The sequence below is a fragment of the Bosea sp. F3-2 genome (genome assembly GCF_008253865.1).
Classification (GTDB): Bacteria; Pseudomonadota; Alphaproteobacteria; order Rhizobiales; family Beijerinckiaceae; genus Allobosea.
On the sequence record NZ_CP042331.1, the window covers coordinates 2,769,563 to 2,882,526 of the forward strand.

105 protein-coding genes and 1 tRNA gene (2 of these 106 running past the window's edge) are annotated in these 112,964 nt (G+C 66.3%); 42 read left to right on the forward strand and 64 right to left on the reverse strand.

The features are described 5' to 3' along the window. Nucleotides 1–159 carry the final stretch of a transglutaminase family protein gene (locus FQV39_RS12750; protein ID WP_149130626.1) on the forward strand. The gene continues 720 nt to the left of window position 1, outside the view, so the window shows 159 of its 879 coding nt (coding positions 721–879); its start codon lies beyond the left edge, outside the window; the stop codon is at nt 157–159. A 46-nt stretch (nt 160–205) separates the two neighbouring features. On the opposite strand, the gene FQV39_RS12755 is transcribed toward FQV39_RS12750, so the two are convergent. Beyond that, nucleotides 206–574 (reverse strand): winged helix-turn-helix transcriptional regulator, encoded by a 369-nt coding sequence (locus FQV39_RS12755; protein ID WP_149130627.1) that lies wholly within the window; start codon nt 572–574, stop codon nt 206–208. Between the two features lie 99 nt (nt 575–673). Here FQV39_RS12755 and FQV39_RS12760 point away from each other — a divergent pair, with 99 nt between their 5' ends. Further along, nucleotides 674–1,687 (forward strand): zinc-binding alcohol dehydrogenase family protein, encoded by a 1,014-nt coding sequence (locus FQV39_RS12760; protein WP_149130628.1) that lies wholly within the window; start codon nt 674–676, stop codon nt 1,685–1,687. Nucleotides 1,688–1,846: 159 nt separating this feature from the next. Here FQV39_RS12760 and FQV39_RS12765 read toward each other — a convergent pair whose 3' ends face one another. From FQV39_RS12765 to FQV39_RS33145, 3 genes are all read right to left on the reverse strand, one after another. Beyond that, a complete protein-coding gene (locus tag FQV39_RS12765) occupies nt 1,847–2,179 on the reverse strand; it encodes a four-helix bundle copper-binding protein (protein WP_149130629.1) in 333 nt (110 codons plus the stop codon). A gap of 61 nt (nt 2,180–2,240) precedes the next feature. Beyond that, nucleotides 2,241–3,686 (reverse strand): aldehyde dehydrogenase family protein, encoded by a 1,446-nt coding sequence (locus FQV39_RS12770; protein ID WP_149130630.1) that lies wholly within the window; start codon nt 3,684–3,686, stop codon nt 2,241–2,243. Nucleotides 3,687–3,806: 120 nt separating this feature from the next. Then, entirely contained in the window at nt 3,807–3,959 is a 153-nt protein-coding gene (locus FQV39_RS33145; RefSeq protein WP_187640264.1) for a hypothetical protein, read from the reverse strand. Nucleotides 3,960–4,107: 148 nt separating this feature from the next. Between FQV39_RS33145 and FQV39_RS12775 the strand changes: the two genes are divergently transcribed. Continuing rightward, nucleotides 4,108–4,596: a pyridoxamine 5'-phosphate oxidase family protein gene (locus FQV39_RS12775; protein WP_187640265.1), complete on the forward strand. Its 489-nt coding sequence runs from the start codon at nt 4,108–4,110 to the stop codon at nt 4,594–4,596. Between the two features lie 181 nt (nt 4,597–4,777). Here the strand turns inward: FQV39_RS12775 and FQV39_RS12780 are convergent, their stop codons facing one another. The 4 genes from FQV39_RS12780 to FQV39_RS12795 all read right to left on the reverse strand — a co-directional run bounded on the left by FQV39_RS12780 (nt 4,778) and on the right by FQV39_RS12795 (nt 7,969). Continuing rightward, complete coding sequence (locus FQV39_RS12780) at nt 4,778–5,470, reverse strand: phosphatase PAP2 family protein (RefSeq protein ID WP_187640266.1); 693 nt, start codon at nt 5,468–5,470, stop codon at nt 4,778–4,780. Between the two features lie 8 nt (nt 5,471–5,478). Further along, nucleotides 5,479–6,384 carry a diacylglycerol/lipid kinase family protein gene (locus tag FQV39_RS12785; RefSeq protein ID WP_149130633.1) on the reverse strand — a complete coding sequence of 302 codons (906 nt, stop codon included), beginning with the start codon at nt 6,382–6,384 and terminating at the stop codon, nt 5,479–5,481. 45 nt (nt 6,385–6,429) lie between these two features. Continuing rightward, on the reverse strand, nt 6,430–7,317 hold the full coding sequence (locus FQV39_RS12790) for a transglutaminase-like domain-containing protein (RefSeq protein ID WP_149130634.1): 888 nt from the start codon (nt 7,315–7,317) through the stop codon (nt 6,430–6,432). 271 nt (nt 7,318–7,588) lie between these two features. Beyond that, a complete protein-coding gene (locus FQV39_RS12795; protein ID WP_149130635.1) occupies nt 7,589–7,969 on the reverse strand; it encodes a PRC-barrel domain-containing protein in 381 nt (126 codons plus the stop codon). Nucleotides 7,970–8,211: 242 nt separating this feature from the next. Between FQV39_RS12795 and FQV39_RS12800 the strand changes: the two genes are divergently transcribed. Then, nucleotides 8,212–8,475 (forward strand): glycine zipper domain-containing protein, encoded by a 264-nt coding sequence (locus tag FQV39_RS12800; RefSeq protein ID WP_149130636.1) that lies wholly within the window; start codon nt 8,212–8,214, stop codon nt 8,473–8,475. A gap of 174 nt (nt 8,476–8,649) precedes the next feature. Here FQV39_RS12800 and FQV39_RS12805 read toward each other — a convergent pair whose 3' ends face one another. Together FQV39_RS12805 and FQV39_RS12810 are read right to left on the reverse strand one after the other, a co-directional pair. Beyond that, nucleotides 8,650–9,399, reverse strand: a complete 750-nt coding sequence (locus FQV39_RS12805) for a UTRA domain-containing protein (protein WP_149130637.1) — start codon at nt 9,397–9,399, stop codon at nt 8,650–8,652. A gap of 8 nt (nt 9,400–9,407) precedes the next feature. Then, the gene (locus FQV39_RS12810; protein WP_248313349.1) at nt 9,408–10,775 is read right to left on the reverse strand and encodes a formimidoylglutamate deiminase; all 1,368 of its coding nucleotides are present in this window, start codon (nt 10,773–10,775) and stop codon (nt 9,408–9,410) included. Nucleotides 10,776–10,943: 168 nt separating this feature from the next. Between FQV39_RS12810 and hutI the strand changes: the two genes are divergently transcribed. The 5 genes from hutI to FQV39_RS12835 all read left to right on the forward strand — a co-directional run bounded on the left by hutI (nt 10,944) and on the right by FQV39_RS12835 (nt 16,825). Further along, nucleotides 10,944–12,110 carry an imidazolonepropionase gene (gene hutI / locus FQV39_RS12815; protein ID WP_211201773.1) on the forward strand — a complete coding sequence of 389 codons (1,167 nt, stop codon included), beginning with the start codon at nt 10,944–10,946 and terminating at the stop codon, nt 12,108–12,110. After that, nucleotides 12,107–13,639: a histidine ammonia-lyase gene (hutH, locus tag FQV39_RS12820; RefSeq protein WP_149130639.1), complete on the forward strand. Its 1,533-nt coding sequence runs from the start codon at nt 12,107–12,109 to the stop codon at nt 13,637–13,639. The genes hutI and hutH overlap by 4 nt, the downstream gene beginning before the upstream one ends. Further along, nucleotides 13,636–14,445 (forward strand): N-formylglutamate deformylase, encoded by an 810-nt coding sequence (gene hutG, locus FQV39_RS12825; protein WP_149130640.1) that lies wholly within the window; start codon nt 13,636–13,638, stop codon nt 14,443–14,445. Before hutH ends, hutG begins: the two co-directional genes overlap by 4 nt. After that, nucleotides 14,442–16,109: a urocanate hydratase gene (hutU, locus tag FQV39_RS12830; RefSeq protein WP_149130641.1), complete on the forward strand. Its 1,668-nt coding sequence runs from the start codon at nt 14,442–14,444 to the stop codon at nt 16,107–16,109. The genes hutG and hutU overlap by 4 nt, the downstream gene beginning before the upstream one ends. A 149-nt stretch (nt 16,110–16,258) precedes the next feature. Then, the gene (locus FQV39_RS12835) at nt 16,259–16,825 is read left to right on the forward strand and encodes a HutD/Ves family protein (RefSeq protein WP_149130642.1); all 567 of its coding nucleotides are present in this window, start codon (nt 16,259–16,261) and stop codon (nt 16,823–16,825) included. Nucleotides 16,826–17,029: 204 nt separating this feature from the next. On the opposite strand, the gene FQV39_RS12840 is transcribed toward FQV39_RS12835, so the two are convergent. Further along, nucleotides 17,030–18,109 (reverse strand): citrate synthase/methylcitrate synthase, encoded by a 1,080-nt coding sequence (locus tag FQV39_RS12840; RefSeq protein ID WP_149130643.1) that lies wholly within the window; start codon nt 18,107–18,109, stop codon nt 17,030–17,032. Nucleotides 18,110–18,185: 76 nt separating this feature from the next. Between FQV39_RS12840 and FQV39_RS12845 the strand changes: the two genes are divergently transcribed. Beyond that, nucleotides 18,186–19,337 (forward strand): citrate synthase family protein, encoded by a 1,152-nt coding sequence (locus FQV39_RS12845; RefSeq protein WP_248313350.1) that lies wholly within the window; start codon nt 18,186–18,188, stop codon nt 19,335–19,337. On the opposite strand, the gene FQV39_RS12850 is transcribed toward FQV39_RS12845, so the two are convergent. The 9 genes from FQV39_RS12850 to FQV39_RS12890 form a co-directional block, all read right to left on the reverse strand. Further along, nucleotides 19,334–20,575, reverse strand: coding sequence for an SAM-dependent methyltransferase (locus FQV39_RS12850; protein ID WP_149130644.1), 1,242 nt, complete (start codon nt 20,573–20,575; stop codon nt 19,334–19,336). The genes FQV39_RS12845 and FQV39_RS12850 overlap by 4 nt on opposite strands. Nucleotides 20,576–20,804: 229 nt before the next feature. Continuing rightward, nucleotides 20,805–22,211, reverse strand: coding sequence for a TRAP transporter large permease (locus FQV39_RS12855; RefSeq protein WP_149130645.1), 1,407 nt, complete (start codon nt 22,209–22,211; stop codon nt 20,805–20,807). Nucleotides 22,212–22,214: 3 nt separating this feature from the next. Then, entirely contained in the window at nt 22,215–22,799 is a 585-nt protein-coding gene (locus FQV39_RS12860) for a TRAP transporter small permease (protein ID WP_149130646.1), read from the reverse strand. 96 nt (nt 22,800–22,895) lie between these two features. Continuing rightward, the gene (locus FQV39_RS12865) at nt 22,896–23,867 is read right to left on the reverse strand and encodes a sialic acid TRAP transporter substrate-binding protein SiaP (RefSeq protein ID WP_149130647.1); all 972 of its coding nucleotides are present in this window, start codon (nt 23,865–23,867) and stop codon (nt 22,896–22,898) included. Further along, a complete protein-coding gene (locus tag FQV39_RS12870) occupies nt 23,864–24,661 on the reverse strand; it encodes a FadR/GntR family transcriptional regulator (RefSeq protein ID WP_149130648.1) in 798 nt (265 codons plus the stop codon). Before FQV39_RS12870 ends, FQV39_RS12865 begins: the two co-directional genes overlap by 4 nt. A 114-nt stretch (nt 24,662–24,775) precedes the next feature. Beyond that, nucleotides 24,776–25,555 (reverse strand): ABC transporter ATP-binding protein, encoded by a 780-nt coding sequence (locus tag FQV39_RS12875; protein WP_149130649.1) that lies wholly within the window; start codon nt 25,553–25,555, stop codon nt 24,776–24,778. After that, a complete protein-coding gene (locus FQV39_RS12880) occupies nt 25,552–26,325 on the reverse strand; it encodes an ABC transporter permease (protein ID WP_149130650.1) in 774 nt (257 codons plus the stop codon). Before FQV39_RS12880 ends, FQV39_RS12875 begins: the two co-directional genes overlap by 4 nt. Beyond that, the gene (locus tag FQV39_RS12885) at nt 26,322–26,837 is read right to left on the reverse strand and encodes a mismatch-specific DNA-glycosylase (RefSeq protein WP_149130651.1); all 516 of its coding nucleotides are present in this window, start codon (nt 26,835–26,837) and stop codon (nt 26,322–26,324) included. The genes FQV39_RS12880 and FQV39_RS12885 overlap by 4 nt, the downstream gene beginning before the upstream one ends. A 10-nt stretch (nt 26,838–26,847) precedes the next feature. Further along, the gene (locus FQV39_RS12890; RefSeq protein WP_149130652.1) at nt 26,848–27,807 is read right to left on the reverse strand and encodes an ABC transporter substrate-binding protein; all 960 of its coding nucleotides are present in this window, start codon (nt 27,805–27,807) and stop codon (nt 26,848–26,850) included. A 239-nt stretch (nt 27,808–28,046) separates the two neighbouring features. Between FQV39_RS12890 and FQV39_RS12895 the strand changes: the two genes are divergently transcribed. Next, nucleotides 28,047–29,603 carry an acetolactate synthase large subunit gene (locus tag FQV39_RS12895; RefSeq protein ID WP_149130653.1) on the forward strand — a complete coding sequence of 519 codons (1,557 nt, stop codon included), beginning with the start codon at nt 28,047–28,049 and terminating at the stop codon, nt 29,601–29,603. Between the two features lie 120 nt (nt 29,604–29,723). Here the strand turns inward: FQV39_RS12895 and FQV39_RS12900 are convergent, their stop codons facing one another. The 3 genes from FQV39_RS12900 to FQV39_RS12910 form a co-directional block, all read right to left on the reverse strand. Next, nucleotides 29,724–30,767, reverse strand: a complete 1,044-nt coding sequence (locus FQV39_RS12900; RefSeq protein WP_149130654.1) for a histone deacetylase family protein — start codon at nt 30,765–30,767, stop codon at nt 29,724–29,726. Nucleotides 30,768–30,897: 130 nt separating this feature from the next. Beyond that, on the reverse strand, nt 30,898–31,494 hold the full coding sequence (locus tag FQV39_RS12905) for a TetR/AcrR family transcriptional regulator (RefSeq protein ID WP_149130655.1): 597 nt from the start codon (nt 31,492–31,494) through the stop codon (nt 30,898–30,900). 169 nt (nt 31,495–31,663) lie between these two features. Next, a complete protein-coding gene (locus FQV39_RS12910; protein WP_149130656.1) occupies nt 31,664–32,842 on the reverse strand; it encodes an acyl-CoA dehydrogenase family protein in 1,179 nt (392 codons plus the stop codon). A gap of 176 nt (nt 32,843–33,018) precedes the next feature. Here FQV39_RS12910 and FQV39_RS12915 point away from each other — a divergent pair, with 176 nt between their 5' ends. The 3 genes from FQV39_RS12915 (at nt 33,019) to FQV39_RS12925 (ending at nt 37,375) form a co-directional block, all read left to right on the forward strand. Further along, nucleotides 33,019–34,593 (forward strand): acyl-CoA carboxylase subunit beta, encoded by a 1,575-nt coding sequence (locus tag FQV39_RS12915; protein WP_149130657.1) that lies wholly within the window; start codon nt 33,019–33,021, stop codon nt 34,591–34,593. Between the two features lie 209 nt (nt 34,594–34,802). Then, entirely contained in the window at nt 34,803–36,797 is a 1,995-nt protein-coding gene (locus FQV39_RS12920; RefSeq protein WP_149130658.1) for an ATP-binding protein, read from the forward strand. 266 nt (nt 36,798–37,063) lie between these two features. After that, a complete protein-coding gene (locus FQV39_RS12925) occupies nt 37,064–37,375 on the forward strand; it encodes a hypothetical protein (RefSeq protein ID WP_149130659.1) in 312 nt (103 codons plus the stop codon). Between the two features lie 18 nt (nt 37,376–37,393). Here the strand turns inward: FQV39_RS12925 and FQV39_RS12930 are convergent, their stop codons facing one another. The 6 genes from FQV39_RS12930 to FQV39_RS12955 form a co-directional block, all read right to left on the reverse strand. Then, nucleotides 37,394–38,362, reverse strand: coding sequence for a succinylglutamate desuccinylase/aspartoacylase family protein (locus tag FQV39_RS12930; protein WP_149130660.1), 969 nt, complete (start codon nt 38,360–38,362; stop codon nt 37,394–37,396). Between the two features lie 10 nt (nt 38,363–38,372). Continuing rightward, nucleotides 38,373–39,194 (reverse strand): ABC transporter permease, encoded by an 822-nt coding sequence (locus FQV39_RS12935; RefSeq protein ID WP_149130661.1) that lies wholly within the window; start codon nt 39,192–39,194, stop codon nt 38,373–38,375. A gap of 10 nt (nt 39,195–39,204) precedes the next feature. Then, on the reverse strand, nt 39,205–40,140 hold the full coding sequence (locus FQV39_RS12940; protein WP_149130662.1) for an ABC transporter permease: 936 nt from the start codon (nt 40,138–40,140) through the stop codon (nt 39,205–39,207). A gap of 260 nt (nt 40,141–40,400) precedes the next feature. Continuing rightward, nucleotides 40,401–41,990: an ABC transporter substrate-binding protein gene (locus FQV39_RS12945; RefSeq protein WP_149133825.1), complete on the reverse strand. Its 1,590-nt coding sequence runs from the start codon at nt 41,988–41,990 to the stop codon at nt 40,401–40,403. 122 nt (nt 41,991–42,112) lie between these two features. Next, nucleotides 42,113–43,735 (reverse strand): amidohydrolase, encoded by a 1,623-nt coding sequence (locus FQV39_RS12950; RefSeq protein WP_149130663.1) that lies wholly within the window; start codon nt 43,733–43,735, stop codon nt 42,113–42,115. 149 nt (nt 43,736–43,884) lie between these two features. Then, the gene (locus FQV39_RS12955) at nt 43,885–45,369 is read right to left on the reverse strand and encodes a M81 family metallopeptidase (protein ID WP_187640267.1); all 1,485 of its coding nucleotides are present in this window, start codon (nt 45,367–45,369) and stop codon (nt 43,885–43,887) included. 187 nt (nt 45,370–45,556) lie between these two features. Here FQV39_RS12955 and FQV39_RS12960 point away from each other — a divergent pair, with 187 nt between their 5' ends. The 3 genes from FQV39_RS12960 (at nt 45,557) to FQV39_RS12965 (ending at nt 47,324) form a co-directional block, all read left to right on the forward strand. Next, nucleotides 45,557–46,579 (forward strand): DNA topoisomerase IB, encoded by a 1,023-nt coding sequence (locus FQV39_RS12960; protein ID WP_149130665.1) that lies wholly within the window; start codon nt 45,557–45,559, stop codon nt 46,577–46,579. A 286-nt stretch (nt 46,580–46,865) separates the two neighbouring features. Then, entirely contained in the window at nt 46,866–47,015 is a 150-nt protein-coding gene (locus tag FQV39_RS33150) for a hypothetical protein (RefSeq protein WP_187640268.1), read from the forward strand. 102 nt (nt 47,016–47,117) lie between these two features. Then, a complete protein-coding gene (locus FQV39_RS12965) occupies nt 47,118–47,324 on the forward strand; it encodes a hypothetical protein (protein ID WP_149130666.1) in 207 nt (68 codons plus the stop codon). Nucleotides 47,325–47,614: 290 nt separating this feature from the next. Here FQV39_RS12965 and hemC read toward each other — a convergent pair whose 3' ends face one another. After that, nucleotides 47,615–48,553: a hydroxymethylbilane synthase gene (hemC, locus tag FQV39_RS12970; RefSeq protein WP_149130667.1), complete on the reverse strand. Its 939-nt coding sequence runs from the start codon at nt 48,551–48,553 to the stop codon at nt 47,615–47,617. Between the two features lie 102 nt (nt 48,554–48,655). Further along, nucleotides 48,656–50,086 carry an aminotransferase-like domain-containing protein gene (locus FQV39_RS12975; protein ID WP_149130668.1) on the reverse strand — a complete coding sequence of 477 codons (1,431 nt, stop codon included), beginning with the start codon at nt 50,084–50,086 and terminating at the stop codon, nt 48,656–48,658. A gap of 82 nt (nt 50,087–50,168) precedes the next feature. Between FQV39_RS12975 and FQV39_RS12980 the strand changes: the two genes are divergently transcribed. Continuing rightward, nucleotides 50,169–51,056: a DMT family transporter gene (locus tag FQV39_RS12980; protein ID WP_472840636.1), complete on the forward strand. Its 888-nt coding sequence runs from the start codon at nt 50,169–50,171 to the stop codon at nt 51,054–51,056. A gap of 28 nt (nt 51,057–51,084) precedes the next feature. Here FQV39_RS12980 and aspT (FQV39_RS12985) read toward each other — a convergent pair whose 3' ends face one another. The 4 genes from aspT (FQV39_RS12985) to FQV39_RS13000 form a co-directional block, all read right to left on the reverse strand. Then, complete coding sequence (gene aspT / locus FQV39_RS12985) at nt 51,085–52,770, reverse strand: aspartate-alanine antiporter (RefSeq protein ID WP_149130669.1); 1,686 nt, start codon at nt 52,768–52,770, stop codon at nt 51,085–51,087. A 76-nt stretch (nt 52,771–52,846) separates the two neighbouring features. Next, nucleotides 52,847–54,466 (reverse strand): bifunctional aspartate transaminase/aspartate 4-decarboxylase, encoded by a 1,620-nt coding sequence (locus FQV39_RS12990; RefSeq protein WP_149130670.1) that lies wholly within the window; start codon nt 54,464–54,466, stop codon nt 52,847–52,849. A 50-nt stretch (nt 54,467–54,516) separates the two neighbouring features. Continuing rightward, the gene (aspT, locus tag FQV39_RS12995) at nt 54,517–56,208 is read right to left on the reverse strand and encodes an aspartate-alanine antiporter (RefSeq protein ID WP_149130671.1); all 1,692 of its coding nucleotides are present in this window, start codon (nt 56,206–56,208) and stop codon (nt 54,517–54,519) included. 40 nt (nt 56,209–56,248) lie between these two features. Next, the gene (locus tag FQV39_RS13000) at nt 56,249–59,011 is read right to left on the reverse strand and encodes an aminotransferase class I/II-fold pyridoxal phosphate-dependent enzyme (RefSeq protein ID WP_149130672.1); all 2,763 of its coding nucleotides are present in this window, start codon (nt 59,009–59,011) and stop codon (nt 56,249–56,251) included. Nucleotides 59,012–59,276: 265 nt separating this feature from the next. Here FQV39_RS13000 and FQV39_RS13005 point away from each other — a divergent pair, with 265 nt between their 5' ends. Further along, the gene (locus FQV39_RS13005) at nt 59,277–59,522 is read left to right on the forward strand and encodes a hypothetical protein (RefSeq protein WP_149130673.1); all 246 of its coding nucleotides are present in this window, start codon (nt 59,277–59,279) and stop codon (nt 59,520–59,522) included. Between the two features lie 100 nt (nt 59,523–59,622). On the opposite strand, the gene FQV39_RS13010 is transcribed toward FQV39_RS13005, so the two are convergent. From FQV39_RS13010 to FQV39_RS13025, 4 genes are all read right to left on the reverse strand, one after another. Next, nucleotides 59,623–59,698: transfer RNA gene (locus FQV39_RS13010), tRNA-Thr, on the reverse strand. A 76-nt stretch (nt 59,699–59,774) separates the two neighbouring features. Next, a complete protein-coding gene (locus FQV39_RS13015; RefSeq protein ID WP_149130674.1) occupies nt 59,775–60,713 on the reverse strand; it encodes a prephenate/arogenate dehydrogenase family protein in 939 nt (312 codons plus the stop codon). A gap of 5 nt (nt 60,714–60,718) precedes the next feature. Further along, nucleotides 60,719–61,822, reverse strand: coding sequence for a histidinol-phosphate transaminase (gene hisC / locus FQV39_RS13020; RefSeq protein ID WP_149130675.1), 1,104 nt, complete (start codon nt 61,820–61,822; stop codon nt 60,719–60,721). Nucleotides 61,823–61,976: 154 nt separating this feature from the next. Beyond that, on the reverse strand, nt 61,977–62,813 hold the full coding sequence (locus tag FQV39_RS13025) for a chorismate mutase (RefSeq protein ID WP_149130676.1): 837 nt from the start codon (nt 62,811–62,813) through the stop codon (nt 61,977–61,979). A gap of 172 nt (nt 62,814–62,985) precedes the next feature. Between FQV39_RS13025 and metX the strand changes: the two genes are divergently transcribed. Then, entirely contained in the window at nt 62,986–64,155 is a 1,170-nt protein-coding gene (gene metX, locus FQV39_RS13030; protein WP_149130677.1) for a homoserine O-acetyltransferase MetX, read from the forward strand. Nucleotides 64,156–64,327: 172 nt separating this feature from the next. Continuing rightward, on the forward strand, nt 64,328–64,951 hold the full coding sequence (gene metW, locus FQV39_RS13035) for a methionine biosynthesis protein MetW (RefSeq protein ID WP_149130678.1): 624 nt from the start codon (nt 64,328–64,330) through the stop codon (nt 64,949–64,951). A 104-nt stretch (nt 64,952–65,055) separates the two neighbouring features. Here metW and clpB read toward each other — a convergent pair whose 3' ends face one another. Then, a complete protein-coding gene (gene clpB, locus FQV39_RS13040) occupies nt 65,056–67,674 on the reverse strand; it encodes an ATP-dependent chaperone ClpB (protein ID WP_149130679.1) in 2,619 nt (872 codons plus the stop codon). 175 nt (nt 67,675–67,849) lie between these two features. Between clpB and FQV39_RS13045 the strand changes: the two genes are divergently transcribed. Then, nucleotides 67,850–68,158, forward strand: a complete 309-nt coding sequence (locus FQV39_RS13045; RefSeq protein ID WP_149130680.1) for a DUF2293 domain-containing protein — start codon at nt 67,850–67,852, stop codon at nt 68,156–68,158. Between the two features lie 141 nt (nt 68,159–68,299). Next, entirely contained in the window at nt 68,300–69,085 is a 786-nt protein-coding gene (locus FQV39_RS13050; RefSeq protein WP_149130681.1) for an MOSC domain-containing protein, read from the forward strand. Between the two features lie 65 nt (nt 69,086–69,150). On the opposite strand, the gene FQV39_RS13055 is transcribed toward FQV39_RS13050, so the two are convergent. From FQV39_RS13055 to otsA, 6 genes are all read right to left on the reverse strand, one after another. Continuing rightward, nucleotides 69,151–70,128 carry a DUF4167 domain-containing protein gene (locus FQV39_RS13055; RefSeq protein WP_187640269.1) on the reverse strand — a complete coding sequence of 326 codons (978 nt, stop codon included), beginning with the start codon at nt 70,126–70,128 and terminating at the stop codon, nt 69,151–69,153. Nucleotides 70,129–70,551: 423 nt separating this feature from the next. Continuing rightward, nucleotides 70,552–71,391: a peptide chain release factor N(5)-glutamine methyltransferase gene (gene prmC / locus FQV39_RS13060; protein WP_248313351.1), complete on the reverse strand. Its 840-nt coding sequence runs from the start codon at nt 71,389–71,391 to the stop codon at nt 70,552–70,554. 62 nt (nt 71,392–71,453) lie between these two features. After that, nucleotides 71,454–71,705: a hypothetical protein gene (locus tag FQV39_RS33700; protein ID WP_248313352.1), complete on the reverse strand. Its 252-nt coding sequence runs from the start codon at nt 71,703–71,705 to the stop codon at nt 71,454–71,456. Between the two features lie 257 nt (nt 71,706–71,962). After that, nucleotides 71,963–73,048: a peptide chain release factor 1 gene (gene prfA / locus FQV39_RS13065; RefSeq protein WP_149130684.1), complete on the reverse strand. Its 1,086-nt coding sequence runs from the start codon at nt 73,046–73,048 to the stop codon at nt 71,963–71,965. Nucleotides 73,049–73,097: 49 nt separating this feature from the next. Further along, a complete protein-coding gene (gene ptsP, locus FQV39_RS13070) occupies nt 73,098–75,365 on the reverse strand; it encodes a phosphoenolpyruvate--protein phosphotransferase (RefSeq protein WP_149130685.1) in 2,268 nt (755 codons plus the stop codon). Nucleotides 75,366–75,548: 183 nt separating this feature from the next. Continuing rightward, the gene (gene otsA / locus FQV39_RS13075; protein WP_149130686.1) at nt 75,549–77,105 is read right to left on the reverse strand and encodes an alpha,alpha-trehalose-phosphate synthase (UDP-forming); all 1,557 of its coding nucleotides are present in this window, start codon (nt 77,103–77,105) and stop codon (nt 75,549–75,551) included. Nucleotides 77,106–77,384: 279 nt separating this feature from the next. Here otsA and otsB point away from each other — a divergent pair, with 279 nt between their 5' ends. Together otsB and FQV39_RS13085 are read left to right on the forward strand one after the other, a co-directional pair. After that, nucleotides 77,385–78,185, forward strand: coding sequence for a trehalose-phosphatase (gene otsB, locus FQV39_RS13080; RefSeq protein WP_149130687.1), 801 nt, complete (start codon nt 77,385–77,387; stop codon nt 78,183–78,185). A gap of 10 nt (nt 78,186–78,195) precedes the next feature. Then, a complete protein-coding gene (locus FQV39_RS13085; protein ID WP_248313353.1) occupies nt 78,196–80,037 on the forward strand; it encodes a glycoside hydrolase family 15 protein in 1,842 nt (613 codons plus the stop codon). A gap of 7 nt (nt 80,038–80,044) precedes the next feature. Here the strand turns inward: FQV39_RS13085 and FQV39_RS13090 are convergent, their stop codons facing one another. Next, on the reverse strand, nt 80,045–80,269 hold the full coding sequence (locus FQV39_RS13090; protein WP_149130688.1) for a hypothetical protein: 225 nt from the start codon (nt 80,267–80,269) through the stop codon (nt 80,045–80,047). 121 nt (nt 80,270–80,390) lie between these two features. Between FQV39_RS13090 and FQV39_RS13095 the strand changes: the two genes are divergently transcribed. Next, nucleotides 80,391–80,960: a TetR/AcrR family transcriptional regulator gene (locus FQV39_RS13095; RefSeq protein WP_248313354.1), complete on the forward strand. Its 570-nt coding sequence runs from the start codon at nt 80,391–80,393 to the stop codon at nt 80,958–80,960. Between the two features lie 7 nt (nt 80,961–80,967). Here the strand turns inward: FQV39_RS13095 and FQV39_RS13100 are convergent, their stop codons facing one another. From FQV39_RS13100 to FQV39_RS13115, 4 genes are all read right to left on the reverse strand, one after another. After that, the gene (locus FQV39_RS13100) at nt 80,968–82,176 is read right to left on the reverse strand and encodes a M20 family metallopeptidase (protein ID WP_149130690.1); all 1,209 of its coding nucleotides are present in this window, start codon (nt 82,174–82,176) and stop codon (nt 80,968–80,970) included. Nucleotides 82,177–82,294: 118 nt separating this feature from the next. Next, nucleotides 82,295–82,834, reverse strand: coding sequence for a chromate transporter (locus tag FQV39_RS13105; RefSeq protein WP_149130691.1), 540 nt, complete (start codon nt 82,832–82,834; stop codon nt 82,295–82,297). Beyond that, the gene (locus FQV39_RS13110; RefSeq protein WP_149130692.1) at nt 82,834–83,400 is read right to left on the reverse strand and encodes a chromate transporter; all 567 of its coding nucleotides are present in this window, start codon (nt 83,398–83,400) and stop codon (nt 82,834–82,836) included. Before FQV39_RS13110 ends, FQV39_RS13105 begins: the two co-directional genes overlap by 1 nt. 9 nt (nt 83,401–83,409) lie before the next feature. Beyond that, nucleotides 83,410–84,042, reverse strand: a complete 633-nt coding sequence (locus FQV39_RS13115) for a LysE family translocator (RefSeq protein ID WP_149130693.1) — start codon at nt 84,040–84,042, stop codon at nt 83,410–83,412. Between the two features lie 178 nt (nt 84,043–84,220). On the opposite strand from FQV39_RS13115, the gene FQV39_RS13120 reads away from it, so the two are divergent. Beyond that, the gene (locus FQV39_RS13120) at nt 84,221–84,751 is read left to right on the forward strand and encodes a GNAT family acetyltransferase (RefSeq protein ID WP_149130694.1); all 531 of its coding nucleotides are present in this window, start codon (nt 84,221–84,223) and stop codon (nt 84,749–84,751) included. 170 nt (nt 84,752–84,921) lie between these two features. Here FQV39_RS13120 and FQV39_RS13125 read toward each other — a convergent pair whose 3' ends face one another. The 3 genes from FQV39_RS13125 to FQV39_RS13135 all read right to left on the reverse strand — a co-directional run bounded on the left by FQV39_RS13125 (nt 84,922) and on the right by FQV39_RS13135 (nt 87,754). Further along, complete coding sequence (locus FQV39_RS13125; RefSeq protein ID WP_149130695.1) at nt 84,922–85,428, reverse strand: DinB family protein; 507 nt, start codon at nt 85,426–85,428, stop codon at nt 84,922–84,924. A 94-nt stretch (nt 85,429–85,522) separates the two neighbouring features. Beyond that, on the reverse strand, nt 85,523–86,746 hold the full coding sequence (locus FQV39_RS13130; RefSeq protein ID WP_149130696.1) for an NAD(P)/FAD-dependent oxidoreductase: 1,224 nt from the start codon (nt 86,744–86,746) through the stop codon (nt 85,523–85,525). A 93-nt stretch (nt 86,747–86,839) separates the two neighbouring features. Next, complete coding sequence (locus FQV39_RS13135) at nt 86,840–87,754, reverse strand: LysR family transcriptional regulator (RefSeq protein WP_149130697.1); 915 nt, start codon at nt 87,752–87,754, stop codon at nt 86,840–86,842. Between the two features lie 165 nt (nt 87,755–87,919). Here FQV39_RS13135 and amaB point away from each other — a divergent pair, with 165 nt between their 5' ends. The 5 genes from amaB (at nt 87,920) to FQV39_RS13160 (ending at nt 94,385) form a co-directional block, all read left to right on the forward strand. Further along, nucleotides 87,920–89,440, forward strand: coding sequence for an L-piperidine-6-carboxylate dehydrogenase (gene amaB / locus FQV39_RS13140; protein ID WP_149130698.1), 1,521 nt, complete (start codon nt 87,920–87,922; stop codon nt 89,438–89,440). A 150-nt stretch (nt 89,441–89,590) separates the two neighbouring features. Next, nucleotides 89,591–90,787, forward strand: coding sequence for an acyl-CoA dehydrogenase (locus FQV39_RS13145; protein ID WP_472840637.1), 1,197 nt, complete (start codon nt 89,591–89,593; stop codon nt 90,785–90,787). A 115-nt stretch (nt 90,788–90,902) separates the two neighbouring features. Next, complete coding sequence (locus FQV39_RS13150) at nt 90,903–92,105, forward strand: CaiB/BaiF CoA transferase family protein (protein ID WP_248313355.1); 1,203 nt, start codon at nt 90,903–90,905, stop codon at nt 92,103–92,105. Further along, nucleotides 92,098–93,774 carry a thiamine pyrophosphate-binding protein gene (locus FQV39_RS13155; protein ID WP_149130700.1) on the forward strand — a complete coding sequence of 559 codons (1,677 nt, stop codon included), beginning with the start codon at nt 92,098–92,100 and terminating at the stop codon, nt 93,772–93,774. Before FQV39_RS13150 ends, FQV39_RS13155 begins: the two co-directional genes overlap by 8 nt. A 98-nt stretch (nt 93,775–93,872) precedes the next feature. Then, nucleotides 93,873–94,385, forward strand: a complete 513-nt coding sequence (locus tag FQV39_RS13160) for a hypothetical protein (protein WP_149130701.1) — start codon at nt 93,873–93,875, stop codon at nt 94,383–94,385. Here FQV39_RS13160 and FQV39_RS13165 read toward each other — a convergent pair. Both FQV39_RS13165 and FQV39_RS13170 read right to left on the reverse strand, forming a co-directional pair. Continuing rightward, nucleotides 94,382–94,954 (reverse strand): cytochrome b, encoded by a 573-nt coding sequence (locus tag FQV39_RS13165; RefSeq protein ID WP_149130702.1) that lies wholly within the window; start codon nt 94,952–94,954, stop codon nt 94,382–94,384. The genes FQV39_RS13160 and FQV39_RS13165 overlap by 4 nt on opposite strands. Beyond that, entirely contained in the window at nt 94,951–95,514 is a 564-nt protein-coding gene (locus FQV39_RS13170) for a YceI family protein (RefSeq protein ID WP_187640270.1), read from the reverse strand. Before FQV39_RS13170 ends, FQV39_RS13165 begins: the two co-directional genes overlap by 4 nt. A gap of 227 nt (nt 95,515–95,741) precedes the next feature. Here FQV39_RS13170 and FQV39_RS13175 point away from each other — a divergent pair, with 227 nt between their 5' ends. Next, nucleotides 95,742–96,275 (forward strand): hypothetical protein, encoded by a 534-nt coding sequence (locus FQV39_RS13175; RefSeq protein WP_149130704.1) that lies wholly within the window; start codon nt 95,742–95,744, stop codon nt 96,273–96,275. Between the two features lie 112 nt (nt 96,276–96,387). Here the strand turns inward: FQV39_RS13175 and FQV39_RS13180 are convergent, their stop codons facing one another. From FQV39_RS13180 to FQV39_RS13205, 6 genes are all read right to left on the reverse strand, one after another. Continuing rightward, nucleotides 96,388–96,984 carry an HdeD family acid-resistance protein gene (locus tag FQV39_RS13180; RefSeq protein ID WP_149130705.1) on the reverse strand — a complete coding sequence of 199 codons (597 nt, stop codon included), beginning with the start codon at nt 96,982–96,984 and terminating at the stop codon, nt 96,388–96,390. Between the two features lie 110 nt (nt 96,985–97,094). Beyond that, entirely contained in the window at nt 97,095–97,805 is a 711-nt protein-coding gene (locus FQV39_RS13185) for an SDR family oxidoreductase (protein WP_149130706.1), read from the reverse strand. Between the two features lie 7 nt (nt 97,806–97,812). Further along, complete coding sequence (gene tal / locus FQV39_RS13190) at nt 97,813–98,781, reverse strand: transaldolase (protein ID WP_149130707.1); 969 nt, start codon at nt 98,779–98,781, stop codon at nt 97,813–97,815. A gap of 305 nt (nt 98,782–99,086) precedes the next feature. Then, nucleotides 99,087–99,923, reverse strand: coding sequence for a carbohydrate ABC transporter permease (locus FQV39_RS13195; RefSeq protein WP_149130708.1), 837 nt, complete (start codon nt 99,921–99,923; stop codon nt 99,087–99,089). Next, on the reverse strand, nt 99,920–100,795 hold the full coding sequence (locus FQV39_RS13200; protein ID WP_472840643.1) for a carbohydrate ABC transporter permease: 876 nt from the start codon (nt 100,793–100,795) through the stop codon (nt 99,920–99,922). Before FQV39_RS13200 ends, FQV39_RS13195 begins: the two co-directional genes overlap by 4 nt. 159 nt (nt 100,796–100,954) lie before the next feature. After that, entirely contained in the window at nt 100,955–102,340 is a 1,386-nt protein-coding gene (locus tag FQV39_RS13205; protein ID WP_149130710.1) for an ABC transporter substrate-binding protein, read from the reverse strand. A gap of 235 nt (nt 102,341–102,575) precedes the next feature. Between FQV39_RS13205 and FQV39_RS13210 the strand changes: the two genes are divergently transcribed. From FQV39_RS13210 to FQV39_RS13220, 3 genes are all read left to right on the forward strand, one after another. Beyond that, complete coding sequence (locus FQV39_RS13210; RefSeq protein WP_149130711.1) at nt 102,576–103,556, forward strand: ABC transporter substrate-binding protein; 981 nt, start codon at nt 102,576–102,578, stop codon at nt 103,554–103,556. A 30-nt stretch (nt 103,557–103,586) separates the two neighbouring features. Then, the gene (locus FQV39_RS13215) at nt 103,587–105,338 is read left to right on the forward strand and encodes an ABC transporter permease (RefSeq protein ID WP_149130712.1); all 1,752 of its coding nucleotides are present in this window, start codon (nt 103,587–103,589) and stop codon (nt 105,336–105,338) included. Nucleotides 105,339–105,429: 91 nt separating this feature from the next. Continuing rightward, nucleotides 105,430–106,716 (forward strand): GGDEF domain-containing response regulator, encoded by a 1,287-nt coding sequence (locus FQV39_RS13220; RefSeq protein WP_248313356.1) that lies wholly within the window; start codon nt 105,430–105,432, stop codon nt 106,714–106,716. 51 nt (nt 106,717–106,767) lie between these two features. On the opposite strand, the gene FQV39_RS13225 is transcribed toward FQV39_RS13220, so the two are convergent. Then, complete coding sequence (locus FQV39_RS13225) at nt 106,768–107,565, reverse strand: SDR family NAD(P)-dependent oxidoreductase (RefSeq protein ID WP_149130714.1); 798 nt, start codon at nt 107,563–107,565, stop codon at nt 106,768–106,770. A 164-nt stretch (nt 107,566–107,729) separates the two neighbouring features. On the opposite strand from FQV39_RS13225, the gene FQV39_RS13230 reads away from it, so the two are divergent. Further along, nucleotides 107,730–108,221 carry a MarR family winged helix-turn-helix transcriptional regulator gene (locus tag FQV39_RS13230; protein ID WP_248313357.1) on the forward strand — a complete coding sequence of 164 codons (492 nt, stop codon included), beginning with the start codon at nt 107,730–107,732 and terminating at the stop codon, nt 108,219–108,221. Nucleotides 108,222–108,248: 27 nt separating this feature from the next. Here FQV39_RS13230 and FQV39_RS13235 read toward each other — a convergent pair whose 3' ends face one another. After that, entirely contained in the window at nt 108,249–109,178 is a 930-nt protein-coding gene (locus tag FQV39_RS13235) for a LysR family transcriptional regulator (RefSeq protein WP_248313358.1), read from the reverse strand. Between the two features lie 123 nt (nt 109,179–109,301). On the opposite strand from FQV39_RS13235, the gene FQV39_RS13240 reads away from it, so the two are divergent. The 5 genes from FQV39_RS13240 to mmsB form a co-directional block, all read left to right on the forward strand. Beyond that, the gene (locus tag FQV39_RS13240) at nt 109,302–110,798 is read left to right on the forward strand and encodes a CoA-acylating methylmalonate-semialdehyde dehydrogenase (protein ID WP_149130717.1); all 1,497 of its coding nucleotides are present in this window, start codon (nt 109,302–109,304) and stop codon (nt 110,796–110,798) included. A gap of 50 nt (nt 110,799–110,848) precedes the next feature. Beyond that, nucleotides 110,849–111,109: a FitA-like ribbon-helix-helix domain-containing protein gene (locus FQV39_RS13245; RefSeq protein ID WP_149130718.1), complete on the forward strand. Its 261-nt coding sequence runs from the start codon at nt 110,849–110,851 to the stop codon at nt 111,107–111,109. Then, nucleotides 111,106–111,513: a type II toxin-antitoxin system VapC family toxin gene (locus tag FQV39_RS13250; RefSeq protein ID WP_149130719.1), complete on the forward strand. Its 408-nt coding sequence runs from the start codon at nt 111,106–111,108 to the stop codon at nt 111,511–111,513. Before FQV39_RS13245 ends, FQV39_RS13250 begins: the two co-directional genes overlap by 4 nt. A 7-nt stretch (nt 111,514–111,520) precedes the next feature. Beyond that, on the forward strand, nt 111,521–112,675 hold the full coding sequence (locus FQV39_RS13255) for an isobutyryl-CoA dehydrogenase (protein WP_149130720.1): 1,155 nt from the start codon (nt 111,521–111,523) through the stop codon (nt 112,673–112,675). Between the two features lie 189 nt (nt 112,676–112,864). Then, nucleotides 112,865–112,964, forward strand: the 5' end (the start) of a protein-coding gene (gene mmsB / locus FQV39_RS13260) for a 3-hydroxyisobutyrate dehydrogenase (protein WP_149130721.1). Its footprint extends 788 nt past the window's final position; the window shows 100 of its 888 coding nt (coding positions 1–100); the start codon lies at nt 112,865–112,867; the stop codon falls past the right edge of the window.

The following is a 112,964-nucleotide window of genomic DNA, read 5'->3' on the forward strand; positions in this document are numbered from 1 at the left end:
ATCGGCCTCGACCCGACCAACGACCTCATCGTCGCCGATGATCACATCGTCACCGCCTTCGGCCGCGACTATGCCGATGTCTCGCCACTCGACGGCGTGGTGATCGGCCCCGGCTCGCAGAAGATCGGCGTCGCAGTGGACGTCATCCCGGTGGGTTGAGGCGACATCCCGGCAATATGGGCCGACTGCGCCGGCGCCGGATTGCTCAAGCAGCCGTGTTGGCCGGACGGGCGGATATCGCCGGCGAGCAGACATGCTCCTCGCCCCAGGCCTTCAGCGCCATGATGACGGGCCCGAGCGTCCGGCCCTTCGCCGACAGGCTGTATTCGACGCGCGGCGGCACCTCGGGATAGACGACGCGCACGATCAGGCTGTCGCTCTCCAGCTCGCGCAACTGCGTCGTCAGCATGCGCTGGGTCACGCCCGGCATGCGCCGCCTGATCTCGTTGAAGCGCAGCGTGCCCCCGAGCAGATGGTAGAGCACGATGCCCTTCCATTTGCCGCCGATGAAGCTCAACGCCGCCTCCACCGGACAGCCGGGCAGGCCAGGCGGCTCACGGAAACGCGGTGGCATGACGGTATCCTTTTCGACACTATCGGCTGAAATTGTGCGTTCTTGCGCGCTTTCGAGGTTATGCGCATCTGGCCTCCATCGCAACGCAGGAGAGCCGCCATGCGCGCCGTCGGATATCGCCAGTCCCAACCCATCACCGCCGAAGACAGCCTGATCGACCTCGACCTGCCGAAGCCGGTTGCCGGCGGGCGCGACCTGCTCGTCGCGGTCAAGGCCGTCTCGGTCAACCCGGCCGATACCAAGATGCGCCGGCGCAACCAACCGGCGGCCGGGGAAGCGGCCGTGCTCGGCTGGGATGCGGCCGGTATCGTCGAGGCCGTCGGCCCCGAGGTCACGCGCTTCAGGCCGGGCGACGCGGTGTTCTATGCCGGCGCGGTCGACCGGCTCGGCAGCAATGCGGAGTTCCACCTCGTCGACGAGCGCATCGTCGGGCCGAAGCCCGCCTCGCTCGGCTTCGCCGAGGCCGCCGCACTGCCGCTGACGGCCATCACCGCCTGGGAAATGCTGTTCGACCGTCTGAAAATTCGCGAAACCGTGCCCGGAGCCGCGCCCGCGCTGCTGATCATTGGCGGTGCCGGCGGCGTCGGCTCGATCGCGATCCAGCTCGCTCGCCGGCTGACGGACGTCACCATCGTCGCGACCGCCTCCCGCCCCGAAACGCAGGCCTGGGTCAGGGACCTCGGCGCCCACCATGTCGTCGACCACACCAGGCCCCTGCCGGAGCAGGTCACCGCGCTCGGTCTCGGCGCACCGGCCTTCGTATTCTCGACCACCCACACCGATAAGCATCTGGCCGGCATCGCCGAACTGCTGGCGCCGCAGGGCCGACTCGGCGTCATCGACAACCCACCGACGCTTGACGCCATGCCGCTGATGCGCAAGAGCCTTTCGCTGCATTGGGAGCTGATGTTCACGCGCTCCCTCTTCCAGACCGCGGATATGGACGAGCAGGGCAAGCTGCTCGCGGAGGTCTCGCGACTGGTCGATGCCGGCACGATCCGCTCGACGCTCGCCGAGCATTTCGGCGCGATCGACGCCGCCAATCTTAAGCGGGCGCATGCCCTGATCGAGAGCGGCCGCGCCAAGGGCAAGATCGTGCTGGAAGGTTTCTGACGGCGCGCCGGCTAGAGCTGATTTCGATCCGTTTGAACCACCCGAGCCGTCATTGCGAGGAGCGAAGCGACGAAGCAATCCAGGGGCCACTGAGCTCTACGTCCCCCTGGATTGCTTCGCTGCGCTCGCAATGACGGTGCAGTTTGATCGAAAACTGCTCTAGTGGGTCAGCACGCGGCAGGCCTGGGCGCAGGAGCGGCAGACGGCAACGCAGTCTTCCATGCCACCGACCCGCTCACAATCCGCGGCGCAGGCATCGCAGACCTCGGCGCATTCCGAGCACAGATGCTTGCCGTGTTTGGAGTTCATCAGGAGCAGATGCGCCGTCGTGCGGCAGATTTCGGCGCAGGCTGCCATCAGGCGCAGATGGGCGGGCTCGGCATGATCTCCGCCCACCTCGAGGCAGTGGGTCATCGCCATGCCGTGGCAGGTCTTGTAGCAATACAGGGCCTGATCCACGGCAGTGGCCGTATGGGCGTCGAGATGGTGCATGTCGCAGCTCCGATCGGGATGTTTCCCGATCAACCGCTGCGACAGCGCCCTGTTCCGGCGGTCACGCCAAGGTATAGGCGGTCTTGACGGTGGTGTAGAACTCCTTGGCGTAGGCGCCCTGCTCGCGCGGGCCGTAGCTCGAGCCCTTCCGGCCGCCGAAGGGCACGTGATAATCGACGCCCGCCGTCGGCAGATTGACCATCACCATGCCGGCCTCGCTGTTGCGCTTGAAATGCGTCGCATGCTTGAGCGAGGTCGTGCAGATGCCCGAGGAGAGGCCGAACTCGGTGTCGTTGGCCACGCTGAGCGCCTCGTCATAGTCCTTGACGCGGACGATGTTGGCGACCGGGCCGAAGACCTCCTCGCGCGAGATGCGCATGGCGTTGGTGGTCTCGGTGAAGAGCGCCGGCTGCAGATAGAAGCCGGGCGTCTCGCGCTTCAAAAGCTCGCCGCCGAAGGCCAGCTTGCCGCCCTCATCCTTGGCGATCTGGATGTATTTCAGGTCCTGGTCGAGCTGGCCCTGATCGACCACCGGGCCGATATGGCTGCCGCTCTTCAGCGCATCGTCGACATTGAGCCCCTTCAGCCGCTCGATGCAGGCCTCGACGAACTTGTCGTGGATGCCGGCCTGGACGATCAGGCGCGACGAGGCGGTGCAGCGCTGGCCGGTCGAGAAGAAGGCGCCGTTGACCGCGACTTCCACCGCCGTCTTGAGGTCGGCGTCATCCAGCACGACGAGCGGGTTCTTGCCACCCATTTCGAGCTGAACCTTCTTCATCGGGCTGGAGGCGATGCAGGCGGCCGCGACCTTGCGGCCGGTCGCGACCGAGCCGGTGAAGGAGATCGCCTGCACGTCCTTGTGCTCGAGCAGCGCCTGGCCGACGACCGAGCCGCGGCCCATGACGAGATTGAGCGCGCCCTTGGGCAGGCCGGCGCGCTGGAGGATGTCGGTGAGCGCCCAGGCCGAGCCGGGCACGAGATCGGCCGGCTTGATGACAACGCAATTGCCCCAGGCGAGCGCGGGCGCGATCTTCCAGGCCGGGATCGCGATCGGGAAATTCCACGGCGTGATCATGCCGATGATGCCGAGCGGCTCGCGCGTCACCTCGACGCCGACGCCGGGGCGCACCGAGGGGATCATCTCGCCGCCCAGCCGCAGGCATTCGCCAGCGAAGAAGGCGAAGACCTGGCCGGCGCGGGTTGCCTCGCCGATGCCCTCGGGCAGGGTCTTGCCCTCCTCGCGCGAGAGCAGGCGGCCGAGCTCGTCCTTGCGGGCGAGGATCTCGTCGGAGGCCTTCTTCAGAATCTCGTAGCGCTCCTGCGGCGTGGAGCGGCTCCAGGCCGGGAAGGCGGCCTTGGCGGCGGCGACGGCATTGTTGAGGTCCTCGACCGAGCCTTGCGCGTACTCGCCGACGACATCGTTGGTGTTGGAGGGGTTGATGTTGCGCGAGGCATTGGCCCCGCCAGCCCATTCGCCGGCGATCAGGTTCTTGAAGGGCGCGTTCATCTTTCTCTCCCACGAACAGGTTCGTGGGAGGGTGTTAGCGTCTTTGGAGCGGGAAGGCCAATGCCGCTCCGTCAAGGAGGCATCCGCTGATCGCATCGCCAGCCGCACGCCGGCGGTGACCTACTTCTCCCTGATCGACAGTCCGTTCTTGCCGACCGCGATTTCGACGCCGTCCGGCTGCTTCTTTTCCTGGTAGAGCAAGTAGCCGGTCACGGCGAGGGCGGCGACCAGCACGACAATGAGAATGACCAGAAGATTGCGCGAAGCGAGCATGAAGCATCCTTGAAGAAGCGGCCGCAACCGCGGCGCCCTGGCAACGCCTGCGGCCCGCTCAAAGTTCCGCGAGCGCGGAACGTTCCACCGCCAAGAGCGTTCTCATTCGGCGCGAGCCATGAGAAGATCGCGCGAGCTGGAGCGAACGATGCACGAGACGGAACAGCAGGAGCGGATCTGGACGGCGCTCGCCGCGCATCCGGTCTACATGGTTTCGCTGCTCGCCGAGGGCCATATCAAGACACGGCCGATGTCGGGACATCTCGACCGCGACCACCACCGGCTGCTCTTCATCAGCCATCGCCATACCGGCATCATCGGAGAGGCGCTGCGCTCCCCTTCCGTCTCCATCGCGATCAGCCATGAGAACCGGAACTTCTACGTCGCCATCTCCTGCTCGGCTTCGGAAGTGCCCAGCCGGGACGAGCTGCGCGAGATCTGGACCCCCCTGGCGAGCGCCTGGTTCCCCAACGGGCCGGACGATCCCGACGCCACGCTGCTGGCGCTGACACCGATCTCGGCCGAGATCTGGGACGGCCCTTCGAGCAGCGTGCTGGTCGCTTTCAAGCTGGCGACGGCGAAGATTCTAGGCCGCACGCCCGATCTCGGCGTCAACGCCACCATCGACATGCGCTGAAAGACCGTTTGAAAATTCACTGAGCCCTCATCCTGAGGAGCCATTCCGTCAGGAATGGCGTCTCGAAGGATGCTCCATGAGGCTCAGGAGATAGCTGGAACATCCTTCGAGACGGCCCTTCGGGCCTCCTCAGGATGAGGGCCGGAGGGACTAAGCGTTGCTCTAAGCCGATTCTGCCGCCTCAGGCCGGATCAGAGGCCGCCATCCTCCGCCCGAACCAGGTTACGGCGACGCTCGACCAGGCGATGCCGAGGCACCAGCCGCCGATGACGTCGGTCGGCCAGTGGACGCCGAGATAGATGCGGCTGAGGCCGATCAACACGATCATCACCCAGGCGAGCACGATGCACAGGCGCTTGATGTCGTCCCGCCGCGAGGCAAGGCCGACGAAGCCGGCGATGCTGAGCAGGGTCAGCGCCGAAAGGAAGGCATGCCCGCTCGGAAAGCTGGCGGTGAAAGTCAGCGCCGTATGGGCGACGATGTCGGGCCGCTCGCGCCCGATCGCTATCTTCAAGCCACTGCTGACCAGCACTGCCGCGAGCAGACTGGCGACGAGGCCCACGGCAAGGTGACGATAGCCACAGAGCCAGAGCGCCAGCGTTGCCGTCGTCGCCATGAAGAACAGACCGACGAAACTGCCGAGCGCGGTCATGTCCCGCACCGCCTCCTGAAACCAGGTCGGGCCGATCGGAACGGCGGGATTGGCAGGATCGCGGAACAGCAGGACCAGCCTGGTATCGAAGGCGAAACTGTGTCCCGAGGCGATGAAGGCAGCAAGCGCCACAAAGGCCAGCGCTGCGGCAACCGGCGCGAGAACGCGCGGTTGCCACCAAGGCGCCGACGCCCGGCTCAGGGCGTGCACAGGCTCAGACATGGCCGCGTTCAACTCCAGAAGCTGGTCGGGCGAGAGGCAATGACGGTCAGGGCCTTGGGTAGCAAGCCATAGATCAATGGCCCTGCCTTGCGCTCGACCTCGCCGTCGAAGGTGATGTGCCCGCGCCGCTTGTCGCGCCGGGAAAGCGTCACGGCATTGCCCGTGAAGGAGCTCAGATTCCGGGAAGAACGCCAGAGGCCGGAAGCGACGGACAAGGCCGCCTTGCTGCGCGAATAGAGGCCACCCGCATTCAGCACATGCACCTCGAAGACGCCGCCATCGAGACGATCGCGCCGCCATTCGGCGCCGTTGAAACGATTGACGGTGACCAGCACGGCATCCGCCTCGAGGACCTGGCTTTGATTGCCGACGGCGATCTCGACGGTGATCGGGCGGGTGAACAGGATCGAGCGCGTCGCGGCGATACCGAAGGCGGCAACACGGCTGAACGGGAAGCGGCGCCGGGCATATTCGCGCTCGCGCGCCATCAGGCTGAAGAACCCCATGCCGGAGATGGAGTGGAACAGCCGGTCGTTGACGCGGCCGACATCCACCGCAACCGGCTCGCCATGGCAAAGCGCCTCGACCTGCTGTTCGAGCGGACCGAACAGGCCGAGATCACGTCCCAGCACGTTGACGGTTCCCATCGGCAGGATACCGACCGGGCGGTCGGCCTGAATCAGCACAGGCAACGCGCCGTTGATGGTGCCATCGCCGCCGGCCAGGACCGGTATCGTCCTGTCCTTCTCGATCGCCAGCGACAAGGCGCTGCCGATCTCGCGCGGCCGGACCAGCTTCACTTCCGCATGACAGCTATGGGCCTTGAAGGCAGCCTCGATGCGAGCCGCAAAAGCATCGGCACCGGCTTCCAGCACAGCCCCCGCGCGGGCGTTGACGACAACGGTGTGGCGCATCTGGAGCCCAAGATAGGTGCCCCCCGGAACGGTGCAAGGGCGGGCTCACGCCGCCGCCGGGCGCGCATCGAACTGCGCGGGCAGCGACGGGGCCAACGGCATGGGCGTGTCCGAGACTTCTTCGGTGATCACCTCGAAGCGCTGCAGAGTATGCATGCCGAAGGAACAGATCATCGCGGTATCGGTCGCGTCACGTCCGCGGGCGATGACGATGCGGCCGATGCGCGGCTCGTTGTGGCGAGCATCGAAGGTGTACCAGCGACCGCCCAGGAAAACCTCGAACCAGGCATTGAAGTCCATCGGCGCCGGATCCGGCGGCACGCCGATGTCGCCGAGATAGCCATTGCAATAGCGTGCCGGGATGTTCATGCAGCGGCACAGGGCGATGGCGAGATGCGCGAAATCACGGCAGACGCCGATCCGCTCCTCGAAGGCCTCGGCGGCCGTGCGCGTATTGCGGGCGAAATGATAGCCGAAGGTCAGGTGATTATGGACGAAATCGACGATCGCCTGGACGCGCGGCCAGCCCGGCGCGACCTGCCCGAACAGCGCCCAGGCCTGGTCGAAGAGCTTGTCGGTTTCGCAATAGCGGCTGCCGAGCAGATAAACGAGCGCCTCGTCGGGCAGACGTGAGGGAGCAACCTCGCGCGCCGCCGGATGGATACAATCGGGCTCGCCCGAATCGTGCACGACCCCCTCCGATTCAAGGCGGATGCCGCCGGGAGGCGCCACCATGCGCCGGCAGATATTGCCGAAGGCGTCGAGATGCTGCGCGACAGCGATCGGGAGCAACGGATTGGCCAACGCGCTCACCCGCATGTCGTCAGGCATCGTCAGATCATGGCGGCGCGAGGGGTGGACATCGAGCAATGTGACGAGGGGCATCTCACGCGCGCAAACCAACTCGATCCGATAGCCGTAACGGATGCGCATCTCGCTGTCTCCTGATGTGAGGGACGGGCGCCTCGCGGCTGTGCCGCGGTAGCTCACCCGAGTCTCGTGCTCCCCATCGAGCAGACGCGCGAAGGCGCCCTCCGGTTCCCCCAGCCAGAGAAAAAGTGCCGCGCCTTTCACACCTTCGCCGCCTGCGGGAGCGCGCAAGCCAGCCCCAAAAAAGAAGATGCGGGCCTTTCGGCCCGCATCCCGCCGCCACGGCGGTTCGGCTGGGGGGATAGCAACCGCCGCGACCTGCGTCTGGCAGCCGCTACATCATCCAGTAGGGCATCGTGCCGTAGTAGTCGTGGACACGCTTGCCGTAAGCCTTGTCCTCCCAGTCGGGCTCGCCCTCGCTGTCGTACATCGGCGCAGCTTCGAGCTTCTCCTTGGTCAGAGGCACGACGTAGCCGCCGCGTTGCGGATCGTAGTCGAGAACGCTCCACGGAATCGGATGGTACTTCTCGCCGAGTCCGAGGAAGCCGCCAAAAGACATGATGGCGTAGGCGACCTTGCCGGTCTGCTTGTCGAGCATCACGTCGTAGATCTCGCCGAGGTGCTCGCCCGCCGCGTTGTAGACGTCTGTTCCGGCAACGCGGGCGCCCGCAATCAAGGGATTGGCAGTGGTGATGGACGTGGTGGACGTCGCCATGTCGGTTCCTCCATATGTCAGGGGCGCGTCGCTGCAGCGCCGGAAACTCGTCTCCTCAACGTCCTGCGGAAGCCAAAGGTTCCAGCTTTTTCAGAGCCTTTTTGTGCAATCTTCCGGCATCACATTTCCGGCTCTTTCGTCATGTGAATGGAGGTTGCGCCTCGCATCGGGAACCTTCGCCGGCATGGCGGGTTTCGGACTGCGAGCGACATCGCCGTTTTGTGAAGAGGAGAACAGTCGGCATGAAGAAGTTCATGATCATCGTGGGCCTCGCAGCCGCCCTGGGCGCCTGCACCGCGCGTGAACAGAATGCAGGTACTGGCGCTCTTATCGGCGCGGGCGCGGGCGCCCTCATCGGCGGCGCAGCGACGGGCCGGGCCGGCGGTGCTTTGGCCGGTGCGGCCATCGGCGGCGCCAGCGGGGCCATCATCGGTTCCGCCGCCACGCCGGATCAGATCTGCTACGGCCGCGACGAGTGGGGCCGGCGCGTGCGCTACGCCTGCTGAGGCGAGCATCAGCGGATCTAGAACATTTCCGCGTTTCTCCGAATCGCGAAAATGCTCCAAGTTTTTGTTTTGTCGCATTTTCTTCACGCGAACCGGTATCCACTTCGCTCGAAAATGCTCTAGGGAAGGCTCGCCGATCCGGCGGGCCTTTTTCATGCGGCCTGGCTTGCCGCGTCAGACCTGCCCGTAAGGGCCGAAGCGTCCGACGAAACGGTGACGGAAACCGGGATAGAGCAGCCGCACGGCTGTGACCGGCTTCAACTGGTTCCAGGTCCGGCGCTCGACCAGCAGGCAGGGCTCACCAACCGCAACGTCGAGCAGGCCGGCTTCCTCCTCGCCAGCCCCGACAGCGCTGATCGCGTGCTCGGCCTGTGACCAGAGACTGTGCCTGAGCAACCAGTCGCCGGGCGGGGTCTGCGCGAAGTCTTCCTCAGCGAGGCCGGACACGGCAGCGGCGTGGATGACGCGTTCTTCCAGCACATGCGGCTTGCCGTCGGCGCGATGCAGCACGACGAGATGAGCCACCTTGTCCGAACGCTTCAGGCCGAAGCGCTCTGCGACTTCCGGGGCGGGCCGGCCGTCGCTGCGTGAAAGAACGTCATACGCATAGCTCTGACCGAGCTGCTCCACCTCCTCCGGGATCGAGAGGATGTCGAGCATAGCGTGGCTCGCCGGGGGGCTGGCGACGATGGTGCCCGAGCGGCGGCGGCGGATGATGAGGCCTTCGCGGGCAAGCTGTACCAGCGCGCGGTGCACCGTCATCCGCGAGGCGCGGAGCTGCTCCATCAAGGCGTGCTCCGGCGGCACACTGGTGCCCGGCGGCCATTCTCCGCTGACCACCAGATCGCGGATCGCGCGCCGGATCTGGTCATAGACCGGCCCGGCGCCATCCAGTTTCACCGCGTCGAGCCGGGTCTCCGTCATCCTGTGTCCTATGCCGCAGAGAGCAGGCGCCGCATCACGACGGCGAAGCGGGCGCGCACCGAATCGCGGGCGACATGCCGCCCATCGGCCACCACCCTCCTGCCACCGACGACGACGTCGCGCAAAGGCAGGGCGTTGGCGGCGAAGATCGCGCTGTCGACCGCCTCCGCGCCGGTCTTGCCGACGATGGCCGGGTGATCGGTGTCGAGCGTGACGAAATCGGCGCGATGGCCCACCGCGATCCTACCGATCGCCCGGCCGCAGGCTTGCGCACCACCGGCGCAGGCGGCCTGCCAGAGCGCCAGGCCGGTCGAAGCCTCCTCCTCCGCAAAAAGAGCACGGCGGCGATCGCGCAGGCGCTGCGAATATTCGAGCTGGCGCAGTTCGGCGCCGGCATCGATCTGAATGTTGGAATCGCTGCCGACCCCGAAGGCGCCGCCAGCCTCGCGATAACGGATGCCATCGAAGATGCCGTCGCCAAGGCTGGATTCGGTGATCGGGCACAGGCCCGCCACAGCGCCGCTGCGGGCGATGCCGTCACGCTCGGCGTCGCTCAGATGCGTCGCATGGATCAGGCACCAGCGCTGGTCGAGCGGGATCGTCTGCATCAGCAGCTCGACCGGCCGCTTGCCGGTGATCTTCAGGCTGGCCTCGACCTCGGGCACCTGCTCGGCGACATGGATATGGACCGGATTGTCGGGACGCAGCGACGCCACCCAGCCGAGGTCGTCGAGCGCGACCGCGCGCAGCGAGTGCGGAGCCACGCCAAGCCGCGCATCCGGCAGATTGCGGATCGCCGCCGCGCTTCCCTCCAGCAGGCGCTGATAGGCATCGCGGTCATTGACGAAGCGACGCTGGCCGTGGACCGAAGGCGCCTGCCCGAAATTGCCGAAGCGGTAGAGCACCGGCAGCAGGGTGAGGCCGAGCCCGGTTTCCTCGGCGGCGGCGGCGATCGCCTGCCCCATGGCAGCGATGTTCGCGTAAGGACGCCCGTCCTTGTCGTGGTGGAGATAATGGAACTCGGCGAGCGCAGTGAAGCCGCCCTCCAGCATCTCGACGAAGGCCTGCGCCGCGATGGCCTGCACATCCTCCGGATCGAGCCGGTCGAGGAAGCGATACATCACCTCGCGCCAGGTCCAGAAGGAATCCTCCGGCGCGCCGCGGCGCTCGGAGAGCCCCGCCATGCCGCGCTGGAAGGCGTGGCTGTGCAGGTTCGGCATGCCGGGCAAGGCGATGCTGGCGAAGCTCCGGTCACCCGCGCTCGGCAACGCATCGGTCTCGATGGCGGTGATGACGCCCTGCTCCAGCGTCAGTTTCACATTGCTGGCAAAGCCTTCGGGCAGAAGAGCCTCGGCCAGATGCAGGGTCTCGGTCACCGCTTCGCTCCATCGTTTAATTGCATATGCAAATAGCACTTGCAATTTGCATATGCAATTAGATAGCATATCCGGAGTGAAAGCATAGCGGGAGGGCGAGGGGTGACGAAGGCAGCGGATGAAACGCTGGTCTGCGACAGGCTTTGGACGCATGCGCGACTGGCGACGATGGCGCCGGGTGCAAGCGCTCCCTACGGTGCGATCGAGGACAGCGCGATCGCCGCCCGCGACGGGCGCATTGTCTATGCCGGGCCGCGCAGCGAGGCTCCCGCCTTCCAGGCCGGCGAAACGATCGATTGCCAGGGCCGCTGGATCACCCCCGGCCTGATCGATTGCCACACCCATCTCGTCTATGGCGGCGACCGGGCGCATGAGTTCGAGCTGAGATTGCAGGGTGCGACCTATGAGGAGATCGCGCGCGCCGGCGGCGGCATCCTCTCCACCGTCAAGGCGACGCGCGAGGCGAGCGAGGATGCGCTCTTCGCCTCGGCCGACCGGCGCCTCGCCGCACTGATGGCTGAGGGCGTCACTACCGTCGAAATCAAATCCGGCTATGGTCTTGAGCAGCAGGCGGAGCTGAAGCAGCTGCACGTCGCGCGCCGGATCGGCCGCGAGCGGCCGGTGACGGTTCGCACCACCTTCCTCGGCGCCCATGCCGTGCCGCCGGAGTACAAGGGCCGCTCAGGAGATTACACCGCGCTCGTCGCCGGGCCGATTCTCGATGCCGTTGCAGCCGAAGGGCTCGCCGATGCGGTCGACGTCTTCTGCGAAGGCATCGCCTTCTCGCCGGAGGAGACGAAGGCCGTCTTCAGCGCCGCCAAGGCCAAGGGCCTCGCGATCAAGGTCCATGCCGAGCAGCTCTCCAATCTCTACGGCGCCAAGCTCGCGGCCGAGATGGGAGCGCTCTCCGCTGATCATCTCGAATATCTCGACGAGGCCGGCGTGATTGCCATGGCCAAGGCCGGGACGGTCGCGGTCGTGCTGCCCGGCGCCTTCTATTTCCTGCGCGAAACGCAGAAGCCGCCCATCGAACTGATGCGCAAGCACGGCGTCGCGATTGCGCTGGCGACTGACGCCAATCCCGGCTCCTCGCCGCTGACCTCGCCGCTGCTGGTGCTCAACATGGCCTGCACGCTCTTCCGCATGACGCCCGAGGAGGCGCTGGCCGGTCTCACCCGCCATGCCGCCACGGCGCTCGGCCTCCAGAACGAGGTCGGCACGTTGGAAACGGGCAAGCGCTGCGACCTCGCGATCTGGGACATCGAACGCCCGGCCGAACTCGCCTACCGCATCGGCTTCAACCCGCTTCACACCCGCATCTGGAACGGACAATGACCACGGTTTCGCTAAACCCGGGCGCAGCCCATCTCACCGATTGGCGCACCATCCTCGACGGCGCCACGGCCGGCCTCGCCGGCGACAGCGCCACCTCCATCGCCTCCGGGCAGAAGATCGTCGAGGAGATCGTCGCCGCCGGCACGGTGACCTATGGCGTCAACACCGGCTTCGGCAAGCTCGCGAGCGTGCGCATCGCCGATGCCGATCTCGCCACGCTGCAGCGCAACCTCATCCTGTCGCATGCAGTCGGCACCGGCCCTGCCCTGCCCGACGGCGTGGTGCGCCTGCTGCTCGCGATGAAGGCGGCAAGCCTGGCGCGCGGCGCCTCCGGCGTGCGGCCGGTGGTGATCGAGGCGCTCACCGGCGCGCTCAGGGCCGATGCCCTGCCGGTCATCCCCGCCAAGGGCTCGGTCGGTGCCTCCGGCGACCTCGCGCCGCTCGCCCATATGACCGCCGCGCTGATGGGTGTCGGCGAGATCCGCCTGAAGGGCGAGACCCTGCCGGCAGCGGAGGCGCTGAGGCGCATCGGCCAGGCCCCGCTCGCGCTCGGCGCCAAGGAAGGGCTCGCGCTGATCAACGGCACGCAGGTCTCGACCACGCTAGCCCTGACAGGGCTCGCCGCGATCGCCCGCGTGTTCGACGCGGCGCTGGTCGCCGGCGCGCTTTCGGTCGATGCGCTCAAGGGCTCCGACACGCCCTTCGATCCGCGCATCCAGAACCTCCGGGGCCAGCCCGGCCAGATCAAGGTCGCCAAGACCCTGCTCGACCTGATCGCCGGCAGCGCGATCCGCGAGAGCCACCGCCATGGCGACAGCAAGGTGCAGGACCCCTACTCCCTGCGCTGCCAGCCGCAGGTGATGGGCGCGGTGCGCGACCTGATCGGCAACGCCGCCGCCACGCTCGGCATCGAGGCCAATGCGGTCACCGACAATCCACTGGTGCTCGGGCCGGGCGAGATCGTCTCGGGCGGCAATTTCCACGCCGAGCCCGTTGCCTTCGCCGCCGACATGCTGGCGATCGGCGTCTGCGAGATCGGCAACCTCTCCGAGCGGCGCATGGCGCTGCTGGTCGACCCCGTGATGAGCGGTCTGCCGCCCTTCCTCGCCCGTGACGCCGGCCTGAATTCCGGCTTCATGATCGCGCAGGTCACGGCGGCGGCGCTCGCCTCCGAGAACAAACAGAAGGCTTACCCTGCTTCTGTCGACACCATACCCACTTCAGCCAACCAGGAAGACCATGTCTCGATGGCGACGCATGGCGCCTTCCGCCTCATCGACATGGCGAAGAACGCCGCGAGCGTCATCGGTGTCGAGCTGATGGCGGCGGCGGAGGCGATCGAGCATCACCGCCCGCTCAAGACCAGCGCGCGGCTGGAGCCGGTCCTCGCCCTGCTGCGCAGCAAGATCGCGCCGCTGACCGAGGACCGCTACCTCGCCCCCGATCTCGCGGCGGCCACCGAGTTCGTGCTGTCCGGCGCCGTCGGCCGGGCCGCCGGCCTCGACAGCTTCGCGGAGTGCCGCGCATGAGCGCCGACATCATTTCGGTCACGCGGGGCTCCTCCCCGCTCATCCTCTCGATGCCGCATCCCGGCACGGCGCTGCCGCCGGAGGTCGCGGCAGCGCTGAACGAGCGCGGCCGGCTGGTCGAGGATACCGACTGGCATATGCGCCGGCTTTACGATTTCGCCGCGCATTTCCAGCCCACCATCGTCGAGGCGCAGCTCTCGCGCTTCGTCATCGATCTCAACCGCGACCCGGCCGGCGCCTCGCTCTATCCGGGCCAGGAGACGACCGACCTCGTGCCGACCACGACCTTCGACGGCGCGCCGATCTGGCAGATGGCGCCCGACGCGGCGGAGATCGAGCGGCGCAAGGCAGCCTATTTCCAGCCCTATCACCAGGCGCTCACCGCCGAGATCGCGCGGGTGCAGGCCGAACACGGCTATTGCGTGCTCTGGGACTGTCACTCGATCAAGTCGGTGATCCCGCGGCTGTTTGAAGGCACGCTGCCGACGCTCAACCTCGGCACGAACTCCGGCGAAAGCTGCGCGCCGAGCGTCGAAGGCGCGGCCATCGCCGCCATGGCCAGCCAGCCCTTCACGCAAGTTCTCAATGGCCGCTTCAAGGGCGGCTGGATCACGCGCCATTACGGGCGCCCCTTCGAGCGCGTGCATGCGCTCCAGATGGAAATCGCGCTCTCCGCCTATCTCGGCGAAGAGGCCGCGCCCTGGACCTTCGACGAGGCGAAGGCCGCCCCGCTCCAAACCGCCTTGTCAGCCATCATCGCCGCAGCCCTCGACGCGGCCAGGACTCTCGAACGGAGCCGTTCATGACCCGCCTCGACAACACCCGCACCATCCGCGCCGCGACCGGCACCGAGCTCACCGCCAAGAGCTGGCTGACCGAAGCGCCGCTGCGCATGCTGATGAACAATCTCGACCCGAACGTCGCCGAGAACCCGCATGAGCTTGTCGTCTATGGCGGCATCGGCCGGGCCGCCCGCTCCTGGGAGGATTTCGATCGCATCGTCGCAGCGCTGCGCCAGCTCGAGGCGGACGAGACGCTGCTCGTCCAGTCCGGCAAGCCGGTCGGCGTGTTCCGCACGCACAAGGATGCGCCGCGCGTGCTGATCGCCAATTCCAACCTCGTGCCGCACTGGGCGAACTGGGACCATTTCAACGAGCTCGATAAGAAGGGGCTCGCGATGTACGGCCAGATGACGGCCGGTTCCTGGATCTATATCGGCACCCAGGGCATCGTGCAGGGCACCTACGAGACCTTCGTCGAGGCCGGGCGCCAGCATTACGGCGGCAACCTCAAGGGCAAATGGGTCCTGACCGGCGGCCTCGGCGGCATGGGCGGCGCGCAGCCGCTGGCGGCGGTGATGGCCGGCGCCTCCTGCCTCGCGGTCGAGTGCAATCCCGACTCGATCGATTTCCGCCTGCGCACCCGCTATCTCGACGAGAAGGCCGAAACGCTGGACGAGGCGATGGAGATGATCGCCCGCTGGACCAAGGCCGGCGAGGCGAAGTCGGTCGGCCTGCTCGGCAACTGCGCCGAGATCCTGCCCGAGATGGTCCGCCGCGGCATCCGCCCCGACATGGTCACCGACCAGACCTCGGCCCATGACCCGGTCAACGGCTACCTGCCGAAGGGCTGGACCATGGGCGAGTGGAAGCAACGCCGCGAGGGCGATCCGAAGGCGGTCGAGAAGGCGGCCCGCGCCTCGATGCGCGAGCATGTCGAGGCGATGATCGCCTTCCAGGAGATGGGCATTCCCACCTTCGACTACGGCAACAACATCCGCCAGATGGCCAAGGAAGAGGGGCTGGAGAACGCCTTCGCCTTCCCCGGCTTCGTGCCGGCCTATATCCGCCCGCTGTTCTGCCGCGGCATCGGCCCCTTCCGCTGGGCGGCGCTGTCCGGCGATCCGGAGGACATCTACAAGACCGACGCCAAGGTGAAGGAGCTGCTGCCCGACAACAAGCACCTGCACAACTGGCTCGACATGGCGCGCGGGCGCATCTCGTTCCAGGGCCTGCCGGCGCGCATCTGCTGGGTCGGTCTCGGCGATCGCCACCGCCTCGGCCTCGCCTTCAACGAGATGGTCAAGAACGGCGAGCTCAAGGCGCCCGTCGTGATCGGCCGCGACCATCTCGACTCCGGCTCGGTCGCCTCGCCGAACCGCGAGACCGAGGCGATGAAGGACGGCTCGGACGCGGTTTCCGATTGGCCGCTGCTCAACGCCCTGCTCAACACGGCCTCGGGCGCGACCTGGGTCTCGCTGCATCATGGCGGCGGTGTCGGCATGGGCTTCTCGCAGCATTCGGGCGTGGTCATCTGTGCCGATGGCACGGACGACGCGGCGGCGCGCCTCTTGCGCGTGCTCTGGAACGACCCGGCCACCGGCGTGATGCGCCATGCCGATGCCGGCTACGACATCGCGCTGGACTGCGCCCGCGAGAAGGGGCTCAACCTGCCGGGGATTCTGGGCTGAGCCAGACTTCCGCTCTACAGCGTCATCCCGGGCGACCGAAGGGAGACCCGGGATCCATGCCGGAACGGTTCAGGCATGGATCCCGGATCTGCGCCGCTGACGCGGCTTGTCCGGGATGACCCGCGTCTTCTAGTCGAGGGACAGAGCACATGCGCATCATCCGCGCCGCCGAATGCAAGGTCATGCCGTGGAAGAACGGCGGCGGCACCACGACCGAGATCGCGGTGTTTCCCGAGGGAGCTCCCCTCAGCCATTTCGACTGGCGTATCTCGATGGCCCATGTCGGGCAGGACGGGCCGTTCTCGTCCTTCCCCGGCATCGACCGGACCCTGTCGGTGCTGAGCGGCAACGGCATCCGCCTCGCCTTCGGCGACGGCGAGACGGTATCGCTCGACCGGGCGTCGGCGCCCTTCTTCTTCGCCGCCGACCGGACCGTGGACGGCATGCTGGTCGAGGGGCCGATCGACGATCTCAACGTGATGAGCCGGCGAGGCACCTGGAGCCACAGCGTCGAGCGCCTGTCCGGCGACAGGCCGCACGAGATCGTGGCCGAGCGCGGGCTGCTGGTTCTCGTGGCGCGCCATGGAAACTGGCAGGTGAACGGCACGACGCTGGCCGCCGGGGACAGCGCGATCCTGCCGGTACCCACCACCGCCGGGTTGCGGGCTGAGCTCGGCGGCGAACTCTTCGCGATCCGGTTGGCGCCTGCGGAATAAGCCACCTGACGCAGCGTTCCGAGACATGCGCGACAGCCCCCTCTCCCCTTGCGGGAGAGGGTTGGGGTGAGGGGTCGCGCCGCCCTCGCCGTTTTGCGCTTGCAGGGCGCCGACCTCGGAAATGTCGCGAGACCCCTCATCCGGCGCGGCGCTGCGCGCCGCGCCACCTTCTCCCGCAAGGGGAGAAGGAAAGCACGGCACGACCTACGCCGCCTGCCGCGGCTGCGGGCCGACATAGATCGATTGCGGCCGGATCAGCCGGCCGCCGGCGATCTGCTCCTTGGCATGGGCGAGCCAGCCCGTGGTGCGGCCAAGTGCGAAGACGCAGGTGAAGGAATCCGGCGTGAAGCCCAGCGCCTCCAGCAAGAGCGCCGTGTAGAACTCGACATTGGTTTCCAGCGTGCGATTCGGCTTGCGCTCGCGCAGGATGGCGAGCGCCGCCTGCTCCACCGCCTCGGCCAATGCGAGACGCCCGCTATCGGCGCCGAGCCGGCGGATCGCGCCCTTCAGCGCATCGGCGCGCGGGTCGCGCACGCGGTAGATGCGGTGGCCGAAGCCCATCAACCTGTCGCCGCGGTCGAGCGCAGATTCCAGCCAGGCGCGAGCATTCGCCGGCGCGCCGATCGCATCGAGCATCTCGATGACCGGGCCGGGCGCGCCACCATGGAGTGGCCCCTTCAGCGCGCTGATGCCGGCGAGCACGGCCGAGACCAGCCCGGCGCGGGTCGAGGCGACGACGCGGGCTGCGAAGGTCGAAGCGTTGAGGCCGTGATCGGCAACCGTGACGAGATAGGTGTCGAGCGCAGCTGCCTGCTGCTTGGTCGGCGCCTTGCCGTGCAGCATGTGCAGCGTGTCGGCCGCCTGCGACAGCGACGGATCGGGCGCGACCGGCGCGAGCCCTTGCCGCAAACGCAAGGAGGCGGCAGTGAAGACCGCAGGCGCCGCCAGTAGCCGCAGGATCGTGCCGGCATCCTCACCGTCGCGAACAAGCGCGGTCATCGCCCTGATCATCTCGACCGGCCCGAGTGTCACGGGCACGACCGCCTTCGCGACGACCGTCTCGAACAACTGCTTTCGTGCCGCGCCCAGCGCCGCCGGGAGATCCTTCGTGGCGGGCAGGTCCGGCACGAAGCCGTCCAGCATCAGCGCAGCCATCTCCTCGAAGGAGGTGTGCCCCGCCAGCTCATCGAGGCTGTGGCCGCGCATCACCAGCCGGCCGGCCGCGCCATCGACTTCCGAGAGGACGGTATGGGCGGCAACGACATCTTCAAGGCCATCGGACATGGCGGTTCTCCTCAACATCTGAGGCCTTGAAGATTGATAGCCTCGCCGCTAGAATCAATCTTGAACAATATAATCAATGTATTTTCCGATGACCGACTGGCTGACGGCGCAACAGGTGATGCAGCGGCTCGGGCTGAAGCCGCAGACGCTCTATGCCTATGTCAGCCGCGGGCTGATCGAGGCACGCGGCGATGCGGGCGACTCGCGCCGCCGGCTCTACCGGGCCGAGGATGTGGCGCGGCTGGAGCATCGCAAGGCGCGGGGGCGCAAGCCCGCCACGATCGCGGAGGACGCGATTGCCTTCGGCGAGCCGATCCTCGCCTCGGGCATCGCCACGATCCAGCGCGGCAAGCTCTGGTATCGCGGGCAGGATGCCGAGACGCTGGCCGAGACGGCGAAGCTGGAGGATGTGGCACGGCTGCTCTGGGATTGCGGCTCGCAGCGCTTTCCGCCGCTGTTCACGATCGTGCCGGAGGCGCCGGCCCGGCAGCGGATGTTCGCGGTGATCGCCGCGCGCGCCGCCAGCGACCCGGCCATGGCGGGGCGTACGAAGAAGGCGCTCTATCTCGAGGCGGCATCCGTCATCGACGCGTTGGTCGATGCCATCGCCGGGCGGCCGGGCCAAGGCCCGATCCATCACCGCCTGGCCCTCTCCTGGGGCTGCGATGCGCGCGGCGCCGACCTGATCCGCCGTGCGCTTGTCCTGCTCGCCGACCATGAACTCAACGCCTCGACCTTCGCGGTGCGGGTCGCGGCCTCGACGCGCGCCTCGCTCGCGGCCTGTGTCCTGGCTGGGCTCGCCACGCTGTCCGGGCCACTGCATGGCGGCATGACGCCGCGCGTGCTCGGGCTGATGCGGGAAATCGCCGAGGATGGGGCGGAGGCGGCCATAGCTGCCCGCCTCGCAACGGGCATGCCCCTGCCCGGCTTCGGCCATCCGCTCTACCCGGACGGCGATGCACGGGCGCGTGGCTTGCTCATGGTGTTCACCCTGCCGCCAGCCTATGAGGAGGCTCGCCGAGCCGTCACCGCGCTGACCGGCGAGGAACCGAACATCGACTTCGTGCTGACAGCGATCGCCGCCGAGCTGGGGCTCGCCTCGGATGTCCCTTTTCAGATCTTCGCCGCTGCGCGCTGCGCGGGCTGGATCGCCCACGCGCTGGAGCAAAGCGAGACGGGGCGGCTGATCCGGCCCCGTGCCCGCTATGTCGGCCCGGAACCGGCCTAGGCCGTCTCGGCAACCTTCGTCGCAGCCGGCCTTGTCCCGAGCGTATCCTCGCGCTCCTTGATATAACCGCGCGTGATCGGCAGGCCGTCGAGCTTCTTGGCCAGCTGGAACTGGAACACCACCAGATCGTCGTGCCGGAAGCTCGCCTCGGAAGCGGCGAGGTAGAACTCCCACATCCGGGCGAAGCGCTCGTCATACATCGCCACCGCCTCGTCGCGCCGGGCGAGGAAGTTCTCGCGCCAGGCCTTCAGCGTCTCGGCATAGTGGATGCGCAGCACCTCGACATCGGTGATGACGAGCTCTTCCTGCTCGATCGCGGCCGCCACCTCCGACATGGCGGGGATATAACCGCCGGGGAAGATGTACTTGGCGATGAAGGGGTTGGTCGCGCCCGGCGGCGTCGAGCGGCCGATGGTGTGGATCAGCGCCACGCCATCATCGTTGAGCAACTCGCGGATCTTGCGGAAGTAATCGCGATAGAAGCCGACGCCAACATGCTCGAACATGCCGACAGAGACGATGCGGTCGAAGGGCTCGGTCAGGTGGCGATAATCCTGCAGCCGGAATTCGACCGGCAGCCCGGTTTCCGCGCCGCGCTGCCTGGCGATGGCGAGTTGCTCCTCGGAGAGCGTGATTCCGGTAACAGAAGCACCCGTCTCGCCGGCGATCGACAGCGCCATGCCGCCCCAGCCGCAGCCGATATCGAGCACGCGCTGGCCCGGCTGCAGATCGAGCTTGCCCATGATGTGGCGCTTCTTGGCGAGCTGCGCTTCGGCGAGCGTCATGTGCGGCTGCGCGAAATAAGCGCAGGAGTACTGCATGTCCTCGTCGAGGAAGAGCCGGAAGAAATCGCTCTTCAGGTCGTAATGATGTGCAACATTGCGCTTCGCCAGTGCTGGTGTGTTGTGCTGCTGGAAGCGGCGCACAGCCGTGCGCAGCCCCTCCAGCGTCTTGCCCCAGCCCTTCGGGCGCGCCTTGTGGACGGCGGCGACCAGCGCGTCGAGCAGATCATAGAGCGAGCCCTGCTCGACCACGACGCGCCCGTCCATCACCGCCTCGCCTAAGGCGAGCTCGGGATTGAGCGCGAGTTTCAGTTCCGTCGGCGCATCCACGATCCGCATGCGCAAACGCGGCACGGCGCCATGTCCGATGGATTGAAGCGTGCCATCGGGAAAAACGACATCGATACGTGGCTCGACCGCGAGCCGTGACAACATCCTGGCAATCAGCGAACGCATTGGCCCCACCTTCGGCAGCGCCCCTTTCGCTCAAAGATGGCAAGTCCGATCGTTGTCGTAACCGCCCCTCGGCGCAAGGCAGACACTCGCCTGCGACATGACAACGCAGGCAGGGCTATTTTGTTCTGCGCCGGTGTCATTGCGAGCGAAGCGAAGCAATCCATGGGGACGTAGCGCTCTGCCGCCCTGGATTGCTTCGTCGCTGCGCTCCTCGCAATGACGGCGTGGGCTAGCGAAGCATACCCATCGTCCGTGGCAGCCAGAGCGTCAGCTCCGGGATGAAGGTGATCGCGAACAGCGCCGCGAAGAGCGGCACGAGCCAGGGCAGGATCGCCATCGTGGTCTGCTCGACCGAGAGCTTGGCGACCCGCGAGAGCACGAAAAGCACCATGCCGAGCGGTGGGTGCAGCAGCCCGATCATCAGGTTCAGCGTCATGATCAGCCCGAAATGAATCGGGTCGACGCCGAGCTTGAGCGCGATCGGCAGCAGGATCGGCACGACGATGGTGATCGCCGCGATGGTGTCGAGGAAGCAGCCGATGAAGAGCAGCAGCAGATTCACCAGGATCAGGAAGACCCATTTGTTCTGGGTCAACCCGAGGATGGCATCGGAGAGGATCTGCGCGGTGTTCGAGACCGTCAGCAGCCAGGCGAAGATCGAGGCCGCCGTCACGATGAAGAGCACCGAGGCTGTCGTCTCGATCGTGTCGAAGGTCGCCTTGGCGAGCGAGCGCATCGTCATCGAGCGGTAGCGCACCAGGCCCAGGAACAGCGACCAGATCACCGCGGCGGCCGCCGCCTCGGTCGGCGTGAACCAGCCCATGGTCATGCCGCCGATCAGGATGACCGGCGTCATCAGCGCCATCACCGCCGAGAAGTCGAAATAGTAGTCGAGCGCGAGCAGGGCCGCGAGCGCGAGCCCGATCGCGACGTTTTCGGAAAGCCCGGCCCAGACCAGGAGATAGGCCAGGACCGGGAAGCCCATCACGACGAGGACTTCGAGGCCAGCGGTCCCGATCTGCTTCAGCGAGAAGGGCGAATCCGAGCCCCAGTTGCGCAACCGGGCGAAGATCGTGACCGTCGCCATCATGAACAGCGTCATCACCACGCCCGGGATCACGCCGCCGAGAAAGAGCGCGCCGATCGAGGTGTTGGCCATCATGCCGTAGATCACGAAAGGCAGCGACGGCGGGATGATCGGCCCCAGCGTCGCGGAAGCGGCCGTGACGCCAACGGAGACGTCGGTCGGGTAGCCGTGATCCTTCATCGCCTTGATCTCGATCGTGCCGATGCCGGCCGCATCGGCGATCGCGGTGCCGGACATGCCGGAGAAGATCACCGAGCCGATGATGTTCACCTGGGCGAGGCCGCCGCGCATCCAACCGACCAGCGCGACGGCGAAGGAATAAATGCGGCCGGTCACGCCGGCGATGTTCATCAGGTTGCCGGCGAGGATGAAGAACGGCACCGCCAGCAGCGGGAAGCTCTCGACGCCGGCGATCATGCGCTGCGCCATGATGACGTCAGGCACGGTACCCGTCGCGAGGATGTAGGTCAGCGAGGCGACGGCCATCGAGATGGCGACCGGCACGCCGAATATCATCAGAGCGAGGAAGGTTCCGACAAGGATCAGCATCGATCAGCCCTCCGATCCGTCGAAAGCGGCGGGGTTCTCGAGGACGGAGTAGCCGCGGCGCCAGTTCTGCCAGGCGACCTGGATCGCACGCAGCGTCATCAGCGCGAAGGCGGCCAGCACGGCGTAGAAGACGATCGATTTCGGCAGGTCGACCGTGGTCATCATCTCATCGGGGATGAGCGAGGCGTATTTCCAGACGAGCCAGGTCGCATAGCCGAGGAAGCCGATGCGCACCGCGTCCACTGCCGTGGCCAGGCCCCGGCCGGCCGGCTTCGGCAGGTAGCGGTAGAGGAAATCGACCTGGATGTGGCGCGAGGCGCGCACGCAGAGCGACGCGCCGAGGAAGACGACGACGATCAGGGCGTAGATCGCGATCTCTTCGGTCCAGGCCAGGCTGTTGTTGAGAACGTAGCGGGTGAAGAACTGCGCGACGACGCAGGCGACCATCAGCCAGAAGACGGCGAGCGTGATCCAATCCTCCAGTCCGTAGCCGGAAAGATCGGCAGCTGGAGGCGCTTCATCGAAGACATGAGCGATCTCTTCGCTCGTCACCGGGGTATGGATTTCCGGCTGGCTGGCGCTCGTCACGGGGAACCTCTCGACAGGGTCAGGCGCGTCGGATCGACAATCGGGATGAAACAGCCCGGCAGTCGCCTGCCGGGCCGCGGAGGCATGCGATAGCGGTTACTTGATCGCCTGGATGCGGTCCCAATCCGCCTTGCGGTAGCCGAACTGCTCGAAGGTGACGTTCTTCTGGACGTTGGCGAGGAATTCGGCCTTGTCGACTTCCGTCACGGTCAGGCCCTTGTCCTTGAACAGTTGGACGAGCTTGACCTCGTCGGCCTGGATCTTCTTGGTCGTGCGCTCGGCTGCCTCCTGGGCAACGTCGGTGAAGATCTTGCGATCCTCCGGCGAGAGCTTGTCCCAGAGCTGCTTGGCGACAACCGTGTTGAGGTGGTCGACGATATGGCCGGTCAGGACGATGTGCTTCTGCACCTCGTAGAACTTCTTGGCCTCGATGGTCGTGAGCGGGTTCTCCTGCGCCTCGACCGTGCCGTTCTGGAGGGCGAGGTAGACCTCGGCGAAGGCGATCGGCGCAGTATTGGCGCCGCAGGCGCGCGGCATGGCGAGATAGGCCGGCACGTCGGGTACGCGGATTTTCAGGCCCTTCATATCGGCGCAGGCCTTGACCGGCTTGTTCGAGGTGGTGTGGCGCGTGCCGTAATAGCTCACCGCGACGATCTGGTGGCCGCTCTTCTCCTGGTAGCCCTTCGTCATCTCCTTGAAGACGTCGCTCTTGGTATAGGCCAGGAGGTGCTCCGGATTGCGGAAGGTGAAGGGGTAGTAGGTCACGCCGATCGGCGGATAGGCGCGCGCGGCGAAGCTCGATCCCGAAATGATGATGTCGACGGTGCCGAGCGTCAGCCCCTGGTTGATGTCGGTCTCCTTGCCGAGCTGCGAGGCCGGATAGACCGTGATCTCGTACTTGCCGTTGGTGCGCTTCTTGAACTCCTCGGCGGCCCAGACGGATTCGGTATGGAACGGCTCCGAGGTCTCGTAGACATGGGCCCATTTCAGCTTGGTCTGCGCCTGCGCGGGCGCACCGAGCAGGCTCAGGCCGGCGGCGAGCGCGGCCAGGGTGAGGCTGGTCTTCATGCGATGTCTCCCTGTTTGCGTTTCGATCCCGTCATGCGCCCATTCTTCTGGTTCGGGCCGACCTTGGCGCCGGCCGGCCCGTTGCCCTTTCCTGCATCGCCAAAGCTCTGCGAAAAGCGTTCCTGTGATTTCTGCAGATGCCGGCGCATCGCCTCGCGGGCGCCGGGCCCGTCGCCCCGCGCCAGCGCATCGCGGATCGCCCGATGTTCGGCGACCGCGCGGCGCCAGGACTCGGAGTTCTCGAAATAACGCGCAAGCTGCCGGAAATAAGGGCTGATGCGCTGATCGAAGAGATCGCCGACGCAGCGGATCAGCGCGCCGTTGCGCAGGATGCCCGCGAGCGCGACATGGAAAGAGCGATCGAGCGCGACGAGTTCGTCGCTGCCCAATCCTTGAACGGCCATCTGCTCCAGAACCATGTCGAGGGCCGCAATATCCGCTGGCTCGACGAGCGCGACCGCTTCAGAGCAGATCGCGCTTTCGATCAATTCGCGGGCCTTGAGGACTTCGAAGGGACCGTCAGGCTGGCGCCCCGCCCAAAGCCTGGCGATGGCCTGTGCCGGCGGGTCGACGACATAGACGCCCGAACCCATCCGGATGCGGACCCGGCCCTCGACCTCGAGCGCGATCAGGGCCTCGCGGACGGAGGGGCGGGATACGCCGAGCTTTTCGGCGAGCTCCCGCTCGGACGGCAGGCGGCTGCCGACCGGAAACTCGCCGCTCTCGATGAGATGGCGAAGCTGGTCGGCAATCTGGCGGTACAGACGTGACGTCTCGACAGCCTCGAGCGGCACAGACGGCTCCCCGGTTCCCTCTCCATGCTCCCGGTTCTTGCCGGGGATATTTTGGCCATGTGGTCAGGCCAATTCAGGCGAGGGAAACAAAGGTGCGACAATCTGTCAACCGGCTCAGTGATCGGCGGCGATGACCTCGGCCCGGATTTCCTCGACCAGCCGCTCCTTCAATGTGACGAATTCCGGCGTCGTCTTGATGGTGTAGGGTCGCGGATGCGGCAGATCGACCGGAATATCGGCCTTGATCCGCCCCGGGCGCGCGCTCATCACCACCACGCGGGAGCCGACGAAAATCGCCTCCTCGATGTCGTGGGTGACGAAGAGCACGGTCTTCTGCTCGCGCTCCCAGATGCCGAGCAGCATTTCCTGCATCAGCGCGCGAGTCTGGTTGTCGAGCGCGCCGAAGGGTTCGTCGAGCAGCAGGATCTTCGGGTCGTTGGCGAGCGCGCGTGCGATCGCGGTGCGCTGCTGCATGCCGCCCGAGAGTTGCTTGGGGAAATGATCGACGAAGCTGCCGAGCCCGACGCGCACCGCCCAGTCGCGGGCAATCCTCAGCCGTTCGGCCTCAGGCACGCCCTTCTCGCGCAGGCCGAAGGCGATGTTCTGCTGCACCGTCAGCCAGGGAAAGAGCGTGTAGCTCTGGAAGACGAAGCCGCGATCGGCGCCCGGCCCGGAGACCGGCGCACCGTCGAGCAGGATGCGCCCCTCGCTCGCCGTCTCCAGCCCGCCGATGATGCGCAGCAAGGTCGACTTGCCGCAGCCGGAGGGGCCGAGAATGGTGATGAAGTCGTTGTCGGCGACATTGAGCGAGGTCGGCATCAAGGCGCGCGTCGGCTCAGCCCCGCGCTGGCCTGCGAAGACCTTGCCGACATTCTCGATGACAAGCTTGCTCATGCGCGCGCCCATGGAAACAGGCGCTGGTTGACCGCCTTGAACAGGAAATCCGAGATCAGGCCGATGAGACCGATCACGATGATGCCGAAGATGATCTGCCCGGTGTTCAGCAACGCCTGGCTGTCGGTGATCATGTGGCCGATGCCGGAAGAGGAACCGATCAGCTCGGCGACGATGACATAGGTCCAGGCCCAGCCGAGGACGAGGCGGAATATCTCGGCGATCTCGGGCGCGGCATTCGGCAGCATGACGCGGCGCACCACGGAGCGGTCGGTGGCGCCCAGCGTATAGGCGGCGTCGACCAGATCGCGCCGGATCGAGCCGACCGAGACCGCGATCATCAGGATGAGCTGGAAGACCGCGCCGATGAAGATGACGAGCAGCTTCTGCGTCTCGCCGATGCCGGCCCAGAGGATCAGCAAGGGAATAAAGGCCGAAGCCGGCAGGTAGCGCGCGAAGGAGACGAAGGGCTCCAGGAACGCCTCGATCGGCTTGTAGGCACCCATCAGAATGCCAATCGGCAGGGCGACGATGACGGCGATGATGAAACCGCCAACCACGCGCCAGATCGTCATCATGATGTCGAAGCTGAAGCCGTAGCGCGTCATCAGGTTGTAGCCCTCGCCTACCATGGTCAGCGGGTCGGCTAGGAAGAGGCGCTGGACGTAGCCGCCGAAGGTCGCGACCGACCAGAGCGCGACGAAGAGCGCGAAGAAGGCCAGGCCATAGCCGATGCGGGCCGGGGCCGAGACGGGTTGCAAGGGTCTCATCGCGGTATCGTTCCGGTCACGGCCATGGCCAGTTGCTTCCAGGGTTCGATCGACCAGAAACCGGCTGCGGCGCCGGAGGTCGAGGGGAGGATGTAAATTTCGGCACCGGCCAGCGTCTCAGCCTGCCGCCCGTAGGCGAGCCGCCCTTCGCTCATCCCGAGGACGACCTGCGCCGCACGCTTGCCGTTGAAGGCAAGGATGCGCGGCGCGCTTGCAGCGATCCGCGCCTTGAAGCCGGCCACGTCGAAATGGCTGCCGCGTAGCGCGGAATCCGGACCGGAGCTGCGCTTGGCGACATCGGTCAGGCCGATGCCGTAGCGTGGCAGGTTCCGGAAATCCTCGGGCAGGAGTCTGCCCGGCACGAGCCCGGTCTGATGGAGCACCAGCCAGAACTTGTTGCCCGGGCCGGCGTAATAAGCTCCGCGCCGGGCCGAGGCGGCTCCGGCCTGCGTGCCGCAGAAGACGACGCGCAGGCCGGGCTCCAGAACATCCGGGAGGATGTCGCCGGTCACGCGTCGGCGTTCACTTGCCGGCGACGAACTTCGTCTCGACCAGCGAGGCGAGGTCGGGCTTGGCCTTGATCAGGCCGATCTCAAGCAGGAGATCTGCGGCCTTAGTCGAGAAGGCCTGCCAGTCGCCCGCAAAGAACGTCTTGTTGCCCTCGGCATCCGACCAGCGCAGGAACGCGGCCGACTTGCCGAATTGCTCGCCAGTCTGCTTCACATCCGCGCCCATGATCTCATAGGCCTTGGCCTGGTCCTTCTTGATGATCTCCAGCGCCTCGAAATAGCTCTGGGTCAGCGCGGCCGCGGCCTTGTCGTTGACGAGGAAAGCGGGCGTGCAGCCGAAGGTGTCCATCACCATCGGATAGTCGAGGGTGGTCGCGATGATCTTGCCGGCGTCCGGCTTGTCGCGGACGGTGGAGAGATAGGGCTCATAGGTCATGGCGGCGTCGTTCTGGCCGGCGATGAAGGCCTGCGCGGCCGGGCCGGGCTCCATATTGACGACCGTCACATCCTTCACGGACATGCCGTTTTCCTTGAGCATCCAGGCGAGCGCGAAATAGGGCGAGGTGCCGGGCGCCGAGGCCGCGACCGTCTTGCCCTTGAGGTCCTTGATCGAGCCGATGGCGTTGCGCACGGCCATGCCGTCGGCGCCGTAGCTCTTGTCGAGCTGGAAGATCTGCTTCGTCTTGATGCCGGCCGCATCCCAGACGATCCAGGTCTCGACCGTGGTCGCGGCGCACTGGATGTCGCCCGAGGCGATGGCGAGATGACGATCCTTCTGCGGGATCTTCTTGATCGTGACGTCGAGGCCGTTCTTGGCGAAGATGCCGGCCTCCTTGGCGAGCACCAGCGGCGCGAAGCCGGTCCAGCCGGAAATGCCGATATTGACCTTGGTCTGCGCCTGGGCGCCGCCCGCCGCCAGAAGCGCCGCGAGGCCGAAGCCGACGGTCGCGCCGATGCGCTTGAAAACTGCCATGATTGAAACCCTTCCCCTGCATTTTCGGCTGACGCGCCACTCAGACGCCTAGAGCGTCATTCTCGGCGAGATGCAACCTTCGTTCCAAAACAGGTTAAATGCATATGCAAATCCGTCAAGCGGTCGATCACCGTCGCTTGGGAAAGCGATGACATTCTCTTGTTTGACAGGGCGGGAGGAATTTTCTCCCCTTCGTCCGCCGGCGCAGGGGCGCCTTCTATCGAGTCGAGGTTTTCAGGATGAACGGCGCCGACCGCCTTTGCGACACGCTTCTGATCAACGGCGTCGATACCTGCTTCGCCAATCCCGGCACTTCCGAGATGCATTTCGTCGCCGCGCTCGACCGCAAGCCGCAGATGCGCTGCGTGCTGGGCCTGTTCGAGGGCGTGGTGACCGGCGCCGCTGACGGCTACGCCCGCATGGCCGACAAGCCGGCCGCAACGCTGCTGCATTGCGGGCCGGGCATGGCGAACGCGCTCGCCAACATGCACAATGCAAGGCGCGCCCGCACCCCGATGATCAATGTCGTCGGCGACCACGCGACCTACCATCTCCAGCACGATGCACCGCTGACCAGCGACATCGAGAGCCTGGCGCAGCCGATGTCGCATTTCGTCCGGCGCATCGCTTCGGCCGAGGATGTCGGCCCGGCGATCGGGGAAGCCTATGTCGCCTCGCTGACGCTGCCCGGCGTCACCACCGTGATCCTGCCGGCCGACTGCGCCTGGGGCAGCGTCGAGCCGGCCACTCTCAAGCCGACGCCGCTGCCGGCGCTGAAGAGTGTCGATTCCGCCACGCTCCGCGAGGTCGCAGCCGGCCTGCGCAAGCATGGTGCCCGCGCCGCGATCATGCTGACGGGCCTGGCCCTGCGCGAGAAGCCGATGGAGATGGCGGCCCGCATCTGCGCCGTGACCGGCGCCAAGATCTTCAGCCAGATGTCGAACGGGCGCACGCAACGTGGCGCCGGCCGCGTCGCCATGCCCAAGATCTTCTACCCGATCGACAAGGCGCTCGATCAGCTCAAGGACGTCGATTATCTCGTGCTGGTCGGCGCGCAGACACCGGTCGGCTTCTTCGCCTATCCGGGCAAGCCCGGCCGCCTTGTCCGTGACGGCTGCGAGGTCGCGACGCTGGCCAGACCCGGCGACGACCTACCCGCCGCGATCATCGCGCTCGCCGAGGAGATAGGCGCGACCAGGACCGCCCCCGCCTACATCGCCCCGCCGCGCAAGGAGCAGCCTGCCCTGCCGACCGGCAAGCTCGACGCCGACAAGGCCTGCGCCATCGTCTCGGCCCTGCTGCCGGAGAACTGCATCGTCTGCGACGAATCGGTCTCGTCGGGCCGGATGTTCTATTTCGACTGTCACAGCGCCCCGCAGCACGACTACATCCAGCTCACCGGCGGCGCGATCGGCGAAGGCATCCCGCTCGCCATCGGCGCGGCCGTGGCCTGCCCCGACCGCAAGGTCATCGGCATGCAGGCCGACGGCTCGGGCATGTACACGGTGCAGGGCTTGTGGACGCAGGCGCGCGAGAACCTCGACATCGTCACAATCGTCTTCGCCAACCGGACCTACCAGATCCTGCATGGCGAGATGCGTGCCGTCGGCGTCAACGACTTCGGCCGCAACGCCACGCTGATGCTCAACATCGACGAGCCGGCGCTGGACTGGGTGATGATGGCCCGCGGCATGGGTGTGGAGGCCGCGCGCGCCACCACGGCCGAGGAGTTCGCCAGCCTGTTCAAGGCCGCTCTGGCGCGGAAGGGGCCGTTCCTGATCGAGGCGGCGATCTGAAGCAGCCTATGCCGTCATTCTCGGGCGCCGAAGGCGACCCGAGAATCTCATGCCGTTGGGGCTCCAGCGCCCTTCCTTCAGGAGATGGTCGGGTCAAGCCCGACCATGACGTGGGCAAGCCTAGCCCCTGAACCCGCCCAGGAACGCATCGAGGCAGTCGCCGATCGCCTCGATCGCATAGCCGCCTTCCTGCACGACGAGCGTCGGCAGACCGAGCGCCTTCACCTGCCGACCGATGGTGCCGAAATCGGAGGCTTCGAGCTTGAGGACGCCGATCGGATCATCCTTGTGCGCGTCATAGCCGAGCGCGATCACCACAACCTCGGCGCCGAAGTCGCGGATCGCCTTGCCGGCCCGGTCGACGGCCGCCTGCATTTCAGCACCGCCCGTGCCGTGTGCCAGCGGCAGGTTGAGGTTGAAGCCCTCGCCCGGCCCGTTGCCGCGCTCGTCCTCATAACCGGTGAAGAACGGGTAGTAGTTCACCGGATCGGCATGGACCGAGATCGTCAGCACGTCGTCGCGGCGATAGAAGATCTGCTGCGTGCCATCGCCGTGATGGGCGTCGACATCGAGGATCGCAACCTTGCGGAATTTCGAGCGCAGGCGCTGCGCCGCGACCGCGGTGTTGTTGATGTAGCAGAAGCCCGAGGCTCGATCGGCGCGGGCATGGTGGCCGGAGGGCCGGCACAGCGAATAGACGGCACGCTCGCCCGCGAGGATCGCATCGGCGCCTGAGACCGCCGTCTCGGCCGAGCGCAGGGTCGAGTGCCAGCAATGCTCGCCGACGGGAACCGAGAGATCGCCGAGATACCAGCCCATCTGGCCGATCAGCCCCGTCGGGCGGCAGGGCGGACGGACATCCTCGTCCGGGCAGCCGCTCCAATAGGGGAAAGTGTTCGGCCAGGCTTCCGGGCCGCGCTCCGGCAGCACCTTCCAGCGATCCCACAGCGTTTCGAGAAAGCGGACGAAGCCCTCGTCATGGATTTCGAGGATCGGGTCGACGCCATGCGCTGCCGGCTGCTCCGACGCGATGCCATGCTTCGCCAGCGCGCCGAGCAGGCGCTGCGTCCGTTCCGGCAGGTCCTTGGGCGCGACGATCTTGCCGAAGCGCATGTACTGGAGCTGCTCATGCAGCGACTGGTCGGGGTGATAGAAGGCACGCATCCGGCTCATCGTCCTCGTGGGGCAGCGAGGCGATCTCGGCCCCGCAGAACGGATGCTAGCAACGGCCGCCGCGGCGGTCAGCTACGACGACGCCGCCCGCCCTTGCGCAGAGGGCGGAGCGGCCGGTGCGTCACGGCGAGAGCAGCGCCGCGAATTCGCGCGCCAGCGCGTCGATCTCAAAGCGTTCGGGCCTGTACCAGTCGGTCGAGCCGTTGAGCGCACCGAGCAGGAAGAGGCGCAGCACATCCGGCGAACGCTCCGCCGGCAGTGCTCCGGCCTGCTGCAGCTCCGCGATCAGTCCGCGCCAGACATCCTCATAGGCGCGCCGCACAGCGCGCACGCTTTCCGGCACCGGAGCCGCACCAAAGTTGAAGACCTTGATGCTGGCGCTGGTGTAGTCGCCGTGGCCGTGCAGCGCCGCGAGATGGCCGCGGATCGCCGCTTCCAGCCGCTCACGCGGCGGCGCTCCTTCCGTCGCGGCGAGTGCGGCAACGACGCCTTCATGCACGAAGCGGACTCCGTCGTTCACCACCGCCTCGACGATCTCCTCCTTCGAGCCGAAGTGGTAGTAGAGGCTCGCCTTGCGGATGCCGACAGCCTCGGCGATCTCGCGCAGCGTGGTCTGATGGTAGCCGCCGCTGCGCAGCAGCCGCGCGGCATGGTCGAGGATCAGGCGACGCGAACCGCCTTCGATGTCGCGCTGGGTTCGATCGACAGTGACGCTCATGAACCGACCCCGTCATTCCGGAGCGGGCCGAAGGCCCGAGCCCGGAACCCATGAACACCGTCCAAGCAATAAAAGGCGCCGGGCTCGTCGCATCCCATTCGAAACCACCTGAGTTCATGGGTTCCGGGCTCGCCGCGAAGCGGCGCCCCGGAATGACGGTGGCGTTTCATCACAGCCGCTTCGCCACCTCTTCGAGCATCACCTCGGTGGCGCCACCGCCGATCGCCTGGACACGCGCATCACGGGTCATGCGTTCGATCGTGCTCTCGCGCATGTAGCCCATGCCGCCGTGGAACTGCAGGCAGTCATACATCACCTCGTTGACCAGCTCGCCGCAGTAGGCCTTGACCATCGAGACCTCGCGGGTGGCGTCGAAGCCCTGCGCGTCGAGCCAGGCGGCGTGATAGACGAGCTGGCGGCCGGCCTCGACCTTGCTCGCAAGCTCGGCGAGGCGCTGGCGGATCGCCTGCTTCTCCCAGAGCGGCGCGCCGAAGGCCTTGCGCGTCTTCACATAGTCAAGCGTCAGGTCGATCGCGGCCTGCGCCTCGCCCATCGCCATGGCGCCGATCACGGTCCGCTCGTTCTGGAAATTGCTCATGATCGCGTAGAAGCCGCGCCCCTCCTGCCCGAGCAGGTTTTCGGCCGGCACGCGGCAATCGACGAAGGAGAGCTCGGCGGTATCGGAGGAGCGCCAGCCATGCTTGTCGAGCGCGCGTGAGACCGAGAAGCCCGGCGTGCCCTTCTCGACAAGGAAGATCGAGACCGATTGCGAGGGCTTAGCCATCGGATCGGTCTTGGCGGCGACGCAATAGAGATCGGCGTAGACGCCGTTGGTGATGAACATCTTGGCGCCGTTGAGGACGTAATGATCCCCCTCGCGCCGCGCCGTGGTGCGGATACCCTTCACGTCCGAGCCGGCATCGGGCTCGGTGACGGCGACCGCGACGATCTTCTCCCCGGCGATGATGGCAGGCAGATACTGGTCCTTCTGCGCCTTCGAGCCGGCATTGGCGATGTGGACCGAGGCCATGTCGGTGTGGACCAGCGCGGTGATGGCGACGCCCGAGAAGGTCGAGCGTCCGAGTTCCTCCGCCAGCACGACGGTCGCCATCGTGTCCATCTCCGAGCCGCCATACTCGGCCGGGTAACGGATGCCGAAGAAGCCGAGCTCGCCCATCTTGCGCAGCACCTCGCGCGGGACGAAGCCGTCCTCCTCCCATTTCAGGGCATGCGGCTTGATCTCGCTCTCGACGAAGCGGCGGACCTGATCGCGCAGCGCCTCATGCTCCTCGGTGAAGTAGGGCGAGCGGCGGGCGCCCTCGCCTGCGAATTTCTCGACTGCCGACATGACCCGCTCCTGCTTGACCGCCGCCTCGCGATCTGACTACCTACCGGACGGTAGGTGAATGAAGCGGCGAGATCAAGAGAGCTCGCCGTTCCTTCGCGAAACAAAGAATACGCCATTCCGGACAGAGCGCGACAACCGCGTCGCTCTGAAATGGCGGTAGGGACGGGAGCACTCGGATGTCGAACATGACAACGCTGGCGGCGGCCCCTCCCCCGCTTTCCCTGATGATCGAGACGCTGCGTGAGCGTCACGCGCTGGTCGCGGCGGGCGGCGGCGAGAAGCTCAGGGCACGGCATGAGGCGCGCCGCAAGATCATGGTGCGCGAGCGCATAGATCTCCTGCTCGACCCGCAGACTCCCTTCCTCGAATTGTCGCCGCTCGCCGCCTGGGAGCTCTACGGCAACGAGGTGCCCGGCGCCGGCATCGTCACCGGCATCGGCATCGTGCGGGGCCGCGCCTGCATGCTGATCGCCAATGATGCGACGGTGAAGGGCGGCTCCTTCTTCGCCGAAACCGTCCGCAAGCATTTGCGCGCGCAGGAGATCGCCGAGGAGCACCGCCTGCCCTGCCTCTATCTCGTCGATTGCGGCGGCGCCTTCCTGCCGGAGCAGGACCGCGTTTTCCCGGATCGCGACCATTTCGGCGGCTCCTTCTACAACCAGTGCCGGATGTCGGCCGCTGGCATCCCGCAGCTCTCGATCGTCTTCGGCGGCGCGACGGCGGGCGGCGCCTATATCCCGGCGCTCTCCGATCAGGTGATCATGGTCAAGGGCACCGGCCGCATCCATCTTGGCGGGCCGCCGATCGTGAAAGCGGCCGTGCACGAGATTGTCGATGGCGAGACGCTGGGCGGGGCGGAGATGCATACGCTCGTCTCCGGCGTCAGCGACCATCTCGTCGAGACCGAGATGGAAGGACTGGCGAAACTGCGCGAGATCGTCGGGGCGCTCGGCGAGATCGGCCGTATCGCGCCGCCGCCACAGGCGCCCGCGGCGCCGAAGCTCGATGCGGCCGAGCTCGTCGACATCGTGCCGACTGATCTGCGCCGGCCCTACGATGTGCGCGAGGTGATCGCGCGCATGGTCGACGGCAGCGCCTTCAGCGCCTTCAAGCCGGACTACGGCGCGACGCTCGTCACCGGCTTCGCCCATATCCACGGCTATCCGGTCGGCATCCTCGCCAATAACGGCGTGCTCTTCTCGGAAAGCGCGGTGAAGGGCGCGCATTTCATCGAGCTTTGCGACCAGCGCCAGATTCCGCTGCTTTTCCTGCAGAACATCACCGGCTTCATGGTCGGCACCGAGGCCGAGCGCGGCGGCATCGCCAAGCATTCGGCCAAGCTGGTCTACGCCGTCTCGAATGCGCGGGTGCCGAAATACACCGTGCTGATCGGCGGGTCGTATGGCGCCGGCAATTACGGCATGTGCGGGCGCGGTTTCCGCCCGCGCTTCCTGTTCTCCTGGCCGAATGCCCGCATCGCAACGATGAGCCCGGAGGTCGCCGCGACCGTGGTGACGGAGCTGCGCCGGCAGTCACTCAAGGGCGCCGCGGACGAGGCGGCCATCGCCGAGCTCGACAGGCGCACCCGTGCGCAGTTCGAGGAGCAGAGCGACCCCTATTACGCCACGGCCCGGCTCTGGGACGACGGCATCATCGAGCCGGCGCAGACGCGCGACGTTCTGGGCTTATGCCTTGCGCTGTCAGCGGGCGAAGCGCGCGATACCGGCCCGCGGCCGGTCTACCGGATGTGAGCGGCCATGCGCAGGAACCTCTGCCGTCATTCCGGGGCGCCGCGAAGCGGCGAGCTCGGAACCCATGAACACCGTCACTGCTCAAATGCACGAAACCCGAACCGTTCCGGCTTCATTCCCACCGTCGTGTCCATGGGTTCCGGGCTCATTGCTACGCAATGCCCCGGAATGACGGCAGAGGTTCCTGCGCATTTCCGGCGAGGCCATTGATGTTCAACACCCTGCTCATCGCCAATCGCGGCGAGATCGCCTGCCGCATCATCCGCACCTGCCGCAAGCTCGGCATCCGCACCGTCGCGGTCCATTCGGAGGCCGACAAGGACGCGCTGCATGTCCGGCTTGCCGACACGGCCGTGCATATCGGCCCGGCCCCGGCGCGCGATTCCTATCTGCGTGCCGACCGCATCATCGACGCGGCGCTCAAGACCGGCGCGCAGGCAATCCATCCGGGCTACGGCTTCCTCTCGGAGCGGCTCGACCTGATCGCCGCCTGCGAGGTAAACGGCATCACCTTCGTCGGCCCCTCAGCCCAAGCCATCGAGGCGATGGGTGACAAGATCCGCTCCAAGCAGATCGCCCGCGAGGCCGGGGTTCCGGGCGTGCCGGGCTATGACGGCGCCGACCAGTCGCCCGAGACACTGAAGCGCGAGGCGCTGCGCATCGGCCTGCCCGTCATGGTCAAGGCCTCGGCCGGCGGCGGCGGCAAGGGCATCCGCAAGGTCGAGGCCGAAGCCGATCTCGACGCCGCCATCGCCACCGCGAGCCGCGAGGCCGAAGCCGCCTTCGGCGACGGGCGACTGCTGATCGAGAAATTCGTGACGCGGCCACGCCATGTCGAAGTGCAGATCGCGGGCGACCGCCACGGCAACATCGTCCACCTGTTCGAGCGCGACTGCTCGGTGCAGCGCTCCAATCAGAAGCTGCTGGAGGAGGCGCCTGCGCCCAATCTCAAGCCCGAGGCGCGCGCTGCGCTGCATGCACACGCGCTGAAGCTTTCCCGCGCCATTTCCTACGACAATCTCGGCACGGTCGAGTTCCTGGTCGATGCCGTGATGCAGGAGGTGTTCTTCCTGGAGATGAACACGCGGCTCCAGGTCGAGCATCCGGTGACGGAGGCGATCACCGGGCTCGATCTGGTCGAATGGCAGATCCGCATCGCCGCAGGCGAGACGCTGCCGCGCCGGCAGGAGGAAATTACCTGCACCGGCCACGCCATCGAGGCGCGATTGACGGCGGAGCGGGCCGATGAAGGCTTCCGGCCAGACACCGGGACGATCGCGCTCTGGCGCGAACCGGAGGGCCTGCGCGTCGACAGCGGCGTCGCGACGGGCAGCCCTGTCTCGCCCTTCTACGATTCGATGCTTGCCAAGGTCATCGCCCACGGTCCCGACCGGGAGGCCGCGCGGCGGCGCCTCGCCGACGGTCTCGACCGCATGACGGTGCTGGGACCGGCAACGATCCGGCCTTTCCTCGTCGATGCGCTGAGGCAGCCGGTGTTCGCGCGCGGCGAGGCCACGACGCTGTTCATCGGCGAGACCTGGCCCGGAGGCTGGCAGCCTTCAGTCGGCGACGTCGCAGAATGCGACGCCATCGCTGCTGCGATCTGGCTCTCTGCACGAGGCAATGCAGCAGCAGGGCCATGGGGGACGCTGACGGGCTTCCGCCTGCTCGCTTCGGCCGGCAAAACCGGGGCCTGCCATCTCACGCTCGGCTCGGGGGACGGGTCCCGCAGGCTGCGCGTGGACGACACCGGCGATCGTCTTCGCGTGACGATCGACGGCCGGCACCGAGAGGTTGCCGTCGCTCCGATTGCAAATGGCGCAACGCGGTACACGCTTTTGCTCGACGGCCAGCGCCGGCTCGTCGACGCCGTGCCGGATCGCTCCGGTGTCTTCCTGCGCCACGGCAGCTTCGAAGGACGCATCGAGATCGCGCTTGCGGTGGAGGCAGCCGCCGCTGCGCGCGAGGCGCAAGGCCATGCCGGCGATTCCGTCCGCGCTACGATGCCGGGAACCGTCGCCGCCATCCATGTCGGCGAAGGCGACAGCATCGCGGCCGGACAGGTCGTGGCTGTGCTGGAATCGATGAAGCTCTTCATGGAGCTGAAGAGCCCGGCGGCGGGAACCGTCGCGCGCATCGCCACCCGGCCGGGCGCGACGGCAGCAGCCGGCGAGCTCCTGATCGCGATCACGCCCGCCCAGTGACGGCGAAAGGCGGCTAGATCTCCGCACGTCCTACGGGACGCGGTAACGGTGATCTATGTAATTGTTATCGCATCGGATTTTTCCGAAAAGTGGATTCCGCTTTTCGGTCCGATGCTATAGTACAGGCCGCAAAGCCGCCGCCTTCGCCTGCTTTCCTGAGCGGCCAAGCGCTGGCCGTCTCAGCATCCGTTCATCGTGACCCGGCTAGGAGGAAACGAATCGCCTCCCGCGCCGGGTCGCTGGCGGGAGAACGGAAAGGAAGAACCATGTTGCGTCGTCAGTTCACGATCTCGGCTCTCGCCTGCGCCGTTCTGCTCTGCGCCATCCCAGCCCATGCCCAGTATTACGGCGGGCCCTATCGCGCTCCGCCGTCCTATAACGATGACGACGAGGACGATCGCCCGCCGCCGCGCTACTACCGCCGCGACCGCGATTATGAACGCCCCTATTATCGGCAGCGCTACGGCGATACCTGCGTGACAAGCCGGGGCGAATGCACGACGCCGCCGCTGCCACGCGGAGCCGGCTGCGGCTGCTATATTCCCGGCTTCGGCAACAAGCGCGGCATCGTGCAGTGAGCGCTGCGCCGGCCGCGTTCAGGGCCGGCGCTGGCTCTCAACCCCGAGATAGCATAGGCCCTCGCCGGGCTTCGCCTTGGGATTGGGGAAGATGATGAAGCCGTCGCGCGGCATCGTCACGACGCTGCCGTCGGCGCGGCGGGCGATGGGCGTGCCCTTGGCGACGCGGTCGCCCGTCTTCCACATGCCTTCGACCCGGTCGCCCTCGGCCTCGCAGATGACGAGGTCGTCCATATGGACGACGGTGCGCTTGGCGGGGGCCGGCGGCGCCTCGTCCGTCAGCCCGAGATGGGCGAACACGTTGCGGATCGCCCGGTAGCCGACATCGACGGAGTCCGGGTCCTCGTGGCGGCCGCATTCGAGCGTCACGCCATAGCCGCCGGCGAAGCGCATGAACTCGGTGGTGCCGAAGCCCTCGGTCACGGCCAGTCGCGACAGGTTCAGCCGTTCGCGCGCGGCGATCAGCCGGACATAGATGTCCAGCCAGCCATGGATCATCAGATCGACGCCGAGGCAGGCGGCGAACGCCGCTTCGGCCGCGCCATGGCGGAAGGGCTCGAGCTCGCCGCGATTGTCGTCCGGCCCGAAGAAGACGAAGGGCACGCCCTCACCGGTGAAGGAATGGACGTCGAGCAGCATGTCGTGCTGGCGCAGTATGGCGGAGAGGCGGTTGCCGATCCGATCCTCATTGTCCCCCGGCTGCGGCCGCTCGCGCAGATCGCGGTTGAGGTTGCGGTCGCCCTCACGCGTGTTCTGCCGATAGGCCTTCGGATTGGCGACGGGCAGGAAGGTGACCTCGCCGCGCTGGATCGCAACGCGGCCGGCCCGGCAATCGTCGATCACGCGGGCGATGGCGTTCGGTCCGCAGGTCTCGTTGCCGTGGACGGCGCCGAGGACGAGGAGCTTCGGCCCGGCCTTCAGCCCGTGGAAGCGGATGGTTTCGAGCGGCGGATCGATCAGGTCTTTGGGCGTCTCTTGGGTCGTCATCGGTCTACTGTCAGGCTTTGCGAAGCTGCGAATGCGGATCGAGGATATCGCGCAGGCCGTCCCCTAGCAGGTTGAGGCCGAGCACGGTCAGGAAAATCGCGAGACCCGGGAAGATCGAGATCCAGGGCGCGGTCGAGATCTGGTCGCGCGCATCCGAGAGCATCGAGCCCCAGCTCGGGAAGGGCGGGCGGATACCGAGGCCGAGGAAGGAGAGCGAAGCCTCCGCCAGCACGGCGCCGCCCATGCCGAGCGTGCCGATGACGATGATCGGGCCGGCGATGTTGGGGAGGATCTGCGTCAGCATGATGCGGAAGGTGCCGTAGCCGAGCGATCGGGCCGCCTCGACATAACCCAGCTGCTTGACCGAGAGGGTCGCGGCGCGGGTCAACCGACAGGTGAAGGACCAGTTGGTCAGGCCGAGCGCGATCAGCAGGCTGGTCAGGCCGGGATTGAGGATCGCCATGATCGCCAGCGCGAAGATCAGCGAGGGAATGGCGAGCATCATGTTGGTAAGGCCGTTGACGAAATCGTCCCACCAGCCGCCCCAATAGGCGGCGGAAAGGCCGAGCGCGACGCCGATCACCGTGTTGATCAGCTGCGAGACGATGCCGACCGTCAGCGAGATGCGAGCGCCGTAGAGCACGCGGCTGTAGATGTCGCGGCCCTGCGCATCGGTGCCAAACCAGAACTCCGATCCCGGCGGGATCTCGGCGTTCATCAGGTTGGCGTCCATGACGGGGTCGGTATGGGCAAACCAGGGCGCGAAGACGCCGCCGGCCACGACGAGCGCGAAACAGGCACCGCCGATCCAGAGATTGGCACGAAACTTCATGGGCGAAAGCCTAGCTGTACTTGATGCGCGGATCGACGACGGCGCAGAGCACGTCGACGGCGATGTTCACGACGAGGAAGAAGAGCACGATCGTCAGGATGCAGCCCTGCACCACCGGGATGTCGCGCCATGTGACACTGTCGACCAGCAGCGAGCCGAGGCCGGGCCACGCGAAGAGCTTCTCGACGACGACCGCCTGGCCCAGCACCGAGCCGAACTGCAGGCCGAGCGTGGTCAGCACGATGACGAGCGCGTTGCGCGCGACGTGCCAGCGCATCACGCGATAGGAACCCGCGCCCTTGGCGCGGGCGGTGCGCACGAAATCGGCGTGCATGATCTCGAGCACGGCGGCGCGGGCCGTGCGCGCCAGCAGCGCCAGCGGCGAGACACCGAGCGCGATAGCCGGCAGCACGATGTAGCGCGGGTCGCCGTCGCCATAGCCGAAGCTCGGGAACCAGCCGAGCGTCAGCGCGAAGGCGTACATCAGGAGCAGGCCGAGCCAGAACATCGGCAGCGACAAGCCGGAAACGGCAAAGACCATCGAGAGCATGTCAACCCAGCTTCCCGGCTTCAGCGCCGCGAAGAAACCGAGCGGCACGCCGATGACGATGGCGAAGAGCATGGCCCCGAGCGCGAGCTGCAGGCTCGGCCAGAGCCGCTCGCCGATCAGATTGATCACCGGCTGGCGCGTACGGAAGGAATCGCCGAGATCGAAGGTGGCGAGGCCGCCGACATATTTCGCGAAACGCAGCGGCAGCGGGTCGTTCAACCCGAACTGCTGGTTCATGCGCGCGATGGTTTCGGCGTCGATATTGCTGCGCCCGTCAGCCATCTGGCTGGTGGCGAAATTGCCCGGGATGACGCTGAACAGCACGAAGATCAGCGCCGCGACCGCAAGCAGGATCGGGATCGCCTGCAGCAGGCGACGCGAGACATAAGGCAACATGACAAGGGCTCCTGACCGCCGCCGCGCAGAGCTGATCGATCACATCCGACGAACGCCGAAGGAGAGATCAAACCTCACTCGTCGTGCATGCTGTCCGAGGAAAACCAAATCGTCATTCCGGGCTTGCCCCGGAATCCATCGTAGAGCGCCGAGCCTTACGATGGATTCCGGATCGGCGCCGCTTCGCGGCTTGTCCGGAATGACGGAGGTGTTTCCGCCACCCGGACCGGTGGGTCCAGGTGGCGAGGCTCGGGTCTGGCCTACTTCGCCGCCGGCGAGGAGGCGTCGACCCAGAGGTCCTCGTAGCGCTGCAGCGCGAGCTCGGTCGCGTTCGGCTGGAGGCCGTGCAGCCAAGGCTGATAAGCCATGACCGCCTTGTTGTAGTTGAAGAACCAGACCGGGGCCTCGTCCTGCAGCATGGCGTTGGCCTTCTTCAGCAGCTCAAGCTGCTTGGCCGGATCGTTCTCGGCCGAAGCGTCGTCGATCAGCTTGTCATAGGCCGCGTTCTTGAAGGTGGTGTAGTTGCAGGAAGAACGGGGCGTCGCGGAGTGGAAGCACTTCAGCGCCGTCAGCGTGTCCGGCCCCGAGGTGTTCGACCAGATATAGGCCTGGAAGTCACCGCCCACGACGACGCCGCCCAGAGCCGAAGTCTCGACCGGCTTGACCTTCACCTTGATACCGACCTTGGCGAGCATCGGGATCGTCGCCTCGACGATCGGAATGCCCCAGCTCTCGTTCGGCGTCGCGGTCCATTCGAACTCGAAGCCGTCGGGATAGCCGGCCTCGACCAAGAGCTTCTTGGCCTTCTCCGGATCATAGGCGTAGGGCTTGGCGTCCTTATCGAAGGCTGGCGAGGAGAGCGGCAGCCAGCTCGCCGCGCGATAGGCCTTGTCACGGACGAGGCGCTTGATGATCAGCTCGCTGTCGATGGCGTGATTGATCGCCTGGCGCACCCGCTTGTCGGAGAAGGGCTTGAAGGTTGGGTTCATGCCCATGTTGCGGGTGAAGACCTCGGCGACCTCGAGGATGCCCTTCGACAGGTTCGCATCGGCCTTGTAGGCGACGTACTGCGTCGAGCCGAGGACCGAGACGTCGATCTCCTTGTTGCGGAAGGCGACGTCGCGCGCGGCCGCCTCGCCCATCGGCGAGATGACGAGCTTGTCGGCGTAGGGCTTGCCGGCCTGGTAGTACTTGTCCCAGCGCTCGAAGGCCATGCGCGAACCGGGAACGTGCTCGACGAACTTGAACGGGCCGAGGCCGATCGGTTTGTTGAAGAAGTCCGGCGCCTGCGCCTCCTTGGCCGGGTAGATCGCCGTCTGGCCCTGGAACAGGAAGTAGCCGGGATCGGCCTTCTCCGTCAGCGTCATCTCCAGCGTGGTGTCGTCGATCTTCTTGAGACCGGAGATCTCCTTCGCCTGGCCCTTCTGGACCTCGGTCGCGCCCTGGATACGGGCGACGTAGCGCGCACCGGGGAAGTTCTTCGATCCGTCCATGATCCGGGCGTAGGACCAGATGATGTCGTCGGCCGTCATCTTGCGGCCGTTGTGGAACAGCGCGTCGTCGCGCAGCTTGAAGGTGTAGACCTTGCCGTCGGCTGAGACCGTCACGCTCTTGGCGAGATCGAGCGCCGGCTTGCCGGCCTTCGAATCCCATTTGTAGAGCATGCCGTGCAGCGCGTAGGTGTAGATCTCGTCCTGGATCTGGTTCGAGACGTGGCTGTCATTGCTGACGAAGGACGCACCATAAGGGGCCGTGAAGCGGATCGTCCCACCACGGCGGGGCTCCTGGGCCTGTGCTTGCACCGTAAGGGCCGCCAGCGTCAGCGCGGTGGCGAAGGCAAATTTCTTCAACAACACGATTATTCCTCCCGTTTTTTCCGATCGGCTCCGGCTGATCCGGAGTTATTTGCTTCCAAATGGAACCATAACGGCTTTGCCGCGCCTGTCTTCCCCGGCGCGGCCCAGTCCCCAGCTCAGGCTGAACGCTCGTAGACGACCTCGCCGTCGAGAATGGTGAGGTCGCAGCGCGTATCCTTGAGGATATCGGCCGGATCGGCGGTCAGAAGGTCGCGCGAGAACACCGCGACATCGGCGAGGAAGCCCGGCGCAAGCCGACCCTTCACATTCTCCTGCTTCTGCGAGAAGGCGCCGAACTCGGTATAGGCCTGCAGGGCCTCTTCGATCGAGACGCGCTGGCCTTCGTCCATCACCGTGCCCTTCCAGGTCTGGCGGGTCAGCATGGTATGGAAGTTCGGGAAGGGATTGGGATCGCAGACCGGCGCATCGCTGCCCGTCGCCGGCTTCAGGCCGAGGTCGAACCAGGTGCGGAAGGGATAGCTCGGCAGTGCCCGCTCCGGCCCAAGCACCTTGACGTAGGCATCGCCGAAATCATGGATGAAGACCTGCTGCGGGCAGGGATAGATGCCGGCCTTGACCATGCGCTCGTGCTGGGCCGGGGTCGAGAAGCCGCAATGCTCGATGCGGTGACGCCGGTCCGGATCGGGATAGGCTGCGAGCGCCTTCTCGTAAGCCGTAATGAGCTGCTCGATCGCGGCATCGCCGATCGCGTGGCAGGCGAGCTGGTAGCCCTTCCTGTGAGCGTCGAGCACCATGCGCTCGAGCTCGGCATCCTCCCACATCCAGACGCCGGTGGTCTTGTCCTCGCCGAGATAGGGCTCGGTCATCCAGGCGGTGCGCCCGCCAGCCGAACCGTCGAGGAAGAGCTTCACGGCGCCGATCATCAGCATGTCGTCACCGGTGCCCGAGGTCAGGCCGGCTTCGTAGCACTGCGGCACGATCGAGCGGCCGTCGTCGCCGAGCAGCGTCAGCCAGGTGCGCACCGGCAGGCGGCCGTCGCGCTTGGCGCGGTGGTAGGCAGCGATCTCGCCGAAGCCGCCCTTCTGGCCGACGGCGGCATCCATGCAGCTGGTGATGCCGAGCGAGAGCAGATAGCGGCCGCCGCGCTCGATGCCGGCGATGAGATCCTCCTCGGTCGCCGCCGGGATCGCAGCCTGCACCGGGGCGCGGGCGTTCTCGGCGAGAAGGCCAGTGAGGCGGCCGTTCTGCTGCTCGATCAGGCCACCCTGCGGCGTCGGCGACATCTCGTCGATGCCGCCGAGGCGAAGCGCCTCGGAATTGCAGATCGCGATATGGCCGCAGGTACGCACCAGCATCACCGGGTTGTTCGGCGCCGCGCGGTCGAGCTCTTCGCGATAGGGATGGCGGCCGGTGTCGAGCTTGGTCTGGTCATAGCCGCGCGAGAGGATCCACTCGCCGGGCTTCAGCGTGGCGGCGCGGGCCGAGATGGCGCCGAGCAGCGCCTCAAGCGTCGGCGCAGCCTCCGGCTTGGAGTCGACCCAGCCCATGGTCATGCCGAGCGAGACAAGATGCAGGTGCGAATCGTTGAGGCCCGGCGTCGCCAGACGACCCTTGAGGTCGATCACACGCGTCTTCGGCCCGACGAGCGGAGCGATCTCGGCATCGGCGCCGGCCGCGAGCACCCTGCCCTGCCAGATCGCCAGCGCCTCGACGACGCCGTCCTCGCGCCCGCACCAGATCGGCCCGTTGCGCAGCACGATATCGGCCTGAACCGCCATGGTTTCCTCCTGTATTCCTGTCTTCGCCGGCGCTTAGATCATCGCGCGTCCGACGGACGCGATAACGATGATCTAAACATTTGTTATTGCATCTGATTTTTCCGAAAAGCGGATTCCACTTTTCGGTCCGATGCTATAGCGGCCGGCCGTCAGATGTCGTCGAGCGGGAAGATCGGCCGGCGCACCTTGCGGTAGGGCCGCTCCTTGAAATTGCGGGTCGAGATCGCGCCGGTGTCGACTTCAAGCACCTCGCGCGCGATCGGCTCGAAAGCGGCGCGGAAATGCTGCATCGACTTGACGATCACCGTCGATTTCCGGGTCGGATCGACACCGAGCGAGGTGAACTGGGCGAGATCGGTCGCCTGGCCGTTATGGGTGATGACGATGATCTCGACATCGTCGACCCTGAGCAGGGCCGAAAGGCCGTAGTTCCGCCAGACGCCGCCGGCCATCGGGCCGTAGCACATGAAGTACCCGTCGGTCAGCGCGACGACATGGGCGTCGAGATCGAGGGGCCCGCCACCCATGCTGGGATCGACCTTGCCGCCGAGCTTGAGCTTGACGCGGTTGCCGACACCAGCCGCCTGCGCGGCGAGCGCCGCTTCGGGGTCGCAGATCGCGTGGAAGCCGACATTCTTCAGCTTCGCGTCGAGGACGGCGCGCAGGAGGTTGGTGGCATCGCCATAAGCACCGGAGCCGGGATTGTCGGAGTAGTCCGAGATCACCACGGGCTTGTAGCCGGGCTTTCCGGTGTCGGCCTCGCCGGCCTTGGCGCGGGCCATGGCCTCGGCCAGCGGCGTGAAATGGATCGAGGAGAAGCGGCGCTGCTCCCAGGCATAGTCCATCAGCTCTTCAGCCACGGCCTGCGCCTTGCTGCGATCATCGGCCGTGACCGCGATCGACGGGCCGATGTCATGGACGTCAGCCGAGGAGAAGCCGGCCTGAACGCTGACGACCAGCGCGTCGCCGGATGCTTCCAGCGCATCGCCCCGGCGCAGCAATTCCTTGAAGGGCGGCGAGGTGGTGCGGCCACCATCGAGGGCATAGAGGATCGGGCGGCGGGCGAGCGCGACCTTCGGCCTGATTTCGCCCTTCATCGCACGCTCCAGCAGCTCCGCCGCCTGCCAGGTCCGCTCGTATTGGTCGATATGCGGATAAGTGCGGTAGGAGATCAGCGCGTTGGCATTGTCGGCCATGAGCTGCGTGACCGTTGCGTGCAGGTCGAGCACTGCAACGATAGGCACGTCCGGGCCGATGCGCTTGCGCAGGCGCGCCAGCAATTCGCCCTCGCCATCATCCGAGCTTTCGGTCGCCATCGCGCCGTGGAGGTGCAGCAGCACGCCGTCGACGCCCTCAGCCGCATTGACGATATGGCCGGCGAAGACATCGAAGGCGGCATCGGTCACGCGGCCCGAGGGATTGGCGCCGGTCACCAGCGGATGGGTGGGGCTCCAGCCGAACTTGTCGGCGGCCTCGAAGGCTGCGCCCATCGAGGTGCGGGTGCCGCGGAAGGCCTCGGGGATTTCGTTGCCGAGATAGGCGCCATGCGCCCGGAAGGTGGCCTCGTCCGTGAGCTGAACACTGAAGGTGTTCGTCTCATGCATGAACTCGGCAATCAGCACGCGCCGCGTCATTCTCTCCCTCATCGTCTTGTTCAAATTTTTTGACAGTTTTGGCGAGGCGCCTTCGCAAAGCCATTGATTTCCGCGCATGCACCTCCTCGAATGAGGGCGCTTGTCGAAATGTGGTGAGTATGCTGAACTCGGCGGAACCAACTTGGTGCCGGCGCATTTCCGCAGCAGTGATCTGCGAGCCCACGCCATGCCGGTCTCCCCGCAAGCTAAACGACGCCCCGCCAAGACGCGACTGCGGCGCGTTTCGTCTGACGAACTCACGATCCGCCGTGTCCGCCATGGACGTTTCTTCGGCTATCGCGATGCGCAGGGTGAGAAGATCACGGATGAGGACATGCTCGCCCGCATCCGTTCGCTCGCGATCCCACCAGCCTATGAGGACGTCCGCATCGCCGCCGATCCACAGGCACATCTGCAGGCCATCGGCCATGACGAGGCCGGCCGCACCCAGCACCGCTACCATCCCGAATGGGAGAAGGTGCGCGAGCGGCGCAAGCTGAAGCGCCTCGGCCGGCTGATCGCGGTGCTGCCGAAACTGCGCGCCCAGATCGCCGCCGATATGCGGGCGCATGCGCTTTCCCACCAGAAAGCCCTCGCCTGCGCCGCCGCCATCATCGACCGCTGCCATTTGCGCGTCGGCAATGAAAGCTATGCCGAGAACAACGGCAGCCACGGCACCTCGACGCTGCTCAAGCGGCACGCCACGCTCACGGATACACGGGTCGCGCTGCATTTTCGCGGCAAGGGCGGCAAGGAGATAGCCTGCGCAATCGACGACGCCGCACTGGCAAGGGCGCTGGCGCGCATCGCCAAACTGCCGGGCCGGCGACTGCTGCAATATCGCCGCGAAGACGGCTCCTCCGCGCCGATCCGGGCCGCCGAGGTCAACAGCTATCTCAAGGATGCCTGTGGCCTGCCCGTCAGCAGCAAGGACCTGCGGATGCTTGCCGCCAACGCTGCAGCGGCGGAACTGCTTCTTGCGGGCGAGGAGGTTACGAGCGAGACCGGACGCAAGCGCCAGCTTGCCGACATCATGCGGACGATCTCGGAGCGGCTGGTCAACACGCCAGCCGTTGTGCGCAAGAGCTATGTCCACGCCATCGTCATCGATGCCTATGCCAGCGGACGGCTGCAGCGCAGCTATGCCAAGGCGCGCGCCCGGGCCGGCTGCTCGCGGATCGAACGCGCGCTCGGGCTGCTGGCAGCTTGAAGCCAGCGGGAACAATGCCGTGGCTCGGAGCTTGGTTCAGTATCTGACACGCACCCACGGAGGCTGAGATGCTCAACCGTGTCGGTTCACCGAAGCCGATCGAGACGCCGCAGCGGCCCGGTCAATCGGCCGCCGCCGAGAAGCGGCCCGGGCCGTCGCCACACTCCGCTCATCCGACAGGCCCCGCTCCGCCGTTCGAGTACGAAGAGGAGCCGCCGCAGACGGATATCCAGGCCGCCGCGAAGAGGGTACCGTCCAGCGAGGGCTCTGGACGGAGTTGACGGGCATGAACGGGGATTGGGGCTTCGTTGTGTGGATCGTCGTGATCGCGATTCCACTCGGCATCGCCCTGGCGGCGCGCTGGGCGCGCGCGCGAGGGCCCGGCGCCGCCATGCTGGACAAGCCGAGCGCCGAGGATCCGCGCGACCCCATCTAAAGCACTGATATCGCTAATCCATTTATTTTGACGAGATTGTCGGGAACCTGCCTGCGCGCCTCCGCGTTTCCTCGCCGCTGAATCCTGGCGGCGGAGACAGACATGGACGAAGAGAGAATCAAGCGCATTGCCCGTGCAATGTGCAGGGCGGCGCGGCTCGACCCCGACAAACCGGCCGGCAACAAGGGCCCCTATACGATGTCGATGCGGGAACCGGGGCACGAAAGCCCGCAGCCTGCCTGGATGCTGTTCCGGAAGGAGGCGGCGCAGTTCGCCGCACAGCATAGCGAGGTCGCCGTCCGGCTCTGACCTCATCCCGAAGCGGCCATTCGCCTGCATGCGACGGTGGCCACGACAGGGCCCGGCACTCCGACAGGAGGCCGGGCCTTTCTGTGAAAGGTTTTGCAGCGGACGCGTGCCGCGCTTTGATAGAAGCGCGGTCATCCCGGCCGGAGCCCTCGGGTCCGATCTTCGATCGGCCCAAGGATAAGCTCCGCGGAGAGCCGGGATCCATGCCTGAACCTTAATAGGAAGGGCTCTGGCATGGATCCCGGGTCAAGCCCGGATGACGCCTTGGTTCCGTGCAAAATCAGCACGCTCTACAGCGTCTTGAATGTCGGGTAGTAGCCGCGATAGCTCTTTTCGAGGATCGCTCCGCCGCCGCGCGACTTCAGCGCCTCGGCGACGACAAGGCCGAGTTCCCGCGCCTGTTCGGGCGCGGCGCTCGCGCTGGCATCGACACGCTCCGCCCCTTCGACCGAGGTGACCTGCGCATGCAGGGTCAGGCGGCCATCGGCCCAGCTTGCGCAGGCCCCGACCGGCAGGCTGCAACCGGCGCCCAGCGCGTGCATCATCTCACGCTCGGCCTCGACCTCGGCACGCGCCTTCGGGCACTGGATCGCCTGCAGGATCTCGATCACGGCAGCATCCTCGGCACGGGCTTCCAGGCCGAGCGCGCCCTGCCCAACGGCATAGGGAAAAAGCTCGGGCGCCAGAACCTCGGACGAAGCCCCGTCCAGCCCGAGCCGGCGCAGGCCGGCATGGGCGAGGATCACGGCGTCGAGCGCGTCCTCGCCGCCGATCTTGGCGAGGCGCGGGCCGACATTGCCGCGAATCGGCACGACGGTGACGTCGGGCCGCAGATTGAGGATCTGGGCGCGGCGCCGCAGCGAGCCGGTGCCGACCCGCGCGCCCTGCCTGAGCGAAGCCATCGTCGCGCCGCAGAGCGCGTCGCGCGGATCCTCGCGCGGCGGCACGGAGGCGAGGACGAGCCCCTCATGCAGGGCGGTCGGCAGGTCCTTCAGGGAATGAACGACGAAATCGACCTCGCGGCGCACGAGCTGCTGCTCGTGCTCGATAGCGAAGACGCCGACCATGCCGAACTGGTGAAACTCGGAGACGCGGTCGCGATCCGCGATGGTGGCGATCTGGCAGAGGGTGAATTCCGTCTCCGGGAATTTCTCCCGGATCAACCCCATGACGTGATTGGTCTGCGCCATCGCCAGCGGGCTGCGGCGCGTGCCGATCCTCAGATGCATGACTTCTTACTTTCGATCCTATCCGGCTGGGCCGGTTGCGGCGGTCTATAACAGGGGGGCAGCAGGCTGACGAGTGGCTCGTGCCCGCGGGCGCTGCGCCGATCAGCCGCTGCTCCGCCGCAACTGCTCCAGCCCCTGCTGCAATACCTCAAACACAAGCGGATCGCGCGACTGGGCGACGTTGAAGCGCATGAAGCCGCCCGCGTTCTGCGAGACGCTGAAAACGTTTCCGGGCGCCAGCACGACGTTCCGCAACAGGGCCAGCCGCGCGAGCTCGGCGGAATCGATCCCCTCCGGCAGGCGGCACCAGAGGTAGAAACCGCCGCGTGGCTTGAGCCATGGCATGATGCCGAGTGCTTCCAGCCGGGTTGCGGCCTCGCGGCGGGCCTGGACGAGGCGGCGGCGCACCTCCTCCATATGCTTACGATAGCCTCCACCGGCAAGAACGCCAGCAACCAGATCGGCCGCGACCGGGCCGGGACCGCCGAAATTCGTCGCGACCTGAAGGTCGACCAGCCCCTCGACCCAATCCGCCCGCGCGGCGATGTAGCCGCAGCGCAGGGAGGCCGAGAGCGTCTTCGAGAAGCTGCCGATCCGGATCACCCGGTCGAGCCCGTCGAGCAAGGCGAGGCGAGCCGACGGTTCGGGCTCGAAATCGGCGAAGATCTCGTCCTCGACGATCGTGAGATCGTGAGCGGCGGCGGTTTGCAGGACACGGAAGGCCGTCTGTGGCGAGAGGCTGGCCCCCGTCGGATTATGCAGCCCGGAGTTGGTGAGGTAGAGCCGCGGCCGCTCGGCAGAAACCAGCGCCTCGAAAGCGGAGACGTCCGGCCCAGAGGGCGTATAGGGCACGCCGAGCACGCGCAGTTGGTGCGCCCGCAGCAACGCCTGAAAATTGAAATAGCAGGGGTCGTCGACAAGGACCGTATCGCCTGGGCGCAGCAGGAAGCGGCAGACCAGATCGAGCGCCTGCGTTCCCGAGCCGGTCAGCAGGAGCTGTTCGGAACCGGCGGCGAGCCCCTCCTCGGCAAAGCGCCCGAGCAGATGGCGGCGCAGCACCGGCGAGCCACGCGTCCCGCCATACTCGGAGAGAACCGGGTCCTGCGCCCTTGCCAAAGCGCGAAAGCCGCGGCGCAACGCCTCGCCCGGCATCCAGTCGGCCGGCAGCCAGCCACAACCCGGCTTCAGAGCGGCGTCATCCGCATCGAGCGACTGGCGCGAGACCCAGAAGGGATCGACGGCGCGCTCTCGTGGCGATGCCGCCTGCGTCAACCCCAGGGGCGGCAGGCCACTGCCGGTAACGTAGAAGCCGGAGCCTTGGCGGGCGCGGATCAGACCTTCCGCAGCCAGACGATCATAAGCCTCGACCACGGTGGACGGCGAAACCTGCATTGTCGCGGCGAAACGGCGGATCGACGGCAGCCGGTCGCCAGGCGCCAGGGACCTTGCCGCGAGCTTGCCCCGAATGGCGGCCATCACCGCCGCCGTCCGCCCCTGCCCGCCGTCGATTTCGCCCGGGTCTAAAACTGTCATGATAGCCATACCCATACAGTTCGCCACGAACGTATCGGATTGTCGCTGTCCCGGCGAGCACGAACCACCTAGCTCTGCGAAGATGCAGAACAAGGCAACGACGATGCAGCAGGACTGGGCCGGCAAGGGATGGGGCAGCGGCCTCATCGGCGTGCTGATCTTCAGCGGCTCGCTGCCGGCGACGCGCGTCGCGATCGCCGGCTTCTCGCCGCTGTTCCTCACCTCCGCCCGCGCGGTGATCGCGGCGCTGCTGGGCGCCGCCTTCCTTGTCCTGCTGCGCCAGAAGCGGCCGGAACGCTCCGATCTCGGTCCGCTCGCCATCGTCGCGCTCGGCGTCGTGGTCGGGTTTCCGCTACTGACGGCGCTGGCGCTGCAGCACATCGCCGCGGCCCGCTCGATCGTGTTCGTCGGCCTGCTGCCGCTGGCGACGGCGCTGTTTGGCGTGATGCGTGCCGGCGAGCGGCCGAAGCCGGCCTTCTGGCTGTTCTCCGTGCTTGGCGCTGCGACCGTTGCCGGCTTCGCGCTGGCTCATAGCGAGGGCGGCTCAATGATCGGTGACCTGCTGATGATCGCTGCCATCCTGCTCTGCGGGCTCGGCTATGCCGAAGGTGCCGCGCTTTCGCGCCGGCTCGGCGGCTGGCAGGTGATCTCCTGGGCGCTGCTGCTGTCGCTGCCGGCGATGGCCCTGCTGACGCTGCTGTTCCTGCCGGCATCCTGGCAGGGGATCGGGACGCCCGCCTGGCTCGGCCTGGCCTATGTCTCGGTCTTCAGCATGCTGGTCGGCTTCGTGTTCTGGTATCGCGGGCTGGCGCTCGGCGGCATCGCCGGCGTCGGCCAGCTCCAGCTCCTGCAGCCCTTCTTCGGCCTCCTGCTCGCTGGCCTGCTGCTGCATGAGCCCATCGCCTGGACGATGATCGCGGCGACCGGCGTGGTGGTCCTCTGCGTCGCCGGGGCAAAGCGCTTCGCCTGACAAAAGCAGGGCCGGCACGGAGCGGGGCTTACCTGGCCATCAACGCGACCAGGATCGGTCCCCAGGCGGTCAGGAGAATGTTTCCGATCGCATAGGGCACCGTGTAGCCCAGAGCGGGGACGCTGCTCTGGGCTTCGTCCTGAATGGCCCTGAGGGCTGCCGTGATCGTTCCCGCCCCCGCGCAGGCACCGAGTACGATGAGAGGATTCATCTTCAGGACATAACGCCCGAAGAGGATGCCCAGCGTATGCGGAAGCAGGGCCGAGACCAAACCGACACCGACCAGGCTGAGGCCGGTCGCTTTTAGACCGGAGATGAAGCTCGGCCCTGCGCCGAGGCCGACAATGCCGATGAACATGCATAAGCCCAGCGTATCGAAAATCCAGATCGCCGGCTCGGGTATGCGGCCGAAGAAGGGATAGGCCGACCGCAGCCAGCCGAAGGCCAGCCCCATGATCAGTGCGCCGCCACTGGCGGTCAGCGTCAACGGAATACCGCCGATGACGACGCTCAGGAGCCCGACGAGACCGCCCAGGAAGATGCCGAGCCCGACGAAAACCATGTCCGTCGCCGATGTCCGCCTGTCGGGGTAGCCGAGTTTCTCCGCCGCACGCTCGACAGCCGATAGAGGTCCGATGAGAGAGAGGACGTCACCGCGATTGACCTGGCTTTCCGGTTTGATCGGCATGGCGAGGCCGGCGCGCATCAGCTTGGCGAGGAAGACGCCGCGGGCGAACTCCCGGCCCGCGAGATCCGCCAAACTCCGCCCATCGAGAGAGCGGTTGGTCAGCACGACGTCGAGCGACTCGATGGGGATGTCGAGAAGGCTGGGGTCGCTGACTTCCGGGCCGATCAGGTCGCCGTGCTGGGCATGGACCTCCTGCCGCGCCATGACGGCGACGACATCGCCCGCGCGGATCACGAGACCGGGTTCGGGCTCCCGCACGGAGCCGCTCGAACGGACGCGCAGCAGATAGGCGCGGGCGACGCGAGGAAGCGCTTCGATTTCGGCGACCGTCTTGCCGATGAACTGCTCATTGGCAACGCGATAGGTCCGTACGTCGAACAGACGCGCGGCAGAGACCACGCCCTCGACCTCGCTGACCGATCCCGTTGATTGCGCGGCCATCTCGGCCGCGGTCTCCTTCAGATTGATGCCCATCAGCCTGGGGCCGATCTTCGGCAGGAACCAGACCAGGGATGCGGTGCCGACGAGATAGGTGACCGCATAGGCAACGGGGATGTTGTTGACCAGCGCCGTCCGTTCGGACTGGGGACGATTGAGGCGCTGGATCGCCTCGCCCGCGGTTCCGATCACGGTCGATTCCGAGAAGGCGCCGGCGAGCAGGCCGGCGGCCGTGCCGACGTCGTAGCCAAGCAGTTTGGCGAAGCCCCATGCCGTCAGCAGGCAGGTGACGCAGAGCACGACGGTCAGGGCGACCTGCGGGATCGCATCGCGCTTCAGAGCGCGAAAGAACTGCGGCCCGACCTTGTAGCCGGTCGTGAACAGGAACAGGTCGAAGAAGACCGCCTTCACGGCAGGAGGCACCTTGATGTCGAGTTGGCCGATCAGGACGCCGGCCAACAGGCAGCCGACCACGGTTCCGAGGCTGAAGCTGCCGATCTTCACCCGGCCGATCAGGAAGCCTAGGGCGATGGTCAGGAAGATCGCGAGCTCGGGATTGCCGCGCAATGCATCGACGACGAAACTCATGCCCCCGCCCCGCAGCTATCGTCAGGCATTCGGCCGAAGGAGTCCCGGGCGCTGATCTGCGATCGGGGCCGCCTCGTCAGGATTTCTGTTTGAGTGCGAGATTGTAGGCGTCGAAGGCCTGCCGATAGCCACGAGCCACCGCGCGCGTGGCGCGGCCGATCTGGCCGTAGACCTCGTCGTCGAGATTGGCGAAGGAGACCCGCACCGACCAGTCCGGGGCGGAGAAGCCGCCTCCGTTCAGCAGCACGATGCCATGGTCCTCGGCCAGCCGGAACACGATGTCGAGCGGGTGGATATGCTCCTTCATATAGGCCACCACCTCGGGGCCGACATATTTGTTGGCCCAGAACTCGAAATCGACCAGGCCGTAATAGCGGTCGTGAAGCGGATTATCGGGCACGTCGATGCCCAAGCCCTCGATCATCCTCTGGGCGCGGGAATGCACGATTTCCATGCAGGTCTTCTGGTAGAGCTTGGCCTCGTCCATCATCTCCGAGAGCGAGAACAGCGACATCATCACCTGCTGCGGAAGCGAAAGACCGGCGGTGTGATTGAGGGCGATGTCGCGGCTGTCGGCGACGATGCGGTCGATCAGCCTCATCTCGCGCGGCTTCAGCGTGAGCGGTCCGTAGCGCGTATCGAGCGCCGTCAGGATCTTTTCCGGATGGCTCGCGATCGCCTTGTCGAAGATGTTGTCGCGGTGGATAGCGATGACACCGAGCCGCCAGCCGGTGCAGCCGAAATACTTGGAGTAGGAGTAGACGCCGATCGTATTGCGCGGGAGAGCGCCGAGCAGGCCGCGGAAGCCCTTCACGAAGGTTCCGTAGACATCGTCGGTCAGCAGCAGCAGATCGGGGCGCTTCGTCTCGACCAGCTTGACGATCTTGGCGATCGTCTCCTCGCTCAGCGCGACGGCATAGGGATTACCGGGATTGACCACGAAGAAGGCCTTGACCTTCGGATCCTCGAGCTTCTTCAGCTCCTCGTCGGTGAACTGGAAGCGGTTCTCCTGCGGCGCCGCGACGCTGACGACGTTAAGGCCGTAATCCTCGAGATGCGGCATTTCGAGATAGGGGGTGAAGATCGGCGTCGCCAGGGCGATCGTGTCGCCGGGATTCAGCAGCCGGTTGGCTTTCAGCGACTTGAAGATGTAGCACATCGCCGCCGTGCCGCCCTCGACGGCATAGAGGTCGAACTGCCCGGACGGGCGCGGCTCGCCGCACATCGCCCACATCAGGTATTCGTGCACGATGCGCTCGTTGTGGACGAGCATGCGGTCCGGCACCGGATAGTTGTCGCCGATGATCGAGTCGACCAGCTCGTGGACGAAGGCGTCGGGCTTGAAGTCGAACCTCTTCACCGCGAAGGCGACCATGTCACTGAGGAAGGTGGCGCCGGGGGAATCCTTGTGCGTGGCCAGCCAATCCTCAAGCCGTGCGGCGATGCCGTCGGCCTTGGGCATGCCGCCGATGCCGGCGGGCTTGCTCATCACGCGGCGGCTTTCGGTGATCGCGAATTGCCCGAGCAGGAAGAAGCCTTCGCGCGGGGTCGTCGCCACCCAGTTCGGATTGCCGCGGCCGGCGTTGAGCAGCGCGATCGAAGAGGTCTGCGCCGTCAGCTTGGCGAGGCGGATGAGCTCGTCCTTGATCTCGAAGGGGCTGAGTTTCTCGAAGCTCCGCAGAGTGACAGGATCCATGACAAACTCCCGGTCAGAAACTGAAATCGAACGGTTCGCGTCTCGCTTGCTCAGGTCAGCAGGATGATGATCACCATGCCCCAGATCGTCAGAAGCGTGTTCCCGACCGCATAGGTCACGGTGTAGCCGAGCGCCGGGACCTGGCTGCCGGCGGTCTCGCAGATCATTCCGAGTGCAGCCGTCGTGGTGCGGGCGCCGGCGCAAGCGCCCAGCAGGATCGCCGGATCGAACCGGAACACGTATTTGCCGGCGAACATCGCCAGGATCAGCGGGATGGCCGTCGCCAGCGCGCCCCAGAGAAAGAGGCCGACGCCCTGCGTCTGCAGGCCCTTGACGAAGCCAGGGCCGGCCGAGATGCCGACGACCGCGATGAACATGTTGAGGCCGACCGAATTCATGAACCAAACGGTCGAACTCGGGATACGGCCAAAGACCGGGCGCACCGACCGCAGCCAACCGAAGACGAGGCCGGAAATCAGCGCGCCGCCGGCCGTCGACAGCGTCAGCGGGACACCTCCCACCTTGAACACGAGCGCGCCGATGAGCGCACCGAGCGTGATGGCACCGCCGATGAAGGCGACATCGGCGACATCGCTCGGGCGATCCGGATGGCCGATGGTCTTTGCGACGGCGGCGATGTCCTGGGTGCGGCCGACAACGGTCAGGATGTCGCCGCGATGAATGACCGTGTCCGGCAGGATCGGGATGCTGACGGCGGTCGCGCCGCGGACGATCTTGCGTAGAAACACGCCGCGCGCGGTCGGCATGCGGGAGAGCTCGGTCAGCGTCCTGCCGTCGACATCCTTGCTGGTGACGTAGATGTCGACGCCCTCGGCCTTCAGGTCGAGCAGCTCGGGGTCCTCGACCTCCTCGGCATTCTGGCCGATCAGATTGACCAGCGTCTCGCGCGGACCGGCGAGAGCGATGATGTCGCCGTCCCGCAGGATTGTGTCGGCGGTCGCATCCTCGATGACGCCATTGCGGCGGATGCGCTCGACGAAAACGCGGGCGTCCGGCACCAGGGCCTCGGCTTCCGCCGCGCGCATGCCGGCGACCCTGGCGCCCTCGCGCAGGCGAAAGGCGCGGAGTTCGAAGCGCCGCCAGGCCGAACCGGGGCCGCCGATTTCCTTGCCGCCGCCGAGCCGGGCCTCGTAGTCCTTGCAGGCCTTGGCGATATCGATACCGAGCAGCTTTGGACCGAGCTGCGCGAGAATGACGGCCGAGCCTACGGTGCCGAAGATGTAGGTGACCGCATAGGCGACCGGCATCGCATCGAGATATTCCTTGGTTTGCTCTGCCGACAGCCCGAGGCGATTGATGGCGTCGGTCGCCAGGCCCATCGAGGCCGAGATCGTCTGCGATCCGGCATAGAGACCGGCGGCGTAACCCGGATGGTAGCCGGCGATCTTCGCGATCACGACGGGAACCGCGAGGCAGAAGACGGTGACGACGACCGCAAAGATCGCCTGCGGCGCTCCATCCTTGGCGATGCCGCGAACGAATTGCGGCCCGACGCCGTAGCCAACCGCGAACAGGAAGAGCAGGAAGAAGGTCGATTTCACATTGGGCGAGATCGTGATGCCGAGCTGGCCGATGATGACCGCGGCAATCAAGGTCGAGGTCACCGCGCCCAGGCTGAAGCCCTTATAGGCGAAGCCGCCGACATAGTATCCGATCGCCAGCGACAGGAAGAGCGAGATCTCCGGGTAGCTTCTCAGGGTGGCAACGAACCAGTCGAACATCGCAATCCCCCAGTTGCTGGCAGGCAGGAGCGACGAACAGCTAGGCTGCTCGCGGCTTCTTCTGATCCTTTTCTGAACTCACATCTTTCTTGCCGGAAAGCGCGTCCGGCCTCAGCAATTTGAGACCCTTTGCTTTCTCGTAGCCGTGGATTTCCTTCACATCGAGCTTGCGCATGAAGGTGATCGTTTCATGCGTCACGACCTGGCCCGGCACCAGGATCGGGAAGCCCGGTGGGTAGGGGATGACGAAATTGGCCGAGATGAGCGCCGGGCCCTTGTCGATGCGACGGTCGCATTCGGGGCTGTCGATCGGCAGATATTCGCATTTGTCCTCGGCATAGGCAGAGAAGAACGCCGTGCGGATATCGCCTTCCGGCGTATTCTTGCCGGCATCGCCGCGAAACGCCTCGTGAAAGCGGCTGAAGTCCGGGAGTTCGGGCACATCCTTCATCAGGCTGCGCACACGGGCCTCGAAGACCCGGCGTTCGCCTTCGCCGCCCTGACGCAGGCGCGTCTCGATCTCGTTGCAGATCTTGAGCAGGACGCTGATCAACAACGCCACGTCGCTGCGTGTATTGTTGATGTTGGACTGGATGAGGACCGAGTTGCGCGAGGTCTTGTTGACCTGAATGTTGTACTCGGAAGCCAGCAAACCCTTGAACGACGTGCCGTCGAAGCCCGCCGTGCCGCAGACCAGCGTCATGCGCGTCGGGTCGAGGCAGAATTCATCCTCGCGCATGCTGCGCAGCTGATCGTCCCACCGCGTCTCGGGCGCAAGGAAGTCGACGAAGCCACTGGTGCGGTACTGAGCGGGCACCATTCCGTCGGCCCCGACGATCTTGAAGTATTTGGAGATCAGCGGGTGGATGGCGATCTCACGCCTGATGTCGAGCGCCACCTCGATCGCGTTCATCACCAGCCCGTAGCCCTCAAGCTCCATCTGCCGGCGGGCGACGTCGAGACTGGCGATCAGCTGCTGGTTCGGGCTGGTCGAGGCATGGGTGAAGACCGCTTCGTGGAACTGCGCCTCGACCTTGTGGAAGTCGACGTCCCGGACCAGCACCATCGATCCCTGCCGGATCGCCGACATGGATTTATGGGTCGAGTTGGTCTGGTAGACACGCAGCCGGACAGCGCGCGGATCGGGAATCAGGCGCGTGTCCAGCAACGTTTCGACGGACGGCGCCGCGCCGAGTTCCTTGCGCTGCCGCTCATAGCTGTCGACGGCTTCCGGGCCCTCCATCCAGGCTTCGATGTCGGCCGCCGCCCCCATCGCCGTTCGCGGCCTCAGGAAGGGCGACCAGCGCGCGAAGCCGAACCACGCCTCGTCCCAGAGGAAGATCAGGTCCGGCTTGATGGCAAGGCATTCCTCCATCACGCGCCGGGTGTTGTAGATATGGCCGTCGAAGGTGCAGTTGGTCAGGTCGACCATCTTGACGCGATCCAGGCGGCCTTCCGCCTTCAGATCGAGCAGGGCCTTCTTGATGGTGCGCAGCGGCACCGCCCCGTACATCGAGTATTCCGTCATCGGGAACGCCTCGACATAGACGGGCTGCGCGCCGCTCAGCACCAGGCCGTAATGGTGCGACTTGTGGCAGTTGCGGTCGAGGATGACGATGTCGCCGGGCGCGATCAGCGCCTGCAAAACCATCTTGTTCGAGGTGCTGGTGCCATTGGTCACGAAGAAGACGTGGTCGGCGCCGAAGGCGCGCGCCGCCATCTCCTGGGCGCGCTTGATGTTGCCGGTAGGCTCCAGCAGGCTATCCAGGCCGCCCGTGGTGGCGCTGCTCTCCGCAAGGAAGAGATTGATGCCGTAGAACTGGCCCATGTCGCGGATCCAGGGCGAGCGGAACACCGACTTGCCGCGCGCGATGGGCAGCGCATGGAAGGTGGCGACCGGCCTTTGCGCATAGAGCTTGAGATTATCGAAGAAGGGCGTGTCGTAACGCGCCTTGATTCCCTCCAGCACCGACAGATGCAGTTCGAGCGGCTCCTCGACCTGGTACATCACGCGGCGGATCATCGCGGCGCGCGGATCGCCCGCCAGCTTCTCGACGCGCCGATCGGAGAGCAGGTAGATGTCGAGCTCGGGCCGGATCGCCTTCAGTCCGGCGGCGAGGCGCAGGGCCATGTCGGCTTCATCAGCCTTGTCGAGGAACGGCTGCTGCGCGGCGAGGACGCTGCGCAGGATCGGAGCGTCGTGCCGGGACCTCAGCGCAAAGCCTTCGTAGATGGCGACAGCGGCGATGTTCGGGTTCAGCACGGCTGCGCAGATCGCATCCTCCAGGCTGCCGACCAGCACCGCTTCGTAGACGAACGCGTCCTCGGGGCGTCTCAGGCGACGGAACTCGGCCGCGATATGCGGCCAACGGCCCGCCGGGGCCGGCGTCACCAGCAGCATCTCGAAATAGGGACGGTACGCCGCGTTGTCCCCCAGCGATGACGGGATGACATCCACCGGTTCCGCCAGCGAGAGATCGGTCGACTGCCATTCCTTCGCATCGTGCTTGTAGTTGCCCGTGATGATCGCGAGCGAGATGCGCTTGGCGAGCGACAGGAAACCGTTCGCGTCGTCGTTCTGCAGGAAGCCTCGCAGGGTTGCGAGCAGCTCCGCCCCCGGGAATGCATGGAACTCCTCGATGACGCCGAGTTCATTGAGCGCAATCTCGACCACGCGACGGCTCTTGCCGCCCTTCGACCAGGAACGCGCCGCGGCGTGGAGATCTCGCCAGCGGTCGGTTCGACCGGAGGGTGCCGAGAAGAAGTGATCGATGCTGCGCGATTCCTGAACTGGAGAGGCCATCGTGAATCCTTCCCTCGGGCTGCAAGATCCGTATGGCGCCTGCCGGCCGCCAAATTCAGCACAACGAGAGAAGACCGCGTATTGTCCTTGGGGACAGGTTCCGGCCTTTCGGGATGGGAGTATTCGTTAGATCAATCAGCATTTTTTCAGCCCCATGACGAAAGGTCATGGCGCGCGTCTTGGTTGCGTGCAGCCATGTGCGGGCCGGACGCGCCTCAGACGTTGTTCAATGCTTCAGCGTGGAGCTCGTCACATGGATAGAAAAATGCTCATTCTTGCCGGAATAGCGGCGGCTGGCGCAGCCATTTTCCTGTCGGCCGGTTCGCAGCCGGCGACGGCCTGCAATCGCACGGCGGGATGCGCCATGGATGCTCTGCAAGAGGGGCACGACATGATGCAAGACGGGCGTGCAGCCGAAAACATGCGCGCGGCCCAGGAGAACATCAATGCCTTCAAGCGCCAACAGGCGGCCGACGAGGCAGCGATCCGAGCCCGCTCCGCGAGGAAATAAGCACCGGCGCAGCGCGATGGGCGGGCAATCCGCCAAATACGAAAAAACCGGCCGTTTTGGCCGGTTTACGAACGTCAGCGAACGTGGGCGAATATGAAAGTGGTGCCGCAAGAGGGATTCGAACCCCCGACCCCCTCATTACGAATGAGGTGCTCTACCAGCTGAGCTATTGCGGCAACGGGTGGCGCTGTAACAGCAGGCGGGGTGCTTGGCAAGCCGCAACCGCTGCTCACCACAGGCATCTGCGCCTTTTCAATCCTTGCGCAGCTTTTCGGTCTCCGGCTTCTCCTGGCCGAGCGCAACGATACCGCGACGGATGGCGCGGGTGCGGGTGAAGTGCTTGTGCAGCGTCTCGCCATCGCCATAGCGGATGGCGCGGGTGAGCAACGCGAGGTCCTCGTTGAAACGGCCGAGCATCTCCAACACCGCCTCCTTGTTGTGCAGGAAGACGTCGCGCCACATCGTCGGGTCGGAGGCGGCGATGCGGGTGAAGTCGCGGAAACCGCCGGCGGAAAACTTGATCACCTCGGATTGCGTCACCGCCTCGAGATCCTCGGCCGTGCCGACGATGTTGTAGGCGATCAGATGCGGCAGGTGGCTGGTGATGGCGAGCACGAGGTCGTGATGCTGCGCGCTCATCACCTCGACGAGTGCGCCCATCCCCTCCCAGAGCTGGCGGGTCTTCGCGACCGCGGCGGGGTCCGTGCCTTCCGGCGGCGTCAGGATGCACCAGCGGTTGAGGAAAAGGCTCGGGAAACCGGCATCGGGGCCGGAATTCTCGGTGCCCGCGACCGGATGAGCCGGCACGAAGGAGACGCCCTCCGGCAGATGCGGCAGGACCGCATCGACCACCGAGCCCTTGACCGAGCCGACATCGGAGAGGATCGCGCCCGGCTTCAATTCGGAAGCGATCTCGGCCGCGACCGCCCCGCAGGCGCCCACGGGCACGCAGAGGACGATATGGTCGGCATCGCGCGCCGCTTCGGCCGCCGTTTCGGCAACGGCATGGCCGAGGCCGAGCTCGCGGGCGCGCTGGCGAACAGTTTCGTCGCGATCCGACAGCACGATCGTGCCGGCGAGGTTCAGCTCCTTCGCCGCCCGCGCGATCGAGGAGCCGATCAGCCCGATGCCGATGATGGCGAGACGGCCGAAGACCGGCTCACTGCGGCGCGGTGCGAAGCTCTCCGCCATCCGCGTCAGGCCTTGCCGGCGAGGAAGTCTGCGAGCGCGGCGACGACGAGGCGGTTCGCCTCCTCGGAGCCGATGGTCATGCGCAGCGCATCCGGCAGGCCATAGGAGGCGACGGCGCGCAGGATGAGCCCGCGCTGGGTCAGGAAGGCGTCGGCCTCCTTCGCCGTCTTGCCCGGCGTCTTCGGGAAATGGATCAGGATGAAGTTGCCGACCGAGGGCGTGACAGTGAGGCCGAGCTTCTCCAGCTCGGCCGTCGTCCAGGCCAGCCACTTCTCATTGTGCTCGATCGCGGCGGCGACATGAGCCTCGTCGGCAACGGCGGCAGCGCCCGCCTCGATCGCGGCGCCGTTGACGTTGAAGGGGCCGCGGATGCGGTCGAGCGCATCGACGATATGGGCCGGCGCGTAGAGCCAGCCGATGCGCAGATTGGCGAGGCCATAGATCTTCGAGAAAGTGCGGGTCATCACGACGTTCTCGCTCTCGGCCACGAGTTCGAGGCCCGACGCGTAGTCGTTGCGGCGGACATATTCGGCATAGGCCGCGTCGAGCACGAGCAGAACGTTCGACGGCAGGCCGGCATGCAGGCGCTTGACCTCGTCGAACGGCAGATAGGTGCCGGTCGGGTTGTTGGGGTTGGCCAGGAAGACGATCTTCGTCTTCGGCGTCACCGCCGCGAGGATGGCGTCGACATCGGCCGTATAGTTCTTCTCCTTGACGACGACGGGCTTGCCGCCGGCGGCGAGGATGGCGATGCGGTAGACGAGGAAGCCGTGCTCGGTGAAGACGCCCTCGTCGCCGTCGCCGAGATAGGCCTTGGTGATGAGCTGCAGCAATTCATCGGAGCCGGTGCCGCAGAGAATGCGGGCGGGATCGAGGCCGTAGCGGCCGGCAATCGCGGCGCGCAGCTTGTTCGAGGAGCCGTCCGGATAGAACTCCAGCTTGCTCGCAAGGCTCTGGAAGGCCTCGACCGCCTTGGGGCTCGGGCCGAGCGGCGTCTCGTTGGAGGAGAGCTTGTGCAGCTTCACGCCGGCAGGCGCTGCGGACTTACCGGGGACATAGGCCTCGATGTCGAGGACACCGGGACGCGGGGTGGGGCGGGAGGCGGTCATCTTTTGGTCTTTCGGTTCATATCCGCATCGTCATTCCGGGCGACCAGAGGGAGATCCGGGATCCATCGGAGGGCGCCGCACTCTACGATGGATCCCGGATCTTCGCTTCGCTCGTCCGGGATGACGTCAGAGGATCAAGGGAAATTCATAAAGGTCACGAACGGGCGGATTTGACAGAGAAACGAGCGGCGTGGCTGCCGACTTCCGAGAAGTCACTGAGGCCGGCCGGCGCCAGCGCATTGCGGATCGCGGCCTGATCGACCTCTCCGGAGGCCGCGACCAGCAGCGACAGATGCGAGCCGTCCGCTGCCGAGGCCGAGACTTCGGCCAGATGCTCGGCGAGGCCGTGGCGCAGTGTTTCCGACCAGCGCTCGACGCGGGCGGCGTAGAGCACGATCTCGCGCACAGCCGCGTCGGTCAGCGGCTTGGCGATGCAGTAGACCGGCGTGCCGGCCGGATGGTCCGGGCGCTCGATGAAGGGCAGGCGCGCGATGATCTTCGGCCTGTCCGGCCCGATCAGGTCGCGCCACCAGATGCCGGCGCTGGCGCCCTGGTCCATGCGGAAGATACCGAGATCGCCGGCGGACTCGGCCACGGCGCGAATGACGGCACGGGCATCCTCATGCGGAACGAAGGGCACGGTGAAGCCGAAATGGAAGCGGGCGGAATCGCGCATCGCCGGGTCGCCGCCGGAGACATCGGCATGCACCGAGTAATTCGCCTGCACATAGGTGAAGGTGGCAATGATGATCCGCCAGATGCTCTCGACCGTGTCGAGCGGCAAGAGCCCCTTATGGCGCAGCGCAAGGCGCTTCATCATGTCGGCCTCGCGGCCGGGGCGGAAGGCGGAGCCGGAGGCTTGCGTCTTCTTGACGGAAATCAGCGTCTCGATGATCTGCGAGCGCTCCATCAGCAGCGCATGCATCTCGCTGTCGATACGATCGATCTCTGCACGCAGATCGGCGAGGGTCGTGGGGGCGGCTTCGGTCATGGCAAGAACGCGCTTTCCGGCAAGGCCACGCTCCTTAGCGCTCCAACGCGGCCTTGGCAAAGCCGGCTGCGCAGTCCCGCGTTGACAGCGCTGCTTTCACGCGGCATCGCTAGAGTTCGATTTTCCGAACGCCTGGACCGGCAAGACAAATCACTCTGTCGAAGCGGACGAAATGAGCGATCTCTCCCCTAGCCTGGCCGATCCGCAGAAGGAGGCAAACGAGCCTTCGAGCCCGGTCGCACGCTTCGGACCGGACACGCCGCTGCTGATGGATTGCGGCGTGGTGCTCGACCACTGGCAGATCGCCTACCAGACCTATGGCGAGCTCAACGCCAACAAGTCGAACGCGATCCTGGTCTGCCATGCCCTGACTGGCGACCAGTATGTCGCTAGCCGCAACCCGATCACCGGCAAGAGCGGCTGGTGGACCGCGATGATCGGACCGGGCAAGCCGATCGACACCGAGCGCTTCTTCGTGATCTGCGCGAACGTCGTCGGCGGCTGCACCGGTACGACCGGGCCGGCCTCGACCAACCCGACAACCGGCAAGCCTTGGGGCCTGTCCTTCCCGGTCGTCACCATCCGCGACATGGTGCGGGCGCAGGCCGCGCTGGTCGACTCGCTCGGCATCGAGACGCTGTTCTGCGTCGCAGGCGGTTCGATGGGCGGCATGCAGGTGCTGCAGTGGGCGGCGAGCTATCCGAGCCGCGTGTTCTCGGCGCTGCCGCTGGCGACCGGCGCCAAGCACTCGGCCCAGAACATCGCCTTCCATGAGGTTGGCCGGCAGGCGGTGATGGCCGATCCCGACTGGCGGCAGGGGCGCTATCTCGAAGAGGGCACGCGCCCGGCCAAGGGGCTTTCGGTGGCGCGGATGGGCGCGCATATCACCTATCTCTCGGAGCAGGCGCTGCACCGCAAGTTCGGCCGCAAGCTGCAGGACCGGGAGGCACCGACCTTCTCCTTCGATGCGGACTTTCAGGTGGAAAGTTACCTCCGCCATCAGGGGCTGAGCTTCGTCGAGCGTTTCGACGCCAATTCCTATCTCTACGTCACGCGGGCGATGGATTATTTCGACCTCGCAGCCGACCATGACGGCGGGCTGGCGCGTGCCTTCACGGGCACGAAGACGCGCTTCTGCGTGGCGTCCTTCACCTCGGACTGGCTGTTCCCCACCGCCGATTCCCGCGCGATCGTACATGCGCTCAATGCGGCCGGCGCCTCGGTCTCCTTCGTCGAGCTGGAGAGCGACAAGGGGCACGATGCCTTCCTGCTGGAAGAGCCCAACCTCTTCGCCACGACGCGCGGCTTCATCGGCGCAGCAGCACGGGCACGGGGGCTTTGATGGTATTCCCCGCGCAACTGCGCCCTTCCCTTCTCCCCCTGCGGGAGAAGGTGGCCGTGCAGCGGCCGGATGAGGGGTCGCGCAACGCTCCAACACCATTCGCCAGCGACTTCTGTCGCGAGACCCCTCACCCCAACCCTCTCCCGCAGGGGGAGAGGGGGCAGGTAGCGCCATGAGCCTTCCCGACAACCAGACCAATCGCATCGACCTCAGACTCGTCGCCGAGATGGTGATGCCAGGCACGCGCGTGCTCGATGTCGGCTGTGGCGATGGCGCGCTGCTGGCCCTGCTCGCCGACACCCGCAGGGTCGATGCGCGCGGCATCGAGCTTTCGCGCGAAGGCGTCGCCGGTTGCGTGGCGCGGGGGCTTTCGGTGATCCAGGGCGATGCCGATACCGACCTCGCCGACTATCCCGACGATTCCTTCGACTATGTCATCCTGTCCCAGACGATCCAGGCGACGCGCAATCCGCGACTCGTACTGGAGCAGATGCTGCGCATCGGCCGGCACGCCATCGTCTCCTTCCCGAATTTCGGGCACTGGCGGATGCGCAGCCAGGTGTTCTTCCAGGGGCGGATGCCAGTGACGGACGCCCTGCCCTATTCGTGGTGGGACACGCCCAACATCCATTTCTGCACGATCCGCGACTTCGTCGCGCTCTGCGACCAGATCGGCGCCAAGAAGGAACGCGCCGTGGCGCTCGACGCCGCCGGCGGCAAGGTCGGCGTCAACGCGCCCTGGTGGTTCTGGAACCTGTTCGGCGCGCAGGCGGTGTTTCTGCTGAAGCGGCGGTGACGGGCGCCTTGCGCCCGTCATGCTCGGGCTTGACCCGAGCATCTCTCAACGAGATCCCCGGGTCGCCGCTGCGCGGCGCCCGAGGATGACGCGGCTTCGCCACGTCAGTTCAGCGCGACGCCCGCCGGCCGCTTCTCCTTCACGGCCGCGATATCGCCCAGCATCAGCGATCCCGGCCCGACGGTGACCGGAACCGTCTCGCCGTCGACGATCTCGCCGGCGAGGATGGCTTCAGCCAACGGATCCTGCACCGACTTCTGGATGACGCGCTTGAGCGGACGCGCGCCATAAGCAGGGTCGTAGCCCTTGTCCGCCAGCCACTCGCGCGCCTCCTTGGAGAGCTCGAGCGTGATCTTGCGATCAACCAGAAGCTTCTGCAGGCGGGCCATCTGGATATCGACGATCGCGCCCATGTCCTGCCGCCGCAGGCGGTGGAACAGGATGATGTCGTCGATCCGGTTCAGGAACTCCGGCCGGAAGGCATGGCGGACCACGCCCATGACCTCGTCGCGAACCGCATCGCTGTCCTGCCCCTCGGGCTGGTTCACCAGAAACTCCGAACCGAGGTTCGAGGTCATGATGATCAGCACGTTGCGGAAATCGACTGTGCGGCCCTGACCGTCGGTCAGGCGTCCGTCGTCGAGAACCTGCAGCAGGACGTTGAACACGTCCGGATGCGCCTTCTCGATCTCGTCGAAGAGCACGACCTGATAGGGCCGGCGGCGCACCGCCTCCGTCAGCGCCCCGCCCTCCTCATAGCCGACATAGCCGGGAGGCGCGCCGATGAGCCGGGCGACCGAGTGCTTCTCCATGTATTCGGACATGTCGATGCGCACGAGCGCGGTGTCGTCGTCGAACAGGAACGAAGCCAACGCCTTGGTCAGCTCCGTCTTGCCGACGCCGGTGGGGCCGAGGAACATGAAGGAGCCGATCGGACGGTTCGGGTCCTGCAGGCCGGCGCGCGCCCGGCGGACAGCGGTCGAGACCGCCTCCACCGCCTCACGCTGCCCGACGACGCGGGAGGCCAGAACCTCCTCCATGCGGAGCAGCTTCTCCCTCTCGCCTTCGAGCATCTTGTCGACGGGCACGCCGGTCCAGCGCGAGACGACCGCCGCGACATGGTCCGGCGTCACCGCCTCCTCGACCATGCCGGCGCTCTCGCCCTTCTCCTCGATCTCGGCCAGCCGCTTCTCAAGCTGCGGAATCTCGCCATAAGCGAGCTCGCCCGCCCGCTGGTACTCGCCCTTGCGCTGCGCCTGGGCGAGCTCGTTGCGGGCATTGTCGAGCTTGGTCTTGAGCTCCGCAGCCTGGCCGAGCTTGTCCTTCTCGGCCTTCCACCTGGTCGTGATCGTGTCGGAGCGCGTCTCCAGATCGGCCAATTCGGATTCGAGCCGCCTCAGCCGCTCCTTCGAGCCGGCGTCGTTTTCCTTCTTGAGCGCCTCCTGCTCGATCTTCAGCCGCACGATCTCGCGGTCGATCGAATCCAGCTCCTCGGGCTTGGAGTCGACCTGCATGCGCAGCCGCGCCGACGCCTCGTCGACGAGGTCGATCGCCTTGTCGGGCAGGAAGCGGTCGGTGATGTAGCGGTTCGACAGCGTCGCGGCCGAAACCAGCGCCGAGTCGGTGATGCGAACGCGGTGGTGCTGCTCGTACTTCTCCTTCAGGCCGCGCAGGATCGAGATGGTGTCCTCGACCGTCGGCTCGTCGACGAAGACGGGCTGGAAACGCCGCGCCAGCGCCGCGTCCTTCTCGACATATTTGCGGTACTCGTCGAGCGTGGTCGCGCCAATGCAGTGCAGCTCGCCGCGCGCGAGCGCCGGCTTCAGCAGGTTGGAGGCATCCATCGCGCCATCGGTCTTGCCGGCGCCGACGAGGGTGTGCATCTCGTCGATGAACAGGATGACGCCGCCATCCGAGGAGGAGACCTCGGTCAGCACCGCCTTCAGCCGCTCTTCGAACTCGCCGCGATATTTTGCACCCGCAATCAGCGAGCCCATGTCGAGGGCGAGCAGTTCCTTGTCCTTCAGGCTCTCGGGCACGTCGCCATTGACGATGCGCAGCGCGAGGCCCTCGGCGATGGCGGTCTTGCCGACGCCGGGCTCACCGATCAGGACAGGGTTGTTCTTGGTCCGGCGCGACAGCACCTGGATGGTGCGACGGATCTCCTCGTCGCGGCCGATGACCGGGTCGAGCTTGCCCTCGCGCGCCGCTGCGGTGAGGTCGCGGGCGTATTTCTTCAACGCGTCATAGGCCTGCTCGGCCGAAGCGGAATCGGCGGTGCGGCCCTTCCGGATCGCCTCGATCGCGGCGTTGAGCGCCTGCGGCGTCACGCCGGCCTTCGACAGAGCCTTGCCGGCCTCGGTGTCCTTCTCGATCGCCAGAGCGAGCAAGAGCCGCTCGACCGTGACGAAGCTATCGCCGGCCTTCTCCGCCGCCTTCTCGGCGGTGTCGAAGACACGCGCCAGGCCCGGCGTCAGGTTGAGGCCGCCCGAACCGCCTGAGACCTTCGGGATCTTCGCCAATGCCTGATCGACGAATTGCAGCGCGACACGCGACTGCCCGCCGGCCCGGTCGATCAGACCGGCCGCCATGCCCTCGTTGTCGTCGAGCAACGCCTTGAGCAGATGCTCCGGCGTGAACTGCTGATGCCCCTCGCGCAGCGCGATCGTCTGTGCCGCCTGGAGAAAGCCCTTCGCGCGATCCGTATATTTTTCAATGTTCATTCAAGTCACTCCGCCCGCGGAACGCGCCCCGTGGCGACGTGTTCCGCTGCCCTTTCATCAGGATGGGGCGCCGCGATGGGCCGCCCCTCGCCCACCAAGATAGTGTGGCATTGGCGCAACGGAAGAGGGGCGGACCCACAATTGACCTGGCGCAAGCGGCAGGCACAGATCGGGCATGGCCGGGACCAAGCGACAGCAGGCGATTCGCAAGGCGTTGAGGGCGCTGGCGCCCGGCATTCCGCTCTCCGACGCGGAGGCGGTGATCACGCTGGCGGAGCGGCGCCATATGAAGGACCTGCCGCCTTCGACCGCGCTCTGGCTCGCGCTCGGCAGCCATGTGCGCCATGTCCATACCGACTACGAACGCCTGCTGGCGGAAGGCTATGACCGCGACGCCGCCCGCTTCTTCGTCGCCGACGAGACCGATGCCGTGCTCGCCGGCTGGGGCTGCCAGCGCTCGGTCAGCGATGGCGAGGACGAGTAATGCAGCATCGGCTATCCCGAAAACCGGTTCCCACTTTTCGGGCCGATGCCAGCGACTGATCGAAACAGATACAAGATTTGATCTGTCAGGACCGGCCGGCAAGGCTATGGTCCGCCACCTTTTGCCTGCTCAGGTCGGACCATGCGCATCGAAACGCTCTATCGTTACCCTGTGAAGGGCCTCTCACCGGAGCCGCTTCAGGGCGCCGAGCTGCCGACTGAAGGCTACTTTCCCGGCGACCGGCTCTTCGCCATCGAGAATGGCCCCTCCGGCTTCGACCCGGCCGAGCCGGTGCATCAGCCGAAGATCAAGTACCTGATGCTGATGCGCAACGAGTCGCTGGCGCGGCTGCGCAGCCGCTACGACGATGCGAGCGGAGACCTCGTCATCGACGAGGGCGGCCGGGAGGTGCTGCGCGCTGCGGCCGCCAGCGAGGACGGCCGGGCGGCGATCACACGCTTCTTCGAGGGCTTCATGCCGGACGAATTGCGTGGTGAGCCGAAGCTGCTGACGGCGCCCTCGACCTATCGCTTCACCGATTCCCGCTCGGGATTCGTCTCGATCATCAACCTCGCCAGCGTCGCCGATCTCGAAGAACGGCTGGGAAAGCCGGTCGATCCGCTGCGCTTCCGCGGCAATCTGATGGTGAGCGGGCTCGCCCCCTGGGCCGAGAACGAACTGGTGGGCCGCGATCTCGACGGGCCGGACGGCCTGCGGCTGCATGTGATCAAGCCGATCGAGCGCTGCGCGGCGACGAATGTCGACCCGGAAACCGGCGCGCGCGACATGCAGATCCCGAAGGCGCTGATGCAGAATTACGGCCATGTCGATTGCGGCATCTATTGCCGCATCGTCGCGGGCGGGCGCTTGCAGGCAGGCGACGTGCTAACGCCGGCGGAGGCGCCGGCTGAACTCGGGACCGCCTGAGAGCGCAGACCAACAAAAAGGGCCCTCACGGGCCCTTTTTTAAAGCTGTCAGCGAATTCCGCGGCTTACTCGGCCGGCCCATCCGTCTCGGAGCCAAGAGCGTCCATGACCTCGCGCGGCGAGCGGCGGCGGCGGGTGCGCTTGGGCGCCGGCTCCGCAGCGACCTCGGCAGCCGCCTCAACCGGAGCCGCAACCGGCTCGGCCGGTGCTGCCTCGACCGGCTCCGGCGCCGAGACGCGCACGGGGTTGGTCAGGAAAGACGGTAGGGCGGCGGCGACATCCTCGCCCGCATCCGTCTCGATCTCGCGCTCACGGCGCGGACGACGCTCGCGCTGGGGACGTTCACTCCGCTCGAAGCGGCGCTCGCCCTGGGCCTGCTCGGGAGCAGCCTCGGCCGAGCCCTCACCGGCAACCGGGATGTCGGAACGCGGCGCATCAGGACGCGGTGCATAGCCGCCGGGCGCCCCACCCTGGCCACCTTCGGCATTGCGATCGAAGCGACGCTCACCGCGATCCTGGCGGTCGAAGCGGCGGTCATTGTTGAAACGCTCGCGGCGATTCTGGCGATCGAAGCGCTGGCCGCCCTGCTGCTGGCCCTCGCCGCCCTCGCCCTCAGTGCGCTGGCCGCCATGGCCGTTGTAGCCGTTCGGGCCGGCATAACCGTTCTGCCCACGAATCTCGGGCTGCGGCCCCGTGCCGGGCTGGAAGGGCTGAGCCTCCTCGTCGCCCTCTTCGTCACCCTCATCCGCGTCCTCGACGAAGGCGCGGTTCGGCGGGAAGGAGTGGCCGAACTGCTGGGCCATCTGCTCCTGCGCCGCGAGCAGGATGCGATAATAGTGCTCGGCGTGCTGGAAATAGCTCTCGGCCGCGACCGTATCGCCAGAAGACTGGGCGTCGCGTGCAAGCTGCAGATATTTCTCGGCGACATGCTGCGCCGTGCCCCGGACCTTTACGTCCGGACCGTTTGATTCGTAGCTACGCTGCAGCGGATTGGGAGATTTGCGATTGCCGTTGTTGTTGCCGTTGTTGTTACGGCCGCGCATACGCCGGTTCTGACCTGGTCTCATTCGCGTCTGTCTCGCGCTTCTGTGCTCAAAGCAACCGTGGTGCCGTTATGCGCGTTGCGACACACAGCGGGTTGCGACGCTGTGCCGGACTGAGTTGACCCGAAGGGGCGATACGCCGTTTCTGGTCTTCACGCGCTCTTTTCCAAAACGGGGCTCCCGCCCCAAAAGGGGCCTCAACCCCATGAGCCGATCGGCGCCACGCGCCTTCGGGGCTCCACCCGGCTTGTCAGCTGCACCGCTTCAGGAACACGCCTGCAAACGATGCCGAACTCGAGCAAATCCTGTACGATCGGAAACTGCCCAGAGGCTCGGCTCTGACGCCACCAGCTTCGGCTGAAATGCTGCATAGCGGCTTTTGGCTGCTTCTCCAAGTGAAATCGACCAAAAGCCTGTGCATTTTCAGGCGAGCGCGAAGATCAGCGCTCGCTCATGCCCTCCTAGATCGTTCCGGCTGCCTCGGAATTCAAGCCCTCCGGCCTGCATCAGCGCGACGACATCGGGTCCCTGCCCGGCACCGATCTCAAAGACGACGAGGCCGCCCGGCGCCAGCAAAGCGGGCAGGGTTCTGGCGAAGATTCGATAAGGCCCCAGCCCATCCTCCCCGCCATCGAGCGCCAGCAACGGGTCATGCTCCCGCACCTCGACGGACAAGCCGGCGATCTCGGCCGAGGGAATATAGGGCGGGTTGGACAGGATCAGGTCGAAGTGGCCGCTCAGGCCCTCGGTCCAGTTGCCTTGTCGGAAGCGCGCGCGATCGGCCACCCCGTTCAGCGCAGCGTTGCCGGCCGCCGTCAGGCTGGCCTCCTCCGACAGATCGACGCCGATGCCCGTCGCCCGTGGCAGCTCGCTCAGCAGCGCGATCAGCAGGCAGCCGGTTCCGGTTCCGAGATCGAGCAGCTTCAGGGCCTCGCCCCGGCGATCAGCCAGTTCCTTCAAGGCTGCTTCGACGATGGTCTCACTGTCCGGTCGCGGCTCCAGCGTCGCGGGCGAGAGCCGGAATGGGAGGCCCCAGAATTCGCGCTCGCCGAGGATGCGCCAGACCGGTTCGCTCGCGATGCGCCGCACCGCAAAGTCGCGCAGCCTGGCAAGCGCCTCTGCCGGCAAGGTCATGTCGGGGTCGGGATTTTCGACTCCCAGACTGCCTTCGACGAGGAGGCGGGCATCGAGCCCGGCGGTTTCCGAGCCGGCCTGGATCAGACGCTGCGCAAGCAGACGCCGCGCCTCCCTGACGGTCGGCACGGCGCCCTCCCCTGACCCATCGACGCCGGCGGGCGAAGCGCTCGCCAGAGTTGCGTCTTCGATCAGCTGTTGCCCTGCATCTTCTGATCGATGCACAGCTTCATCTTGGTATTGATCGAGGCCTTGCTTTCGCGAGCGCCCTTCATCTCCATCTGGCAGGCCTTGCGCGCCTGTGACTGGGTCATCGACCCCTGCAAGGCCGCTGGCGGGCCGGAGGTGATCTTGCGAAAGGTCTTCTCCTGAGCCTGCGAGACTCCGCTCATCGCCAGCGCCATCAGGCTGGCCATTGCAACCGTGGAAACCGTCTTGATCATGGGAGGCTCCCCCCTTTGCTGGTGTCGATACGTCACCAACGTCGATCGGGCGATTTGGTTTCATCGCCACGGACCTAGAGGCTGTTATGAACCATGGGAGCGATTTGACGCTGGCGATTTTGCGCGAATGCAAGGAGTTCGAGGACGCAAACCTTTCGGTTTGCTACGAAGAACGACACGGCAGTCGCGCAAAAGCGCCGCGCCCTGCGGGTGAGGTGAAAACCTCATCAAATCGGTCTCATGGTCCATAACGGCCTCTAAGCCGCTCCTTCCTCTGCCAGGAGCCTTGCCTGATGCTCGGCGGTCAGAGCATCGAGGATCTCGTCGAGAACGAGACCCTGCATCATCTCGTCGAGCTTGTAGAGCGTCAAGTTGATGCGATGGTCGGTGACCCGCCCCTGCGGGAAATTATAGGTGCGGATCCGCTCCGAGCGATCGCCGGAGCCCACCTGCGAACGCCGATCGGCGGCGCGCTCCGCATCGGCGCGCAGGCGCTCCATGTCGTAGAGTTTGGCGCGCAGCAGTTCATAGGCCCTGGCCTTGTTCTTGTGCTGAGAGCGCTCGTCCTGGACCAGCACGACGATATTGGTCGGAATATGGGTGAGGCGCACAGCCGATTCCGTCTTGTTGACGTGCTGGCCACCCGCGCCGCCGGAGCGCAACGTGTCGATGCGGATGTCGGCATCATTGAGCACGACATCGACATCACTGGCCAATGGCAGGGTCGCGACTGTCGCCGCCGAAGTATGGATGCGCCCGCTCGCCTCGGTATCCGGCACACGCTGAACGCGGTGAACGCCGGATTCGAATTTGAGCCTGGCATAGACGCCGCGGCCGTTGATCTCGGCGATGACTTCCTTGTAGCCGCCGACAGTTCCCTCGCTTTCCGAAAGAATGTCGATGCTCCAGCCCTTCTGGGCGGCATAGCGCTGATACATGCGCAGCAGATCACCGGCGAAGAGCGAGGCTTCATCGCCTCCCGTTCCCGCCCGGATTTCGATGATGACGCCGCGCTCGTCGGCCGCATCCTTCGGCAGCAGCGCGATCAGGATCTCGCGGCCGCGCGCCTCGATCTCGGCGCGGGCGGCGTCACGCTCCTCATAGGCGAGATCGCGGAACTCCGGGTCAGTCGCGGGATCTGCGATCAGTCCCTCAGCCTCCTCCAGCGAGACCTGCGCCTGGCGCCAGGAAGCGATCGCGGAAACAACCGGATCGAGCTCCGAGAGCTCCTTCGCCAATTCGACGGTCCGCACCGGGTCGCTCGCGTGGTTGATCTCGTCCGTCGCGGCGGCATGACGCGCCACGATGCTGTCGAGACGATCCTGGGGAAGCTGAAGGGACATCGGAGAACTCTAACAAAGAACAGAAGGTCGGGTGCGAGGACCAGCCTCGCTAGACCGGGACCTTGAATTCGGCCGCGAAGGCGGCGAGGTGCGGGCGCAGGCTGGTAGCACCTTCCGGCGAAGCGAGCATCCAGTCCATGCGTTCGCGAAGCTTGCGGACGTCGAGCGCACGCAACATCGCCTTGACCGGGCCGACCGAGGCGGCCGACATCGAGAAGCCGCGATAGCCGAGCCCGATCAGCGCCATGGTCTCCAGCGGCTTGCCGCCCATCTCGCCGCAGACGGTCACCGGGCAGCTGGTTTCCGACGCCGCATCGACGATCCGGCGCAGTGCCCTGAGCGCACCGACACCGAGCGGATCGAACCGGTCCGCCACGCGCTTGTTCTCGCGGTCGGCCGCGAACAGGAACTGCATCAGGTCGTTCGTCCCGATCGAGAGGAAATCCGCCTCGCGGGCGATTTCCTGCAACTCGAACAGAAGCGAAGGCACCTCCACCATCACGCCGACGCGCAGATCATGCGGCGGAGCGACGCCCTGCTTCTCCAGCATCGCCTGCTCGCGGCGGATGATCACGCGGGCGCGACGGAACTCGTCCGTGGTCGCGACCATCGGCAGCATGATCTTGAGATCGCGCCCAGCGCCAGCACGCAACATCGCGCGTAGCTGCGCCCTGAGCAGGCGCGGCTTGTCGAGCCCGATGCGGATCGCTCGCCAGCCGAGCGCAGGGTTCTCCTCCTCGACCCGCTCCATATAGGGCAGCACCTTGTCGCCGCCGATATCGAGGGTGCGGAAAGTCACCGGCAGCGCACCGGCCGCGTCCAGAACCGCCGCATAGAGCGCCTGCTGCTCGGCGGTGGTAGGCATGTGCTGCGCCACCATGAACTGCAGCTCGGTGCGGAAGAGGCCGATACCAGACGCTGCGGTTGCCTCGATGTTCGGCATGTCGACGATCAGGCCGGCATTGATCTGCAGGGTGATCTCGACACCATCCTTGGTCGCCGCCGGCAGCTCCTTCAGCTTCTCGTACTGCTTCTGCTTGCGGGCGCGCAGCCGGGCCTTGTCCTTGTAGGCGTTCTCGACATCGGGCTGCGGACGGATCTGCACCTCGCCCGCCTGGCCATCGACGATGATGGCGTCACCCGCCTGGACGAGCGCGGTCGCATTGGCGACCTCGCCGACTGCCGGAATGCCCAGCGCGCGGGCGACGATGGCGATGTGGCTCGTCGGGCCGCCTTCCTCCAGGACGAGGCCGCGCAGATGCGCGCGCTCATAGTCGAGCAGCGCGGCGGGTCCCATGGAGCGGGCGACGAGGATTGCGTTCTCCGGCAACTTCTCGTGCGCGACGCCATTGGCTTTGCCGAGAAGGGTGCGCAGGAGCCGGTTGGCGAGATCGTCGAGATCGTGCAACCGCTCCCGCAGATAGGGATCGGTCTGGCGCAGCATCTTCGCGCGGGTGTCGGACTGGACGCGCTCGACCGCCGCCTCCGCGGTAAGGCCCGTCAGCACGACTTCGCGCATCCGGCGCAGCCAGCCCTGATCATGGGCGAACATCCGGAAAGTCTCGAGCACGTCCCGGTGCTCGCCGGTATGGGCAACGTCGCCACGCTCGATCAGCTCGTCGATCGAGGCGCGCATCTCGCCGATCGCAGCCTCGAGGCGGCTGACCTCAGCGGCCGGGTTTTCGGCGATGAGGTTGCTGATCGCGACACGGGGTTCGTGCAGCACGGCATGCCCGAGGCCGACGCCGTCAGCCAAGATCACGCCGACGCCGTGGATCGGCCGGTCGAGACCGATGGAGGCGCCGGGTGCGGCCAGCGATTTCAGCCCGCCGGCCGCGATCATCTCCGCCATCAGCATGGCGGTGGTCTGGAGGGTCTCGATCTCCTCTTCGGAATAGATGCGCGAGGCCCGGTTCTGGATGACGAGCACGCCCATCACGGCGCCGCCACGCAGGATCGGCACGCCGAGGAAGGAGCGATAGACCTCCTCGCCCGTCTCGGGCCGGTAGGAGAAGGAGGGATGCGCCTGCGCGTCCGAGAGCGCCAAGGGCTCGGCCTCACTCGCGATCAGGCCGACGAGGCCCTCCCCGGCGCGCATGGTCGTGAGGTGGACGGCTTCGCGGTTGAGGCCTTCGGTGGCGTAGAGTTCGAGCGAGCCGTCCTCGCGCAGGACGTAGACGGAACAGACTTCCGCGACGAGATTGCCGGCGATCAGGACGACGAGCCGATCAAGCCGTTCCTGCGGGCTGATCGATGCGGCCATAACCTCGCGGAGGCGGCGCAACAGAACGCCCGGTCCTCCCAGAGCGCCTCGCATCGATCTCAGCCCTCCGCCCGCCTCCTCAGCCATCGATGATACGATGCCTGTCCGACCCTGAGTCGCCCAACCCGGTCATGCTGCGTTCTAGCGACCAAAGACCTTATTCGGCAAGGGCTGTGAGCAGCCCGCGAAACATCCCCCCAAGATTTCGACCGTTTTCGTCGTGATTGGGACAAGGTCTCATGGCTGAACCACCGCCAAATGAGGCACCGCGGGGCCTCTTCGCTTCCGAGGTGATCCTTTCGAGACCTTGCGGCTCTTCGCATCCTGGGGTGGCCGTTTCGCGATGGCGGCGGCGGCCCGCGCAGGGCGCCGGGTTCCGATTCTCGGCTTCTTGTGCTCGGCTTCCGCGCTCGACACGGCGCCACCACCCGCCAACGCGTCGAGATATCGCTGCGCCCACCAATCGATGTCCGTCGCGGCAATCGTGGCGTAAAGCGCCTCGAAACGCCGAATACGTTCGGTCTTCGGCATGGCGAGCGCGGTACGGATCGCTTCCGCCACCTCATGGGTATCGTAGGGATTGACGATCAGGGCCTCGCGCATCTGCTGGGCAGCGCCGGCGAAGCGCGAGAGGACAAGGACACCCGGATCCGCAGGATTCTGCGCGGCGATATATTCCTTGGCGACGAGGTTCATCCCGTCCCGCATCGGGGTGACGAGACCGACCTCCGCGCGGCGATAGAAGCCGGCGAGTGCATTGCGGGAATATGCCTTTTTGACCACCCGGATCGGCGTCCAGTCAAACTCACCGAGCTGGGCGTTCAGCCTGCCCGCAACCTCGTCGGAAAGACGGTCGAGCTCGGCATATTCGGGCACATCGCTGCGCGAAGGCGGGGCGATCTGCAGAAGGCTCACATTGCCGCGATGCTCCGGATGGCTGCGCAGGAACTCTCCGAAAGCTTCGAGGCGCTGCACGATGCCCTTCGAATAGTCGAGCCGGTCGACACCGACGACCAGTTTGCGCTCGCCGAGGGATTCCCGCGTGGCTCGCAGCGGCGTCGGCACCTGACGCGTCGAGGCCGTGGCGAGGCGGCGGAAAGCCTCGACGTCGATGCCGATCGGGAAGGCCTGTACTTCGGTCTCGCGCGTGCCGACACGCACGCGCTGCCCGTCGCTGCGGCCGCCGCATAGCGCCTCCAGCCCGCCGATCAGGTTGCGGACATCAAGCTCCGTCTGCATGCCGACCAGATTATAGGCAGCGATGGTGCGGATCAGCGTCCCGCTGAACGGCAAGGCCCCGATCACATCGGCCGAGGGCCAGGGGATGTGGTGGAAATAGCCGATGCGGTTGGTAACACCGCGCCGGCGCAGCTCCGCCGCCAGCGGGATCAGATGGTAATCGTGGATCCAGATGACGTCGTCGGGCTGGATGAGGCTCGCCAGCGCCCGGGCGAAGCGGCGATTGACGCCGAGATAGCCCATATAGTCGCTGCGCTGGAAATCGGTCAGCCCGAGTCGGTAATGCATCAGCGGCCAGAGAGCCCGGTTCGAAAAGCCGAGATAATAGCTCTGCCGTTCGGCCTCGCTGAGGTCGGTCACGGCATAGGTCACGTTGCCGCGCTGGACCTGCCGGACGTCATGGACCGTCGCGTCACTGATGCCGCCGCTCCAGCCGAACCAGAGGCCACCATGCTGCTCGAGCGCCTCGCGCAGCGCCACCGCCAGCCCGCCCGCCGTTGCCTTTTCCTGGCGATCGGGAATGGTGACGCGATTCGAAACGACGATGAGACGCATAACGACGAATTTCTCCAGGAGGGCCGCCCGATTTTCGCCATCGGCGGCAGGAACAGAACGCCCAGGCAAGCGTAATGTTTCCGGGGTGCAGGGCTGGCCGCATGGCGAAGCGGCGGCAGTGCTGCGGTGAAATCGTGATCGCCACTATCGGTCTAACAGTAGAATGAGACAACCCCGATGACGATTTTTCCGCGCCGGTAGCCGCGCGCGGGCAATGAGAAAGGATTGTCAGCGAGGACAGCCGTTCTTCTGCCGTCTTCCCTGCCCAAATAGAAAGCGATGACGACATTGATCGAACCGGCAACTGTCCAGAGCACCCGTGATATCGCTGCGGAGGCGGAGCAGATCGCGCTATTCCTGGACTTCGACGGAACATTGGTCGAGATCGCACCCTCGCCCGAGGATGTTCAGCTCGACCGCCGCGTCGCCCCGGCGCTGGAAAGCCTGCGCAGCCAGCTTGGTGGCGCGCTGGCCCTGGTCTCGGGACGCCCGATCGCCTTCCTCGACGAGATGCTGGCACCGCACCGCTTCGATATCGCCGGGCTGCACGGCGCACAGATCCGGATGGGCGGCGAGCTCCGCTCGCAATCCGAGGCGCCCGAACACATGCGTGATGCGGTGCGGGACCTCGTGCGTTTCGCCAACAGCCATGTCGGCATCATCGTCGAGGACAAGCGGATTTCGGCGGCGCTGCACTGGCGGCTCGCGCCCGGGCTCAAGGACGAGGCGCTGGATCTGATGCGCAAGGCGGCTGCAAAGCTCGGACCGGGCGTGCGCCTGCAGGAGGGCAAGTCCGTCGCCGAGCTGGTGCCGGCCAGCGCGAGCAAGGGCGTCGCCATCGCCTGGCTGATGGCGACGCCGGGCTATGCCGGCCGCCGCCCCGTCTTCATCGGCGACGACATCACCGACGAGGACGGCTTCGAGACGGTCAACGCCATGGGTGGGCTTTCGGTCCGTATCGGCGCGGATCGGGAAAGCCTGGCGACAATCCGGCTCGCCTCGCCGACCGCCTTGCGGCATATCCTTCTCGAAGCCGCCGAGAATGGCGGCCTCACCACCTCCAGCTTTGCCCAGGATTGAGGGTCCAGCCATGACCGTAATGACCACGGCCGCGGGGCACCACTCCGCCTCGCTCGACCTCGGCGTGATCGGCAACTGCTCGATCGCCGCGCTCATCGACCGACGCGCCCGCATTGTCTGGGGCTGCTTCCCACGCTTCGACCGCGATCCGGTGTTCTGCTCGCTGATCGACAACGAGGCCGATGACGGCAATGAGGAGCTGAAGAAGGGCTTCTTCGCCATCGAGCTCGTCGGCATGACGCGCTGCGAGCAGGGCTATCTCGACAACACCGCGATCCTGTCCTCCGTCCTCTCGGACGACCAGGGGAACGCCATCGAGATCCTCGATTTCGCACCGCGTTTCGTGCGCTATGAGCGCTTCTTCCGGCCGCCGCAGCTCGTGCGCCGCGTGCGCCGGATTTCGGGCCGGCCGCGCATCCGCGTCTTGCTCAAGCCCAGCCTCGGCATCGGCGAGGAGCCCGACGAAATCACGCGCGGCTCCAACCATGTCCGCTTCGTCGGCGCCGATCAGACGATCCGGCTGACGACGAACGCTCCAATCTCCTACGTCATGGAGAGCACGCCCTTCGCGGTCGATCAGACCTATTCCTTCGTCATTGGCTCGGACGAGGCGCTGCGCGCGGAGATCGAAACGGCATCACGCGAATTCCTCGACAAGACGACCGATTACTGGCGCGACTGGGTGCGCTCGCTCTCGATCCCGTTCGAATACCAGCGGGAGGTGATCCGCGCGGCGATCACGCTCAAGCTCTGCTCCTTCGAGGAAACCGGCGCGATCGTCGCGGCGCTGACCACCTCGATCCCGGAGGCGCCGGGCACGCAGCGCAACTGGGATTATCGCTATTGCTGGCTGCGCGACGCCTATTTCGTCGTCCATGCGCTCAACCGCCTCGGCACGACGCGGACGATGGAGGACTATCTCGGCTTCATCACCAACATCGTCGACACCTTCTCGGAGAGCGGCGCCGAGCACCTGCCGCCGCTCTATCCGATCACGCGTGGCGGCACGCTGATCGAGTTCGAGGCCACGAGCCTCTCAGGCTATCGCGGGCACCAGCCGGTGCGCTTCGGCAATGGCGCGGCGGTGCAGATCCAGAATGACGGCTATGGCGCGGTCGTGCTGGCGGCGACGCATTCCTTCTTCGACCGCCGCCTGATCCAGCCCGGCAAGGACACGCTGTTCAGCCAGCTCGAACGCATGGGCGAACTGGCGATCTCCGTGTTCGACAAGCCCGATGCCGGCCCCTGGGAGCTGCGCGAGAAGGAAGCGGTGCACTCCTTCTCCAGTGTGATGTGCTGGGCCGCCTGCGACCGGCTCGCCCGCATCGCCGGCACGCTCGGGCGCGCCGATCGCAAGGAATACTGGAAGGGCGAGGCGAAGCGGCTCAAGACCATCATCGCCGAGCGCATCTGGAACGGCGAGAAGGGCCATTTCGTCTCGACCTTCAACGGCCAGGATCTCGACGCGACACTGTTGCTCCTCGCCGAGATCGGCTTCGTCAAACCCGACGACGTCCGCTTCATTGCCACCGTCGAGGCGATCGGCCGCGACCTGAAGCGCGGCGATCTCTTGCTGCGCTACGCGACGCAGGACGATTTCGGCTACATGCACACCGGCTTCCTGATCTGCGCCTTCTGGTATGTCGATGCGCTGAACACGATCGGCCGCTGCGAGGAGGCCAAGGAGCTGTTCGAGCGCATCCTGAAGCGGCGTAACAGCTTCGGCCTGCTTTCGGAGGATGCCGACCTCGAAACCGGTGAGCTCTGGGGCAATTTCCCGCAGACCTATTCGATGGTCGGGCTGATCAACTGCGCGATGCGCCTCAGCCGCGACTGGGAAGAGGCGTTCTGAGGCATCCTCAGCGGGGCGACCCGAAACGGAAGGCGATCGGGATCACCCCATAGACCATCGCCAGCACCATCGGCGGCACGGCCAGGGCGGTGACACCGAGCGTCGGCCAGCCCTGTGTCACCGGGGCGAGCAAAGCCAGCAGGAGATTGATGGCGCCATAGGCACCGGCAGTCGCAACCGCGAGGAAGCGCAGGCGTGCCGCGAAGCGCGAGAGGGACGAAGGCGTGTCCATGAGATGGCCTCATTCATAACGAAACGTACCGTTTCGATTCGTTGATCTAAACGGCCCGTTTCGTTATGTCAAGAAGCAGGGCCGCCGAAGTCACAAGGACGGGAATGCAATGGAACCGCGCGTGAAGCGCCGGGCATCGATCGGCGCGCGACGCAGCCCCGAGACCGAGGCCGCCGTGAAGGCGGCGGCACGAGCCCTGCTGGCGGAGAAGGGTTATGCCGGCTTCTCGATCGAGGAGGTCGCCCGCCGCGCCGGTGCCGGCAAGCCCACGATCTACCGCTGGTGGCCGAACAAGGCCGACCTCTTCATCGCGATCTATGGCGGGGAGAAGGATGCAGCGATCTCCGTGCCTGACGAAGGCTCGCTGCGCGCCGACCTGCTCCGCTACACGAAAGACCTCTGGCGCTTCTGGCGCGAGGATGCCGCCGGCCGGGTCTTCCGCGGGCTGATCGCCGAGGCGCAGAGCAGCGAGAGCGCGCTCGCCGCGCTGCGCTTCAAGTTCATGCCGGAACGCCTCGCCTCACCGCGCGGGATGTTCGTGCGCGCCGCCGAGCGCGGTGAGTTCGCTCCGGACGAGATCGACGACCGGCTCGAACTCTGGGTCGGCTTCAACTGGCTGCATGTGCTGACCGACCGGCTGGACGAGGACGAAGCTTCGCTCAGCCGCAAGATCGATCTGCTCTGCCGCTGAACCTCGCTCAGCCGACCCTCGCGGCGGCACGCATCACGGCAAGCGCGAGCACCTGCGCCGCCGGCACGAGGCTTTCGACCTCGAGGAACTCGTCCGGCGTATGCGCCATGCCGCCGATCGGACCGACGCTGCACAGCGTCGGAGTGCCCTGCGCGGCGGTGAAGCCGGAATCGGCGCAGCCACCGGTGAATTCTGCGGTGACGCCGATCCCGAAGGCGGAAGCCGCCTCGCGATAGGTGTCGTACAGTGCCGCCGATTCCGGCGAGCGCTCGAGCGGCAGGAACTCTCCCTTGATCGAGAGCGCAGCGCTGGTGCCCTGCACCTCCGGCGCCTCGACGATCGCCTTGATCTTGCCGACCATCTCGTCGCGCTGGGCGGCAGTGACGTAGCGCAGATCGATCTCGCACCAGGCATGCGGGGCGATGGTGTTGACCGTCTGGCCGCCGCCGATCAGCCCGACATTGACGGTGACGCCTTTCTCCAGATCGGTGAGGCCCTGCAGCTTCGGGATCTTGTGGCCGAGATCGACGATGGCCGAGGCGCCCTTCTCGTAATTGGCGCCGGAATGGGCCGGCTTGCCGGTGAACTCGGCACGCATGAAGACGCCGCCCTTGCGGCCGCTGGTGACGGACTGCTTATGGTCCTTCGCGAAATCGGTCCCGGCCGGCAGGCGGCTGGGCTCGGCATTGAAGACGCAGCGCGACTCGCGCGCCGCCTCCTCGATGACGGGTCGCGAGGACGGCGAGCCGATCTCCTCGTCGCTGGTCGTGAGCATCAGCAGCGGCGAGGCCAAGCCGCCGCATTCGGAGAAAGCCGCGGCGACGAAGGCCGAGATCACGATGCCGCCCTTCATATCGGCAACGCCCGGCCCGTAGGCGCGCGCGCCCTTGATCGTGAAAGGCCGGCGCGTCGGTTCGCCCTGCGGGAAGACGGTGTCGCGATGGCCGAGCAGCAGCACGGGGCGCTGGTCATTGGCCGCCGGGTTGGGCAGGCGCGCCTTGACCGCATCGCCGAAGCGGGTGTCCGGCACGATCTCGACATCGAGCCCGTTCGCCTTGTGGAAGCGCGCGACGACCTCGCCCGCGCGGTCGACGCCGGCCTTGTCGTAGGAGCCCGAGTCGGTGTCGACCAGCTCGCGCAGCAGCGCGACCATGCCTTCCTTGCGGCTCGCCAGCCACTCGGTGACCTTCTGTTCCTCGGGGGTCAAAGCGCTCATCGGCTCACTCGCAGTCGTTCCAGACGGGACAATGCGGAGAGCTTATAGGCTGTAGCCCCGTGGGCAATGGCAGATGGCGGCGGCGATGCCATTCATGCCGCGCATGCCGTCGAAGGCGTCAGACGAGGCCGGCGTACCAGGCCGCGACATAGACGAGCGTGCCAATGGCCATTGGCAGCAGCGGGTTCAGCTTCGAACGATAGGTCACCAGGGCGGTCGCCGCGGTGACCGCGAAGCCGAGGAGACCGGCATCGGCTGCCAGCGTCGCGACCGCGCCGCTCGCCAGCATCAGGCCGAGCGCGATCGGCACCAGCGCCAGCGTGACGATCCGGACAATGCGGTTGTCGCTGAAGCGCTGCAGCCCGCGGCTGCAGGCGAGCGCCAGCAGCGAGGACGGCAGCAGCATTGCCGCTGTAGCGACCAAGAGACCGCTCGTGCCGGCCACATGCCAGCCAACGATGCTGGCAAGCATCACGTTGGGTCCCGGCGCGGTCTGCGCGATGGCGAAGAGGCGGGCGAAGGTCGGTGCGTCCATCCAGCCGAGGATGTCGACGATCTGGCGGTGGACCTCCGGCACCACGGCATTGGCGCCGCCGATGGCCATCAGCGAGATCGTGCCGAAAGTGACGACCAGCTGGCCGAAGATGCCGCGCTCCATCAGACCCGCCGCGCTCCGAGAGAGGCCGCGACCAGCCCGAGCGGGACAAGCACCAGCAGGGTCGGCAGCATCGGCAGCCGCAGCAGACCGACCGCGGCGAAGGAGGCGGCCGCCATCACCCAGGCCCAGCGGGCGAGGCCGGCCTTGGTGAGGAGCCGCGCGGCCGTGCCGAGGATGAGCCCGGCGGCGCTGGCGGCGGCGCCCGTCAGCGCGACCTGCGCCAGCGGATGGTCGGAAACAGCGCCGTAGATGTTTGCGATTGCGATCAGCGAAAGCAGCGGCATCGCCATCAGAGCGAAGACGCAGGTCAAAGCGCCGATCGCGCCACGAAAGCGGTCGCCCAGCATGACCGCGGCGTTGACGGTGTTCGCGCCCGGCAGCGCCTGGCAGATCCCCATCAGCTCGGCATAGCCACGATCGTCGAGCCAGTTGCGCTCGGCCACGATGATGTGCCGCGCCACCGGGCCGACGCCGCCGAAGCCCATCAGCCCGATCTTGAGGAAGCCGGTGAACAGGTTCGGCAGGCTCGGCCGGGGCGTGTCCCTCGCGGTTTCGAGAGCCGTCATCCGGGATGGCTAGCGCCGTGCTTCCATCGCCATGCGCAGGGCGAAGCCGGCAAGCACAGTGCCCATCAGCCAGCGTTGCACCAGTGACCAGAACGGGCGCGTCTTCAGGAACAGCGCGATGCTGCCCGCCGCCGTCGCGATCAGCGCGTTGACGCTGCCGCTGATCGCGATCTGGATGAAGCCGAGCACGACCGACTGGGCCAGCACGTTGCCGGCGGCCGGGTCGATGAACTGCGGCAGCAGCGCGAGATAGAACATCGCGATCTTGGGGTTGAGCAGGCTGGTCAGGAAGCCCATGGCGAAGAGCTTGCGCGGCCCGTCATGCGGCAGATCGCGAACATGGAAGGGCGAGCGCGCGCCTGGCCGCACCGCCTGCCAGGCGAGCCAGAGAAGATAGGCCGCGCCACCAAGCCTCAGGGCGTCATAGGCATAGGGCACGGCGAAGAGCAGCGCCGTGATGCCGAAGGCGGCACAGAACATGTAGACGAAGAAGCCGAGGATCACGCCGCCGAGCGAGATCAGCCCCGCTCCCCTACCCTGCGCGATCGATCGCGAGATCAGGTAGATCATGTTGGGGCCAGGCGTCAGCACCATGCCGAGCGCGATCAGGGCGAAGGTGAGGAGGGTTGTCGTCTCGGGCATGGGCAAGCGCTCCAGCGGAACTCCGCGCTTGGAGCATGGATCGCGATAGCCGGCAATCGCGCCGCCGCGGGGCCGCCATGCAAGCTTTCGATGCATCGAGAAAAGCGCCGCAGGCCGCCGTGACGGAACCCGCTGCTGTGCGGGCGGTTGTCGCCAACAAGCGGATCGAGGGGGAAACATGACGCTGTTCAGCCGGCTGCTCTACACGGTCATCGCCTTCGCGCTGCTCGGCGCCTCGATCATCCTGATCGGCGTCGCGGTCTGGCGCACCTCGCACGGCTTCTGGACCGGCGACGGCGCGCTCGACACCATGCTCGACGCGATCGGCCTCGTGATCATCGCGGTGGCGGTCGCCGATGTCGGCAAGTTCCTGTTCGAGGAGGAGGTGGTGGCCGACCGCGAGATGCGCAGGCCGGCCGAGGCGCGGGGCTCGCTGACCAAGTTCATGTCGATCATGATCGTGGCGCTCTCGCTGGAATCGCTGGTGCTGATCGCCAAGACCTCGCGCGAGACGATGCGAGACCTCGTCTATCCCGGCCTGCTGGTGCTGCTGGCCGTGCTCGCGCTGGTCGGCCTCGGCCTCTTCCAGAAGCTCAGCCAGAACGCGACGGCCGCCGTGCCGCCTGATCACGAGCGGGACGGCCAGGAAAGCCGCGATCGCGAGCGGAGGCGCGCGAGCGTCCCCTCTCCCCTTGCGGGAGAGGGTTAGGGGTCGCTCAACGATTCTCGCCCGCGAGATTGCGCAAACGATCGGGACCTGAGCCCCCTCATCCGGCGCTTCGCGCCGCCTTCTTCCGCTCCGATGCCGGCTGTTGCCGACATCGGCATTGTAGATGCCCGTCTCGGGCAAGCCCGAGATGGGTGGGAGAAGGTCACCACTCACCGCGGCTCGTCGACGAGCATGAGGTCGGTATCATCCGGCCGCGCCCCCGCCGCGGTCAGCATGGTGTGGATCTGGCCGCGATGATGCGTCTGATGATTGAAGAAATGGGCAACCAGCAAAGCCTTGGGTCTGGTGAGCTCGCGGCGGGAGATGCCCGAGACCCAGGTCAGATCGCCGGCGAGCCATTCCGGCGAGAGTCCGGCCGCCCAATCGCCGATCAACGCGTCGGTGGCCCGCCGTTCGGCGACGAGTTCGTCCCACCCCTCTATCATCCGGGCGGATTCGCTGCCCGGAACGCCGGGTTTCGGCGTACCGGCGAATCGCGAGAGCCACATCCGATCGCCCCAGAGCAGATGGCAGAACGTGCTATGAATCGAGCCGAAGAAGGCGCCGCGATCCTGCCTTCGCGCCGCGTCGGTCAAGGTCGCGGCCGCGCCGTAGAGACTGTCGTTCTGCCAGGCATTGTAGCGCGCCATGGTTGTGACGAAAGTCTTGTCGATCATGACTGTTCCCTCCGATAGTCGCTCTGCGAGCACCATCACCCTCTCGCAACCGCCCCTCAGGACGAGGGCAGCGAGGCTCGACCGGGAATTCGTATCAGATGACGTTGGCCTCCTTGAGCGGCCTGCCCTCAACGATGCGCGCGTGGCCGAGATCGGCAAGGTCGAGCGAGCGATAGCTGCCATGCGCGATATGCTCGGCGAGCCCGCGCCCGACCGCCGGCGACTGCTGCAGGCCGTGGCCGGAGAAGCCGTTGGCGAGATAGAGATTGGGCGCGCCGACCGCAGGCCCGACAATGGCGTTATGGTCGAGGCCGCACATGTCGTAGGGGCCGGCCCAGGCGCGGCCGGGCTTGATCTGCTCGAAGGCCGGGATGCGATGGGCGAGCGCCGGCCAGACTGCATCCTCGAAGAAGCCCCAGTCGACATCCTCTGCCGCCGGATCGGTTTCGATCCATTCGACATCCTGTTCCGGCGTCAGCGGCGAGCAGCTGCCGATGAAGAGCTGGCCTTCTGCCGTGCGCTTGCCCTCCTGCCGGCACCAGGCGCCGGTGGTGTCGATCAGGAGCGGGCAGCCATCGACATCGCCCTTGCAGGTGAAGGTGAAGACGTAGCGCTTCATCGACTTCACCGGTATGGAAATGCCCGCCGTGGCGGCGAGCTTCGCGCCGTGGGTGCCGCTGGCGTTGACCACGGCGCCGCAGGCGATGCGGCTGCCGTCAGCAAGCTCGACGGCGGTGACGCGGCCGCCCTCGGTGACATAGCCAGCGACTTCGCCCTGCCGGTACTCGACGCCGAGGCTGCGCGCCTTCTTGCGGAAAGCCTGGAGCAGCGCCCAGCCATCGAACCAGCCTTCGCCGCTGACACCGAAGGTGCCGCAGGCGAGATCCTCGACATTGAGCCAAGGGAAGCGCTGCTTCAGCGTGGCGGGATCGTAGAGGGCGATATCGGCGCCCTCGGCCGCCTGTAGTTTCTGGTTGGTCGTGAGGACCGGGGCGCCGGCCTCGCTCGCGACATAGAGATAGCCGCCCTCATGCAGGTCGATCGCCGGCACTTCGCCGTCGACCGCGAGATGGCGGCCGATATTGCGCAGGAAATCGATGCCAAAGAGCGAGATGCGGATGTTCACCGCGCTCGAGAATTGCTGCCGGATCGAGGCGGCCGAGAGCGCCGAGGCCGAGAAGCGATAGGTCGGGTCCTTCTCGATCACCACGACGCGGCCGGAGAAGCCGGGATCGGCTGCAAGATGATAGGCAACAGAGGAACCGATCGCGGCTCCACCGCAGATCACGACATCGGCGCTTTCGGAGACGGGCGGCATGGCAGGCCTCGCGCGGCCGGCTTCAGGCGGGAAGCCGGGTTGGTGAATTTCGCGCATGAATGACTGAGCGCGGCGCGCTTGTCGAGAGGCGCCTCAGCTCGTCGGCGCGCATTCCCCGAGCAGCCAGTCGCGGAAGGCGACGACCGTCGGCAGATTGGCCTTCTCCTCGGGATAGACGAGGTAATAGCCGTCCTTGCCCGTCACCGGCCGGTCGATCGGGATGACCAGCGAGCCGGAGCGCAGCTCCTCCTCGACCAGGAAGCGCGGCACGATGGCGAGCCCGAGCCCCGCCACGGCCGCCTGTGCGATCATGGCGAACTGCTCGAAGCGCGGGCCCATCAGCGCCCGCTCCGGGGCAAGCCCCTGCTGTTCCAGCCAGTTCGCCCAGGCACGGGGTCGGGTCGATTGCTGGAGCAGTGGCACACGCAGCATGTCGGCCGGCTCGGCGATGCCGGCGCGCATCAGCAGGGAGGGCGCGGCGACCGGCACAACCTCCTCGCCCATCAACCGGTGCAGCCGGGCGCCCGGCCAGCTTGCGCCACCGAAATGGACGGCGGCATCGACCTGCTCGCGGGCGAAATCGAAGGGCACCAGCCGCGTGGTGAAGTTGATGGTAATGCCGGGATGCGCCTCGATGAAGCGGGGCAGGCGCGGGATCAGCCAGCGCGTGCCGAAGGTCGGCAGGGTGGCGAGATTGAGCACGCCGGCCGCGCCGCGGAAGGCCATGGCCGAGACCGTGGCAGCAGCAAGCCGCGAGAGCCCGTCGCGGATCTCGGCGGCATAGGCGGCGCCGGCCGCCGTCAGGCTCACCCGCTTCTTGACGCGCTCGAACAGGCTGACGCCGAGCACCTTCTCCAGATGCGCGACCTGCCGGCTGACCGCGCCTTGCGTGAGATTGAGTTCCTCCGCCGCGCGGGTGAAGCTGCCATGCCGGGCCGCCGCCTCAAAGGCTGCGAGCGCCGAGAGCGAAGGCACCGAGAGGCGGCCGGGAACGAGCGCGTCATCCATGATAAATTCTCACCAAGTGGTGAGAACATATCGGTTGCCGCCGCCCTATGAAAGAGGGCATTCTCCCGGCCCAAAGCGCGGCGGCTCCGGTTTCCGCGCCATTTGTTCATGCGCCTTGGGGTCATGCACCCTTTGGCACCCGCCCGCGACCGCTGGAAGACAAAGATGGCCACAGCTCTGCCGAAAGACACGCTCGCCCTGCTCAAGCGCCTCGGGGTTTCCGAAGCGTCTTATGCCGATGCCGGCCTTTCGGCGCGTTCGCCGATCACCGGCGAGACCGTCGCGACCCTGCGCGAGACTTCCCCTGCCGAAGCCGAGGCCGCAATCGGCCGGGCGCAGTCCGCCTACCTCGCCTGGCGCAAGGTGCCGGCGCCGCGGCGCGGCGAGTTCGTGCGCCTGCTCGGCGAGGAGCTGCGCGCCGCCAAGACCGATCTCGGCCTGCTGGTGACGCTCGAAGCCGGCAAAGTCACCTCCGAGGGCCTCGGCGAGGTCCAGGAGATGATCGACATCTGCGATTTCGCAGTCGGCCTGTCGCGTCAGCTTTACGGCCTCACCGTCGCGACCGAACGCCCGAACCACCGCATGATGGAGACCTGGCACCCGATCGGCGTCTGCGGTGTGATCTCGGCCTTCAACTTCCCCGTCGCGGTCTGGTCGTGGAACGCGGCGCTCGCCTTCGTCTGCGGCGACAGCGTCGTCTGGAAGCCCTCCGAGAAGACCCCGCTCACCGCGCTCGCCGTCCAGGCCATCGTCGATAAGACGATGAAGCGCTTCGGCCCCGAGGCTCCGGTCGGCCTCTCCGAGGTGCTGATCGGCGGTCGCGAGCTCGGCGACATCCTCGTCCAGGATCACCGCGTGCCGGTCGTCTCGGCGACGGGCTCGACCCGCATGGGCAAGGAAGTCGGCCAGAAGCTTGCGGCGCGCTTCGCCCGCGCCATCCTTGAGCTCGGCGGCAACAATGCCGCGATCGTCGCGCCGTCGGCGGATCTCGACATTGCGCTGCGCGGCATCGCTTTCGCGGCGATGGGCACGGCCGGCCAGCGCTGCACCACGCTGCGCCGCCTGATCGTGCACGAGAGCGTCTACGACCAGCTCGTGCCGAAGCTCGCCAAGGTCTACGGCTCGGTGAAGATCGGCGATCCGCGCGAGGCCGGCGTGCTGGTTGGCCCGCTCGTCGACGAGGCCGCCTATCACGGCATGCAGAAGGCGCTCTCCGAGGCCAAGGCCGAGGGCGGCAAGGTCCATGGCGGCGAGAAGGTCGATGTCGGCGCGGGCGGCTTCTACGTCCGTCCGGCGCTGGTCGAGATGCCCCGGCAATGCGGCCCGGTCGAGCGCGAGACCTTCGCCCCGATCCTCTATGTGATGAAGTACAAGTCCATCGACGAGGCGATCGCGATCCAGAACGCGGTCGGCGCCGGTCTCTCCTCCTCGATCTTCACGCTGAACATGCGCGAGGCCGAGCTCTTCGTCTCCGACGAGGGTTCGGATTGCGGCATCGCCAACGTCAATATCGGCCCCTCGGGCGCCGAGATCGGCGGCGCCTTCGGTGGCGAGAAGGAGACGGGCGGCGGCCGCGAGGCCGGCTCGGACGCCTGGAAGGCCTATATGCGCCGCGCCACCAACACGCTGAACTACGGCACGACGCTGCCGCTGGCGCAGGGCGTCAGCTTCGACGTGGATGCGTGATCGATAGACGCTAACAACATCCGCGCCGTCATCCCGGCCGGAGCGAAGCGCAGAGCCGGGATCCATGCCTGAACCGCTCCGGCATGGATCCCGGGTCTCCCTCCGGTCGCCCGGGATGACATCGCAATGAGTTCAAGGGAGACGAAGAACATGGCCGGCAGCCACAAGCTCGCGAAGTTCACCTGGGACGACGCCTATCTGCTTGATGAGCAACTCACCGAGGACGAGCGGCTGATCCGCGACACGGCCCGCGCTTATGCGCAGGAGAAGCTCGCTCCGCGCATCCATGACGCCTATCTCGACGAGAAGACCGACCGCTCGATCTTCAACGAGATGGGTGAGCTCGGCCTGCTCGGCGTCACCATCCCCGAGGAATACGGCTGCGCCGGGGCCAACTACGTCTCCTACGGCCTCGTCGCCCGCGAGGTCGAGCGCATCGACTCCGGCTACCGCTCGATGATGTCAGTGCAATCCTCGCTGGTGATGTATCCGATCTATGCCTATGGCAGCGAGGAACAGCGCAAGAAGTACCTGCCGAAGCTCGCCAGCGGCGAGTGGGTCGGCTGCTTCGGCCTGACCGAGCCGGATGCCGGCTCCGATCCCGGCGGCATGAAGACCCGCGCCGAGAAGGTCGCCGACGGCTACAAGCTGACCGGCTCGAAGATGTGGATCTCGAACTCGCCGATCGCCGACGTCTTCGTCGTCTGGGCGAAGTCGGCCGCGCATGACAACCAGATCCGCGGCTTCGTGCTCGAGAAGGGCATGAAGGGCCTCTCCGCGCCGAAGATCGGCGGCAAGCTCTCCCTGCGCGCCTCGATCACGGGCGAGGTCGTCATGGACGGCGTGATCGTGCCGGAAGAGAACCTGCTGCCGAACGTCTCGGGCCTGTCGGGTCCGTTCGGCTGCCTCAACCGCGCCCGCTACGGCATCTCCTGGGGCGCAATGGGCGCCGCCGAGGACTGCTTCCACCGCGCCCGCCAATACGGGCTCGACCGCAAGCAGTTCAACAAGCCGCTGGCACAGACGCAGCTCTACCAGAAGAAGCTGGCGGACATGCTGACCGAGATCACGCTTGGCCTGCAGGGTAGCTTGCGCGTCGGCCGCCTGCTCGACGAGGGCAAGATGGCCCCGGAGATGATCTCGCTGGTCAAGCGCAACAACTGTGGCAAGGCGCTCGACATCGCCCGTCAGGCCCGCGACATGCATGGCGGCAACGGCATCCAGATCGAGTACCATGTGATGCGCCATGCGGCGAACCTCGAGACGGTAAACACCTATGAGGGCACGCATGACGTCCACGCGCTGATCCTCGGCCGCGCGATCACCGGCCTGCAGGCGTTCTTCTGAAACCCGCCCGTCATCCCGGCCGCAGCGAAGCGGAGCGCCGGGATCCATCGTAAAGCTCGGAGCCTTACGATGGATCCCGGGACAAGCCCGGGATGACGGCGTTCAGGCTGTCTCCATGTCCCTCCCCATGCCTCCCGCCCCTCCCCTCGCCGGCCTGCGCGTCCTCGAACTGGCGCGCATCCTCGCAGGTCCCTGGATCGGCCAGCTCCTGGCCGATCTCGGCGCCGATGTCGTCAAGGTCGAGGCGCCCGAGGGCGACGACACCCGCAAATGGGGCCCGCCCTTCGTCGAGGGCACGGGCGAGGAGCATCTCTCCGCCGCCTATTTCCACGCCGCCAATCGCGGCAAGCGCTCGATCACCGCCGATTTCCGCACGGCCGAGGGGCAGGCGCTGGTCAAGCGACTCGCCGCCCATGCCGATGTGGTGATCGAGAACTTCAAGGTCGGCGGCCTGCAGAAATACGGGCTCGACGCCGCCTCGCTGCGCCAGGAATTCCCGCGCCTCGTCTATTGCTCCGTCACCGGCTTCGGGCAGGACGGGCCCTATGCGCCGCGCGCCGGCTACGACTTCCTCGTCCAAGGCATGGGCGGGGCGATGTCGATCACCGGCGAGCCCGCGGGCGCGCCGATGAAGGCCGGCTATGCGGTCGCGGACATCTATACCGGGCTCTATGCCACGGTCGGCATCCTCTCGGCGCTGCGCCAGCGTGATGCGACCGGCGAAGGTGCTACGCTCGATCTCGCCTTGCTCGATTCCCAGGTCGCGGTGCTCGGCAACCAGGCGATGAACTATCTGGTCTCGGGCAATCCGCCGCCGCGGCTCGGCAACGCGCATCCGAACATCGTGCCCTATGACGTGTTCCCGGTCGCGGATGGCCACATCATCATCGCAACTGGCAATGACGGGCAGTGGCGCAAGCTCTGCGAGGTGCTCGGCGAGCCGGCGCTGGCCGAGCTGCCGGACTATGTCGACAACAAGTCGCGGGTGAAGAACCGCGTCGCGCTGACGGCGCGGCTGCACGAGCTCTGCCGGCGCCAGACCAAGGCCGAGCTGCTGGCCGGGCTGGAGAAGGTCGGCGTGCCAGCCGGGCCGATCAACGACATCGGCGAGGTCTTCGCCGACCCGCAAGTGATCGCGCGCGGCGTCAAGGTCGAGCTGCCGAGCGCAGCCGCCAAGGCGGGCCACATTCCGACGGTCGCCTCGCCGATCGTCATGAACGGCGTACGGCAGGTGGCCGGGCGACCGAGCCCGCGGCTCGGCGAGCATGCAGACGACATTTTGAACGATCCGGCCTGGGGAGGGCCGCAGCATGGCTAATCGTACCGGCGGGCAGATCCTCGTCGACCAGCTTCTGATCCATGGCGCGACCGACGCCTTCTGCGTCCCGGGCGAGAGCTATCTCGCGGTGCTCGACGCACTGCACGACGCCTCGATGAAGGTCACGATCTGCCGGGCCGAGGGCGGCGCCTGCATGATGGCAGAGGCCGCGGGCAAGCTCACCGGCCAGCCCGGCATCTGTTTCGTGACGCGCGGCCCCGGCGCCACCAATGCCTCGCCCGGCATCCATATCGCCGATCAGGACTCGACCCCGCTCATCCTCTTCGTCGGCCAGATCGAGCGCGGCATGCGCGAGCGCGAGGCCTTCCAGGAGCTCGACTACCGCGCCGTCTTCGGCACCATGACGAAATGGGCGACCGAGATCGACGATGCCGCGCGCATCCCGGAGATCATCAGCCGCGCCTTCCATGTCGCGACCTCGGGCCGCCCCGGCCCAGTCGTGATCGCGCTGCCCGAGGACGTGCTGACCGACATGGCTGACGTCGCCGACGCCGAGCCCTATCAGGTCACCGAGCAGCATCCTTCACCGGTGCAGATGGACGATCTCGCCAGGCGCTTCGCCGCGGCCAAGTCGCCGATCGCGATCCTCGGCGGCTCGCGCTGGAGCCCCGAGACGATCGCGCAGTTCCAGGCCTTTGCCGAGCGTTTCGACCTGCCGGTGGCGGTGTCGTTCCGCCGGCAGATGCTGTTCCCGGCCGACCATCCGAACTTCGCCGGCGATCTCGGCATCGGCCCGAACCCGAAGCTTCTCGCCCGCATCAAGGAGAGCGACCTCGTCCTGCTCATCGGCGGGCGCCTCTCGGAGATGCCGAGCCAATCCTACACCCTGTTCGGCATCCCGAATCCGGGCCGGCCGCTCGTCCATGTCCATCCCGATCCGGAAGAGCTCGGCCGGGTCTATCGCCCGACGCACGCGATCAACGCCTCGCCGGCCGGCTTCTGCGCCGCGCTGGCTGCGATCGAGCCGCCCAAGGCTCCGGCCTGGACCGGGGCGAGCGCGACCGCCCATGAATCCTACATCGCTTGGAGCGAGCAGCCGGCGCCCGTGCCCGGCGCGTTCCACCCCGGCGAGATGGTGCGCTGGCTGCGCAGCCAGTTGCCGGACGACGCCATTATGTGCAATGGCGCGGGCAACTACGCGACCTGGGTGCACCGCTTTCACCGCTTCAACAAGTTCGCGACGCAACTCGCCCCGACCTGCGGCTCGATGGGCTACGGCGTGCCGGCGGCGATCGGCGCCAAGCGCATCTTCCCCGAGCGCACTGTCGTCGCCTTCGCCGGCGATGGCTGCTTCCTGATGAATGGGCAGGATTTCGCGACGGCGGTGCAATACGATCTGCCGGTCATCGTCGTCGTGGTCGACAACGGCATGTACGGCACGATCCGGATGCATCAGGAGCGCGAATATCCCGGCCGCGTCTCGGCGACGACGCTGAAGAACCCGGATTTCGCGGCTTACGCCAAGGCCTTCGGCGGCCATGGCGAGCGCGTCGAGACGACGGCGGAGTTCGCGCCGGCCTTCGAGCGTGCGGTGAAGAGCGGCAAGCCCGCGATCATCCACTGCCTGCTCGACCCCGAGGCGATCACGCCAGCCAAGTCGCTCTCGACGATCCGAGCCGAGGCCTTCGCCGTCAAGGGCAAGCACTGATCGCGCCGAAGCAAAAAACTCGCCGTCGCGCCTGAACCGGAGCCGAACCTTTCGCGACCAAACGTCGTTGAGGAGACGACGATGCGGAGGGCTCGGCGATGAGGCACGGATTTGCGATCCGGTTCGGGACAGCGGCTCTGCTCGCCGCCACGGCCGCGCCCGGCGCCAAGGCGGCGGGGCTCTTCGACAGTCTGGCGCGGGCGATCTTCGGCCCGCCCCGCCTGCATGCCTCACCGATCTATGAGTTCGACGACGAGAGGCCGCGGGCCAGGCCACGCCCGCGGGCGCCCGAAGCATCGTCGAAGCCCAAGCCCCCGACCGCCAAACTCGACCCGCAGACCGACCGGAACTGGTATCTGAAGGACCCGACGCTCCGACGGGGCGATATTGTCGTCACCGCAAGCGGCGTGCTGGTTTACCAAGGCCGCGACAGCGATGCGACGCGCCCCGGCGATTTCGTCGCCCTTGGCGGCAGCGACGCCAAGGGCTGGAAGCAGAATCTGCAGACCGCAGCCGCCGGCGGCCGCACCATGTTCCATAGCAACCCAGTCAGGACGGACGCCGTGACAGCGGAAGCCAGCGACAACGGCCAGCCGGCGACGAGCCGCTAGACACGTCTACGGTCAACGCGACCGAACCACATCCGGCTGAGAAGCCCGTCGCGCCAGACCAGCATATGGACGGCAACCGCCGCCACATGCACCACGCCGAGCGCGATCAGGACATTGCCCGCCCAGCCGTGCCATGCCAACATCCGGCGATAGGTTTCCGGGTTTGGACCGATCGGGTGCGGCACGGAAAACAACCCGAAGTAGAGCGTCGGGATCTGGATCGGCGAGGCTGCCGCCAAGAGGAGCCCCGTCACCGGCAGCGCCAGCAGGCAAAGATAGAGACAGGCATGGACAGTGCCCGCCGCGCCGCGCAGCCAGGGATTGCTCTCGAACGGACCCGGCTGCGGGACGACGAGACGCAGGACAAGCCGCAGCACGACGAAGAGCGCGATCGTCAGCCCGACGGATTTATGGCGCTGGTAGAGCTCGAAGCGGGAGATGAGGTCGCGGCTCTCGTCCCGCATCGGGCCCGCGATCCAGAACTGGAACAGCACGAGCAGCAGCGTCAGCCAGTGCAGCACCACGCTGGCCGGATGCCAGCGGGCAGGCTGCTTCGCCCCACCTCTCATCGCTTCAGGCGCCCCTTGATGACGATGTCGATCCGGTCGTCGACAACGTTTACGTCGCGACCGATGCCGTAGGCCGGCCGCAGGAAGCTGCCGCTAGCCTGGAAGGGCAGCGCATCGCCGCGCTTCGCCCGCTCGATGTCACCGTCCACGGTCGCCTTCACATCGAAAGGATGCGTTACGCCCTTGATCGTCAACCTGCCGCGGATGTCGAGGCTGTGCTCGCCAGTGCGCGACACGTTCTCGGAAACGAAGCTCGCCACGGGATAATGGGCTGCATCGAGCATGCTCTCCCCAGAAATGAAGCCGTCGACCAATGGTGAGCCCGCCTTGATCGATGCAGTCTCCAGCGTCACGCGGACGCGGCTTCGCTCAGGATGGTCGAAATCGATGGCGAAGCTGCCGTCATAGCGCTCGAAGCGCCCGTTCGTAACCGCGGCCCCGAAACGGTGCCCGATAAAGCTGACTTCGGTCGAACCCCGATCGAAGCTCCAAGTGGACTGGGCCTGCGCCTGCGATGCGGCCAGCAGGGCTGCGAGTGAGAAGGCAACGATCCTGATCATGGTGGCACCCGGAAGCTGCCTGGGAAGAAGCGACCATCCGTCAACTTGAAGGAAATGCCATGGCCGCGAGAGCCGGAACACGGAAAGGTGATTCAAGATCGACCTATCAAGGTTGATGGCAGCTTCCCACATCCGCAGCGGGTTGACTGGCCGTTAAGCGCGCCGGCGCCGTGTCGTTGAAACTTTGCATGAACTCGTCAGTTGTTATTCCGGCAGGAGGCCGCGAGATGACGGGACGGTTGCGTAAGGTCGTGTGTGTCGCAGCGGTGGCGACCATCGCCGCGACCATGCCGGCGGGCGCTGCCGGCTTCCTCGACGATCTGGCCAATGCCCTGTTCGGGCGGCCGCGACCGCGCCCGATGATCGCGATCGAGCCTTATGATCCACTCAACGTCACCGTGAAACCGCGCCGCAAACGTGCGGCGGCCGAAGTCGCTTCCAAGCCGAAGCCGCCCGTGGTGAAGCTCGATCCGCAGCGGGACCCCGACTGGTACCTGAAGGACCCGACTTTGCGACGCGGCGATGTGGTCGTCACGGCGCGCGGCGTGCTGGTCTATCAGGGCCGCGACAGCGATCACATGATCGAGGGTGACTTTACCGCGCTAGGCGGCAAGCCCGGCGAGAAGAGCTGGAAGGGCCAGCTGCAAGCGGCCGCGGCCGGCGGCCGCAGCTTCTTCCGCGATTTCCGCGACGCACCGCCCAGCCCGGCCGACATCTCCCTGGTCCAGCCGACGGTCCTGCGCGAAACCGCTCAGCCCTAGATCGCCGTGCGTCCTATCGGACGCGAAGTAGCGATCTATCCCTTTGTTTGAGCATCGGATTTCTCCGAAAAGTGGATTCTGCTTTTCGGTCCGATGCTCAAGCCTTCCCGCATCAGCCCCGCGACCGGACCCCGTCGAAGGTCGAGCGAATGGCGCGCGCCAGCGCGATCGCCGCCCAGCCCTGGAAGATCAGTTCGATCGCCAGGAAGGTGCCGAGCACCCAGAGGCTCGAGGCGGGCCACTGCGCCAGGATCATGCCGCCGAGCAGCAGCGACAGCACGCCGGAAAACGCGACCCAGCCCCAATAGGGCAGCTCCCGGTTCTGGAAGGCCATGACGAGGCGCAGCACGCCCGTCGCAACCAAAGCTGCGCCGGCCAACAGGGTCAGCGAAGCCGTCGCCACCAGCGGATTGACGAAGGTCATCACGCCGACCGCGACGTAGAGCACGCCGATCAGGATGTGCCACAGCCTGCTCTTCCAGCCCTGATGGCGGAAGGCGTCGATCAGCACGACGATGCCGCCGACGAAGATCATCGCGCCGAACCAGATCGCGCTCGCGAGGCTGAGCAGCGCCACGGCGCCAAGCCCGAGGACGCCGAGGATGACGAGGACTATACCCTCGGCCAGCAGCCAGCCCCAGTTGCGCCGGAGCGGAATGAGATGCGTACCGAGGGAGGGAGGATTGGAGGCTTCAGACGGTGTGCTCATGGCAGCCGACTCCGTTCCGGGCAGGCCGCGACAGCCGTGGCCGCCTCATCGACGGATCGCATGAGAAACCCACGCAGCGGTTGCGTCAATGATCTGACGCAAGCCGGGCGTCAGTAGGTGGCGCGCCCGCCCGAAAGATCGAACACCGCGCCGGTCGAGAAGCTGCAGCGCTCGCTCGCGAGCCAGACGACCAACTCGGCCAACTCCGCAACCGTGCCGAGGCGCTCCAACGGACTCTTGGCGATCATGGTCGCGACCGTCTCCTTGCTCATCTGCTGCAGCAGATCCGTCTCGACCGCTGCCGGCGCGACGGCGTTGACCAGAACGCCGGTTCCCGCGAGCTCCTTGCCATGCGCCTTGGTGAAGGCGATGACGCCGGCCTTGGCGGCGCTATAGGCGGAGAGCATCGGCGTGCCCTCCTTGCCGGCGAGCGAGGCGATGTTGACGATGCGGCCGTAGGCCCGCTGCACCATCGCGGCCGCCACCGCACGCGAGCACAGGAACGTCCCGGTCAGGTTGATCGCCTGGATCTTCTGCCATTGCGCGAGTGGTGTCTCGGCAACCGCCGTCGAGGGACCGGTCAGGCCGGCATTGTTGACGAGGACCGCGATCGGGCCGTGCTCGCGCTCGGTCGCGCCCAGAGCCTGCGCGACGGCAGCCTCATCCGAGACGTCGCAGGTGATATGGCGGCGCCCGGCGGTGGCCGGAGCGGTGATGTCCCAGATGACGGGCGTCAGGCCGTCCTGTTCCAGCCGGTCCGCCACTGCGGCGCCGATGCCCTTGGCGCCGCCGGTGACGACGGCGATCCGCCGCTCCGCCATGACGGCCTCAGCCGAGCTTTTCGGCGACGAGCTTGCGCAGGCCGCGCAGGTCCTTGACGAAGCCGCGGATGCCCTCCGCCAGCTTCTCGGTCGCCATCGCGTCCTCGTTCATCGCGAAGCGGAAGGCCTTCTCGTCGAAGCCCAGTCGCTTGTTGAAGCCCGACGCCACCTGCGGCGACGAGGCCGGGGACAGGCGCCGCGGCAAGTCGCCGGTCGCGGCGGCGAGTTCGTCGAGCAGGCCCGGACCGATGGTCAGGCGGTCGCAGCCCGCCAGCGCCTCGATCTCGCCGGTGTTGCGGAAGGAGGCCCCCATGACGACCGTCTTGATGCCGAAGGTCTTGTAGTAGGCATAGATGCTCTTCACCGAAACCACGCCAGGATCGGTGTCGGCCGTGTAGGGGCCGCCGCCCGCCTTGACGTGCCAGTCGAGAATGCGGCCGACGAAGGGAGAGATCAGGAAGGCGTTCGCCTCGGCGGCGGCAATCGCCTGCGGCAGCGCGAAGAGCAGGGTCAGATTGCAGTCGATGCCCTCCCCCTGCAGCACCTTGGCCGCCTGCAAGCCCTCCCAGGTCGAGGCGATCTTGATCAGGATGCGGTCCTTGCCGACGCCGCGCTCCTCATAGGCGGCGATGATGGCGCGGGCTTTCTCGATGCTCGCCTGCGTGTCGAAGGAGAGATCGGCATCGACCTCGGTCGAGACGCGGCCGGGCACGATCCTGGACAGCTCGGTGCCGAAGCTCACGGCAAGGCGATCGCAGACAGCGTGGACCGCCTTTTCTCCGCTCCCCTGCTTCTTGCCCCAGCCGATCGCCTCGTCGACGAGATGGGCATAGGCCGGAGTCTCGACGGCCTTGAGGATCAGAGTCGGGTTGGTGGTGCAGTCGACCGGCTTCAAGCGGCGTACGGCCTCGATGTCGCCGGTGTCGGCGACGACGGTGGTCATTTCGCGGAGCTGGTCGAGCTTGGAGGCGGTCATCGTCTTTTCCTGGAAATCGTCTTCGTCAGGCTATAACATCGGACCGAAAAGTGGAAACCACTTTTCGGAAAAATCCGATGCAATAACAAATGCATAGATCACCCTTACCGCGCCCCATGGGACGCGCGGCGATCTAACGCCTGCAATGTGACGCCTGTTCGGCACGATTGCGAGAGGGGAGAGGCAATCCGGCTATGCATGGCCGGTTCCCGTCATGCTCGGGCTCGACCCGAGCATCTCTTTCAGGAGTTCTCGGGTCTCCGCTTCGCTGCGCCCGAGAATGACCCGCGTCGGCAATCGAGCCCTCAGCTCTTTACCGCGCCCGAGGTCAGGCCGCCGACCATGTTCTTACGGAAACCGTAATAGATCACTGCCGGCGGGATGGCGTAGAGCAGGCCTGCCGCCATCAGCAGGTTCCAGGGCGCATCGTCAGCCGAGAGAAAGAGGCCAAGCCCGACCGCGAGCGGCACCGCCTTCTCCGAAGAGAGCAGCAGGAACGCGTAGAGATACTCGTTCCAGGCGAGCAGCAGCGCGTAGATGCCGATCACCACCATCGAGGGCTTCATCAGCGGCAGATAGACCAGCCGGAAAAGCTGGAGCGAAGTGGCGCCGTCCATCACCGCCGCCTCGTCGAGCTCCTTGGGCAGCTTGTCGGAGGCCTGCTTCAGCACCCAGATCGCATAGGGCGAGGCCAGCGCGACCATCGCCAGAATGAGCGAGGCCTGCGTGTTGAGCAGACCGTAGGAGCCCATCGCCTTGTACATCGGGATGGCGAGGAAGGCGGCCGGGATGAGATAGGTCGCGAGCGCCAGGTTCATGATCGTGCGCCCGCCCTTCACCTTGAGCCGAGCGATGGCGAAGGCGGCGAAGGTGGCAACGAACAGCGTGATCAGCCCCGTCGCGACCGCGATGAAGAAGCTGTTGAACATCTGCAGCCAGAAATTGTGCAGGTAGTAATGCTGCTGCTTGAAGACGATCTGGAAGTTCTGCAGCGTCGGCTGGTCGGGCCAGAGCTTGCCGGCCAGCATCGATTCCTGGTTCGAGATCGACAGCACGAAGAGGTGGTAGATCGGCAGCAGCGTCCAGATCAGCACGGGGATGGCGATCAGGATCAGCTTGCCTTCGTCGAGAACCTTTTTCATGCCTCGGCTCCCTTCGACAGGCGCTTCACCATCACGAAGACCATCGGCAGGATCAGCGGCATGGCGACGATGATCGAGGCGATGCCGAGGTCGAGATTGTTGTTACGCATGTAGCGGATGCCGAGCGTGGCCAGCACATGGTTGAGGTCGCCGGGCCCGCCGCCGGTCAGCAGGTAGACGCTGTTGAAGTCGCCCAGCGTCCAGATCATCGAGAGCATGGTCGAGGTGACATAGAGCGTCGCCAGCGACGGCCAGGTGATGAAGCGGAACTGCTGCCAGCGATTGGCGCCGTCGACGCTCGCGGCCTCGTAGAGATCCTGCGCGATGGCGAGCCGGCCGGTGATCAGGATCAGCGTCCAGAACGGCAGCGACTTCCAGATATGGACGAAGATCGAGCAGACGAAGGCGAGCGTCGGATCGGTCAGCCAGCCCGGCCCTTCCATGACACCGAACCATTGGAAGAGCTGCTGGTTCACCATGCCGTTCTCGGGGTTGAGCATCACCCGGAAGGACAGGATGGTCGGGATCGACGGCACCGCCCAGGGCAGGATGAACAGCACCAGCACGATGCGGATCCAGGCCCGCTGCTGCACGAAGAAGCCCGACAGCAAGAGCGCGATCAGGAACTTCAGATTCACCGCCACGAACAGGAAGATGATCGTGTTGACAACGGTGCGGATGAAGATCGGGTCGGCGAAGAGAGCCCGGTAGGAATTCCAGTTGAGGCCGAGCCAGAGGCCGTAGGCCACGGGATAGACCACCATCACAGCAAAGACGAGCACATAGGGCGCCAGCATGATCGCGCCCCAGACCGCGCGGTCGCGCGTGAAGCCCGATTTATCTTCGCGCGGTGCCGAAATCGGCGCTGTCATGGCGGCAGTGCTCATGGACTCTCCCTGGAATTCTCACCCGATGAAAGTTCCGCCGCAGCAAGCATTGCCGCGGCGGATCGTGTGCGCAAGCGAAACGAGCGCGGCGCCCGGATCGCCGGAGCGGATACGCTTATCCGCTCCGGCGATCCGTCCCTTTGTTCATGAGCCGGCGATCTGCTTGATGCGGGCGATCATCTCGTCCACGGCCTGCTCGGCCGGGATCTTGTCCTGCACCACGCGGTTCACGGCCTTGGCCCAGACGTTCTCGGCGTTCACGGTCGTGAAGTTGTAGTTGTAGACGAACTGGAACGGCACGGTGCCGTCCTTGTACTGCTTGTAGACGACCGCGCGGTGCGGGTCCTTGCCGTCAGACCAGAACGGTGCCTCGATGGCCTTCAGCGTCGTCGGGACCCAGCGGCCGGCCGAGCCTTCGACGAAGGGCCGCAGGTTCTCGTCCTTCATGAAGAAGGCCATGAATTCCTTGGCACGCTTCTTGTTCTTGGCATCGGCGAAGATCACCGCCGTCTTGACCGCGGCGAGGTTGGTCATCTTGCTGCCGTCGGCCTTGAGCGGGAACTCGGCCGTGCGGATGTTGTCCTCGTAGTTCTTCTTGGCCTGCGCCCGCTGCTCAGCCGTGAGCGAGGCGTTGTTCATGTCGTCCATGTGCTTGCCGGCGATCGAGATCGTGGCGTTGTGCGTGGCGACGGTGGTGCGGTTGTGGAAGGCGACGTTGTTGTCCGGATCGAGCCAGTTGACCGAGGACGGCGGCGTGCAGCCACGCTGGAAGATGTTGGCGTAGGACTTCACCGCCTCGACCATCGCCTTCTTGTTCTCGGGCTGGTCGAGCACGATCTTGCCGTTCTCGTCAACAACCTTGGCGTTATAGGCGTTGGCGAAGGTCAGGAAGGAATAGAAGGTGTCCGAGGCGGCAATGCCCATCGGGTGGCCGATGCCGTAGATGCGCTTGCCCTTGGCGCGCAGCGAGCCCTGCACCTTGTCGCACCAGAAGTCCCAGTAGCCGTTCCAGGTCTTCGGGATGTCGGCCTCCTTGAAGCCGGCCTCCTCCAGCATGTCCTTCCAGTAGGTGATGTGCATCATCTGCTGCTCGACCGGGAAGGCATAGTAGGACTTTTTGCCGGTCTTGCCGTTCATCAGGAAGGTGGTCGAGAGCGCCATCGGCTGCAGCTCGGACTTCAGCGGCTCGAGCACGTCCGAGACGTCTTCGAGCTTGCCGTCATAGGCCCATTTGCCGGTCGTGCGGAAATCATAGGTGGTGCAGAAGCCGACATCCGGCGGCGTGCCGGCGTCGACGGCGCCGACCGACTTCGTGACGCAGTCCTCGGTTGCATAGAGCGAGAGCTCGACCTTGACCCCCGTCGCCTTCTGGAACTTGTCGACAACCGCGAGCAACGCGTCGTCCTCGCCCTTGTAGAAGCCCTTGGTGAACCAGGCCGTCAGGACTTCCTGCGCCGAGGCAGCGCCGGACCAGCCCGCGACGACCGCGGCCACGGCCGTTCCCATGGCGAAATGGCGAACCAATTTCATTCGATAACCTCCCGTTTAAACCGTTTTAATCTGACGTTTTAATCGCCTTGCCGCGACCCTAGTCGAAAAGCCCCGCAGGAAACAAGCCGCCCCGGCCTTCTCCAAATAGTATTTTTAATTCCAATCTGCGTGGGCTCCAGGCACCCGGTTCCGGCGCCCGCTTTCACCGAACCGTCATCTGTGCAGTCTACGCGCAACGCCATCTCGCAACCGCGATTCAGAGACGGAGAGTTCCATGCAGCGCAAGGCCTTGAATGCCTTCATCATTGCGGCTGGCCTTGCCGCCGCGTCCGGCGCGCTCGCGGCCGAAGGCAAGCTCGTGCTCTACACCAGCCAGCCGAACACCGACGCGCAGCAGACGATCGACGCCTTCAAGGCGAAATATCCGAAAGTCGACATCTCCTTCGTCCGCGACGGAACGCCGCGCATCATGGCGAAGCTCAAGGCGGAATTCGAGGCCGGCGCGCCGCAGGCCGACGTCCTCCTCATCGCCGATTCGGTGACGATGGAAGGCCTCAAGAAGGACGACCGGCTGCTCGCCCACGACAAGGCCGATGTCTCCGCCTATCCGGCCGGCGTCCATGACCCGAAGAAGATGTGGTTCGCGACCAAGCTGATCACCACCGGCATCGTCTACAACACCAAGGCGGCGATGAAGCCGGCGAGCTGGACCGATCTCACCAAGCCGGAAGCCAAGAACCAGCTCGCCATGCCGAGCCCGCTGAATTCCGGCGCAGCGCTGATTCACACCATCACGCTGACGAGCAACCTGAAGGACGGCTGGGGCTTCTACGAGAAGCTCAAGGAGAACGGCACGCTGGCCGCCGGCGCCAATGGCGACATCCTCCGCCAGGTCGCGACCGGGGAGAAGCTCTACGGCATGATCGTCGACTTCATGCCGATCCGCGAGAAGGCCAAGGGCGCGCCGGTCGAGTTCGTGTTCCCGAGCGAGGGCGTCTCCGCCGTCAGCGAGCCGGTCGCGATCCTGAAGAGTACGAAGAACCCGGAGGCCGCCAAGGCCTTCATCGACTTCCTGCTGTCGAAGGACGGTCAGGAACTGGCGCTGAAGCAGGGCTATGTCGCGGCCCATCCCGATGTCGCCCTCCCGGCCGGCTACCCGGCGCGCAGCGCGATCAAGCTGATGTCCTTCGACGCGGCCAAGGCGCTCGCCGAAGAGAGCGCAGCGCGCAAGCGCTTCAGCTCGATCTTCGAGTAAGGCGGCTTCCGTGCTAAGGGCGCCGGCGCCATGACGCTGGCCATCGACCGAAATGCGAAGCGGGAGCCCGCGCTTGCGGCTCCGCCTCTGCCGCCGCTGCGGCTGCCGGACGGCCTTGGCCTGCCGGTGCTGGTCGTCGCGGTCGCACTGCTGCTCGGCGGGCTGCCCTTCTTCCGGCTCGTCGCGGCAGCCTTCGCGCCCGGCTGGCAGTTCGCGCCGGATGCAGCCTTCGCCGAGATGGCGAGCCGCTCCGCCGTCACCGCGACCTGGCATACGCTGGAAACCGCCTGCCTTTCCGCGCTCGGAGCCCTTTTCGTCGGCGGCATCGTCGCGCTGGCGCTCGGCGTCACCGATGTCCGCGGCAAGCGCCCCCTCGCCTTCGCCTTCGTCTTCTCGATGATGATTGCGCCGCAGGTGGCAGCGCTCGCCTTCCTGAGCCTGTTCGCGCCGAATTCACAGATCCTGTCGCTGATCGGCCTCGCGCCGGCGCCGGGCACGCCGAACCCGCTGCTGGGCCGCGGCGGCATCATCCTGGTGATGGCCCTGCACCATGCGCCGCTGGTCGCGATCACCCTCTGGACCGGCCTGCGCAGCATCCCGCAATCGCTGATCGAGGCAGCGCAGATGGAGGGCGCCTCGCCCACCACCATCACCGCGCGGATCGTCATCCCGGTGCTGCGGCCGCAGATCGTCGCAGCCGGGCTCATCGCCTTCGTCGCAGGCGTCGGCAATTTCGGCATCCCTGCCCTGCTCGGCCTGCCGGTGAACTATCTGACGCTGCCGACGCTGATCTATCGCCGGCTGTCGAGCTTCGGTCCGTCGAGCCTCGGCGAGACGGCGGCGCTTGCCGTGCTCGTCGGCATCGTGGCGGCGCTCGGCATCGTCGCCGGTGCGCTCGTCGCCCGCCGCCAGCGCGGCAAGGTCGAGATCGAGCGGCCGCCCGAACCGTTCTGGCAGCTCGGTGCCGCCCGGCCCCTCGTCGCGGCCGGGCTCTGGCTGCTGCTGGCGCTGAAGCTCGGCCTGCCGCTACTCGCGCTGCTGAGCGAGGCGCTGACGCCAGCGCTCGGCGTCGCCCTTTCCTGGCAGACCCTGACCTTCGACAAGTTCAGCGAGGTGCTGCTGCGGCAGGCCGTGACGATGCGCGCCTTCCGCAATTCGCTGCTCTTCGCTGGCGCGGCCGCGGTGATCCTGGCCTTCCTCGCGATCGCCTTCGCCTATGGGTTCGAACGGCGAATGGGCAAGCTGAGGCGCCCGATCGAACTCATGATCGAACTGCCCTATGCGCTGCCGGGCGTGGTCCTCGCCATCGCCTGCATCCTGATCTTCCTCAAGCCGCTGCCGCTGATCGGCGTCAGCATCTACGGCACGCCCTTCATCATCCTCTTCGCCTATCTCGCCCGCTTCCTGCCGCTGGCGCTGAAGGCACCGGTCGCAGCCATGGCCCAGATCGAAGCGCATCACGAGGAGGCGGCAAAGCTCGACGGCGCCAGCCTCTGGCAGATGCTGCGCTTCATCGTGGCGCCGATCCTGGCCCCGGCAGCGGCCGTCTCGGCGCTCATGGTCTTCCTCGTCGCCTTCAACGAGCTCACCGTATCGGCGCTGCTCTGGTCGTCCGGCACCGAGACGCTCGGCGTCGTACTGTTCAGTCTCAAGGAAGCGGGGCTGGCCGGCGAAGCGGCGGCCGTCGCCATCAGTGCCTCGGCCATCATCCTGATCGCGATGCTGACCCTCGACCTGCTCGGCCGGCACCTCCCCCAGAACATCCTGCCCTGGCGCCTTTAGGAGAGCGCGCCAGCGGCCACGCAGTCCCAGCCCGGCCGTGACGGAAAATTAAACTTGAGAGCGCCCTAGATGAAGCATGGGTGCTCTTACGATGCTTCAGACCAGACAAGATCCGATTGCCGACGACCGCAGGATTCTCGTCATCGAGGACTCCCGGACCTTCTCGCTGGCGCTACGGCAGTTCCTCGAAGCTGAGACCGGGCTGCCCGTCACGACCTGCGGTTCGCTCAAGGACCTGAGCGAGATCATCGTCGCGGCGCCGGGCGCCTATGCGATCGCGGTCGTCGATCTCAACCTGCCCGATGCTCCCCGCGGCGAGGCGCTGGACTGGACCGTGACCCACGGCATCCCCTCCGTCGTCTTCACCGCCACCTTCGATCTCGCCACGCGCGGGCGGATCATGGAACGAGAGGTGATCGACTACGTCCTGAAAGACAACGAGTTTGCCCTGCCCAATCTCGTCAACACGGTCAAACGGGCGCTGGACAACCGCAACACCCGCATCCTCGTCGTGGACGACACCCGCACCACCCGCAAGGTGCTCGCCCGCATGCTCTCGATCCAGCAATATGCGGTCGTTGAGGCTGGCTCCGGGCAGGAGGCGCTGACGATCCTGGAAGCCAATCCCGACATCCAACTCGTGGTCAGCGACTACTACATGCCCGACATGGATGGTTTCGAGCTGGCGCGCCGCATCCGGCGGCTCCATCCGCATGTCCGGCTTCTCGGCATCTCGTCCTCGACCGACCGCAAGACCTCGGCGGGCTTCCTCAAGGCTGGCGCGCATGACTTCGTCTCGCGCCCCTTCGTGCTCGAGGAATTGCAATGCCGCATCGCGTCCAATGTCGAGACGCTGACGCAGCTCAAGCAGTTGCAGGATCTCGCCGCACGCGACTTCCTCACCGGCCTGTTCAATCGCCGCCATTTCTTCGAACGCGGCCGGCAGTTGGTGGGCGAGGCGCGCGAGATGGGCTTGCCCATCTCGATCGCCATCCTCGACGTCGACCACTTCAAGCGCCTGAACGACCGCTACGGCCATGACGGCGGCGACAAGGCGCTGGCAGCCGTCGCGCGGGGCTTAAGCGCGTCCGCCGAGCGCGGCTTCAACCTGCTCGCGCGCATCGGCGGCGAGGAGTTCGCAATCCTCTTTCCGGGCGCCGACCTCGCCGAGGCCACCCGGCTCTGCGACGATATCCGAGAGGCGATCGCCCGCGAGCCGCTGGTCCTGGAGAACGAAACGCTCGCTCTCACGGTTTCGCTGGGCGTGGCCCAGATCGGCCACGAGGACGAACTGGACGCCTGCCTCGGCCTGGCGGACCGTGCGCTCTATGTCGCCAAGCAAAGCGGCCGGAACCGGGTCTGCGCCGACGCCGTCTGAACCCCGGGCAGGCCGTCTCACGATGGACGACCTGCGGAAGGGCAGTTCGTTTCAGGCGGCGTAACGCGGTGCCGGCTTCCGGGTCTGCGACGCCGTGACGATCGCCGTGCGGGCATCGTCGAACGCTGCCCACAGCGCTTCATCCGCGACCGAAGGCCAGGTGATCGCCTCATCCCGATCGAGCCCGGCGAGCGCGGCATCGACCAGATCTTCCGTGGTCATCACCTTCTCGGGGTCGAAGTTCTCCAGGGACACGCCCGCCAGCTCCCAGATGTCGGTCGCCGTCGCCGGCGGATGCACGCTCTGGACCTTCACCGCCGTTCCCTCGAGCTCGGACTGCAGGCCGCGCGAGAACGCCAGGACATAGGCCTTCGTGCCGCTATAGACCGCGCTGTAGGGCAGCGTGTGCAGGCTGAGGATCGAGGCGATATTGATGATCGTGCCGCGGTTGCGCGCCACGAAACCCGGCAGGACCGCATGGGTGAGCCGCGTCAGTGCGCCGATGTTCAGGGCGATCTGGGCGACAGAGTCCGAAGCAGGCGCCTTCGCGATCGGCGCGAAGCGGGCGATGCCGGCGTTGTTGACGAGAAGCTCGATGTCTTCCCGCCCCGCGAGATCACGCTCGACACGTGCGATGTCGGCTTCTTCGGCGAGATCGGCAACCAGGATCTCGGCCTTGCGGCCATGAGAGGCGGCGATCCGGCTGGCCACCTCCTCAAGCCGGTCACGCCGGCGTGCGATCAGCAGAAGATTGTATCCGCGCGCCGCCAGGCGATCGGCATAAACGGCACCGATGCCGGCGGAAGCTCCGGTAACGACAGCGAGCTTGCGGTGGGAAGGCGTGCCCATGGTGAAGTGTCCTGTTGAATTTGAGCACTCAACTTTTTTTGTTGAGCGCTCAATCAAATGGGAGACCATGTTCCCCTTTCAATAGTGTGGGGCTCAACTATTTTAGCGGCATGAACAGAAAATCCGATCAGAGGCTCCCAGAAGCCTGCGGCGCGCAGGAGGATGTGCCGGAGGCGTTCTTCGCGCTAGCCTGCACGAATACCGCCCTCCGTCGCGCCACGCGGCGGCTCGGCCAGCTCTATGACGATGCGATCGCGCCGCTCGGCCTGAAGGCGACACAGTTCGGCCTGCTCGCCGCGATCAATAGCCTGACCGAGGACGGCAAAGGACCAACACTCAACGAAATCGCGGCACGCCAGCTCATCCAGATCTCGGCGCTCACTCACGCCTTGCGCCCGCTGGTTCGGGACGGGCTGGTCGAGCTCCATCCCGATCTGGAGGACAGGCGCAGCAAGCGGGCCAGCCTGACGCCGGCGGGCCGGGAGCGCCTCCAGCAGGCCGTTTCGCGCTGGGCGGCAGCCAATGGGCGGGTCGAGACCACGCTCGGCTCCGGCGTTGCGAAGAATCTGCGGGCCCTGGCCGATCTGATCGCGTCCGATCGCTTCCTCGACGCCTACCGCAGCGGCCGCGCGCTCGATCCGCAGGACGAGCCCTGAAAGATCCGCGCGGTCTCGCCCTTCGCGCTATTCAGCCGCGGCGCGATGCTCCACCTTCGGTTCGCCCATCAGCAACGTCCGGGACGTTTTCGCCTCACGCACGATGAAATCGACGATGGCGCGCACCCGCGCGACATCCTTCAAATCGGCATGGACGAGCAGCCAGAAGGAGCGTGTAATCTGCACTGTCTCCGGCAGCACGGGGATGAGGCGCGGCTCGCCCTCCGCCATGAAGTGATGGATCACGCCGATGCCCGCGCCCGCCGCCACGGCATTCATCTGGGCGATGACGCTGGAGCTCTGGACATGGGCGCGCAAGCCCTTGGCGACCTCGTCGAGATAGTCGAGCTCCGGCGAAAAGATAAGGTCGTCGATATAGCCGATGACGCGGTGCTCGAAGAGATCCTCCGGCTTCGTGACCGGCGGCATCGAGGCCAGATAGCTCGGCGAGGCGTAGAGGCCGAGACGGTAGTCCGAGAGCTTGCGGGCAACGACCTTGCCCTCCTTGGGTGGGGCCAGCGTGATCGCGACATCGGCCTCGCGCTTCGACAGCGACAAAAGCCGCGGCATGGCGATGAGCTGGATCTCCAGCCCGGGATAGGACCTCGCGAAGGTCGCGAGGCGCGGCGCCAGGAAGGCGGTGCCGAAACCGTCTGGCGCGCCGATCCTGACCGTGCCGGACAAAGCCATGTCCGCACCGCCGATATCGCTCTGGATCGCGAGCGCTTCCGTCTCCATACTCTCCGCCTTGGCGAGCAGCCGCTCGCCATGCGCGGTCAGCGTGTAACCTTGCGGACGACGTTCGAAGAGCTTCGCCTTGAGCGCTTCCTCCAGCGACGTGATGCGGCGCGAGACGGTGGCGTGATCGGCGCCAAGCCTGCGGGCCGCAGCCGTCAGGCGCCCCGAGCGCGCCACGGCGAGAAAGAAGCGCAGATCGTCCCAGTCGAATCGCTCCAAGGCGCCCTCCCTGTATTTGTGTTTTCGCACGACCGGCGTTTCACTCTTGCTATAGCCGTGCGCAAACGAGAATGGTAGGGAGTCAGCAAGATCACGACACCACCAATTCGTAGGGAGGGCGCCATGCGTCAGGTTGGCCATTTCATCGGCGGCAAGCAGGTCGCCGGCACCTCGGGGCGCAGCTCCGACATCTTCCAGCCGATGGACGGCAGCGTGATCGGCAAGGTCGCGCTCGCCTCGGCAGCAGAGCTCGACGCGGCCGTGCAGAATGCCGCCGAGGCGCAGCCGAAATGGGCCGCGGTCAATCCGCAGCGCCGCGCCCGCGTGCTGATGAAGTTCCTCGACCTCATCGCCCAGAATTACGACGAGCTCGCAGAACTGCTCGCCCGCGAGCACGGCAAGACCATTCCCGACGCCAAGGGCGACATCCAGCGCGGCGTCGAGGTGGTCGAGTATTCGCTCGGCGTTCCCGGCCTGATGAAGGGCGAGTTCACCGACGGCGCCGGCCCCGGCATCGACATCTACTCGCTGCGCCAGCCGCTCGGCGTCGTCGCCGGCATCACCCCGTTCAACTTCCCGGCGATGATCCCGCTCTGGAAGCTCGGCCCGGCCATAGCCTGCGGCAACGCCTTCATCCTGAAGCCGTCCGAGCGCGATCCCGGCGTACCGATGCGCCTCGCCGAGCTGTTCATCGAGGCGGGTGGCCCTCCCGGCATCCTCAACGTCGTCAATGGCGACAAGGAAGCGGTCGACGCCATCCTCGACCATCCCGAGATCAAGGCCGTCGGCTTCGTCGGCTCGACCCCGATCGCCGAGTACATCTATTCCCGCGGCTGCGCGAACGGTAAGCGCGTGCAGTGCTTCGGCGGCGCCAAGAACCACATGATCGTCATGCCCGACGCCGACATGGACCAGGCGGTCGATGCGCTGATCGGCGCCGGCTACGGCTCGGCCGGCGAGCGCTGCATGGCGATCTCGGTTGCGGTCCCGGTCGGCCAGAAGACGGCCGATGAGCTGGTCAAGCGGCTGATCCCGCGCGTCGAGAGCCTCAAGGTCGGCCCCTCGACCGACGTCACCGCCGATTACGGCCCGGTCGTCACCAAGGCGGCGATGGAGAAGATCAAGCACTACGTCGATGTCGGCGTGCAGGAAGGCGCCAAGCTCGTCGTCGACGGCCGCGCCTTCAAGATGCAGGGCTACGAGAACGGCTTCTATGTCGGTGGCTGCCTGTTCGACAACGTCACCAAGGACATGCGGATCTACAAGGAGGAGATCTTCGGGCCGGTGCTCTCGGTCGTCCGCGCCAACAGCTATGACGAGGCGCTGAAGCTCACCAACGACCACGAATACGGCAACGGTACCGCGATCTTCACTCGCGACGGCGACGCCGCCCGTGACTTCGCCTCGAAGGTGCAGGTCGGCATGGTCGGCATCAACGTGCCGATCCCGGTGCCGCTGGCCTACTACACCTTCGGCGGCTGGAAGCGTTCCGCCTTCGGCGATCTCAACCAGCACGGCCCGGATTCGATCCGCTTCTACACCAAGACCAAGACCGTGACGGCGCGCTGGCCGAGCGGCGTCAAGGACGGCGCCAGCTTCGTTATCCCGACGATGGGTTGAGAGACGCCCACTCCCTTGCTATCATAATTGATAGCAAGGGAGGCCATGCAGTGGGCAATCTGCTGATCAGGGATGTCGAGGACGCTCTCGTGCAAAGGCTGAAACAGCGCGCCGAGATCAACGGCACCTCGCTGCAGCATGAGGCGAGCGTGGCGTTGAAGCGCGGCGCTCCGCCGACAGCCGCCGAGCGCAAGGCGCTCTTCGAGAAATTCGAGCGCGAGTACGGCTTCGCGAAAGTCGGCACCTCCGGGGCCGACGTCGTGCGGGCTGTCCGGGACGAGATGGAAGGCGAGGACGAGGACCCATCATGATCCTGGACACGAGCGTGCTTTTCGACGCGGTGGTTGACGGCGTCCGCAGCGGTTCGGCCCGCCAGTTTCTCATCACGACGGAAGAGCTCAGTTCGCCCGACCTGATCCGGCTTGAAATCGCCGGAGCGCTGACACGGTCCGTCCGCCGCAAGGACATCTCAAACGACTACGCTCGGGCCGCCTACGAACTTGCCGAGCGCTCTCTGCCGAGGGTCGAAGACACCGCTTCCCTGATGCCGCGCGTCTTCGAGCTTTCGCTCGAACTCGCGCATCCCTGCTCAGACTGTGTTTTCCTCGCGCTCGCGGAGAGCCGGGCTCTTCCCCTGGCGACCTCCGACGCACGCTTCGCACGCAAACTGGCTGATACCAGATATGCCCGCTTGATCCATCTGATCGAGGCCTGAGCACGCCATGCCCCCGTTTTCCCTCACCGAAGACCAGATCGCCATCCGCGACATGGCGCAGGATTTCGCCACTGATACGCTGGCGCCCCATGCCGCGCGCTGGGACGAGGAGAAGCATTTCCCGGTCGAAGAGATGCGCGCCGCCGCCGCACTCGGCATGGGCGGCATCTACATCCAGGAAGATGTCGGCGGCTCCGGCCTCACGCGGCTCGACGCGGCGCTGATCTTCGAGGCCCTCTCGACCGGCTGCCCCACCGTCGCGGCCTATATCTCGATCCACAACATGTGCGCCTGGATGATCGACCGCTACGGCTCGGACGAACAGCGCCAGCGCTTCCTGCCCAAGCTCTGCACGATGGAGCATCTCGCCAGCTATTGCCTGACCGAGCCCGGCGCCGGCTCCGACGCCGCCGCGCTGAAGACCAGGGCGGTGCTGGACGGCGACCATTACGTCCTCGACGGGCAGAAGCAGTTCATCTCCGGGGCCGGCGTCTCCGACATCTATGTCGTGATGGTGCGCACCGGTGAGCCCGGCCCTTCCGGTATCTCGACCATCGTGGTCGAGAAAGACACGCCCGGCCTCTCCTTCGGCGCCAATGAGAAGAAGATGGGCTGGAACGCCCAGCCGACGCGCGCCGTGATCTTCGAGAACTGCCGCGTACCGGTGGCGAACCGCCTTGGCCCGGAGGGCATCGGCTTCAAGGTCGCCATGGCCGGCCTCGACGGCGGGCGCCTCAATATTGGCGCCTGCTCGATCGGCGGCGCGCAGGGCGCGCTCGACAAGGCGCTCGCCTACGCCAAGGAGCGCAAGGCTTTCGGCTCCGCAATAGCCGATTTCCAGGCGTTGCAGTTCAAGCTCGCCGACATGGCGACGGAGCTGGAGGCGGCCCGCACCTTCCTGTGGCGTGCGGCTGCCGCGCTCGACGCCAAGACGCCGGATGCGACCAAGCTCTGCGCCATGGCCAAGCGCGTCGCCACCGACACCGGCTTCGAGGTCGCCAACCAGGCGCTCCAGATCCATGGCGGCTACGGCTATCTCGCCGATTACGGCATCGAGAAGATCGTCCGCGACCTGCGCGTCCACCAGATCCTCGAAGGCACTAACGAGGTGATGCGGATGATCGTGGCGCGTGGGTTGGTGGGCCGAGCGAAGGGCAATTGAAGGGTGCGGGGAACCCCTCTCCCGTGTGGGAGAGGGGCAGGGGTGAGGGCAGGACGGCACACCAGTTTGCCAGTGCTAGTCTGGGACTGAGCCTCGGCGATCTCTGGCCTACACCTCACCCCTGCCCCTCTCCTTACAGGAGAGGGGTTCCCCGCGCCCGATCAAGTAACAAGAGGGAAGGAAACAACCATGACCAACATCGCCTTCATCGGCCTCGGCAATATGGGCGGCCCGATGGCCGGCAACCTCGTCAAGGCCGGGCACAGCATCAAAGCCTTCGATCTGGTCG

Coding starts and splice junctions, on each gene's coding strand:
- FQV39_RS12755 (WP_149130627.1), bottom strand. CDS start 574: ATGCCACCGCGTTTCCGTGAGCCGCCTGGCCTGCCCGGCTGTCCGGTG.
- FQV39_RS12760 (WP_149130628.1), top strand. CDS start 674: ATGCGCGCCGTCGGATATCGCCAGTCCCAACCCATCACCGCCGAAGAC.
- FQV39_RS12765 (WP_149130629.1), bottom strand. CDS start 2,179: ATGCACCATCTCGACGCCCATACGGCCACTGCCGTGGATCAGGCCCTG.
- FQV39_RS12770 (WP_149130630.1), bottom strand. CDS start 3,686: ATGAACGCGCCCTTCAAGAACCTGATCGCCGGCGAATGGGCTGGCGGG.
- FQV39_RS33145 (WP_187640264.1), bottom strand. CDS start 3,959: ATGCTCGCTTCGCGCAATCTTCTGGTCATTCTCATTGTCGTGCTGGTC.
- FQV39_RS12775 (WP_187640265.1), top strand. CDS start 4,108: ATGCACGAGACGGAACAGCAGGAGCGGATCTGGACGGCGCTCGCCGCG.
- FQV39_RS12780 (WP_187640266.1), bottom strand. CDS start 5,470: ATGTCTGAGCCTGTGCACGCCCTGAGCCGGGCGTCGGCGCCTTGGTGG.
- FQV39_RS12785 (WP_149130633.1), bottom strand. CDS start 6,384: ATGCGCCACACCGTTGTCGTCAACGCCCGCGCGGGGGCTGTGCTGGAA.
- FQV39_RS12790 (WP_149130634.1), bottom strand. CDS start 7,317: ATGCGCATCCGTTACGGCTATCGGATCGAGTTGGTTTGCGCGCGTGAG.
- FQV39_RS12795 (WP_149130635.1), bottom strand. CDS start 7,969: ATGGCGACGTCCACCACGTCCATCACCACTGCCAATCCCTTGATTGCG.
- FQV39_RS12800 (WP_149130636.1), top strand. CDS start 8,212: ATGAAGAAGTTCATGATCATCGTGGGCCTCGCAGCCGCCCTGGGCGCC.
- FQV39_RS12805 (WP_149130637.1), bottom strand. CDS start 9,399: ATGACGGAGACCCGGCTCGACGCGGTGAAACTGGATGGCGCCGGGCCG.
- hutI (WP_211201773.1), top strand. CDS start 10,944: ATGGCGCCGGGTGCAAGCGCTCCCTACGGTGCGATCGAGGACAGCGCG.
- hutH (WP_149130639.1), top strand. CDS start 12,107: ATGACCACGGTTTCGCTAAACCCGGGCGCAGCCCATCTCACCGATTGG.
- hutG (WP_149130640.1), top strand. CDS start 13,636: ATGAGCGCCGACATCATTTCGGTCACGCGGGGCTCCTCCCCGCTCATC.
- hutU (WP_149130641.1), top strand. CDS start 14,442: ATGACCCGCCTCGACAACACCCGCACCATCCGCGCCGCGACCGGCACC.
- FQV39_RS12835 (WP_149130642.1), top strand. CDS start 16,259: ATGCGCATCATCCGCGCCGCCGAATGCAAGGTCATGCCGTGGAAGAAC.
- FQV39_RS12840 (WP_149130643.1), bottom strand. CDS start 18,109: ATGTCCGATGGCCTTGAAGATGTCGTTGCCGCCCATACCGTCCTCTCG.
- FQV39_RS12845 (WP_248313350.1), top strand. CDS start 18,186: ATGTATTTTCCGATGACCGACTGGCTGACGGCGCAACAGGTGATGCAG.
- FQV39_RS12850 (WP_149130644.1), bottom strand. CDS start 20,575: ATGCGTTCGCTGATTGCCAGGATGTTGTCACGGCTCGCGGTCGAGCCA.
- FQV39_RS12855 (WP_149130645.1), bottom strand. CDS start 22,211: ATGCTGATCCTTGTCGGAACCTTCCTCGCTCTGATGATATTCGGCGTG.
- FQV39_RS12865 (WP_149130647.1), bottom strand. CDS start 23,867: ATGAAGACCAGCCTCACCCTGGCCGCGCTCGCCGCCGGCCTGAGCCTG.
- FQV39_RS12875 (WP_149130649.1), bottom strand. CDS start 25,555: ATGAGCAAGCTTGTCATCGAGAATGTCGGCAAGGTCTTCGCAGGCCAG.
- FQV39_RS12880 (WP_149130650.1), bottom strand. CDS start 26,325: ATGAGACCCTTGCAACCCGTCTCGGCCCCGGCCCGCATCGGCTATGGC.
- FQV39_RS12890 (WP_149130652.1), bottom strand. CDS start 27,807: ATGGCAGTTTTCAAGCGCATCGGCGCGACCGTCGGCTTCGGCCTCGCG.
- FQV39_RS12895 (WP_149130653.1), top strand. CDS start 28,047: ATGAACGGCGCCGACCGCCTTTGCGACACGCTTCTGATCAACGGCGTC.
- FQV39_RS12900 (WP_149130654.1), bottom strand. CDS start 30,767: ATGCGTGCCTTCTATCACCCCGACCAGTCGCTGCATGAGCAGCTCCAG.
- FQV39_RS12905 (WP_149130655.1), bottom strand. CDS start 31,494: ATGAGCGTCACTGTCGATCGAACCCAGCGCGACATCGAAGGCGGTTCG.
- FQV39_RS12910 (WP_149130656.1), bottom strand. CDS start 32,842: ATGTCGGCAGTCGAGAAATTCGCAGGCGAGGGCGCCCGCCGCTCGCCC.
- FQV39_RS12915 (WP_149130657.1), top strand. CDS start 33,019: ATGTCGAACATGACAACGCTGGCGGCGGCCCCTCCCCCGCTTTCCCTG.
- FQV39_RS12920 (WP_149130658.1), top strand. CDS start 34,803: ATGTTCAACACCCTGCTCATCGCCAATCGCGGCGAGATCGCCTGCCGC.
- FQV39_RS12925 (WP_149130659.1), top strand. CDS start 37,064: ATGTTGCGTCGTCAGTTCACGATCTCGGCTCTCGCCTGCGCCGTTCTG.
- FQV39_RS12930 (WP_149130660.1), bottom strand. CDS start 38,362: ATGACGACCCAAGAGACGCCCAAAGACCTGATCGATCCGCCGCTCGAA.
- FQV39_RS12935 (WP_149130661.1), bottom strand. CDS start 39,194: ATGAAGTTTCGTGCCAATCTCTGGATCGGCGGTGCCTGTTTCGCGCTC.
- FQV39_RS12940 (WP_149130662.1), bottom strand. CDS start 40,140: ATGTTGCCTTATGTCTCGCGTCGCCTGCTGCAGGCGATCCCGATCCTG.
- FQV39_RS12950 (WP_149130663.1), bottom strand. CDS start 43,735: ATGGCGGTTCAGGCCGATATCGTGCTGCGCAACGGGCCGATCTGGTGC.
- FQV39_RS12955 (WP_187640267.1), bottom strand. CDS start 45,369: ATGACGCGGCGCGTGCTGATTGCCGAGTTCATGCATGAGACGAACACC.
- FQV39_RS12960 (WP_149130665.1), top strand. CDS start 45,557: ATGCCGGTCTCCCCGCAAGCTAAACGACGCCCCGCCAAGACGCGACTG.
- FQV39_RS33150 (WP_187640268.1), top strand. CDS start 46,866: ATGAACGGGGATTGGGGCTTCGTTGTGTGGATCGTCGTGATCGCGATT.
- FQV39_RS12965 (WP_149130666.1), top strand. CDS start 47,118: ATGGACGAAGAGAGAATCAAGCGCATTGCCCGTGCAATGTGCAGGGCG.
- hemC (WP_149130667.1), bottom strand. CDS start 48,553: ATGCATCTGAGGATCGGCACGCGCCGCAGCCCGCTGGCGATGGCGCAG.
- FQV39_RS12975 (WP_149130668.1), bottom strand. CDS start 50,086: ATGACAGTTTTAGACCCGGGCGAAATCGACGGCGGGCAGGGGCGGACG.
- FQV39_RS12980 (WP_472840636.1), top strand. CDS start 50,169: ATGCAGAACAAGGCAACGACGATGCAGCAGGACTGGGCCGGCAAGGGA.
- aspT (WP_149130669.1), bottom strand. CDS start 52,770: ATGAGTTTCGTCGTCGATGCATTGCGCGGCAATCCCGAGCTCGCGATC.
- FQV39_RS12990 (WP_149130670.1), bottom strand. CDS start 54,466: ATGGATCCTGTCACTCTGCGGAGCTTCGAGAAACTCAGCCCCTTCGAG.
- aspT (WP_149130671.1), bottom strand. CDS start 56,208: ATGTTCGACTGGTTCGTTGCCACCCTGAGAAGCTACCCGGAGATCTCG.
- FQV39_RS13000 (WP_149130672.1), bottom strand. CDS start 59,011: ATGGCCTCTCCAGTTCAGGAATCGCGCAGCATCGATCACTTCTTCTCG.
- FQV39_RS13005 (WP_149130673.1), top strand. CDS start 59,277: ATGCTCATTCTTGCCGGAATAGCGGCGGCTGGCGCAGCCATTTTCCTG.
- FQV39_RS13015 (WP_149130674.1), bottom strand. CDS start 60,713: ATGGCGGAGAGCTTCGCACCGCGCCGCAGTGAGCCGGTCTTCGGCCGT.
- hisC (WP_149130675.1), bottom strand. CDS start 61,822: ATGACCGCCTCCCGCCCCACCCCGCGTCCCGGTGTCCTCGACATCGAG.
- FQV39_RS13025 (WP_149130676.1), bottom strand. CDS start 62,813: ATGACCGAAGCCGCCCCCACGACCCTCGCCGATCTGCGTGCAGAGATC.
- metX (WP_149130677.1), top strand. CDS start 62,986: ATGAGCGATCTCTCCCCTAGCCTGGCCGATCCGCAGAAGGAGGCAAAC.
- metW (WP_149130678.1), top strand. CDS start 64,328: ATGAGCCTTCCCGACAACCAGACCAATCGCATCGACCTCAGACTCGTC.
- clpB (WP_149130679.1), bottom strand. CDS start 67,674: ATGAACATTGAAAAATATACGGATCGCGCGAAGGGCTTTCTCCAGGCG.
- FQV39_RS13045 (WP_149130680.1), top strand. CDS start 67,850: ATGGCCGGGACCAAGCGACAGCAGGCGATTCGCAAGGCGTTGAGGGCG.
- FQV39_RS13050 (WP_149130681.1), top strand. CDS start 68,300: ATGCGCATCGAAACGCTCTATCGTTACCCTGTGAAGGGCCTCTCACCG.
- FQV39_RS13055 (WP_187640269.1), bottom strand. CDS start 70,128: ATGCGCGGCCGTAACAACAACGGCAACAACAACGGCAATCGCAAATCT.
- FQV39_RS33700 (WP_248313352.1), bottom strand. CDS start 71,705: ATGATCAAGACGGTTTCCACGGTTGCAATGGCCAGCCTGATGGCGCTG.
- prfA (WP_149130684.1), bottom strand. CDS start 73,048: ATGTCCCTTCAGCTTCCCCAGGATCGTCTCGACAGCATCGTGGCGCGT.
- ptsP (WP_149130685.1), bottom strand. CDS start 75,365: ATGCGAGGCGCTCTGGGAGGACCGGGCGTTCTGTTGCGCCGCCTCCGC.
- otsA (WP_149130686.1), bottom strand. CDS start 77,105: ATGCGTCTCATCGTCGTTTCGAATCGCGTCACCATTCCCGATCGCCAG.
- otsB (WP_149130687.1), top strand. CDS start 77,385: ATGACGACATTGATCGAACCGGCAACTGTCCAGAGCACCCGTGATATC.
- FQV39_RS13085 (WP_248313353.1), top strand. CDS start 78,196: ATGACCGTAATGACCACGGCCGCGGGGCACCACTCCGCCTCGCTCGAC.
- FQV39_RS13090 (WP_149130688.1), bottom strand. CDS start 80,269: ATGGACACGCCTTCGTCCCTCTCGCGCTTCGCGGCACGCCTGCGCTTC.
- FQV39_RS13100 (WP_149130690.1), bottom strand. CDS start 82,176: ATGAGCGCTTTGACCCCCGAGGAACAGAAGGTCACCGAGTGGCTGGCG.
- FQV39_RS13105 (WP_149130691.1), bottom strand. CDS start 82,834: ATGGAGCGCGGCATCTTCGGCCAGCTGGTCGTCACTTTCGGCACGATC.
- FQV39_RS13110 (WP_149130692.1), bottom strand. CDS start 83,400: ATGACGGCTCTCGAAACCGCGAGGGACACGCCCCGGCCGAGCCTGCCG.
- FQV39_RS13115 (WP_149130693.1), bottom strand. CDS start 84,042: ATGCCCGAGACGACAACCCTCCTCACCTTCGCCCTGATCGCGCTCGGC.
- FQV39_RS13120 (WP_149130694.1), top strand. CDS start 84,221: ATGACGCTGTTCAGCCGGCTGCTCTACACGGTCATCGCCTTCGCGCTG.
- FQV39_RS13125 (WP_149130695.1), bottom strand. CDS start 85,428: ATGATCGACAAGACTTTCGTCACAACCATGGCGCGCTACAATGCCTGG.
- FQV39_RS13130 (WP_149130696.1), bottom strand. CDS start 86,746: ATGCCGCCCGTCTCCGAAAGCGCCGATGTCGTGATCTGCGGTGGAGCC.
- FQV39_RS13135 (WP_149130697.1), bottom strand. CDS start 87,754: ATGGATGACGCGCTCGTTCCCGGCCGCCTCTCGGTGCCTTCGCTCTCG.
- amaB (WP_149130698.1), top strand. CDS start 87,920: ATGGCCACAGCTCTGCCGAAAGACACGCTCGCCCTGCTCAAGCGCCTC.
- FQV39_RS13145 (WP_472840637.1), top strand. CDS start 89,591: ATGGCCGGCAGCCACAAGCTCGCGAAGTTCACCTGGGACGACGCCTAT.
- FQV39_RS13150 (WP_248313355.1), top strand. CDS start 90,903: ATGTCCCTCCCCATGCCTCCCGCCCCTCCCCTCGCCGGCCTGCGCGTC.
- FQV39_RS13155 (WP_149130700.1), top strand. CDS start 92,098: ATGGCTAATCGTACCGGCGGGCAGATCCTCGTCGACCAGCTTCTGATC.
- FQV39_RS13160 (WP_149130701.1), top strand. CDS start 93,873: ATGAGGCACGGATTTGCGATCCGGTTCGGGACAGCGGCTCTGCTCGCC.
- FQV39_RS13165 (WP_149130702.1), bottom strand. CDS start 94,954: ATGAGAGGTGGGGCGAAGCAGCCTGCCCGCTGGCATCCGGCCAGCGTG.
- FQV39_RS13170 (WP_187640270.1), bottom strand. CDS start 95,514: ATGATCAGGATCGTTGCCTTCTCACTCGCAGCCCTGCTGGCCGCATCG.
- FQV39_RS13175 (WP_149130704.1), top strand. CDS start 95,742: ATGACGGGACGGTTGCGTAAGGTCGTGTGTGTCGCAGCGGTGGCGACC.
- FQV39_RS13180 (WP_149130705.1), bottom strand. CDS start 96,984: ATGAGCACACCGTCTGAAGCCTCCAATCCTCCCTCCCTCGGTACGCAT.
- FQV39_RS13185 (WP_149130706.1), bottom strand. CDS start 97,805: ATGGCGGAGCGGCGGATCGCCGTCGTCACCGGCGGCGCCAAGGGCATC.
- tal (WP_149130707.1), bottom strand. CDS start 98,781: ATGACCGCCTCCAAGCTCGACCAGCTCCGCGAAATGACCACCGTCGTC.
- FQV39_RS13195 (WP_149130708.1), bottom strand. CDS start 99,923: ATGAAAAAGGTTCTCGACGAAGGCAAGCTGATCCTGATCGCCATCCCC.
- FQV39_RS13200 (WP_472840643.1), bottom strand. CDS start 100,795: ATGACAGCGCCGATTTCGGCACCGCGCGAAGATAAATCGGGCTTCACG.
- FQV39_RS13205 (WP_149130710.1), bottom strand. CDS start 102,340: ATGAAATTGGTTCGCCATTTCGCCATGGGAACGGCCGTGGCCGCGGTC.
- FQV39_RS13210 (WP_149130711.1), top strand. CDS start 102,576: ATGCAGCGCAAGGCCTTGAATGCCTTCATCATTGCGGCTGGCCTTGCC.
- FQV39_RS13215 (WP_149130712.1), top strand. CDS start 103,587: ATGACGCTGGCCATCGACCGAAATGCGAAGCGGGAGCCCGCGCTTGCG.
- FQV39_RS13220 (WP_248313356.1), top strand. CDS start 105,430: ATGCTTCAGACCAGACAAGATCCGATTGCCGACGACCGCAGGATTCTC.
- FQV39_RS13225 (WP_149130714.1), bottom strand. CDS start 107,565: ATGGGCACGCCTTCCCACCGCAAGCTCGCTGTCGTTACCGGAGCTTCC.
- FQV39_RS13240 (WP_149130717.1), top strand. CDS start 109,302: ATGCGTCAGGTTGGCCATTTCATCGGCGGCAAGCAGGTCGCCGGCACC.
- FQV39_RS13250 (WP_149130719.1), top strand. CDS start 111,106: ATGATCCTGGACACGAGCGTGCTTTTCGACGCGGTGGTTGACGGCGTC.
- FQV39_RS13255 (WP_149130720.1), top strand. CDS start 111,521: ATGCCCCCGTTTTCCCTCACCGAAGACCAGATCGCCATCCGCGACATG.